Origin of the sequence: Nonomuraea terrae, assembly GCF_044465245.1 — a bacterium.
Lineage (GTDB): Bacteria > Actinomycetota > Actinomycetes > Streptosporangiales > Streptosporangiaceae > Nonomuraea > Nonomuraea terrae.
Genome location: NZ_JBITLL010000001.1, coordinates 959,431 through 1,071,440, shown reverse-complemented (window position 1 = coordinate 1,071,440; position 112,010 = coordinate 959,431). Strand labels below are relative to the sequence as shown.

Genomic DNA, 112,010 nt, shown 5'->3' with positions numbered 1-112,010 from the left:
GGCGCAGCTCGACGACGGCCTCCGCCATCCGCTGCCGGCCGTTCTCGTTGGCCTTGACCATGCCGTACGCGTACGCGCCCTGCAGGAGCAGGTGCGCCCCCAGCCCCGCGGCCACGAACGCGCACAGCGGGCCCCGCCGTCGGGCCAGCTCCGTCATGCCGTCCGCGATGGGCAGCGCGAGCAGCGCGTACGCGGGCATCAGGAAACGCGGCGCGGCGTAGTCGACGTAGAACAGGTACGGCAGCGCGAGCGCCACCCCGCTGGCCGCGGCCAGCAGCGCCGGCCAGGGACGCCCGGCCCGCCAGGCCAGCCAGACGCCCACCGCCGCCATCGCCGGGATGGCCAGCCACCAGATCAGCGCGATCGGCGAGACGGGACCGCAGTCGGTGCCGAACCGGCACAGGCTCGGCCCGTCCAGCGCGCGGGCGTGCTCGACGAGGGAGAGCGTCCAGCCGGTGACGTTGTGCTCGCCGGCGTCGCGCAGCCGCTCGGCGATCCCGCCGAAGTCGCGCTGCGCCTCGATCATCCACTGCCCCCAGCCCACGGCCAGGCCGGCCGCGATGCCGAGCAGCGTCCGCAGGCTCCGCCACGCGGGCACGGCCAGCGCCGCCAGCCCCAGAACGCCCGCCGTCACCAGCGAGTCGGACGGCCGCATCAGCGACATGACGGCGAACGCGCCCGCGAGACCGGCCGCCATCGCCCACGACCGCCCGCCCAGCGCCACGAATCCGGTGGCGGCCACGGCGGACAGCGCGACGTACAGGTTGGGCATGGCCTGGCCGCCGTAGAACAGCGACAGCCAGCAGCCGGCGAACAGCAGCGCGGCCAGCGGCACCGCGGGATGGTCGCGTACGCGCAGCCACACCGCGAAGGCGGCGAACAGGCCCAGCGACGACAGCGCGATCAGGTAGAGCCGCAGCACCGCGATCGAGTCGGTCAGCATCACGACGGGGCCGACGAGCAGCGGGACGCCGCGTGCGCGCGGCGCGCTGTACGGGGCCGGCGGCGCGTGGGCGGCGTACTGGCTGGCGTAGACGGCCTCGTCCCATCCGATCCCCATCCAGGGGAAGGCGAGCAGCAGCAGCTGCGCGAGGCCGTACCCGGCGCTCACCAGGGCGAGCAGGAACCAGGGGCGTGGCCGCGCACCGCGCCGCACACCGAGGGCGGGCAGGCGTGGGCGAGTGACGGTCATGGTGAGACTCCGAACGCTGCGCCGGAAAACATCACCCACGTACCCTCGGGGGGCGTCCTCTCACGCCTCCCGTCAGGGACGCTTTACGCACCCGACACCGACTCCGGACACCACCCGCGCCCCACCATGCCCGCCTGTGACGTTCCCGGCCGGGCGAGCACGGGGTCGGCAGCCCCCGCCTGACCAGACCGCGTGGCATCTGCGCAGATCAGCAGCCATTACCCTGACGAGTACGGTAGGAAATGCGCGGCTGGAGGTTGGGATGACCGCATCCGATGACGCGGTGGCCGAGGGCCACGTCCCGGCTGCCGCCGTGATCGATGCGGACGGCACCGTGAGCGGATGGTCGCGGGCCGCGGAACAACTGCTGGGATACACCGCCACCGAGATCGTGAACCGTTCTGCCGCCGTCCTGCTCAGGTCGCCCGACGCCGCGGCGCGCGTGGCCGGCTGGATGGAGCGGGTCACCGGACGCGAGGAGTGGTCCGGCCTGGTCGAGGCCCGCCACCGCGACGGCGGCGGCGTCATGGTCCACCTGCGCGGCTGCCGGGCCGACGTCACGGAGGAGATGCCGCGGTGGGTGGTGCTCGCGTCGCCCGTGGGCGAGGCGGCGGCCTCCGTGCTGGAGCCGCTGGTCAACCGGTCCCCCGTGGCCATGTGCCTGCTGGACCTCGATCTACGTTACATCTGGCTGAACGAGACGGCCGAGAGCGTCAGCGACTACTTCCCGCGACATCTGGGCAGCCGCGTGGACGACTGGCCGAAGGACGGAATCGAGCAGCTCATCGCCGCGGGGCGGCGGCTGCTCGACGACGGCGTGCCCGTCATCGACCGGGAGATCCGGCGCGCCTCGACGGCCGGGCGGGAGGAGCGCACGTTCTCGATGTCGCTCTTCCGTCTCGACGGCGTCGACGGCGAGCCGCTGGGCCTGGTCTCCATGGCCATGGACATCACCCACAGCCGGGCCCGCCGGCGGCTGGCGATGCTCGCCGAGGCCAGCGCCAGGATCGGCACCACGCTCGACGTGATGAAGACGGCGCAGGAGCTGGCGGAGTTCGCCGTGCCGGAGCTGGCCGACTACGTCACCGTCGACCTGGCCGAGTCGGTGCTGCCGGAGGAAGGGCCGCTGCAGCGGCTGGCCGCCACGGACGACAGCATCCCCGCCTTCCGCCGCGCGGGAGCGGCCTCGCTCCACCCCGGCTTTCCCGAAGCGCTCTGGGCGCGAAGGGAGGTGGTGTACGTGCCGCCGTCGTCGCCCTTCACCGCGGTCCTGTCCTCGGGACGCTCCCACTTCGAGCCCGAGCTCGACACCTCGTCCGGCACCTGGCTCGACGTCGACCCCGGCCGCGCCAAGATCATCCACGACACCGGGATGCACAGCCTGATCATCGTCCCGCTGCGCGCCCGCGGCGAGATCCTCGGCATCACCGTGTTCGTCCGCACCGAGAACGCGACGCCGTTCGCCGAGGACGACCTGACGCTCGCCGAGCAGCTCGTCGCCCGCGCCGCGCTCAGCCTCGACAACGCCCGCCGCTACACCCGCGAGCACCACGCGGCCCTGGCGCTGCAGCGCCACCTGCTGCCGCGCACGCTGTCCGGCGGCGGCGCGGTCGAGGTGGCCTCCCGCTACCTGCCCTCCGACGTGCACAACGGCGTCGGAGGTGACTGGTTCGACACGATCCCGCTGAGCGGCGGCCGGATCGCCCTGGTCGTCGGCGACGTGACCGGGCACGGCATCAACGCGGCGGCCACCATGGGACGGCTGCGCACCGCCGTCCGCACCCTCGCCCACATGAACCTGCCACCCGCCGACCTGCTCGCCCACCTCGACAACCTCGTCCTGCGCCTGAACGAGCAGGACACCGGTGCCAGAGGCCTGTCGGCCGCCGAGATGGGCGCCACCTGTCTCTACGCCGTCTACGACCCGGCCACCCGCCGCTGCACCCTGTCCGCCGCCGGACACCCGCCGCCCGCCGTCGTCGCGCCCGGCGGCGCCGTCACCTTCCCGCCGGTGCCCGCCGGCACCCCGATCGGCCTCGGCCTGGCCTCCTACGAGTCGTTCGACCTGGAGCTCGAGCCGGGGTCACTGGTCGTCCTCTACAGCGACGGCCTGATCGAGACCCGCCACGCCGACATCGACGCGGGCATGGCGCGGCTGCGCGCCGCGCTGCCCGACCCGGCGCTCCCGCTGGAGAACATCTGCGGCACCGTGATCGACGCCATGGTGAACGACACCTCTTCGGAGGACGACATCGCCCTGCTCGTGGCCCGCACCTTGTGACGCCCCGGGGCCGTCACCGCTCCGCCGTCAGGTTCTTCAGCCAGGCGCCCGCGCTCTGCAGGAGCAGGTCCAGCTCCCCGCGCAGCCTCGCGTTCTCCTGCTCCAGCTCGGCGTTGCGGCGGCGCAGGCCGGCGTTCTCCTGACGCAGCCGCGCCAGCTCGTCGGCGGCCGGCCCGCCGCCGTTCTGCGGCCGGAGCGGCTCCGGGCGGGGCGAGGCCGCGGGGGCGGAGGTGGTGTCGTGGGTGCGGAACGCGTCCTCCCAGGGGCCGAGCTCCTCGTGCGCGATCTTCGGGATCTGCACGACCGCGTCGGCTCCCGGGATCCGCACGACCGCGGCCGGGACGATCGTCGAGGCGGGCTCCGCGAAGGCGGGGACGGAGACAGGGGCGGAGACAGGGGCGGAGACAGGGGCGGAGACAGGGGCGGAGACAGGGGCGGAGACAGGGGCGGAGACAGGGGCAGGGACAGTGACAGGGGCGGGCACGGGGGCGGACGCGGGCTCGGCCTGGTCCGCCTCCGCCCTCGGCTTCGGCAGCGTCAGGGTGACCAGCGCGGCCGCCAGGGCGACGGCGCAGCCGATCAGCAGGGCCGTACGGAACCCCGACTCCGACGGCAGCGTGCGACCGCCCATCGTGATGGTCATCTGAGCCAGCACGACGCCGACCACGGCGGCCGACACGGATGTGCCGATGGAGCGCATCAGGGTGTTGAAGCTGTTGGCGGAGGCGGTCTCCGTCTTGGGCACCGCGCTCATGATCAGCGCGGGCATCGCGCCGTACGCCAGGCCGACGCCCATGCTGCCGACGGCGGCGGCGATCATCAGGCCCCAGGACCAGTCCATCAGGGCGAGCGCGGCGCCGTAACCGACGGCGATGACCAGCGCGCCGGCGAACAGGCTCGTCTTCGGGCCGCGGGCGGCCGACAGCCGGGCGCCGAAGGAGGAGACGGCCATCATCATCAGACCGGACGGCGCCAGCCACAGGCCGGCCGCCAGCATCGACTGGCCCAGCCCGTAACCGGTCGCGGCGGGCAGCTGCAGGATCTGCATGAGGACGAGCGACTGCGCGTACATGGCGAAGCCGACCAGGATCGAGGCCAGGTTGGTGAGCAGCACCTGTGGACGGGCGGTGAGCCGCAGGTCCACCAGCGGGTCGCGGACGCGCAGCTCCCACAGCGCCCACAGCAGCGCGATCACCACCGCGGCGCCGAGCAGCGCGAGGGTGGTGCCGCTCCCCCAGCCCCAGTCGGCGCCCTTGGAGACGCCCAGCAGCAGGCTGACCAGCGCCGCCCCCAGGCCGAGCGCCCCGAGCAGGTCGAGGCGGCCTGCTTGCTCACGCGCGGGCGTGGCCGGCACGAGCAGCCAGATCAGCACGGCGACCAGCGCGCTCAGCACGGCCGAGCCCCAGAACAGGATGCGCCAGTCGGCGTACTCGGCGACGGCCGCGGAGATGGGCAGCCCGAGCGCGCCGCCGATGCCCATGGAGGAGCTCATCAGCGCGATGGCCGGGCCGACGCGCTGGGGCGGCAGCAGGTCGCGCAGCGCGCTGACGCCGAGCGGGATCATGCCCACGCCCAGGCCCTGCAGGCCGCGGCCGACGATCATCGGGATCAGCGAGCCGCCCAGCGCGCACACCACCGACCCGGCGACGAGCGGGATGGAGCAGACGAGCATCATGCGCCGCTTGCCGTACATGTCGCCGAGCTTGCCGATCACGGGGGTGGCGACCGCACCCACGAGCAGCGTCGCGGTGAGCACCCAGGAGGTGTCGGCCGCCGAGGCGTTGAGCAGGTGTGGCAGCTCGCCGACCAGCGGCACCACCAAGGTCTGCATGAGTGAGCCGGCGATGCCGGCCACCGCGAGCACACTGACGATCCCGCCGCCAGACCGTGCACTGGGCGCAGAATGCACCAGATGTCCCCTTCGTACCGTTTATGCCGATTGCACCATACACATGTTATGTTTCATGCACAACGAGTGCACGATACACATCGTCTGCATCCCGGATGAGAGAGACCCCCATGTCGCTGCCCCGCCAGATCGAGTACGAGACCATGCTGCTCTGCCGGCATCGCGACCTGGCCGTGGACGGCGGACGCCTGGAGCGCAGCGCGTACGTCCTGCTCAGCCGCCTGCGCGCCGAGGGAGCGATGTCGATCGGGCAGCTCAGCGAGGCGTTCGGGGTGGCCAGGTCGACGATCCACCGGCAGATCACCGCCGCGCACTGCGCGGGGCTGGTGGATCGCATCCCCGACCCCGACGGCGGGCTGGCCAGGAAGTTCCAGGTCTCCCCCGAGGGTGAACGCCGCCTGCTGGAGGAGCGCGAACGCATCCTACGCGGCCTGGAACGTGTGCTCGCCGACTGGCCCCCCGAGGACGCCGCGGCCTTCGCGGGCTACCTCAAGCGCTTCAACGGCAGCATCGAGGACATCTCCGGGCTGCGCTGGCCCCGCCCATGACTCACGGGCGCGGCCAGGTACGCCCTTCCAGCCGCTCGATGTCGGAGTTGAACCGCCTGAGGTAGGCGGCGAACGCGGCGACGTCTTCGTGCGGCCAGTCGGCCAGCACCTTCTCCAGGCTCCGGACGTTCTGCTCGCGCTCCACGCGCAGCCGGTGCTCGCCCTCCGCGGTGACGCGGAACTTGCGGGCGATGCCGCCCTCCGGGTCGGGGATGCGCTCGACCAGGCCCGCGCGCAGCATCGCGGAGGTCTGCCGGTTGAGTGTGGAGGGGTCGAGCTGGAAGGCGTCGCTGAGCTGCCCGATCGACATCGGGCCCGTCAGCTCCAGGCGGCTCAGCAGGATGTACGCGCTGCGCTCCAGGTGGCCGCCGTCATCGCGGAGCCGGGGCGCGGTCAGGGCGCGGTGCCGGCCGAGCAGCATGGTCTCGTACTCGATCGAGCGTGTGGACGAGTCCATGGACGGTCTCCCTCCCGCTCGGGCATGCATCGTACATATCGTGTGTATCGAACACACTATAGGGAGCGCGCATACCACTGCTCAGGCCTGCGATGCCGGCGCGGATCCCCAGGCGGGCCGGGACGAGGCCGGCGCACGCCGGGAGACGATCATGGCCGCGGTGGCAGCCATCTCACGGGCGCGAAGGCACGGGTGGGCCTGCCGGTCCCATGAACGTGGGGCCCACCCGCGCGTACGGAGGAGCGGCGGCGGGATGGTTGTCTGGATGGAGAGAGGCCGGCTACCCGTTCCTGCGACACTCGGGTGGTTCCGCACCGTCGGAACCTGCCTCTTCCGGCGCGTGACCAGGCTCCCCACTCCGGCGACGGAGAGAGCCGGTCACGCGCCGCCACGTGCCCGGCTCGTCAGGTGAGGACGTGGCCGTACTTCTGGGCCAGTCCGAGGACGCGGGGCGTGCTGCGCTCGGGCCCCCCGGCTCCACGCGCACGCCGGGCTCCGGCTCGTCCCCGCCTTCCACGAACAGGCCCTCGGCCCCGCCCGGGGTGTAGAGGAAGAGCAGCCGGGCGGTGTGCGGACCGACGTTCGTGAACCTGTGGCGGGTGTTGCTCGGGACGAGGACGACGTCGCCGGGGCCCGCGACGAAGGTGTCTCGCCGTCGAGGAACTCCATCGCCGGCGGCACGTGAGGCCGCTTCCGGCACATGCACGACCAGGTGGTCGTGCATGTGGTACGGACGGGCTCCTCGATGTCCGCCAACCGCCGGCTGCGCGAATCCGCCGACGTCGGGCCCGGCGAGGTTCGCCATCCGCCTGAACGACACGCCGTGGGACCTCGCCATCGGCCCCGGGACGCTGACCAAGGTGCTGACCCAGCCGGGAGAGGAGCTGCGGGGGCTCGTCGGGCCCAGGGCGATCGTCGGCTCGCAGGACGAGCCCGAGGTGCGGCTGCTCACCGCGTACATGGACCTCGTGGGCGAGAGGCTGGAGCACCTCGGCGAAAGCGGGGTGCGGGCCGCCCGCAACGCCGTGGTGGAGCTGGTCAAGGGGGCGCTCGTGCGGCGCGTCGTGGCCGGCGGCGAGCCCGCGACCCAGTACGCCCGCAGGACGCGCGCCGGGCGGGCGGAGTAGCGGCTCAGCGGGTGCGGGCCACCAGCAGCGCGACGTCGTCCTCCGCCGCGCGCCCGCCGACCATGATGTCGATCACGCTGGTGCACAGGCGTTCCAGCGGGAGATCGGCGCAGCCGGCCAGGGCGGTGCGCAGGCGGACCATGCCCGCGTCGAGGTCGTCCTCGCGCCGCTCGATCAGGCCGTCGGTGTAGAGGGTGACCAGAGCGCCGGCGGGCAGCTCGACGTCGAAGGACTCGTGCGTGGCCTCCAGGTTCAGCCCGACCGGCGGGCCGGTGGGCCCGGCGGGGAACGTGACCCGGCCGTCGGGGCCGACGACCGCGGGCGGTGGATGCCCGGCCGTGGCCATGGTGCAGCGCCGGGTGGCGGGGTCGTAGACCGCGTACAGGCAGGTGGAGCCCAGGATGGGGAGCGGGGCGCCGTCGGCGCCGACGTCCTGCTCGTGCAGCCGTGAGATCAGGTTGTCCAGCTGGGTGAGCAGCTCGCCGGGCGGCATGTCCATGTAGGCGAGCGTGCGGACGGCGGTGCGGACCCGGCCCATGGTGGCCGCGGCGTTGATGCCGTGCCCGGTCACGTCGCCGACGACCAGGGCGATCCGGCCGCCGCTCAGCGGGATCGTGTCGTACCAGTCGCCTCCGACTCCTCCGTGGGCGCCGGAGGGCAGGTAGCGGTAGGCCACGTCGAGGGCGCCGCCGCCGGAGAGCCGGCGCGGCAGCAGGTTGCGCTGCAGGGCGAGCGCGGCGGTGCGCTCGCGCGTGTAGCGGCGGGCGCTGTCCAGGCTGAGCGCGGCGCGAACGACGAGCTCCTCGGCCAGCACCAGGTCGTCGCGGGTGAACGGCGCCGGGTTGCGGCTGCGGACGAACGCGGTCACCCCGAGCGTCTCCCCGCGTGCCCGGAGCGGGACGATCATCAGGCTGTGCATTCCGGCGTCGTACACCGTCCTGGCACGGGCGGGGTCATGGTCGAGCCAGGTGCCCGGCGAGGTGTCCAGCTCGGGCTCGAAGTGGGCGTGTCCCGACGACAGGACCCGCGTCCACGGGGAGTCCGGCGGCACGAACACCGCCTCGCCCCGGTCCCAGGGCGATTCGGGCAGTCCCGGGGAGATCGAGGCCGCGCCCGCGCGGCGGAAGACGGGGACGTTCAGGTCCATGCCGCCCAAGCGCTCCAGCGGGACCTCCTCCGGCAGCATCGACTCGACGAGGTCCACCGCGGCGTAGTCGGCCAGCTCCGGCACGGCGAACTCGGCCAGCTCCTGGGCGGTCTGCCTGACGTCGAGCGAGGTGCCGATGCGCGCGCTCGCCTCCACGACCATGGCCAGCCGCTCGCGGGCCAGGCTCTGTGTGATGTCGATGGCCAGCGAGCAGACGCCGACCGGGTGCCCGTCCACGCCTTCGAGGCGGAAGAACGAGACCGACAGGGTGCGCTGCCCGAGCCCGTCCGACGAGGGCCAGGGCACCTCGTTGTCGACCACGGGAACGCCGTCGGCGAGCACCTTGCGCAGCACGCGGTGGATCTGCTCGTTGCCGCGCGCCGGCGCGCAGTCCGCGGCCGGGGTCGTGAGCGAACCCTCCCGCAGGGCCCACGCCCGTACGTTGCGCCAGACGCAGCGCAGCTCGCGGTCCCAGATCCACATCGCCACCGGAGAGCGCTGGATCAGCGGCTCCACCACCGAGCCGGCGGTGGGGTCCATGGACGCCGGCCGTGCCGACAGCACCCAGGTGGGCCTGCCCTCCAGGGTGGTGAGCCGGTGGCCCTGGAGATGCAGCATGACCGGGTGGCCGGCGCTGTGGCGGGCCTCGGCCAGGCCCGACCAGCGGTCGAGGTGGCCGTACTGCCGGGTCCAGGCCGACAGCCGCTCGCGGTGGTCGCTCGGGGTGAGCAGGACGGCCCCGGAGCGGCCCACGACGTCGGACGCGCGGTAGCCGAGGAGCCGCTCGGCCGCTCGCGTCCAGGCGATCACGGTGCCGTCGATGTCGATGACGGCGGTCGCCGGGGCCGCTCCACACCTGACGGGCGGAGTTGCGGACATATCAGTATCCATCCGTACTTATGGAGAAAACATCGCGTCGATCTCTGTCATGCGGCCGTCTCACGGGACGGCCGGATCGACACCGGGGAACGCGACGAGGAGAGCGTCGCCGCCCTCCTCGTACGCTGCCGGATGCGCCTCTCCGCGCCGTGCCTACGTGAGCCGCGCGCCGCGCCCGGTCCGCCGGAACATCGCCGGCCCTGTGCGCGCCTGAGATCCCACGAAGACACACCCCCGATGTCATGTCGCGCCGCATGAACCCCCGTTCGCGGCATACCGACGCTAACGCCGGGTATGTTACCAAATGTACCGTTACAGCGCTACCATCCGAATCGATATGATCGCTACCATGACGACCCGCGAGAGGTTGCTCTTCGCGGCGGCGAAGCTGCTGGCGAGCGGCGGCCGCGAGGCTGTCTCCACCCGGGCCGTGTGTGCCGCGGTCGGCGTTCAGGCGCCGACCCTCTACCGGCTGTTCGGCGACAAGGACGGCCTGCTCGAAGCGGTCGCCGCCCACGGCCTGCGCGAGTACCTGGCGAGCAAGCAGGCGCTCCCCGAGACCGACGACCCGGTCGACGACCTGCGCCGGCTCTGGAACATACACGTCGACTTCGGCCTGTCCCGGCCCGCCTTCTACACGCTCACGTTCGGCGACGGCGGGCCGACGAAGGACTCTCCGACGCGGCGGGAGATCATGGCCAGGCTGCGGCAGCGCATCGCCCGCGTCGGAGAGGCCGGCCGGCTGCGCATGAGCGTCGACCGGGCCACGTACCTCTTCCACGCCACCGGCATGGGGGTCGTGCTCACACTGCTGTCGGTGCCGCCCGACGCGCGCGACCCCGGCCTGTCGCCGACCGCCCGCGAGCAGGCCCTGCGTACGATCTCGACCGGCGGGCCCCCGCCGCCCGACCGCACGGCCGCCGGCCGGGCCGCCGCTCTGTGCGAGACGCTGCGCGGCACCGCCGACATCCCCCTGACCGCCACCGAACGCGCCCTGCTCGCCGAATGGCTCGACCGCATCGCCAACAACTCCTGAGGGCGGCGCCCCGCGGCCCTTGATCGCTTACGATGCGGGTCTGGTGCGGATCATCCCGGGGCTGGAGGGCGGGGCGGCCGGCGCACCATCCCACTGGGCAGGAAAGGGAGTGTGGTCAGGACATGGACGCTGTGACACGGGAGTCGTTCGGGCGGGTAGGGATCTGGACCTGGGCGCTGCGCAGCACGACGGCCGGCGAGGCGCGGCGCGCCGAGATCGCCGAGGCCGTCGCCGAGCTGGAGGAGCTGGGGTACGGGACGGTCTGGCTGGGCGGCAGTCCGTCGATCGCCGACGCCGCGGCCGTGACGCGGGCCACCGAGCGCGTCACCGTCGCCACCGGGATCCTGAGCATCTGGGACTTCACCGCGCAGGAGGCGGCCGAGCAGGTCGCCGCGCTGGAGGAGGAGTCGCCGGGCAGGTTCGTGCTGGGGCTCGGGGCCAGCCACGCGATCGTGACGCCGAAGTACGCCAAGCCGTACTCGAACATGGTGCGTTACCTCGACGAGCTCGACGCCGCGCCGGTGCCGGTGGGCCGGGAGCGGCGGCTGATCGCGGCGCTCGGGCCGAAGATGCTCGCGCTGGCCGCCGAGCGGTCGCTGGGGGCGCACCCGTACCTGGTGACGGCCGAGCACACGGCGTACGCGCGTTCCGTCATGGGCCCGCAGGCGCTGCTGGCGCCGGAGGTGAAGGTCGTCCTCGACACCGACCTGGAGCGGGCCAGGGCGCGGGCACGCGCGGTGATCGAGCCGTACCTGGGGCTGCCCAACTACACCGACAACCTGCTGCGGCACGGCTTCGAGGAGTCCGATCTGGCCGACGGCGGGAGCGACCGGCTGGTGGAGGCGCTGTGCTCGCTGGGCGGCGCCGAACGGGCCGCGGCGCGGATCGAGGAGCACCTGAAGGCCGGCGCCGACCACGTGACCGTGCAGGTCGTGGTGGACGGCGGCCCGCAGGACAGCGCCCTGCCCCGCGCCGAGTGGCGAGAGCTGGCCGCCGCGCTCTCCCTCTCCTGATCTCCCGGACACGCGGCGACGCCCGGCGCACCGATGGTGTGCCGGGCGTCGCGGTGTGTCCGGCGCGTCAGGAGGTCACCTCGGCGAGCCTGCCGTCGCCGGCGGCGGCGGCGGGGTCCCGGGGCGCGGGGCGGCGGAGGACGAACAGGGCCACCGCGAAGGCCGCGGTCAGGAGGCCGGCGGCGATGGCGAAGGCCAGGCGGTAGCCGCCGGTCAGCGCGGCCGGCTCACCGGCTCCTGCGGCCAGCAGCTCCCCGGTACGCGAGGCGGCCATCGTGGACAGCACGGCCACGCCGATCGCCATGCCGACCTGCTGGGTGGTGTTGAACAGCCCCGAGGCCAGGCCGGCGTCGCTCTCCCGCGCTCCCGACATGCCGAGTGCGGCCAGCGCCGGCAGCACCAGGCCGCCGCCCGCGATGAGCACCATCGGCGGGAGCAGGTGGGTGACGTACCCGGCGTCCGGGGTGACCCGGGTGAGCAGCAGCATCGCCGTGACGAGCAGCGCCAGGCCGGTCATCAGGACGGCACGGGCGCCGAAACGGGCGCTCAGCCGGGCCGAGGCGAACAACGAGATCGAGCCGATGAGCAGCGCGGCCGGCAACATCGCCAGCCCGGTCTCCAGGGCGCCGTAGCCGAGCACCCGCTGCATGTAGAGGGCGACGAGCACCTGGAAGGCGAACATCCCCGACAGGGTCAGCATCTGGGCGAGGTTCGCCCCGGCCACGTTGCGGGAGCCCAGGATGCGCAGCGGCATGAGCGGGGTCGCCGCGGTGGCCTGCCGGGCGACGAACGCCGCCAGCAGCACCAGTGACACCGCGCCCAGCCCCAGCGTGCGCCCGGACAGCCAGCCGTGCTCCTCGACCTGGACGACCGTGTAGATGCCGAGCATCAGACCGGCGGTGACCAGCACCGCCCCGGCGACGTCCGCGCCGCCCGACAGTCCGATCCCCCGGTCCCCGGGCAGCCCCCGCAGCGCGAGCGCGATGGTGACCGCCCCGATCGGCACGTTGATGAAGAAGATCCACGGCCAGCTGAGCGCGTCGGTGAGCAGCCCGCCCAGCACCTGGCCGATCGAGGCGCCGGCCGCGCCGGTGAAGCTGAAGATCGCGATCGCCTTGCCCCGCTCCACGGGGTCGGTGAACAGCGTCACGAGGATGCCCAGCACGACCGCGGAGGCCAGCGCGCTGCCCACGCCCTGCAGGAGGCGGGCGGCGATCAGCATGCCGGGGCCGGTGGCCGCGCCCGCCAGCAGCGAGGCGGCCGTGAAGACGACGTTCCCGGTCAGGAACATCGTGCGGCGGCCGATCAGGTCGCCGAGCCGCCCGGCCAGCAGCAGCAACCCGCCGAAGGGGATCAGGTAGGCGTTGACGATCCAGCTCAGCCCGGCGGCCGAGAAGCCGAGGTCCTGCTGGATGGCGGGCATGGCCACCGTCACGATGCTGCCGTCCAGGATCGTCATCAGTCCCGTCGCGGACAGCACGGCGAGTGCTGTCCAGCGCGAGCTCCGTACGTACGACATGGTCTCTCCCGTCTCAAGTCGACAAGAGAGACCGTAGCAGATGGTTCCGTTATAGACGATATTTTTCGGATCTACTTCGTGCGCTCCCGCGCCCGGCGGGCCGGCTGCGCACCCTCGACGGGAGTGGCGAGATGGCCGCCGACCAGGCGGTTCAGGGCGCGGACGAGCACCTCGCGCTCGTCGCCGGGCAGCGACCCCAGCGCGGCGCGGTGCACGCCGTCGACGATCTCCTGACTGCGGCGGGCGATCCGCGCCCCCGCTTCGGTCACCGCGATGATCCGCGCCCGCCGGTCGGTGCTGGACGGCCGGCGCTCGGCGTAGCCGGCCTTCTCCAGCGCGTCGACGGTCACCACCATGGTGGTCTTGTCCATGTCGCCCAGCTCGGCGAGCTGGATCTGGGTGCGCTCCCCCTCCAGGGCATGCACCAGCACGCAGTGCATCCGGGGCGTGAGCCCGATCTCGGCCAGCGCCGCCGTCATCTGGGTGCGCAGCACATGGCTGGTGTGGTCGAGCAGGAAGGACAGGTCGGTTTCGGTACGCGCGGGAGCCATCGCCGTCATGCCTCCAGCCTACCCCGATGGTCCCGGGGCGGATTATCCGCGAAGGAACTACCCACGGAGAAAGATGCCCTTTTTATGAATGATTGACCGTTATGTCCACTATGGCGTAGCGTCGCATCGCAGGATGATGACGCGCTCCCCATCAGGAAGAGGGAGACATGGGCGTACCTGACACCACCGGGCATGACGCGGAACTGCCCGCGATCGCCATCATCGAATCCGACGGAACCTTGATCGGCTGGACGCGAGCCGCCGAGCGGCTGCTCGGCTACCGCGCCGCCGACGTCGTGGGCCGTTCCGGCGCGCTGCTGCTCACTCCCGGCGACCACCACGAGCGGTTGTCGGCCTGGGCCCGTCAGAACGCCGACCTCGACCGCTGGTCGGGCCTGGCCGAGATCCGCCATCGCGCCGGCCACCCGATCCTGCTGCACGTCCAGGGCCATCGGCTGGCCGCAGCGCCGCGCAGGGGCGCATGGCTGCTGTCGGCGAACACGGCCGCCGGCGCCCATCCCGCCGTCTCCGTCCTGGAGCCGCTGGTCGACCGCTCGCCCGCGGCCCTGTGGATCTGGGACGGCGACCTGCGCCGCGTCTGGTGCAACGGGCCGGCCCAGCGGATGGAAACGCTCCTGCTGGGCGTCGGAGCCGGCGACCTGCCGGAGTTCGGCGACGTGGGAAGCGGGGCGTTGATGCGTCGGGTGCTCTCCGACGGCATCCCCGTGATCGACGCCGAGATACACCGCCCGGCGGTGGACGGGCAGGGCGACCGCATGCTGTCCATGTCGGTCTTCCGCCTCGACGGCGTGGACGGACAGCCGATCGGCGTGTGCACACTGGCCATCGACGTCACGCAGAGCCTGGCCCGCAAGCGGCTCGCCCTGCTCATCGAGGCGAGCGGGCGCATCGGCACCACGCTGGACGTCTGCAAGACCGCGCAGGAGCTGGCCGACCTGGCCATGCCGGCCCTGGCCGACTACGTCACGGTGGACCTCTCCGAGGCCGTGGTGCCGAGCGAGGAGCCGCCGCTGCGCCCGCCGGAGGGGATGCTCACCCCGGCCTTCCGCCGGGCGGGAATGGCGTCCATCCACACGTCGTTGCCGGAGACGCTCTGGCGGCCGGGGGTTCCGGTCATCGTGCCGCTGTCGGCTCCGCAGGCCAAGGTCCTGTACTCGGGCCGCTCCCACCTGGATACCGAGCTGGACCTCTCGCCGGGCACCTGGTTCGACCACGATCCCGACCGCGCCCGTCTGGCCCGCGAGACCGGGATGCACAGCGTGATGATCGTCCCGGTGCTCGCCAGGGGCGAGATCCTGGGCATCACCGTGTTCGTGCGCAGCCGGAACCCGGCCCCGTTCACCCCTGACGACCTGGTGCTCGCCGAGCAGCTCGTCGCCCGCGCCGCGCTCAGCCTGGACAGCGCCCGCCGCTACACCCGCGAGCGGGACACCGCCCGCGCCCTGCAGCGGCATCTCCTGCCGCGCAGCCTGTCGGGCTGCGACGCCGTCGAGTTGGCCGCCCGTTACCTCGCCTCCGACGTGTACGAGGGCGTCGGAGGCGGCTGGTTCGACGCGATCTCGCTGCCCCGCGGGCGGATCGCCCTGACCGTCGGCGACGTCAGCGGGCGGGGCGTCAACGCCGCGGCCACGATGGGCCGCATGCGCACCGCCATCCGCACACTGGCCTCCGTGGACCTGCCGCCCGATGAGCTGCTCACCCACCTCGACGAGCTGACCACGCTCCAGAACTCCGACCCGGACCTGTTCATCAGCGCCGCCTGCCTGTACGCGGTCTACGACCCGGCCACCCGCCGCTTCGTCGTGGCCGCGGCGGCCAACCCGCCGCCCGCGATCGTCTGCCCGGGCGGGGAGGCCACGTTCGCCCGCCTCAACACCGGCGCCTCGATCGGGCTCGGCCTCGGCCGCTACGAGGCCCTCGACCTGGAGCTGCCCGTGGGATCGCTGATCGTGCTGCACACCGAGGGCCTGGTCGAGAAGCGCGACAGCGGCGACCCGCGCACCGGTCAGGAACGGCTGAGAGCCGCCCTGAGCGCGGCGCCGCACCCGCTGGAGGAGCTGTGCACCAGCGTGATCGACACCATGATGGGCGGCTCATGCAGCGGCGAGGACGACGTCGCGCTCCTCGTGGCCCGCACACGCTGACCGGCCGCCGGCCCCCCGCCGGCGGCCGGAGTCCTGAATTACTTGAGGAAGTCGAGCAGCGCGGCGTTGACCTCGTCGGGATGCGTCCAGCCGATGGCGTGCGGGCCGCCGGGGATCTCCTCGTAGCGCAGGCCCGCGATGAGGGCGGGCAGCCGCCTGCCGGTGCTGTCGATGGGCAGGATGCGGTCGTCGTCGCCCTGCACCACCAGCACCGGCACGTCGAGCTTCGGCAGGTCGGCGCGGAAGTCGGTCAGCCAGGTGGCGACGCACTTGAGCGTGCCGATCGCGGAGGCGCCCACGGCGACGTTCCAGCTGAGCTGCCAGGCCTGCTCGCTGATCCGGGTGCCGCCCAAGGTGTCGACGTTGTAGAAGTCGTCGAGGAACGCCTTCAGGAACGCCGGCCGGTCCGCGACGATGGCCTGCTCGATGCCTTCGAAGACGCCGCTGTCGACGCCCTCGGGGTTGTCGTCCGTCTTGCGCAGGAACGGCTGCAGCGGCGCCAGCAGCACGGCCCTGCTCACCCGCTCGGAGCCGTAGGCGCCCAGGTAGCGGACGACTTCGCCGCTGCCCATGGAGAACCCGACGAGGGTGACGTCACGCAGGTCGAGCCGGTCGATGAGCGCCTTGAGGTCGGCGGCGAAGGTGTCGTAGTCGTAGCCGGTGACCGGCTGGCTGGACTTGCCGAACCCGCGCCGGTCGTAGGTGATCACCCGGTGTCCGGCGTCCAGCAGCGCGGGCACCTGCTTCTCCCAGGAGGCGCCGTTGAGCGGGAAGCCGTGGATGAGGATGACCGGGCTGCCGGAGCCGTGGTCCTCGTAGTAGAGCTCGATGGGACCGGAGTTCTCCTCGCCGACCTTGATGTACGGCATATGTGGTCCTTCTCCGTTCGGTGGATGGCGATCGTCGGCGGCTCTGCGCTGAGCCACGGCTTCATGGTGCTCGGACGAGCCGGGCCGCCCATCGGTCAAATGACTGCATCCACGACCACACCGCTCAGAACGCGACGTCGTCCCTGTTCAGCTTATCGCCCAGGGCGTCGCGCAGCGCGGCACGCGAGGTGATGCCGAGCTTCGGGAAGACACGGTAGAGGTGGGCGCCGATGGTGCGCGGCGACAGGTGCAGGCGCTGCGCGATCTGCTTGTTGGTCAGGCCGGTGGCGGCCAGGTGGGCGATCTGCCGTTCCTGCGGGGTGAGGCCCTCGTGCGGCGGCGACTGGCCCGTGGCGCGCAGCTCGTTGCGGGCGCGCTCGGCCCACGGCCGCGCGCCGAGGCGTTCGAACGTCTCCAGCGCCTGCGCCAGCTGGATCCGCGCCCGGTGGATGGCGCGGGTGCGGCGGCAGTGCTCCCCGTAGGCCAGGCGGATCCTGGCCAGGTCGAACGGCCAGCGTTCCGCGCCGGGCACGGCGAGCGCGCGCTCGAAGCGGGCGCCGGCCTCGGCGGCGGGCGCGGAGACGGCCGCCGCCCCCTCGACGGCCAGGGCGAGCCGCGCCGACATGTCGGTGAACCCGGCCTCCCGCATCGCGGCGACGTGCCGGCGGGCCTCGGCGGGCCGGCCGCTGCCGACCGCCGCCTCGACGAGCACCGGAGCGGCCCACATGACGAGCGGGACGTAACGGGCCAGCACACCGGGCGGGCTGATGGAGGCCAGGTCCTGGTAGGCCGCCTCGGCGTCTCCCCTGGCGAGCGCCGCCAGGGCGCGCACGTACCGGGCGTAGAACAGTACCTTGCCCGCGCGACGGGGCGTCCCCCAGCGGACCATCTTGTCGGCCAGCGCCAGCGCGGTCTCCTCGTCGCCCCGCTGCGCGGCCAGGATCGCCTGGACGAACCAGAGCGGCCACTCCAGCAGCAGGTAGCCGTGCCGGCGGCACAGCCGCAGCCCCTCCTCGGCCAGCTGGGCGGACTCGTCCCACTGGCCGATGAGCAGGTCGTCGAGGCTGAGGCTGATGAGCGCGCCGATGGCCGAGGTGACCGCACCGCCGTCGCGCCCGTCGCGGACGACCCGCCACAGCGCCTCCCGGCAGCACTGCATCCGGTCGTAGAAGAAGCCGGAACGGCCGATCCACACGATCCGGTCCTGGTCGGCCTCCTCCGGGAATCGGCTGATGAGGTCGTCCAGCTCCGCCAGCGTGGCGGGCGTGGCGTGCGCGGGGTCGGCGAAGATCGTCGTACACACCGCGAGCACCTCGGGCGGCCGCGGCGTCAGCCGGGCGACGATGGCCTGGAACGGCTCCCACAGCTCGGGGCGCGGGCCGGCGGAGAAGCACACGAGCAGCATGGTGAACAGCGCCTCCACCAGCGCGTGGTCGTCGGCGCGGAGCTCGCCGCCGCGCGCCTCGATCGCCCCCATCAGCAGCCGGTACGCCGTGTCGGCGTCGCCCTCCCCGTTGATCAGCAGGTACGCGGTCGCTACCGCCGCCTCCAGCGACCTGTCCAGCTCCGGGTCGGCCCGGCGCGCGTCGACGAGCAGGCGCGGCACGTCCCGCAGCCCGCCGGTCACGTTCGCCCCGACGTACGCGGCCTCGGCCAGCCGCCGGCTGCGGTCGGCGCTGCGCGGGCTGAGGTCGGCGGCGCGCAGCAGCGCGGCCACGGCGCCGGCCGCGTCGCCGCAGCGCAGCGCCCGGCGGGAGACCTGTTCGAGCAGCGCGGCCACCCGCTCGTCGGCGCCGATCGTGGCGTCGGCCAGCTGCCAGGCCTGGCGTTCCGGCTGGTCGGCCAGGGCGTCGGCGAGCGCCCGGCGGGCGCGGCGGCGCTCGGCCTCGGTGAAGAAGTTCACCACCGTGGAGCGGACGACGGGATGCCGGAAGATCAGCCGCCTGGTGGCCAGGTCGACCCCGGCCAGCCCGGCGCGCTCGGCGGGGCCCAGCTCCTCCAGGCAGCCGCCGGTCGCCGCCTCCAGCACGCCCAGGTCGCCCGTGCTGTCGAGGGCCGCGAGCAGCAGCAGCCGGCACGTCCTGGCCGGCAGGTCGGCGATGCGGGAGGTGAACAGCGTCTGGAGCCGCTGGCTGAGCGGCAGCACCTCGGGCAGCGCCTCGTCTCCGGCGCGCTGCAGGTCGCTCAGCACCTGCGGCAGCTCCACGAGCACGAGCGGGTTGCCCTGCGCCTCGGCGATCACCCGCCGCCGCACGGGCTCGGCCAGGCCGGGGAATCGCACGCCGAGCAGGCCGTCGGCGGCGGCGCCGTCGAGCGGGCGCACCTCGTGCTCGGGCAGCCCGCCGCGGTCGAAGAAGGTGTCCGGCCCCAGCCGGGAGGCGGCGATCAGGCCGACCCGGCTGCCGGCCAGCCGGCGCGCCATGAACCCCAGCACCCCCGCGCTGGAGCGGTCGAGCCAGTGCAGGTCGTCGACGACGATCAGCAGCGGACAGTCCTCGGCCACCTGCCGCAGCAGCGTCAGCGCGGCGGTGGACACGGTGAGGCGGTCGGCCATGGTGCCCTCGCCGAAGCCCAGCGCTAACGACAGCGCGGAGCGCTGCGCCATGCTGAGCCGGTCGACGTGGTCCTGGTAGACCGGGAAGAGCAGCTGGTTCAGCCCCGAGAACGCGATGTCGGCCTCGAACTCCACGCCGGCCACGCGCAGCACCCGGGTGCCGCACCCCGCCGCGGCGCGTGCCGCGGCCTCGAGCAGCACGGTCTTGCCCACGCCCGGCTCACCCGACAACACCAGGGCGGCGCCGTCCTCCGCGGCGCGTTCCAGGAAGTCCCGGATGAGCGTGAGCTCCGTGTCCCGTCCGACCAGCCCCTTGAGCTCGCCGGACAGGCGTTGATCAACATATTCCCCGACATCGTTCATTCCGGTCGCCCCCCGCGCGATCGCAACGTGAACAGGTTACGGCGGCTCATCCCCAATGCAGTAACCAAATGTGGTCATTTGACTTAAGTCCCCACGAAACCATCGCACACAGACTTCGACCCATGGGTATCGACCTCACCGCCGAAGCGGCTTCCCGCCACCAAGCGCCGACCGTGCGCGGTCCGTCCGAGGAGCCCGTCGTCCTGACGATCAACGGTAGGCACCACACGGTCGGCCTCGAACCCCGCGTGAGCCTGCTCGACGCGCTGCGCGACCGGGTGGGCCTGACCGGCTCCAAGAAGGGCTGCGACCAGGGCACCTGCGGCGCCTGCACGGTCTGGGTGGACGGCCGGCGGGTGCTCGCCTGCCTGACCCTGGCGATCGCGTGCGAGGGCCGGCAGGTCACCACGATCGAGGGCCTGGCCGCCGACGGGGAGCCGCACCCGATGCAGCGCGCGTTCGTCGAGCACGACGCCTTCCAGTGCGGCTACTGCACCCCGGGTCAGATCATGTCGGCCATCGCCCTGATCGAGGAGGGCAACGCCGAGACCGACGAGGACATCGCCGAGTTCATGAGCGGCAACATCTGCCGCTGCGCCGCCTACCCGGGCATCCGCCAGGCGATCAAGGACGTACGCGACGCGCGGGAGCGCCCATGAGACCACTCGGCTACGCCCGCGTCAGCACGGTCGCCGAGGCCGTGGAGGTCGTCGCCGCCGACCCGGCCGGCGCCTTCCTGGCCGGCGGCACCACCGAGATCGACCTGGTCCGCCTCGGGGTCGCCCGGCCCGACCTGCTGGTCGACATCAACGACCTGCCTCTGCACGACATCGACGACCTGCCCGGCGGCGGCGTGCGGATCGGCGCCCTGGCCCGCATGAGCGAGGTCGCCCGCACACCGGCGATCGCCGGCCGCTACCCGGGCGTCGCGCAGGCGCTCCTGCTCGGCGCCTCCCAGCAGCTGCGCAACATGGCCTCGATGGGCGGCAACCTGTGCCAGCGCACGCGCTGCGCGTACTTCAGGGACGGCGTCTCGCCGTGCAACAAGCGGGAGCCGGGCACCGGCTGCTCGGCCCTGGACGGGCTCAACCGCGGCCACGCCATCCTCGGCACGAGCGAGCACTGCGTCGCCACCCACCCGTCCGACGTGGCCGTCGCCCTCGTCGCCTTCGACGCGGTCGTGCACACGGCCGGGCCGGGCGGCGTCCGCCGCATCCCGATCGACGACTTCTACCTGATGCCCGGCGACACGCCGGACCGGGAGAACCCGCTGCGGCACGGCGAGCTGATCACCGCGATCGACCTGCCGCCGGCCGGCATCGCGGAGCGGTCGGTCTACCTGAAGTTCCGCGACCGCCAGTCGTACGAGTTCGCGCTCGTCTCGGTCTGCGCGGCGGTGCGCGTGGAGGACGGCGTCGTCACCGAGGCGCGCGTGGCGCTCGGCGGCGTCGGCACCAAGCCCTGGCGCGCCCGCCTCGCCGAGCAGCGCCTGCTCGGGGTGCCCGCCACCGCCGAGTCGTACGCCGCCGCGGCCGCGTACGAGCTGAGCGCGGCGGTCCCGAGGCGGCACAACGCGTTCAAGGTGGAGCTCGCCCAGCGGGCGATCGTCCGCGGCCTGACCCAGGCCGCGCGGGGAGGTATGCGATGAACACCGCGATCGGCCGGCCCGTCGACCGGGTCGACGGGCACGCCAAGGTCACCGGCGGCGCCCGCTACACGGCGGAGATCTCCCTGCCCGGCCTGACGTACGCGGCCGTCGTGGGAGCGCGGATCCCGAGCGGCCGGGTGGAGGCCGTGGACGCCTCCCGCGCGCTCGCCGCGGGCGGCGTGCTGGCCGTCCTCACCCACGAGAACCTGCCGGAGATCGTGGGGCAGCCGCACCTGCTGCCGTCGCTGCTCGGCGCCGCCGCGCCCGGCCAGAGCTTCTTCCCGATGCAGGACGCGGCCGTGCACTACGCCGGCCAGCCGGTCGCCCTGGTCGTCGCCGAGAGCCACGAGCAGGCCCAGTACGCCGCCTCGCTGGTGGACGTGACCTACCGGCGCGAGCCGTCGATCACCTCCATCGACGAGGGCCGCGACCGGGTGTACGAGGCGCAGCGGCTGTTCGGCGGGCTCATGCCCGGCCGCGACGAGCGCGGCGACGTCGAGACGGCGCTGGCCGAGGCGCCGGTGCGCGTCGAGGCCGGCTACCGGTTCGCCGCCAACCACCACAACGCGCTCGAGCCGCCGGCCACCACGGCGGTGTGGCAGGACGGCCGGCTGACCCTCTACGACTCGACGATGGGCATCCGCGCCACCCAGCTGACCGTGGCGCACCTGCTCGGGCTGCCGTTGTCGCACGTCCGGGTCATCACGCACTTCGTCGGCGGCGGCTTCGGCTCGAAGGCGATGACCTGGCCGCACGTGACGCTCGCCGCGATGGCCGCACGGCACGTCGGCAGGCCCGTACGGCTGGCGCTCACCCGGGCGCAGACGTACACCTCCAACGGGCACCGCGAGGAGCAGGAGCAGTCGATCTCGCTCGGCGCGACCCGGGACGGGCGCCTGACCGCGATCCGCCACCACAAGCTCTCGATCACCTCCCGCTTCGACGACTGGGCGGAGCCGGCGACCGGGGTGTCCTCCCAGCTGTACGGCGTCGAGCACTACGAGGGCGTGCACAGTCTGATCCAGGGCAACACGATGACGCCGACGTTCACCCGCGGGCCCGGTGAGACGCTGGGCGTCTTCACGCTGGAGACCGCGATGGACGAGCTCGCGTACGAGCTCGGCGTCGACCCGGTGGAGCTGCGGCTGCGCAACCACGCCGGCGCCGACCCGCGCGGCAATCCCTGGTCGAGCGACGGGCTGGCCGAATGCCTGCGCCTCGGCGCGGAGCGGTTCGGCTGGCACGGGCGCGACCCGAGGCCGCGCGTCCGCCGGGACGGCGACTGGCTGATCGGCACCGGGATGGCCGCGGCGGCGTACCCGGTGGCGTTCTTCATGCCGGAGCAGCGCGCCCGCGCCCGCGTGTACGAGGACGGCAGCGCGGTCGTGCAGACCGGCACCCAGGAGTTCGGCACGGGGGTGCTGACCGTGGCCACGCAGGTCGCCGCCGACGCGCTCGGCCTGCCCCTGGAGTCCGTACGGTTCGAGGCGGGCGACACCGACCTGCCGAACACCTCGGCCGCGGTGGGCTCGGCCGGCGCCGGCATGGTGAGCGCCGCCGTGCACGCCGCCGCGACGGCGCTGCGCGACCGGCTCGTCGCGATGGCGGTCGCCGACGCGGCCTCGCCGCTGCACGGCGCGGATCCGGCGGCCGTGGAGGTCGCCGACGGGCGGATGCGGCTGCGCGACCGGCCAGGGACCGGGGAGTCCTACGCCGACCTGATGATCCGCCACCGGCTGGCGGACGCCGAGGCGGTGGGCAGCTGGACGCCGCCGCCGCTGGACACCCCGCACGGCCTGCTGACCTTCGGCGCCCAGTTCGCCGAGGTCGCCGTGGATCCGGATCTCGGCCTGGTCCGGGTCCGGCGCATGGTCGGCGTGTTCGCGCCGGGACGGGTGCTGAACCCCAAGCTGGCGCGCAGCCAGCTCGTGGGCGGCATGGTGTGGGGTCTGAGCCAGGCGCTGCTCGAAGGCAACGAGATGGACACCCGCCACGGCCGCTGGGGCGCGAGCAACCTCGGCGAGTACCTCGTGCCGGTCAACGCCGACATCCCGGAGATCACCGTCGAGTTCGTCGAGGTCGAGGACGACGTCGTGCCGCTCGGGATCAAGGGTGTGGGCGAGATCGGCCAGGTGGGGGCCGCCGCGGCCGTGGCCAACGCGGTCTTCCACGCGACCGGGCGCCGCCTGCGGCGGCTGCCGCTCGCCGCCGAGCTCGTCATGGACCCGCCCGCGTCCTCATGAGCGACGTCCCTCTGCCCGACCGCCCTCTCCTCACCGCCCACCGGCGTCCCCACCTCGACGCGGAGCTGTGGCGGCACGCCCGCCAGCCGGGTCTCGGCCTGATCGGCCTGGTGCTCGTGCTGCCGGTGGCCGTCCTGCTCTCCGTCGGCGTGGGCGGCCCCGAGGGGTCGGTGCTGGTGCTCGGCCCGCTGATCACGTTCTCGCTGCCGGTGGTGGCGATGATCGCGTTCTGGTGGGAGGACTGGCCCGGCTCCAGCCTGCGTCCCGGCTGGTCGGGACCGGCCGACACGCTGGTGATCGCGTTCGCCGGGATCCTGCTGACCCTGCTCGCCCAGGCCGTGGTCGACCGGCCCGACCTGCGCGGCGTCTTCGATCCCACCCCCGGAGCGGGGCATGCGGCCACGTTCCCGGCCACCATGTCGATCGGGGGCGGCGCCTTCGTCGCGATGCTGCAGATCACCTTCGCCTGGGAGGGCTGGCCGCTGCGGCGCCTCGGCAGGATCGCCTCGGGGGCGTGCGCGCTGGCGGTGGCCTGGGCGGCGGCCCTGGTGGTGCACTTCGCGGTCGAGCGCGGCGGGTTGGTGAGCGGCTCGGAGCTGGGGGCGCTGCTCGTGCTCACCGGGCTCTGGCAGGTCGGGATCTACGTCGTCTGGCGCGGCTGGCCGTTCGCCGGGCTCGGCCGGCGGTGGGTGCGGATCCTGTCGGCCAACGTCGTCGTCGTGGGCGGGGCCTTGCTGACGTACGCGGCCGTGCACGTCGCGGGCGAGGTGCGCACGGACGTCATCACCGCCGTGGCGGGGCAGCTCATCGCCGCGGGCCTCGTGGTCGGGATCCTGTTCGAGGGGTGGCTGCAGTCGCGCCTGCCGCCCGCGGCCGAACGCGTCGTCTCCCTCGCCGCCGTGATCGTGCTCGCCGCCGTCCTGTCGTTCGCGCTGGAGGCGTACGCGGCCACGCTCGCGTGGGACAGAGCCACCGCCGACGACTGGGTCGGCCACGTCGGGCTCAACGCCCTCGGCCTCGCCGTCATCCTGCACGTCGCGATAGCCCGCCGCTGGCCCTTCACCTCGGGCTCCCCCTCCTGAGTCGGCGACTCCCTCTGGCCGGCCGCACGCTGACGGAGTCGAACGCGCGCGGCGCCGCACCCGGCGAAGCGGCGGTGCACCGTTGGCACGAACGGCACGAAACGGCAGCGCCGCTCCTCACCGCGCTGGTGGCACCCGTCCACCGTCAGTAGTTCATTCGGAATTCACCAAAAGGGCGAATGGGACAAACAGCCATAAAGATACTCTTTCGTACATATTGTCCGGACAGCATGTTCGATGATCGTCAGGGAGGGCCTGATGGCGCGGCATGCCGGACATAGGGGGAAAGAGACATGGAAGCTGAGAACAAAGCACCGAATGACGGCGGCCTCTCTCGGCGACGGGCGCTGGGGCTGTTCGGCGGGGTCGGCGCCGGGGCCGCGGCCGCGGCGCTGACCAGCACCGCGGCGCGTGCTACTGCTCTCACGCACGGAGAGAACGGGCATTCGGGGCATTCATCCCCGACGTACGTCCTGATTCCCGGTGCCTGGCACGGCGCCTGGTCCTGGGAGCCGGTGGCGAAGCGTCTGCGCGCGGCCGGCCGTCGCGCGGTGGCCCTCACCCTTCCCGGCCTCGGCTATGAGGACGATCCCGCCGGGTTGCGGCTTGAGGACGCGATCGACCATGTGGTCCGCCAGGTCAAGAAGCTCTCCGGCAAGAACGTGATCATGGTTTGCCACAGCTGGGGCGGTTACCCGACGACCGGGGCCGCCGCTCGCCTGCGGAACCAAGTCACCGAGGTCGTCTACTTCAGCGCCTACGTTCCCCGGCCCAACACGTCATCCGTGGCGGAGAACCCGCCGGAGGTCCGGGCTCTCATCGAGCAGATCATCTCGTCCTCTCCGGGCCGGGCCTGGACGGCCGGCCTCGAGGATGTCGTCAAGCCGCTGCTCCTGCCGGGATTCCCGGAGGAGGCCCAGCGCATGCTCCTCGAACTGCTGACCCCGCAGCCCGGCGCCTACATGCTGGACGTCCTGCGTGCGCCTCTGGTGACCGATCTCGGGATCCGCGCGCGGTATCTGCTCGCCGGGAACGACACGGCCCTGCCGCGACCGGGAGCCGAGTTCGCCGCACGTCTCGGGCTCAAGCCGGAGATCATCCCTGGTCTGACCCATGAAGGGATGATCACCCACCCTGACGAGGTCGCCCAGGCCGTACTTCGGGCGAACGCGTAGCCGGCAGCCCGCTGAACCATGGGAACGGCACCACTCCGTCAGGGGTGGTGCCACGTTCGTTCCCGGCGCCGGGCGTCGGCGGCGGTGGGAACGAGCCGCGCGAAGGGTCCGTCCTTCCGGTTTGAGCCGTCGCGGGTTGCGGCGTTCTGGAGTCGCTCGACTCGTCCGGCGCGGCCCGTCGTCACCTGGATCCAGCCCAGCGCCTCAGCCGGTCATCACGGCGCGCCGGACGCTTTCGCCGAGCAGGGCGCGGCGGCGTTCGTGCAGCTCGGCGGGCTCGTCGGTGCTGGCGGCATAGACGTTGCTGACCGGCGACCAGGCCATGGACATCGCGATGACCAGGGCCATCACGTCGAACGGGTCGCCAGGGCGCACGATGCCCGCCGCCTGGGCCTCGGCGATGGCGCGCAGCTTGGGGTCGTCGAGGCGATCGGCCTCCTCGACGAGATGGCCGGCCGGGCGGCGCTCCAGGCGGGCCCAGGTGGCCAGCCGGATGAGGTCGGGGCGGCGCAGGTATTCGTCGTAGAGGCGCACGGCCCAGTCGGCGAGGTCGGTGCCGTCGATCGGCACGACGTTCATGATCCGTTCCAGCGAGCCGAAGAAGATCGCGTCGAACAGCCCTTCCTTGCTGCCGAAGTAGGCGTAGAGCTGCGCCTTGTTCGTACGGGCGGCGGCGACGATGCGTTCGATGCGTGCCCCGGCGATGCCGTGCTCGGCGAACTCGCGGGTCGCCACCTCCAGGATGCGCTTGCGGGTGGCGGCGCCACGGGAGGTCAGCTGCTGGTCGAACATGCCCGCCAGGCTACCAAACAGACCATTCGGTTTGCTTGCCGTCCGAAGCGAGGTTAGTGTCAAACAGACCGAACAGTCTGTTTATAGGAGTCTCCCCATGAGGACCACAGTGGGCTGGCGAGCGGACGGCCCCACGACGCCGCTGCGGCGGGCGTCCCTCGAACGGCGCGACCTGCGTCCCGACGACCTCGCCGTACGGGTGGACTACTGCGGCGTCTGCCACAGCGATCTGCACGCCGTGGCCTCCCATCCCGGCGGCGCGCTGGTGCCGGGCCACGAGTTCACCGGGGTCGTGACCGAGGTCGGCCCGGACGTCACCGGCTTCGCCCCCGGCGACCCGGTCGCGGTCGGCAACATCGTCGACTCGTGCGGCGTGTGCCCCATGTGCCGGGCCGGCCAGGAGAACTTCTGCCACGAGTTCCCGACCCTGACCTACGGCGGCACCGACCGCCACGACGGATCGACCACCCTGGGCGGCTACTCCCGCGAGTACGTCGTCCGCGACCGGTTCGCCTACCGCCTGCCCGCCGGTCTCGACCCCGCCGGCGTGGCCCCGCTGCTCTGCGCCGGGATCACCGTCTGGGAGCCGCTACGCGCCCTCGGCGTGGGGCCGGACACCCGCGTCGCCGTAGCGGGGCTCGGCGGCCTGGGGCACCTCGCGGTCAAGCTCGCCGTCGCGCTCGGCGCCGAGACCACGGTCATCAGCCGATCGCCCGACAAGGCGGACGACGCCCGCCGTCTCGGCGCCCACGACCTTCTCGTGTCCACGGATGCGGCGCGGCTGGCCGACGCCCGGGACCGGTTCGACGTCGTCATCGACACCATCTCCGCCGACCACGACCTCGGCCCGTACCTGCGGCTCGTCGCCATGGACGGGACGCTCAGCCAGGTCGGTCACCTCGGCCCGGTCACCGTGCAGACCACCGACCTGCTGATCGGGCGCAAGAGGCTCGGCTCGGCGGGCAGCGGCGGCCGGCCCGCGACCGCCGCCCTGCTGGACTTCTGCGCCGAGCACGGCGTCACCGCCGACATCGAGCTGCTGCCCTCGGCTCAGGTGAACGAGGCGTTCGACCGCCTCCGGCGCAATGACGTCCGCTACCGGTTCGTCCTCGACCTGTCGGACTTGTCCTGATCGGCAGGCTCCTCGTCCGTGACGGTGAAGCCACCGCTGCCGTCGAAGGTCACGGTGCGCACGGCGTCGAACCCGTCCGACCGGCGCGGGCGGCGCAGCCGCCGGAACGTGGCCCGCACGCCGACCTCCGGCACCCGCGACCGCCCGAGGCGCAGCAGGTTCCGGGCCAGGGAGGCGGGCAGGTCGGGCGGGAACCAGTAGGCCACCACGCGGGCGCCGCGCTCCTTGGCCAGCACGACGAGCGGGCTCCACTCCTCGGGAGAGGGGTTGGTGTTGTCCACGGCGACGTCGCGGCCCTGCTCCAGCGCCTCCGCGACGAGCCTGAGCTGGCGCCGCTGACGGTGGCGGGCGTTGGGGAAGGCGTCCTTGCTCACGTGGACGTGCGTCTCCGCCATCCGGCGGCGGTAGAACGTGCTCTTGCCCGACGCCTGCAGCCCCACGAGCACGGCCACCTCGCTCACGCGCGCACGACCGCGACCGGGCAGGAGACGTGGCGCAGCACGCCGTGGCTGACCGAGCCGAGCACCGCCGCGGCCAGCCCGCCGCGGCCGTGCGAGCCCACCACGACCAGGTCGGCCGTCTCGGAGATCCGGGTCAGGGCCGGCACGGGGTGGTCGCGCGGCTGGTCGTCGGTGATGATCAGGCCGGGGTTGCGCTCCCGCCACGGCTGGACCCGGGCGCGCGCCGTCTCCAGCTCCGCGCGTACGGCCTCCTCGATGAGGTCGTCGTAGGCCGGCGCGTACGGGGCCGGCACCGGCACCGGCCAGGCCGTGACCACGTGCAGCTGCGCCAGGCGGGATCGGGCCTGCTCGACGGCGAACTCCATGGCCGCCTCCGCCTGCTCGGACCCGTCGTAGCCGACGACGACCCGGCCGTACTCGACGACGCGGGGGCCGCGGACGACGACGACCGGCGCGTGCGCGTGCCCGGCCACGCCCATGCTGACCGAGCCGGCCACCATCCCGGCGAACCCGCCGCGCCCCCGGCTGCCCACCACGAGCGTGTCGGCCTGCGAGGAGGCGGCGATGAGCTCGCCGACGACGTTCCCGGTACGCGACTCCGCGGTGACGGCGACGCCCCCGGTCAGAGCGTGTGCCCGGGCGGCGGCGTCCTCCAGCAGGCCGGCGCTCTCTTCCGCGGGCTCGCCCACGTGCACGATCAACAGGTCGAGCTCGCGTCGCCGGGCGTCGGCGGCGGCCCACTCCACGGCCGCCACGGCCGGCGCGGACCCGTCGAAGCCGACCACGATCCGTCTGGACATCGCCCACCCCCTCACGAGGAGAAGTGCTCCCTTACAGCCTCGCAAAGCCGGCGCCCGCCGCGCAGGTCAGGCCCGGCCCCTGGCGCCACCCCGTTGATCGCTGTTAGCGTCGGAGGCGGTGCGCCGGGAAGTCTGGTCGGCAGGTCCCCCGTTCCCGACCGCGAAGGATGCCCCCATGCGCGCCCGAGACCTGCTCGCCGACTTCCCCACCGTCGGCCTCGACTCCCCCGTGATCGACGCGGCCCGGCTGCTGGCCGACCAGGATCTGCCCGGCCTCATCGTGGTCGGCGACGACGGCACGCCGGTCACGATCCTGCCCGGCACCGAAGTGCTGCGGCTGGCCGTGCCCGCGTACTGCCAGGACGATCCCGCGCTGGCCCGCGTGGTGGACGAGGCGCACGCCGACGCGTTCCTGCACGGGCTGGACGGCCGCACCGTGCGCGAGGCGCTGCCCGGACGGCGGCGCGAGCTGCCGCTCACCGACCCCGACGCCACCGTGCTGGAGCTGGCCGCGCTCATGGCCCGCACCCGCAGCCCGCTGGTCGCCGTGGTCGGTGACGACCGTCGGCTGATCGGCGCCGTGACCCTCCAGGCACTCGTGGACCGGCTGCTCGCACCCTGACCGGCTCCCCGCACAACCTTTCGGCGGCCAGGGCGCGTTGGGAAGGGGTGAGAGGAGGGGCGCATGGAAGGACACGACGGCCCCCGCCTGCGGGCCTCGGCGCGCACCGCCCGTCCCGCCGGAGAGGTGGGCCGGTGACGAGGCTGCGCCAGGCCATGAAGGAGCTCGCCGAGCAGGCGCCGCCGGTCGACCTGGCCGACACGGCCATCGCCCGGCACCGGCAAAGGCGCCACGCCCGGCTCACGGCGGTCGTGGCGCCGGTCGTGGCGGCGGTCGTCGCGGCCGTCGTCGCGGCGGTGGCCACGACGGCGGGCGGGGTGGCGCTGTGGCCCCGCGCGGCCGAGCCGGCGGCGCCACAGGTGGTGGCGGAGGAAGCAGGGACCGTACGCGACCTGCCCGGCGGCGCGGTGGGCGCGATCAGCCACGCCTACCTGTCGCCGTGCGAGCGCAACCACCCGATCGTCACGCCGACCTGCGACGCCTCCGAGTGGCGGGTGGTCACGCGCGGCGGCGCGATCTACCGGGTCCGGGAGGCGCTCGTCTCGACCGACGAGGAACCGCGGGTGCCTATCGCGATCAGCCGGAACGGGCACGCGCTGGCCTACTACAGCAGGGAGGCCCGGGCGCACGTCGTGCGCGACCTGGTGACCGGCGCCGAGGTGACCTCGCCGGTCGCGGTGGCGGAGGAGCGGATCGGCACGGGCTCGCAGCTCGTGCTCTCCGACGACGGCCGCTACCTCGCCTTCGACCCGCACGTGGGCGGCAGGGAGCCCGGCACGATCATCGACATGCGCACCGGCAGGACGGTGTCGGTGCCCGGCCGGTACGTGCTCTACGGCATCAAGGACGGCGTCGCCGAGCTGGTCCGGCACGTCAAGACCGACCTGTGGCTGCGACCGGTCGCGGGCGGCGGCAAGGAGGTGCGGTTCGACGGCACGTTCCTCTGGTTCAGCGAGCTCGCCCCGGACGGCCGCACGGTGGCCGCCGTCGAGCACATGGACCTGCCGAAGCCCGCCCTCACCCTGCTCGACGCCACGACCGGCCGGCGGCTGCGCAAGGTGCCCGTCGCCGGGCTGCCGCCGGACGCGAACCTGCTGGGCACCGGCGTCTGGCGGAGCCGCGACGAGGTGGAGATCGTCGTCTCCAGCGGGAAGCGTTACCACTCCTACGCCGTCGACGCCCGCACCGGACGCGCCCGCCAGGTCGCCGTCTACCCGCAGGAGCTGCAGTTCTCGACCCTGACGCTGCCCGGCGTCCTCATGCGCTAGAGCCCACCACACCCGAAACGGAACCGTCTTGACGTCTTTCAGCCGCGTCCTCACCGCCTGCGTCGCCGCGGCGGTGCTGTTGTCCGCCTGCTCCAGCGCCGGCGCCACCGAGCCGGCCCCGCGGCAGGTCACGGTCCAGGCGCCCGAGCGCGACACCATCACCGTGGGGTTCGTGCCGTCGGCCGAGGCCGCTCCGCTGTTCCTGGCCCGGTCGGAGGGCTACTTCGAGGAGGCGGGGCTCACCGTGGAGCCGCCGGCCATCGTGGGCGGCGGCGCGGCGATCCCCGCCATGCTGGCCGGCCGGCTGGACCTCGTGCAGGCCGACTACGTCGCGGCGTTCCTCGCCCGCAGCAGGGACCTTCCGATCGACGTCACCGGGGAGATGCACCGCGCGGCGCCGGGGGCGTACGGGCTCGTCGTCCCGGCCCGTTCCCCCATCAGGAAGGTCGCCCAGCTCAAGGAGAAGAAGGTCGCGGTCAACGTCCTGGTCGGCACCGCCCAGCTCACGATCGACGCCACGTTGCGCGGGCACGGCCTGTCGTCCGAAGCCCTCGTCCTGCGCGAGACGCCCTTCCCTGACATGACCGCCGTGCTGAAGAAGGGCACCGCGGACGCCGCCTGGCTGCCGGAGCCGTTCCTGTCCGCGGGGCTGAAGAGCGGTGCGCTGCGGCTGCTGGCCGACCCCATGACCGGCCCCGCAGCGGGCCTGCCGACCGCCGGCTGGATGACCTCGGCGACCTGGCGCACGGCCAACCCGCGGACGCTGGCCGCCTTCCAGCGGGCGCTCGCCAAGGCCCAGCGTCTGGCCGCCGCCGACCGCAAGAAGGTCGCGTCGATCCTGCCGACGTACATCCGCGTCCCCGCGTCGGCGGCCGCCCGCGCGACCCTGGGCGCCTATCCGGCCAGGACGGACACCCGGCGGCTGCAGCGCGTCGCCGACCTCATGCTCGACCTGAAGTATCTGCGCGAGCGGCTGGACGTGAAGACGTTCGCCGCGGCGGGCTGAGGGGTCACGCCTCCACGAGGGCGGGGACGCCGGTCAGCGCGGGCAGGAACGGCACTGGCCAGTCGTCCTCGCGGTACTTCGACTTCGCGCTCGGGGCCATGCTGCGCGGCTTCGCCGCGCTCTGAACGCCCTCAGGATCGGGGGCGCAGGGCGAGCAGCGCGACGTCGTCCATCACGTCGTTGCGCATGCGGCCGAGGATCTCGGTGCAGAACACCGGCAGCGGCAGGCCGGCCAGCGCGGCGGCGTGCCGGCTCAGGCGGCTCATGCCCTCGTCGAGAGACTCCTCGCGGTTCTCGATGAGACCGTCGGTGTAGAGCAGGACGGTGCCGCCCGGCGGGATGGGCGCGACGGCGTCGGTCCGCTCCATGGCCAGGCCGGTGCCGAGCAGCAGGCCCTCGGCCCCCTCCAGGAAGACCGCGCCGCCGTCGTCGCCGACCAGCAGCGGCGGCGGATGCCCGGCGCTGGTCCAGCGCAGCCGCCATCGTCCCCGCTCGCACCGCTCGGCCAGCGCCAGCACCAGCGTGGCCATCAGGTCGCCGGCGATGTACGGCAGCGCCTCGTCGAGCCGGGCGACCACCCGGCTGGGTGACGTGCGCTCGGCCCAGGCCATCGTGCGCAGCATGTTGCGGATCTGCGACATGTCGGCCGCGGCCTGCAGGTCGTGGCCCGTCACGTCGCCGATGACGAGCGCGGTCAGGCCGCCGGGCAGCGGGAACGCGTCGTACCAGTCGCCGCCGACGCGGGAGCCGCGCGGCGCGGGCTGGTAGCGGGCGGCCATCTCCAGCTCCTCGATCGCGGGCAGCGGGCTGATCAGGTGGCGCTGCATGGTCTCGGCGATGCGGCGCTGCACCTCGTACATGTCGGCGTTGTCCACGGACAGCCCGGCGCGGCCCGCGATGTCGTCGATCAGCGACAGGTCCGGCATGTCGAAGTCGGGAGTGGGCGCGCACCGGGCGAGCGAGATCGCGCCCAGTACGCGGCGCGGGGTGCGCAGCGGCGCGATGACCACCGAAGTGGGCCTGATGTGGTCGAACAGCCTGCGCTGGAAGACGCAGAACGGTGACCCGTCGCGACTCGCCAGGTCGTGCCCGGTGAGCAGGACCGAGGGGCTGCCGCGCAGCACCCGGGCCATCGGCGAGTGGGAGAGCTCGTCCGATGCGGGCAGCACCCCCTCCCACTGCCTCGCAATGGCGTTGTCCTCCCTGTTGCCGGAGACGATCGAGACCCTGCGCAGCTCGCCGCCGGGGCCGAGCAGGTCGATCACCGCCCAGTCGGCCAGCCGGGGCACCACCAGCCGGGTGAGCCGCCGCAGTGCCTCCTCCTTGTCCAGGGTGGAGGCCAGCACGGTGCTGATCTCGGCCATCAGTGACAGCCGTCCGGCCAGTTCCTCGAGCACGGACAGGTGGGCCGCCTGCTCCTGTTCGATCGCCTTGTGCCGGCGCAGGTCGTAGAAGAGCACGACCGCCCCCAGGCGGCCGTCCAGCTGGATCGCCGCCCCCATCAGGCCGAGGGGTATGAGCTCCCCGTCGCCCCGGACGAACCACGTCTCCTCGGTGTGCACGCTGTCGGCCATCTCGAGCGCCTGGATCTGCGGGCACTGGCTCCGGGGCAGTTTGCTGCCGTCGGGGTTGCGGTGCAGCAGGTCGTGCGCGTCGGCGCCGATCAGCTCGCGGGCGGAACGCCCCAGCACCTGCTCGGCGTACGGGTTGATCATGATGATCCGGCCGCACTCGTCGAGGATGTAGAGGCCCAGGTGCACCCCGTGGAGGAGTGCTCGCATGAGTTCCTGGCTGAGCCCGTACCTCTCCGCAGCGGGAACGGCGTCGCTGGGTTCCATAGTGATCCCACCATCACACCTGTCCGGCCCTGTCCAGCGGGCCATACGGGACCCACGATTTCGCAAAATGTCGGGCGCCTTCACGGACAGGTCAGGCAGTCAACCCATCCGTCACACCCACCCCTTCTGTCCCGTACGAATGGCGCCGCGTCGGCTGAAGGCCGCAAACTTTACCCAGCCCAGAGTCCCGGCATACACGGGGTTTCAGCGCCTTTAAGGCGAAAAAACACGCGATTCCGATACGTACCACTTGCACTCCCTATGGAGAGGTGCATACCTTTTTACCTATTCGCGGCAAAGGTCAGATGACCTCTCGTCGCTTCGTTGACAGGACCGTACGCCGCTCCCAGATCGGGAGCCGTGCGGCCGCCGAATCCGCCTCTCGCGGAACCGGGGACCCACCTTTCTGGGGTGAATCGGACACCAGCCGCACGCTGCGCCCGTAGGGCACTTCCAAGCCCGAACCCGTCAGCTAACCCGGTAGGCGGCATGGAAGCTAGGAGTCAATGCCCTCATGCTCGTCCCCCGTACCCTGAAGAGTCGCCTCGATCTGCCCGTCAAGCGTGTCGGCCTCGCCGTCGGCGGCGCCGTCCTGGCGGCGTCCACCGCCTTCGCCGCCCTGCCCGGCGCCGCGCAGGCCGCGCAGGTCACGCCCGCCGACCGCGCTCCGGCGCCCGCCGCCGAGGCCGGGCCCCTCACCTACGGTCTCGACGTCTCGCACTACCAGCCCACCTACGACTGGGCCGACAGCTCCGCGCAGTTCGGCATCATCAAGGCCACCGAGGGCACCGACTTCGTCGACTCCTCCTTCGCCAGGCACTGGCGCGAGCTCGGCAAGAAGGGCATCGTCCGCGGGGCCTACCACTTCGCCCACCCGGGCAACGACGCCGTCAGCGAGGCCAAGCACTTCCTGTCCGTGGTGAACTCGCAGCCCGCCAAGGCCGGCGACCTGCTGGTGCTCGACCTGGAGAGCGCCGACGGCCAGTCCGTCGACGAGGTCAACGCCTGGGCCAAGACCTGGCTGGGGTACGTGAAGGAGAAGACCGGGATCACCCCGATGTTCTACAGCGGCTGGAACTTCGCCGACACCTACGGCAAGGGCCTGTCGGAGTACCCGCTGTGGGTCGCGCACTACAGCAAGGCCAGGGGCCAGGTGAGCCCGCCCGCCGACTGGAAGTCGTGGACGATCCACCAGTACACCGACTCCCCCATCGACCAGAACGTCTCCGCGCTGACCGTGAACCAGCTGCGTGACCTGGGCCGCCGTACCGCCTGACCACTTCCCCGCATGAGCGCGGTCCCCGCGGCCGCGCCCGGCGGGGCCCCTCCCCGCGCCGACAGCCACGCGCATCGGACGCCGGGGCGGCGGCCCCGTCGGGCCCCTCGCACACCAGGAAGCCACGGCCGTGCGGCCGTGGCTTCCGGTTGTTGGACGTCGGTCGAGCCGCGTCACGCCGGGGCGTAGACCCGGTGGACGAACTCGGCCAGCTTGCTGTCGGGCAGCTCCTTGGCCAGGTCGGACTCGCTGACCATGCCGACGATCCGGTGGTTGTCGATCACCGGCAGGCGCTTGATCTGGTGCTGCTCCATCTTCTGCAGCGCCTCCTCGACGCTGGTGTGAGCCTCCACCCACACCAGCCCGCGGGCCAGCTCGCCCGCCGTGGTCGTGTCGAGGTTCTTGCCCTCGGCACAGCATTTGACCACGATGTCCCGGTCGGTGATGATGCCCTTCAGCCGGTCGTCCTCACCGCAGATCGGCAGCGAGCCGACCGACATGTCGCGCATCATTTCCGACGCCCGGCGCAGGGAGTCGTTCTCGCCGACGCAGGCGGCTCCCTTGTGCATGACGTCCTGGACGGTCTTGCCGACTCCTGAGGTACCCATATCGGCCTCCCGTGGTAGACGAACCGGGTTCACCGCTCCCCTACCCCTCAGATCGAGGCTCAGTAGCGGTCAGCGCCCGTAGGTTCCGACCAATGTGCCCGAGGCCAGCGTGTTGCCGTCGATCGCGCGCCGGAACTCGTCGGCGGAGAAACCGTCGGACAGCCCGGACGGCCGGGTCAGCGCGAAAAGCCGGAAGAAGTAGCGGTGCGGCGCGTCTCCGACGGGCGGATGCGGGCCGCCGTACCCCTGCCCGCCGTAGTCGTTGCGGCCGGCGGCGAACCCCTTGAGGTCGGCGCCTGGGTCGAGCCCCGTCGTGTCGGGCGGGATGCCCGCGACCAGCCAATGGGTGAAGGTGCCCATCGGCGCGTCCGGATCGTCGCACAGCAGCGCCAGCTCGGCCGCGCCGTCGGGCACGCCCTCCCATTCCAGCTCCGGCGACAGGTCCCCGGCCTCGTGGGAGTGCTCGTACGGGATGAGCGTGTGGTCGTTGAAGGCGCTGCTGCGCAGTGTGATGCCAGCCATGCCTGCCCGCTGCCCCTGCTCCCCCGCTCCACACCCGACCCGCGAAGCACCTGGTCAACGGCCAAAGCAGGCGATGCCACCGGATGCCAGCGCCTACCTGGATTTTCCGCGACACGGAGACATGAGCCAGCGAGCCGCCCGGCGCTCGTTGGGATGCTCACTGCTATGACGCTGGAGGAACAGGACCCGGAGCTCGGCCCGGAGCACTCACCGGCGCTCGCGGCGGACGTCCGCGCCGCGCGCGGCCGGTACCGGGAGCTGCTGAAGCGGCTCGACGCCCGGCTCGACGAGCCGGGCCCGCAGGTCTCGACCGTCGCGTACGTGGCGCTCGCCGCCCAGCTCGCGCTCGCCCACGCGGTCGAGCTGGCGTCCCTGCTGCACGGCGAGGACCTGGAGGCGAAGGCGGCCAAGCTCGTGGACGCGGTGTGGGACGGCGTGCGCCTCGACGTCGCGCGGGAGAGCTGCGCCCGCAGCATCCGCGCGAGCTGGTCGGCGAGCCTGGCCGACATGCTGGAGGAGTGCGACCTGGACGAGCAGGTGCCGCCGCGGGCGGTGATGGCGCTGGCGGCGACGCTGGCCGCGGGCCTGGTCCAGGCCCAGGTGGAGCCCGAGCACTGGCCGCTGCGCGAGATGGCGCGGACGGTGACCAAGCAGTCTCTGCAGTCGGCCGTGGCCGGCCGCCGGGACGAGGCGATGGCCCATTGGTTCGCCTCGTTCGGACGTATCCGGCCCCGCTGAACGTTACGGCGCGGAGCGGGCGGGGGTGCTGTCGCGCAGGACGACGCGGGTCGGCATCTCCGCCGACAGCTCCGCGCCCGCCGCCTCGTCCTGCGCCAGCGCGAGCCGCATGGCCCACGTGCCGGCCTCCCGCAGCGGGACGGTTACGGAGGTGAGCGCGGGGACGACGTCGACCGCCGAGGCGATGTCGTCGAACCCCGCCACCCCGATGTCGGCGCCCGGAACGACGCCGGCGTCGCGGAACGCGGTCATGGCGCCGATCGCCATCACGTCGTTGACCGCGAACACCGCCTCCACGTCCTCGAACCCGCGCGCCACCAGCCGCCGTGCCGCCTCGTAACCGCCCTCCCTGGTGAAGCCGGTCTCAATGGCGAGCGGCTCGGGCACGCCGCAGCCACGCAGCCCGGCGAGGAAGCCCTCGTGCCGGTCGCGGGACGTGCGGATCGCGGCGGGCGCCACGAAGACGGCGAAGCGGCGGTAGCCGGCGCCGAGCAGCGCCCGCGCGAGCCGTTCCGCGCCGCCGCGGTTGTCGATGGTGACGGTCGGGAACGGCAGGTCCCGCTGGCTGATCAGCACCACCCGCCCGCCGGCCGTACGGTAGTGGCGCAGCTCCTCCACCAGGGCGTCGCCGGTGCCGGCGCCGTCGACGCGGCTGCCGGCGACGATGATGACGCGCGGACGCTGGCCGCGCAGGGTCCTGACGATCTCCAGCTCGCGTTCGGGCGAGCCCTCGGCCACCGCCATGGTGACGATGAGCCGGTCCGCCTCCGCCGCCCGGCTGACCCCGGCGGCGATGGCGGAGAAGTAGGGGTCGGCCACGTCGCGCACCACCAGCGCGACGGTCCTGGTCGAGCCCTTCGCGATGGCCTGCGCCGACAGGTGCGGCTGGTAGCCGAGCTTGGCCGCCGCCGCCCGCACCCGGGAGGCGTTCTCCGACCTGACGTTGCGCGTGCTGCCGTTGAGCGCGCGCGACGCCGTGGCGATGGAGACGCCGGCCTCCCGGGCGACGTCGTGCAGCGTTGGCGGGGACTTGGGCCCGTCGTGCATGCCGGTCATTGTGGCATCGGCGTCACGCGCCCGCGGCTCCCTCGACGGCGAGCCCCTGCGAGACCCGGAAGTCGTCGATGGTGACGCTGCCGTAGTTGGAGCTGTTGGCGTAGTAGTCGACCTGCGCGACGGCGTCCAGCGGGGCCCGGAAGGCGGCGTCGTCCAGCACGCGCCGGCCGTCGAGGTACAGGTCGAAGTGCTGGTTGACGGTGTCGATGACGGTGGAGACGCGATACCGGCGGCCGGGTTCGTAGGCGCCGAGCGTCTTGGTGGCCGTGCCCTCGTAGGCGACGATCGTGTCCTTGGTGAAGGCGACGCTGACGGCGTTCTGGCCGTTCGTGCCCCTGATGTACGGCACGCCCCACCAGTGGTTGCCGGAGGTGTACGGCTCCTCGCTCATGACGTTCGCCTCGACGGTCACGATGCCGTTCAGAGCGAACGTCCGGGACAGGCTGGTGCTGCCGCTGTCGGCGGTGCGGGAGAGCCTGGCGCTCTTGCCGTCCGGCGTCTCGACGACCTCGACGCTGCCGCCCGCGCTGCTTACCACGAGGCCGTCGCCGCTGGTCAGAGGCCCGGCGGGCAGGTCGTCGAAGGTGTGCTCGGCCACGGTCTCGGCGGTCGGGCCCAGCAGGAGCAGCGAGCCGGCGTCGGTCTCGGTGGCGGGCTCCACGGTGACGCCCGTCCGGGTCGCCGCGAGGTGACCGGCGGCCTCGGCGCGGACCGTGTACCCCTCCCCCATCGGCACGTCCGCCACGGCGAAGCCGCCGTCGGCGCCGCCGGCGGCGGTGGCGAGCGGGCGGTCGCCGTCCAGGACGGTGACGGTGGCGCCGGGCAGCGGCCGGGCGGCCTGGTCGAGGACGCGGCCGGTGATCGAGCCGGCCGTGCTGTTCGGGGTCAGGGTGAGGTCCGCCGTGGTGACGTTGCCGTACCGGACGCGGGCGGTGACGGTCGCCTGGTCGTAGTCGTCCTTGGCGGCCGTCACGGTGACGTCGCCGAAGCGCACGTCCTTGACCGCGTACCGGCCGTCGGGGCCGGTGGTGGCGCTCGCGCCCGCCACGGTCACGGTGGCGCCGGCGACCGGGTTGCCCGACGGGCCGCGCACGGTGCCGATGACCGCCTCGCCCTTCGCACCCCTGGCCGTGGCGTACTCGAAGGCGCCGAGGTCGGGAGCGCCGTTGTACAGCGGCCGGCCCGCGTAGTCGCGCCCGCCGTTCCCGTCGATCCGCGTGCCCGTGTCGATGGCGTACGAGCCGGAGGTGACGCGCAGCCCGTACGCGGTCTCCAGGCGCGGGCCCGTCTCCGGCGTGCCGTAGGGGCCGTCGAGGGGGGCGTCGGCGAAGTGCGGGTCGGCGATCACCGCGTGCTCGTCACCCTCGGGCACCGCGAGATCCGCGCCGCCGTACAGGTTGTGGTCGTAGGTGATGGTCGGGCTCGTCGTGAGCGTCGCGGGCCGCGTCGAGTACACCACGTTGTCGCTGATGTCGTAGCGGGCTTCGAGGTACGAGCCATATCCGTAGATGAGGTACGCGGATTTGTCGTTGTAGATCGTGTTGTTGTAGATCTTGGCGCTGGCGGCGCGGTCGGAGTGCAGGTAGATCTGGTAGCGGCTGTTGCCCGCGATGACGTTGTACCTGACGACGGCGTCACCGAAGGCGAACTGGCACAGCAGCACGCCGTCGCCGTTGTCGTGGATGTAGTTGTACTGCACGACGTGCCGGGTGGTGCCCTTGTCGGGGTCGATGCCGTTGGAGTCGGCGCCGCCGGCCTTCTGCTGCGTCTCGTACACCTCGTTGAACTGGATCGTCACGTCGTCGGAGAAGTACGACTCGATGCCGGAGGTGCCGGTGCGGTGGACGACGTTGTGCTCGACGCGGCCGCCGCGCACGTTCGTCAGGTAGACGCCGTTGCAGCCGTGGTCCGTGCCGGCCTGGCTGATGTGGTTGTTCCTGATGACGATGTTCGTGTGCGGGGTGAACCTGGGGTCGTCCGCGCTCTGCCGGGTGCCCCAGCCGGTCGCCGTCGCGATGGTCTCGCCCGCGTCGTTTCTGCCGTCGCCGGTGTACTGCTTGACCACGATGCCGGCGAACGACGTGTCGGCGACGACGGAGTTCTGGATCACCACGTCGTTCAGCACGGTCGCCCGCTCCGGGGGCGCGGTGATGTCGGGCACCGTGGTGTCGAAGACGATGCCGCCGGTCTTCTTCGAGCCGTCCCAGCCGGTCTGGAAGCGCACGCCGGGCGCGTTGTCGGCGATGCTGCCGCCGATCCAGTTCACCTGGCCGGTGACGTCGTGCACGTGCACGCCGTCGATGACGAAGCCGTCGAGGGTCTCGCTGTTGTCGCCGGAGACGTGGATGCCGCGCAGGTCCCGCAGGTTCTCCCCTGGGGTGCCGGTCGGCGGGACCTCGTTGGTGACCTCCAGGTTGCGGATGGTCCAGTACTCCTGGTTGAACAGCCGCACGGCGTCGCCGACCTGTCCCGCGCCGTCGATGCGCGGCTTGCCGCCCTTGCCGTAGGCGTCGACGGTGACGGGCGCGCCGCTCACGCCCGAGCCCTTGGGCCACAGCCGGCCCTGCCAGCGCTGTCCCGCGCGCAGCAGGATGCGGTCGCCGGGGGCGAACGTGGTCGCGTTCACCTTCTCCAGGCTCTTCCAGGCGTGCGCCCGGTCGCGGCCGGAGGCCGAGTCGTCGCCGTGGACGGCGTCGACGTAGTAGGTCGTGCCCTTGGTCGCCGCCGCGGCGGGCGCGGCGGGCAGGGCGGCGGGCAGGGCGGTCAGGGTGAGCGCCGCGGCCATGGCGGCGCCCAGGAACAGTCGGACAGCGTGCATCGCCACGCTCCTTGAGAAAGCCGGCGCGCCCGGGCACGCCGGCGGCCGATCAGCTCGGGTCTGGGGGTGTGGGCGGGTGCCGGCCCGGGCCGTTCCCGAGGTGGTCGGGCGTCGGCTCGGGCCGGCGGTGTGTGAGCGTCAGGTCGGGCGGGGGGTGTGTAAGCGTCAGGTCGGGCGGGGGGTGTGCACGGTCGGGTGGGCGACATCGTGGGCGCGCAGATGGCCGCACATGCCCCAGCGCTCCTGCGGAGGGCTCTCCATCAGCGCCGACTCCCCCAGGTGCGCGCCGTCGCCGTCGCCGAGGGCGTCCAGGACGGCGGCGGTGCGGCGGGCCTCGCGGGCGACCGTGTCCTCCCAGATCTCCCGCCACCGCGCCACCCTCGGCCGCACCAGGGCGACGGCGCTGTCGTAGAAGCTCCGGAGCGGGTCGAGGTCACCGCGGGCGGTGCTGCCGGACAGGCGCAGGAAACCCTCGACGGCCAGCTCCCGCCGCCGTACGACGGCCGCCTCCACCACCTCGGGCGGCCCGTCGGGCAGGGCGGCGGCCTCGGCGTACCGCTCCGGGTCGGCGACGATCTCCGGCGGGAACGTCATGACGGCGTCGCCCGCCTCGGGCAGGCCGGCGTTCGACATGACGACCACCACCTCCAGGCCGCCGTGGTTGACCGCGCGGTGGATGGTGCCGGGCGTGAACCACACGGTGGACCCGGCGCGCAGCTCCGTCTCACGTGGGCCGTTCAGGTCGAGGGTGCGCAGCGCGCCGCGCCCACCGACGACCACGTACGCCTCGGTGGAGGCGGTGTGCACGTGCGGCGTGCCGCCCTCCAGGCCGTCGGCGCACGCGCCGAGCGCGTACACCGACAGCCGGCTGACCGACGTGCCGCCGGGGAACGTCATGGCCGGGCCGCCAGCGCCGCCCTGCCGTGGTCGGCCAGGAGCGCCGTGCCGTCGTCGCCGCGGTCACCGTCGGCGATCACGACCGCGTACCGGAAGCTCAGGGTCTCGCCGTCCGGCAGCTCGACCTCCTCGCTGAAGAACGGCGCCGGGCACAGGCAGGCGAACTGCTCGGAGCGGGCGAACCACTGCGGCGGGTGCTGCGGGTTGGCCGTGTCGTCCACCATGACGATGGTCGAGTGCTCGCCGCTCTCGTCGTGCCGGCCGCGGAAACCGAACCACTCGGCCCGCAGGCCACGCAGCTCGTCGCCGCCCGCGCCCTTGGGCGACTGGATGATCCCGCCGGTGAACGAGCGTGGCCCACGCCAGAACAGGCCGCCGTACCCGGCGTTCTCGCGGCCCTTCGTGGTCGGCGAGCCGAACCAGAGGGCGGCGCCCGACACGTTCGTCATCGCCGTCTCGAAGACCAGCGCCCAGGTGCTCCCGTCCACGATCGTCGTGGTCAGCGAGCGGCGCTCGTCGATGACCGGCGCGCCGTCCTGCGCGCTCCAGTCGAGGGTGTGCGCGATCTCCACCCGCTCGGGGGTGGACGACAGCGTGGTCATCTCGCGGTGCGCGGCGCTGCCGTTGTTCTCCAGCTGGACGTACCTCCCCTCCACGAACGTGGGCCCGCCCCAGAAATTGTGCTCGCCGACGTGCGGCAGCGACCAGGCGATGCCCTTGTGCCAGACGTGGTCGTGCGGCCGGAACAGCGACACCGGCGCGCCGCCGAGGGTGCGGATGGGGTGCAGGTACGGCTTCGGCGACTCCAGCACCGGCGTGTCGGGCCGGTAGGTGTAGGTGAACAGCTCGACGTCGCCCGCCGTGACGGCGACCGAACGACCGAGGGTGTGGGTGGCCTGCAGGGTCACGGGTTCCTCACCTTTTCCCATGGGGCGCCCGTGCCGTCCATCTTCTGGGCGAACGGGCTGTCGGCAGTGATCTGTCCGGTTCGTACGCGCTCGCCGGTGAAGGCGGAGGCGTACAGGGCGGCGATGAACTCCATCGTCCGCCGGGCGTCGGCGACGGTGACCGGGGGCGCCTCGCCGCGGTCGAGCGCGTCGAGCACGGCGGCCAGCCAGCCGCTGTGACCGCTGCGCCGATCGGAGGGGTCCTGTCCCCACAGCGCGGTCACCTCGTCGTGCCCGGGCGCCGGGGTCACCGTCCAGTCGTCGTCGGTGTAGCCGTACAGGTGCTCGACCTCGACGGTGGCGCGTTCGTAGTCGAAGCGGAGGTGGGAGGTCTGCTTCGGGGACAGCACCGAGTTGACCACCGTGGCCACGGCGCCACTGTCGAACGTGACCAGCGCCATCGACACGTCCTCGGTGTCCACCGAGCGGGCCTGCCGGGCGGCCACGGCGGTGACCTCGCGCCACGGGCCGAGCACCGAGAACAGCAGGTCGAACTGGTGGATGCCGTGGCCCATCGTCGGCCCGCCGCCCTCGGACTCCCAGGTGCCGCGCCACGGCACCGCGTAGTAGTCCTCGTCGCGGTACCACTGCGTGAGGCAGTTGGCGAGGAGCGGGCGGCCCAGCTCCCCGGCCCCCGCCAGCCGGCGCAGGCGGAGCGCGCCCGCGCCGAAGCGGTGCTGGAGCACCGTCGCGACGTGCGCCGTCGAGCGGCTCTCGGCCTCGGCCAGGGCGTCGAACTCGGCGAGCGTGAGCGTCGGCGGCTTCTCCAGCAGCACCGTCACCCCGGCCTCCAGACAGGCGATGGCCAGCGGCGCGTGCAGGTGCGGCGGCGTGCACAGGTGCACGAAGTCCGGCTTCTCCTCCCTCAGCAGTTCCTCGGTGCTCGCGTGGCTGCGCGGCACGCCGTACTTGGCGGCGAAATCGGCCGCCCGCCCGGCGTCGACGTCGGCCACGGCCACGAGGCTCGCCCGGCCCGAGCCGATGACGGCCTGCGCGTGGGCGTGCGCGATCCCACCGGTGCCGATGATCGCGGCCCGGTAGTTCCGTTGCGACATGTTCTGTCTCTCCTGTGGTGGGGGTCAGGCGCCGTCGATCTCGGCCTGCAGCTCCTTGATGAACGCGGTGGCCGCCTGCTCGGGGGTCTCGCGGTCGAACAGCACCTCTTCGGTGTGCCGCTTGATGATCGCCTCGATGTTGCTGGCGCCGTTCGGGGTCACCCTGGGGGCCGGGCCGACCTTGATCCGGTCCATGTACTCGACCGCTTCCTTGTCGGTCTCGGTCAGCTTGGGGGTGATGGCCTCGCGGATCTTGGTGTTGGCGGGCACGCCGCGGTCGGTCAGCATGATGTTCGCCGCCTCGGGGTCGTTGGCCAGGAAGTCCACGAACAGCGCCGCCTCCGCCGGGTGCTCGCTGCGCGACGAGACCGACCAGTACATCGAGGACTTGTAGTACGCGCCCGGCGACTTCGCCTCCGCCTCGCCGGGGAGCTTGAGCAGCTTCAGCGTCGAGCCGCTGGCCGTGGTCAGCGAGGTGAGCTGGGTGTTCCACCAGGTCGCGAAGGCGGAGGCGTTGGTGGCGGTACCCGACTGGTCGAGCGAGCCACCCGCCCGCTCGACGCTGACCGACGCCGGCGGCGTGACGCCCTGCTCGGCCAGGTCGCGGATGTAGGTCCAGAACGAGGTCAGCACCTCCGGCGGCACGACGACCTTGCCCTGCTCGTCGAAGAGGGTCGCGCCGTGCTGCCGGGCCCAGATGTTGAGCCCGCCGGCCTCGAAGCCCAGCGACTGCACGCCGGTGATCTTGCCACCGCCCGCCTTCGACACCTGGGCGCCGACGTTCTTCAGGTCCTCCCAGGTCCAGGTGTTCTCGTCCGGCATCTCGACCTTGAGCTGGTCGAGGAGATCGGTGTTGACCACGATCGAGTACGTGGACAGGCCGACGGGCAGGGCGTACTGCTTGCCGCTGACCACGCCCGTGTCCAGGGCGGACTTGTCGAAATCGGCGGTCTTCAGGAACTTCGCCATGGTGCCGAGGTCGAGCAGGGCGCCGCGCTCGGCGTACGAGGAGAGGTAGAGCTCGTCCATCTGGATGACGTCCGGGGCGTCGTTCGCGGCCACGGTGGTCGCGAGGCTCTCCCAGTAGCCGTTCCAGTCCTTGAACTCGCCCTTGACGGTGATGTTCGGGTGTTTCTTCTGGAACAGGTCGATGACCTGCTGGGTGCGCTGGTGCCGTTCGTCCGCGCCCCACCAGGTGAAGCGGAGGGTGACCGGGTCCTTCGACAGCTCCTGGCTGGCGGCGCCGTCTCCGGAGCCGCAGGCGCTGAGCATGAGTGCCGCCGCGAGGGCGAGAGCGAGCTTTCGCATGATGGTTCCCCTGGGGGTTACTTGCCGCCGGTCGTGGCGATGCCTCGGATGAGGTAGCGCTGGCCGACGAGGAAGGCGAGGAAGACCGGGGCCAGGGACACCACGCTCATGGCGAACATGGAGCCCCACGACGTGGAGACGGTGGCGTCGACGAACGAGCGCAGCGCCACCGGCACCGTGTACATCTCCGGGTCGGTGAGGTAGATGAGCTGGCTGAAGAAGTCGTTCCAGGTCCAGATGAAGGTGAAGATCACCGTCGTGGCGAGGGCCGGGAGCATCAGGGGCAGGATGATCCGCAGGAAGATGCGCGGGTGGCCGGCGCCGTCGATCCTGGCCGCCTCGTCCAGCTCGCGCGGCAGGCCGCGGATGAACTGCACCATGAGGAAGACGAAGAACGCGTCGGTGGCCAGGAACTTCGGCACCACCAGCGGCAGGAACGTGTTCACCCAGTCGAGCTGGGAGAACATGATGTACTGCGGCACGATGATCACGTGGATCGGCAACATGATCGTGCCCAGCATGATCGCGAACCACAGGCGCTTGCCGGTGAACTCCAGCCGGGCGAAGGCGTACGCGGCCATCGAGCACGACACGAGGTTGCCGATGATACAGGCCAGCACGAGGATCGCCGAGTTGGCCAGGTAGTGGCCGAACGGCGAGGCCAGCGCGGTCCAGCCCTCGCCGTAGTGGTGGGTCTGGAGACTGTCGAGGATCAGGCCCGGCCGGCGGAAGATCTCGTTGTCCGGCCGCAGCGAGCTGACCACCATCCACAGCACGGGATAGAGCATGACCAGCGCCAGCAGGATGAGCCCGGCGTGCTTGAGCGCCTTGCGCGCGAGATCAGTCATCGTAGACGACCCAGAACTTGGCGGCCCAGAAGTTGATCGCGGTGAACGCGGCGATGATCACCAGCAGGAGCCAGGCGAGCGCGGAGGCGTAGCCCATGTCGAAGTTCCCGAACCCGCGCTGGTACAGGTAGAGCGTGTAGAACAGGGTGGAGTCGGAGGGGCCGCCGCTGCCGCCGGAGACCACGAACGCCTGCGTGAACGACTGGAACGCGTGGATGATCTGCAGCACCAGGTTGAAGAAGATGATCGGTGACAGCAGCGGGATCGTGATCTTCCTGAACTGCGTCCACTTGCCGGCGCCGTCCGTCGAGGCCGCCTCGTAGTACATCAGGGGGATCTGCCGCAGCCCCGCCAGGAAGATGACCATCGGGGCGCCGAACGTCCACACGTTCAGCACGATCAGGGTGCCGAGCGCGGTGCTCGGGTCGGAGATCCAGCCCTTGCCCTCGACGCCGAACATGGCCAGCACCTGGTTGACCAGCCCGTCGGCGCCGAAGATCTGCCGCCACAGCACCGCGATCGCGACGCTGGAGCCGAGCAGCGAGGGCAGGTAGAACGCCGAGCGGTAGAACGCCAGGCCGCGCAGTCCCCGGTCGAGCAGCAGCGCCAGGGCCAGGGCGGCGGCCAGCTGCAGCGGCACCGAGACGACGACGTAGACCAGTGTCACGCGGAGCGCGTTGTGCAGCCGGGCGTCGCCGATCATGCGGACGAAGTTGTCCAGGCCGTTGAAGGTGGGCGGCTGGATGAGGTTGTAGTCGGTGAAGCCCAGCAGGAACGAGGCCACGATCGGGCCCGCCGTGATGAGCAGCAGCCCCGCGAACCAGGGGAGAAGGAAGACGAAGGCGGCCTTGTTGTCGCGCTTGCCGCCGAGGGTTCCGCCGCTGCCCCTGCGCATCCGCTGGAGCTCGCCGAGAGCGCTCACGCGAGCCTCCTCGACGCGATCATTCGTGACCTCCCGTCACGACGGGACGGATTCGCTCCGTCCCGTGGGAAAACGTATTCCGCAGTTTGCACGCCTGTAACGCAAGCGTCAAGAGCGTTGCAAGCGGAAGTAAACTGGCCGCCCTCGCCGGTTGGGCCACGTAGACCGTCAGCGGTCCGGGCTGCGGTTTTATCCCGTTGCGCCAGGGATTCCCAGCATGTCAGTGTCGCCCCACGTTGAACGGCGATGCCGGCGCAGGCGGTGTGGGATGAGGTATGCGGGGTTCGTACTCGCGTTCGTGGCCTCGTGGTGTTTCGCGTTCTCGGGGCCGATGGCCAAATACCTCGACAGCGCCGGGCTGACGCCGATGGAGGCCGTGTGGACGCGGATGGCGGGAGCGGGGCTGCTGCTGGTGGCGGTGCTGGCCGTGGTCAGGCCGCGGGCGTTGCGGATCCCGCGCTCCAGGTTGCCGTTCTTCGCGCTGTACGCGGTCATGGCGGTGGCCGGGGTGCAGTCGCTGTACTTCGCCGCCGTCACGCGGTTGCCGGTGGGGATCGCGTTGCTGCTCGTGTACATGGCGCCGGTGATCGTGGTGGCATGGGTCCGTCTCGTACGGAACGTCCGGCCGGCGCGAGCCGCGTACGCCGGGGCGGGCGTCGCGGTCGTGGGCCTCGGGATCGTCGTCGAGGCGTGGCAGGAGGTGCGGCTGGACGCGCTGGGTCTGGTGCTGGGGTTGCTGGCCGCGGCGTGCTCCGCCGGCTATTTCTTGATGAACGATAGCTTCGGGGACGACGTGGACCCCCTCGGTCTGGTCGCCTGGGGGATGACGGGGGCGGCGGTGGTGCTCACCCCGTTCGCGTCGCCCTGGGACATCCCCTGGGGCGCGTTCACGACGTCCGTCACGCCCGCCGCGGGCGGTCAGGCGTTGCCCGTGCTGGTGGCGTACCTGTGGATGGTGCTGCCGGCGACCGTGGTGGCGTACATCCTGGGGGTGCACGCCGTGCGGCGGCTGTCGGCCGCCGTGGGCGCCACCGTGGCGTCGCTGGAGGTCATCGCCGGGGCGGTGCTGGCCTGGGTGCTCGCAGCGGAGACCCTGGGCGTGTTCCAGATCGTGGGCGGGGTGATCCTGCTGTCCGGCGCGCTGCTCGCCCAGACCCGCACCGGCTTCGCGGCGAGGCGCCCGGCGGTGCCGGCCTCGGACGTCAGACCCGAGTCGCCCATGCGCACCACCGCGGAGCAGTAGGCGGCGCGTCAACGGCGAGGGCGTGTGCTTTCCCGGACGACCAGGTGGCCTCGCAGGCACAACCGGCCGCCCGTCTCCGTGCCCGACAGGGCCAGGCGGATCGCCTCCGCGCCGGCGTGGGCGAGTGGCAGCGCCATCGTCGTCAGACGGGGCGTCACGTCGCGGGCGAGCGGAATGTCGTCGATTCCCGTCACGGAGACGTCGCCGGGAACGTTCACGCCGGCGGCCCTGAATCCCGACAGGGCGCCGATGGCGATGATGTCGTTGGCCGCGAGAACGGCCTGCCGGCCGTCCATTCCCTCTTCCGCCAACCGGCGCGCCGCCTCGAACCCGCCGTCGCGGCTGACCGCGCAGGAAATGGTCCGGACATCCCGCGGGTCGACGCCGCCGGCCTGCAGTCCGTCGACGAAACCGGCCGTACGGTCGGACATGTTGCGCAGGTCGCCGGCGCCGCCGAAAATCGCCACCCGCCGGTGCCCGGTTTCCGCCAGGAAAGCGCCCATGGATTGCGCGGCATGGTAATTGTCGAAGCCGATCGCAGGGAACGGCGTCTCCGTCTCGCCGACGATGACGGCCCGGCCGCCTTCGCGTTCGTACGACGAAAGTTCCGCGCCCAGCCGGCCTTCGAGCTCGTCCGCCATGAAGTGGCCGGAGGTGAGCACGAGCGCGCGGGGCCGCAGCGCGCGCAGCACGCGGATGGTGTCGAGTTGCCGGTCGGGCACGCCCATGGTCGACGAGACCGTGACGAACGCCCCCGCCGTACGGGCCTCGCGCTCCATCGCGGCCACCATCATGCCGATGGACGGGGTGGTGAGGTCGTCGGCCACGAGCGCGATCGCGTCGCCGGCCCGGCGCATCGCCCTGGCGGCGGCGTCCGCCGTGTAGCGCAGGGCCTGCGCCGCGGCCAGCACGCGGGCCTCGTACTCGGGCGCCACCTTGCGGGTGCTGCCGCTCAGGACCCTGGAGGCGGTGGAGACCGAGACCCCGGCCGCCGCGGCCACGTCGTGCAGCGTGACCGTGGGCCTCGCCGCGTGGGGCATCCTCGCGTCTCCTTCCGCCGTCGCGACAGACGGTTCGAAGAGTACTGCCCCACCCCGGCGCCCGGCGGCTCAGGCCCACGTTCGGCCACGTGATGAACAGCATGGATCAGCGGGCCGCGACCCTGGTCGCCGCCGTGCGGGAGCCGACGTGATCAGGTGCCGACAGCTCCGTCGACGCGTTCGCGCAGGATGTCGGCGTGGCCGTTGTGGCGGGCGTACTCGCCGTGCATGTGGACGAAGGCCCAGCGCAGGCACATCGGTCCCCAGCGCGGGCTGACGAAGATCGCGTCGAGCGGCATGCCGTCGGCGGCCTCCCGTGCGGCGGCCTGCTCGGCGACCAGGGCGGCCAGATCGTCGGCCGCCCGCGCGGAGCCGGCGTCGTCGAAGGCGGCCTCCGGCCTGTCCGGCGTGCCGTGGAGGCTCGGCACGGGCTGGTCGGCGAATCGGCGGCGGAACCAGGTGCGTTCGACCTCGGCCAGGTGCCGGACCAGGCCGAGCAGCGACAGGTTCGACGGTGCCAGGGGCCGTTCGGCGAGTTGCGCCGCGGTGAGTCCCGCGCATTTGTGGAGCAGGGTGGCACGCTGCCGGTCGAGGAAGCCTTCCAGCATGGCGCGTTCGCCGGCGACGAAGGGCTCGTCGGCGCGGACGACGTGAGGGGCGGTCCAGGTCACCGGACCATGATGCGTCAAGCCCGTGTCACCTGTTGACCTGTACCTCCAGGTACGGGTTTAGCGTGGGCGCGTGTTGGTCGGAGAGCTGGCCCGGCGGACGGGCGTGACCGTCCGGGCCCTGCGCTATTACGAGAAGGCCGGGCTGGTGGTGCCGCATCGCCTGCCGAACGGCTACCGGCACTACGACCCGGTGGCGGTCCGGCAGGTGGAGACGATCAAGGAGCTCACCGGTCTGGGGCTGTCGGTGGAGGAGACCAGGCCGTTCGTGGAGTGCCTGGCCGGCGGGCACGCCTCCGGCGACGAGTGCCCGGCTTCGCTGGCGGCCTACCGTCACGCGGTCGACCAGATGTCGGAGCGGATCGAGCGGCTGACCCGGCGGCGCGACGTACTCGCCGCCCATCTGGAGGCCGCCGCCGGCCGCGTGATGTCCGCCGCCATCACCGTGGGCCGAGAAGGGACCGCCGGCACGGCCGGCACCGCGGACCGGGCGGAGGCCGGCCCGACGGCCGGCCCGACGGTCGGCCCGACGGTCGGCGCCGCGCCTGCGGGCCGGGACGAACCGCAGGACTACCGTGCCGTCGCCCATCTGGTGGGACGGCCGCTGCCGGCGCTGGAGCTGCCCGCCACTGACGGCACGCGGGTCGCTCTGGCCGCGCCGGGTGCCGGCCGGACGGTGCTGTACCTCTACCCGCTGACCGGCAGACCGGGAGTGGACCTGCCGGACGGTTTCGAGACCATCCCGGGCGCCAGGGGCTGCACGGCGGAGGCGTGCGGGTTCCGCGACCACCACGAGGAGTTGCGCGCGGCCGGGGCGGCCCGGGTGTTCGGGTTGTCGTCGCAGTCCAGCGCGTACCAGCGGGAGCTGGTCCATCGGCTGCGGCTGCCGTTCCGCATGGTGTCCGACACGGGGTTCGCGCTGCGGGACGCGCTGGCGTTGCCGACGTTCGAGACCGCAGGCGTGGTCCTGTACCGCCGCCTGACCATGATCGTGCGCGACGGGGTGGTCGAGCGCGTCTTCTACCCCGTCTCGCCTCCGGAGCGGCACGCCGCCCAGGTCGTGAACTGGCTCCGCACACATCCGGCGAACAGACGCCGCAGGGGCCTGCGCGTGCGGTGACCGCGGCGACGCGACACACCGGGCCGCATACGCCACCTTGACGGGCAATACGCTTGCCTAGCTCGCAGTACAACCGTATAGAGTACTGGACGTGCGACCAATCTCTGAAGAAGACCTGACGGCGCGCGCCCGCATCCGCGACGCGGCGATGGCGTTGTTCGCCGAGCGAGGGGTCAAGGCGGCCACCATCCGCGGGATCGCCGAGGCGGCCGGCGTCTCCCCCGGCCTGGTGCAGCACCACTTCGGCACCAAGGAGGAGCTGCGGCAGGCGTGCGACGCGTACGTGCTGAGCTACGTACGCGAGCAGGTCGCCGTCGGCATCACCGGCCACAACCTGGAAGATCCCGCATACATCGAGAACGTCCACCGCAGCGCGCCGCCGCTGATGCACTACCTCGGCCGCGCCCTGGTGGACGGCTCCCCCGGCGCCGCCGCCATGTTCGACGAGCTCGTGAACGTGACCGAGCAGCATCTGAGCAGCGACGGCCGCTCCGAGGCCGACCATCGTGCCCGCGCCACCGTACTGACCGCGATGAAGCTCGGCATCACGGTGCTGCACGATCACGTCTCACGCGCGCTCGGCACGGACCTGTACGGCCCGCAGGGCGCGCTGCGCGTCGGCAAAGCCCAGCTTGACCTGATCCAACCCGAATTCCTCGGACGCGAACTGTTCGAACAGGCGCGTACGGGCCTGGAGAAGCTCGAGGGCAACCGATGAACGCAGCGGTACACGCGGAGGGCCTGGTCAAGACGTTCGGCCCGGCCAGGGCGCTGGACGGGCTCGACCTGACCGTCGACCAGGGCGAGGTGCACGGTTTCCTCGGCCCCAACGGCGCGGGCAAGACCACCACGATCCGCATCCTGCTCGGCCAGATGCGCGCCGACGGCGGCCGGATCACCTTACTCGGCGGCGACCCCTGGCGGGATGCGACCGAGCTGCACCGCAGGCTCGCGTACGTGCCGGGCGACGTCACGCTGTGGCCCTCGCTGACCGGCGGCGAAGTCATCGACCTGCTCGGCAGGGTGCGCGGCGGCCTCGACCCGAAGCGCCGCGCCGACCTGCTGGAGCGCTTCGAGCTCGACCCGCGCAAGAAGTGCCGCGCCTACTCCAAGGGCAACCGGCAGAAGGTGGCGCTGGTGGCGGCGTTCGCCTCCGACGTGGAGCTGCTGCTGCTGGACGAGCCGACCTCGGGCCTCGACCCGCTGATGGAGGCGGTCTTCAACGAGTGCGTCGTGCGGGAGAAGCAGCGCGGGCGCACGGTGCTGCTGTCGAGCCACATCCTGTCGGAGGTGGAGACGCTGTGCGACCGCGTGAGCATCATCCGCGCGGGCCGCACGGTCGAGTCCGGCACCCTCGCCGACCTGCGTCACCTCACCCGCACGTCGGTGACGGCCGAGCTGGCGGGGCCGGCGAACGGTCTGGCCGGGCTGCCCGGCGTCCACGACCTCACCGTCGACGGCGCCCGGCTGCGCTGCCAGGTCGACCAGGACGCGCTCACGGCCGTACTCGGTGAGCTGGCCCGTGCGGGGGTGCGCGCGCTGACCACGCGACCGCCGACCCTGGAGGAGCTCTTCCTGCGCCACTACCGGGGAGCCGCGTCATGACCGGCACCTGGAGCCTGATCCGGCTCGTCCTGCGCCGCGACCGCGTGCTGCTGCCGGTGTGGATCGTGATCAGCGCGCTGCTCCCGGCGAGCATCGCCTCCTCCACCGCCGGTCTGTACGCCGATCAGGCGGCGCGTGAGGCCTTCGCGGCGGCCTCCATGAGCAACCCCGCCCAGTTGGCGATGCGCGGCGTCATCTACGACGCCGGCGTCGGCGGCCTGACCGCCTGGACGCTCGGCTCGTCGCTCGCCCTGATCGGCGGCCTGGTCAGCGTCCTGCTGGTGGTCAGGCACACCAGGGCCGAGGAGGAGACAGGGCGGCGCGAGCTGCTGTCGTCCGGCGTCGTCGGCCGGCACGCCCCGCTGGCCGCCGCGCTGGCGGTCGTGCCGGCCGCCAATCTGCTGCTCGGCCTGCTGTCGGTGCCCGGGCTGGTGGCCACCGGCCTGCCCGCCGGCTCCTCGCTGCTGTTCGGGCTCTCGGTGGCGGGAGGCGGGTGCGCGTTCGCGGCGGTGGCCGCCGTCACCGCGCAACTGACCGCTTCGTCCGGTACGGCGCGCGGCCTCGCGATCGGCGTCGGCGGCCTGATGTTCGCGCTGCGCGCGGTGGCCGACAGCGGCGGCGTCGCCTGGCCGGCCTGGCTGTCGCCGTTCGGCTGGGCCCGGCTCACCCGCGCCTACGCCGACGACCAGTGGTGGGTGCTGGGGCTGTTCGTGGTGTTCGTGGCCGTTCTGGCGGCGGGCGCGTTCGCGTTGTCCGTTCGCCGCGACGTGGCAGGCGGCCTGCTGCCCACCCGGCAGGGCCCGGCAGCGGGGACGCTGCGGGGCGCGTTCGGCCTGGCCGGGCGCCTGCACCGAGGCTCGCTCGCGGGCTTCGCGATCGGCTTCGGCCTGCTGGGCGCGCTGCTCGGCCTCTCGGCGCGCGGCCTGGACACCCAGCTGGCCACACCGCAGTTCCGTGACCTCGCCGCGGTCATCGGCGGCTCCGGCGCGCGCGTCTCCGACGTGTTCTTCACGTTCGTGATGTACGTGCTCAGCCAGCTCGTCACGGGAGCGGCGCTGGTGTCCGCGCTGCGCGCCCGCGGCGAGGAGGCGGCGGGCCGGGCCGACCTGCTGCTGTCCGCCCCGGTCGGGCGGTTGCGCTGGGCGCTGAGCCACCTGGCGTTCGCGGTCGCGGGGCCGGCGCTGCTGCTGGCCGTGCTGGGCGCGGCGGCGGGGCTCGCCTACGACGGCGGCGTGCTCCGCGTGGCCGGCGCCACGCTGGCCTACCTGCCCGCGGTCTGGACCGTGGTCGGGATCGCGACGCTCGCGTTCGGCGTCCTGCCCCGGCTGGCGGCCGCCGTCAGCTGGACCGCGCTCGGGGTCTTCCTGGTGGTGGACCTGCTGGCGGAGTTCCGGCTGGTGAGCGGGGTCGTGCTGGACGTGTCGCCGTTCGTGCACGTGCCGGCGCTGCTGCTGGACGGCGCCGCCTCACCCGTGGCACCGCTGGCGGCGCTCACGGCGGTGGCGGGGGCGCTGGCCGTCGCGGGCCTGGCGCTGGTACGCCGCCGCGACCTGACCCCCGCTTGACCTCCAGGGTGCCGGCCGCGCGCAAGCGCCTCCTGGCCGTCGCCGGCGGCCCGGCGCCGAGCTTCCCGGAGCCGGCGGCTCGGCCCCCTCCCCGCGCGCGGGGGGCGCCGGCGGCCGCCGGTCACGGGCTCGTAGCCGGTCACCTCCTCTCCGCGCGCGCGGGAGGCGCCGGGGGACGACCCGCCACAGCCGATTCACAACGACCGCGCCCGTGAGGAGCTCGGCCGGCGTCCGGGCACCGCCGAGAGCCCGCGCGGCCGCCACCTGCTGGAGCCAGAAGGCTGGCGCGGTGCTCATGGCCGGATGCGCAGAGCCTTCACGTGGTCCTCGTCGAAGTCTTCGAAGTGGAACCTCAGACCGGCGAAAGGGCTGCCCGGGAAATCCCCCGTGATCGTGCAGGTCACGACGAGCCCTTCGTCGGCCGGTTCGACATCGGTGATCGTGTACTCGACGAGAGGGACCTCGGTGCGCCAGGCCCGGATGGCGTCGATGCCCGCGTACTCCCTGCCTTCGTCCTCGACGAGGGCGTCCTCGGTGAACAGGGCGAAGTACGCCTCGGTGTCCGGTGAAGGGGCGAGCTCGAAGTAGCGCCGGATGATCCGGGGAGCGGTGGCGGTGCTGGTCATGATCGTTCTCCTGTTCGGGCCGGTCGGTCACACGGTGTGCTCGGCGTCGTAGCCGGTACCCGCGAGATCGGGGCATTGCCTCGTCTCAGCCTATGAACGTCGCGGTGGACTACCTATGCCAGCGAGAGTCGGAAATTTGCCCGTTCGTCTTCACTACCGGTCATTCTCTGTACGATCGGATCGTGGACGTGGTCAGCGACGCGGTCGCCGTCATCCGTACCGGTCGGCCGCATGCGGCGCGCACCCGCCGGACGGCACCGTGGGGGCTGCGGTTCCCGGCCGCCCCCGGGACCGGTTTCCACGTCGTCCTGCAGGGCCGGTGCTGGCTGTTGTCCGCGGGCTGCGACCCGGTGCCGCTGAGCGCCGGGGATGTCGTGCTCGTTCCGCACGGCCACGAGCTCGCCCTCGCCGACTCGCCCGGCAGCGAGCTCGTCGACGTCGCGCCCGACATGGACGACTCCTGGGTGCCGGCGCCCGACACCGCCGGCCCGCTCACCGTCCTGATGTGCGGCTCGTACCAGCTCGACCGGGCCGGCGCCCACCCGTTGCTCGCCGAGCTTCCCGCCTTCATCCACCTCCCGCGGCGGGTGGGCAGGCGCACGGCGCTCAACGCCGTCGTCGATCTGCTCGGGGACGAGCTCGACCAGCGCAGGCCCGGCACCGACGCGGCGATTCCCGCGCTGCTCGACGCCATGCTGCTGTACATCCTGCGCACCTGGTACCGCGACCACGCCCCGCGCGGCGCCGGCGGCTGGGCCGCGGCGCTCGACGACCCGGCCGTCGGTTCCGCGCTCCAGCACATGCACGCCGAGCCCGCGACAGCCTGGACCGTCGAGCTGCTGAGCCGGCGAGCCGGTCTGTCCCGGGCCGCGTTCTCCAAGCGCTTCACCGAGCTCGTCGGGCGCCCGCCGATGGCGTACCTGACCTGGTGGCGGATGACCACGGCCGGACGGATACTCCGCGGCGGCGACGACGCGCCGCTCCGGGCCGTGGCCGAGCGGGTGGGATACACCTCCGAGTTCGCCTTCAACCGCGCCTTCAAACGCGAGTTCGGCCTCACCCCCGGCGCCTACCGCCGCCTAGCCACCCCCCGGCACCCCATCAAGGCGTAGAGCGGGCGCGCTCCTGCTGAGGCGGCCTCATCGGGCGACCGGCGAATATGGCTTGTGATTCCAGTGGGTGGAAGGTGCACATTCGAGCCATGAGCAACGCGCGGGATCTCTACACCATCGGGCAGCTGGCCCAGCGTACCGGGCTGCAGGCGCGCACCATCCGTTTCTGGTCCGACAGCGGTGTCGTGCCTCCGGCCGGCAGGTCGACCGGCGGCTATCGGCTTTACGACGCGGCGGCGGTCGCGCGGCTCGACCTGGTCAGGACGCTTCGCGATCTCGGGCTCGGTCTGGACGACGTCCAGCGGATCCTGCGCGAGCAGTCCACGCTGAGAGAGCTGGCCGCGACGCACGTCGAAGCCCTCGACGCGGAGATCCGCACCCTGAAGGTACGGCGTGCCGTCCTGCGTGTGCTCGCCCGCCGTGACAGCACCACCGAGGAGATCACCTTGATGCACGCACTCGCCCGGTTGTCAGCCCGGGAACGCCAGCAGATCATCGACGCGTTCGTGGACCGCGCGTTCGCCGGCGTCCTCGACGAGGACGCCGCGCTCGTCGCGGGATGGATGCGCGACCTGCCGTCCGATCTGCCGGAGGATCCGACGTCGGAGCAGGTCGACGCCTGGGTCGAACTGGCGGAGCTGGTCGCCGACGAGGGCTTCCAGCGGACCCTGCGGGACATGATCGTGAGCGGCGACGACCGCTTGGAGTTCGGCCTCGACCTGCGGCCCCTGGTGCTGGAGCACGCGGGCGGCGCCTTGGAACGGGGGATCGCCCCGGAGTCGGCGGCGGCGACCGCCGTCCTGGACCGGATCGTGCCCGCCGGCCTGCCCGCCGAGGAGACCGCCTCCCTGATCTCCTGGCTGGGCATGGTCGCCGAGCCCCGGGTGGAGCGGTACTGGCAACTCCTGGGCGTCCTCAACGGCCGGCCGCCCGCACCGCCGGCGGTCCCGGCCTTCCGATGGCTGCTCGCGGCGGTGGTCGCCCACCGCTAGTCAACCGCTTGGTCAGCCTGTACGGATGACGTCGTCGTGGTCGGTGGCCACGGAGACCGAACGCCACTCGTCGAGCTCCCGGCGTACCCGCTCCAGTTTGCTCTCCACCGCCGCGACGCAGTCGGAGCCGAGCTGGAGGCGGAGCGGGGCCTTGCCGGAATCCACCACGTCGACGATCGCCTTGGCGGCCTTGACCGGGTCGCCGGGCTGCTGGTGGTTGACGTCGGCGGCGCGGGCGCGCGTCGCGCCCACCGGCCCGCCGGCGTAGTCCGCGATCTGCGCGCCGGTGGCCTGCAGGCTTGAGGAGTCGAGGAAGTCGGTACGGAAGTAGCCGGGCTCCACGACCATGACGTGCACGCCGAGTGGCGCCAGCTCGGCGTGCAGCGCCTCCGACAGCCCCTCCACGGCGAACTTGGTCGCGCCGTAGACGCCCCAGCCGGGCGAGCCGGCGAAACCGCCCACGGACGACAGGTTCACGATCGTGCCGGACCCCTGCGCGCGCAGCACCGGCACGACCGCCCGGGTGACCGCCAGCAGGCCGAAGACGTTGGTGTCGAAGACGGCGCGCGCCTCGGCGTCGCTCGTCTCCTCGACGGCGCCGAGCAGGCCGCGGCCGGCGTTGTTGACCAGGACGTCAATCCGGCCGAACGCCGCCCTCGCGGCCTCCGCCACCGCCCGCGCCTGCTCCTCGTCCGTCACGTCGAGGGACACCGGCAGCAGACTCTCGCCCGCGTCGGGGAAGGCGGCCAGGACGGACTCCACCTTCCGCGCCGTCGCGACGACCTGGTGACCGCGCGACAGCGCCTCGTGGACGATCTCGGCGCCGAACCCACGGGACGCACCGGTGACGAACCACACGCTCATGACGTCGTTTCCTTACTTCCGGCTATGGCAGTGTCTCGGACGATACGCTCCGCCGGTTCCCGCTCAACCCCATCTCCCCCAAATGCCGATAAAGCGGACGTCGGGGTACGCGTCCGCGCCGAAGACGTCGGGGGTACGGCCCTGGTCTGTCCGGTGCGGGGTCCAGCCCCTGCCACAGAGCCCGCACGATCGCCCGCAGCCGACCCACCTGCTCGTCGGTGAGCGGGTCGACCTGACGCGCCGTGTCACATACGGCCGGGGTGCCCCGTCCAGGGGGCATGAGAGTTCTTGTCGCCGGCGCCACGGGCGTCGTCGGTCGTCAGCTCGTCCCCCTCCTCGCCACGGTCGGGCACGAGGTCGTCCCGTTCACCGCCGATCTGCTGGACCGCGCGGCTTCGGTGCGCGCCGTACGGCGGGCGGCGCCGGACGCCGTGGTCCATCTGGCCACCCGCGTTCCGGCGGTGATCGATCCCAAGACGTTCGCCCGGGACTTCGCGGTCACCAACCGGCTGCGCAGCGAGGGGACGCGGAACCTGCTGGAGGCGGCGGGCGGCGCGAAGGTGATCACGCAGAGCCTCGCCTACGTCTACCGGCCCGGCGCGGAACCGGCGGACGAGGACGAGCCGCTGTGGGACGACGCGCCGGCGCCGTTCCAGCCGTCGCTGCGGGCGCTGGCCGAGCTGGAGCGGCTGACCAGGGAGCAGGGCGGGCTGGCGCTGCGCTTCGGCCACCTGACCGGCCCGGGCACGCACTACGACGCCGACGGCTCGATGACCCGGCAGGTCGCCGAGGGCAGGCTGCCGATCCTGGGGGACGGCGGGTCGGTCTTCTCCTTCACCCACGTCCACGACGCGGCCACCGCGATCGTGGCCGCGCTGGACCGGGAGGTGACCGGGGTGCTCAACATCGTGGACGACCACCCGGTGCCCCTGCGGGAGTGGGTGCCGGCGTACGCGGCCAAGCTCGGCGGTCCGGCGCCGAGGCGGCTGCCGGTGTTCATGGGGCGGCTGTTCGCGGGGGCCTGGGGGGTGGCCTTCATGACCCGGTTGCGCGGAGCCGGCAACCACCGGGCGCGGCTGTGGCTGAACTGGCGTCCCGGTCACGCGTCGTTCCTGTGAACGGTTTGCCGATCGGCGGCAAGGAACCGGCGCTCCCACGGGCAGGCGTGCACCTTGTGCCGCTCGCCCACGGGTTGTCAGCATGCGGGTGAAGACTGCTGAGGGAGATGAGACACATGATCGCCCGCGAATGCCCGGTCCTGCGGTCCGATGTCAGTGTGCTGGACGTGCTGGCGGTGATGGTGCGCGGCCGGCGCCCCGGGGTGGTGATCGTCGGCTTCGACGGCCGGCCCGTGACGGCGCTCTCGCTGCAGGAGGTGCTCGACCTGCTGCTGCCGTGGCCGTTCCGCGAGAGCCCGAACCTGGCCGGGGCCGTCCCGGAGGAGATCGGTGACCGCATCCTGGCCGAGGCGGCCCGGCGCCCGATCGGCGACCTGCCCGGGCTGCCCGCCTGGGAGCGCTGCCGTGTGCCGGGCGGGGCCACGACGCTGCAGGTGCTCACCCAGATGTCGCGGCGGCGCAGCGCGCTCGCCGCGGTCCACGACGACGCCGGGTCACCGGTGATCTCCGCTGATCACCTGCTGGAACGGCTGCTGCGGGTGTGCGAGAGCGAGGCTAGGGAGCCGAAGGCCGGGTGACGGTCTCGGCCGGCCAGCCGAGCAGGCGGGCGCCCAGGGTCGCCGTCTCGAGCGCGTGCCGCTGGATCGGGTTGTCCAGGCGGTAGCCGGTCAGCTCGCGGACCCGTTCCAGGCGGTAGGTGACCGTACGGACGCCGACGTGCAGCCGGCCCGCCGTGAGCGTGGCGACGCCGCCGGTGGCGAAGTAGGCGAACAGCGTCTCCAGCAGGGTGCCGGGCCCTCCCCTGGCGGCGCGCAGCGGGCCCAGCACCGCCTCGACCAGTTCGGTGATCGCCGCCTGGTCCCTCAGCAGCACCTGCAGCACGAGCAGGTCGGAGGCGCGCAGCACGCGTTCCGGCAGCTGCAGCCGGCGGGCCAGCGCCACCACGTTGCGGGCCTCCTCGAAGGAGCGCACGACCCCGCCGGGCCCGTGGTGGGCCCGGCCCACGGCGACCCGCAGCGACGGGTCGTCCGTCATCATGTCCTGGACGAGGGAGGCGAACGCCTCGCTCACGCCTTCCACGTAGCCGGAGGACACGCAGACCAGCAGGCCCTCCTTGGTGGCGACCATCAGGTCCTGCAGGCCGAACCGGTTCAGCAACGACGCCTCGACGTGCCGGGAGACCGGGCCGCCGTCGTAGAAGGGCCGCTCCGCCTCGGCGATGGCGACGACGTGGGAGCCGGCCAGCCGCAGCCCGAAGCGAGCCGCCCGCTCGGCCAGGGCGCCGAGGTCGCGGCGGCCGTGGAGCAGGTCGTCGATGAACTCCCGGCGCAGCGCCTCCTCACGCCGGATCATCATGCGCTGTGCCCGCTCGTACCCCTCGACCAGCGCCACGATCGACCGGTCGGCCGCCCTGAAGACGGCTTCCCCTGCGGAGCGGAGCTCCTCGGCGCGCCTGCTCCCGGCGATGCCCGGCAGCAGCGGCCAGGCCATCCAGGTGGCGCTCAGGTGCACGTCGATGATCGCGCGCAGCGGCACTCCGTCGCGCGCGGCCGACTCGCCGCACGCGCGCATGGACGACAGCTCCGCGGCGTCCGGGCGCCGCCCCGTCCTGCTGACGTCGGCCAGCAGCGGAAGGTACTCCCTCAGCCACTCGGCGGGAACGCCACCGGCGTCGGCGCCGGCACGGTCGGCGATCTCCGCCAGGCGTGCGTGGTCCACTTCGTGCCGTTTCGGAGCCATAGTCCCAGACTCGTGCAAAGGACCAGCCTTCGGCAACCTGCCGAGACACTTGATGACCTATGCCGGTTTCCCCTTACCGGCCATCGGCAAGGTGCCCCGGGGCGTGGTGGTCGACGGGCTCGCGGTCCTGGTAGATGTCGGGGACGTCGTCGAGGTCGCGGTCGGCGGTCTCGGCCTCGTGCAGGAGCCGGTAGGCGCGGTTGCGCAGGCGGAGGACCACCGTCGCCAGCAGCGCCGCGACCAGCGAGCCGGCCAGCACGGCGATCTTGACGTAGTCGCCCCGTTCGGCGCCGAAGGCGAGGTCGCCGATGAGCAGCGACACCGTGAACCCGATGCCGGCCAGCATGGCGAGGCCCAGCACGTCCACCCAGGTCAGCCCCTCGTCGAGGTGGGCACGGGTGAAGCGGGCGACCAGCCACGTCGCGGCCATGATCCCGACGGGCTTGCCGATGACCAGGCCGGCCACGATGCCGAGAGCGATCGGGTCGCCCAGTGCGGTGACGGCGCCGTCCAGCCCGCCCAGGTACACGCCCGCCGACAGGAACGCGAACAGTGGAACCGCCACGCCGGCCGACAGGGGCCGGAAGCGGTGCTCGAAGTGCTCGGCCAGCCCGGGGCCGGCGTCGGGGCCGCCGGCGCGCATGCTCCGCACGACCGGCACGGCGAAGGCGAGCAGCACTCCGGCGACGGTCGCGTGCACACCGGAGGCGTGCACCAGCGCCCAGACCGCCAGGGCCGGCGGCAGCAGCAGCCACCAGGACCGTACGCGGCGCTGCACCAGCACGGTGAACAGCGCCAGCGGCACGAGCGCGGCCAGCAGCGGCACGGGCGCCAGGTCGCTGGTGTAGAAGACGGCGATGATGAAGATCGCCAGCAGGTCGTCGACCACGGCCAGGGTCAGCAGGAACGTCCGCAGCGCCGCCGGCAGATACCGGCCGATGACCGCGAGCACCGCCAGCGCGAAGGCGATGTCGGTGGCGGTGGGGATCGCCCAGCCCGCCGCGGCTCCCTCGGCGTTGCGGGTGACCAGCAGGTAGAGCAGGGCCGGGACCAGCACACCGCCGACGGCGGCGGCGACCGGCACCGCCGCCCGCCGTGGCGAGCGCAGGTCACCGGCGACGAACTCGCGCTTGAGCTCCAGGCCGGCCACGAAGAAGAAGACGGCAAGCAGCCCGTCGGCGGCCCAGGTCGCGAGGTCCAGGTCGAGGTGCAGCGAAGCGGGGCCGATCGTGTGGCCGCGCACCGACTCGTAGGCGGCCGACCACGGAGAGTTCGCCCACACCATGGCCAGTGCGGCTCCCCCTAGGAGCAGGGCCCCGCCGATGGTCTCCTTGCGCAGGATGTCGGCGATGCGGCGGGCCTCGGTCCAGGAGCCCCGTCCGAACAGACGGGGTGCACTGCGCGCAGGCTGGGTCATATCACTCCAAATCAGGAAATTTCGGCCTTATCGGAAGCCTGGCGGGGAAGACGCGGTACGCGACAGGGCCGCCGGACGCAGCCTCGGCGAGCCGGACCTTGCCGGTACACGGCAACGTCGGAATCCCGGTTCCCCCGACCATGAACGGCACCTCCGTGACTCCCGGGGAGAGGTCGCGGAGGTGCCCGTCCCACCCTCCCTTTTCCAGGGGCCGAGGGACAAGGGATCGCGGCGGCAACGTCACCCCGGCCGGACTGCCGGTCACCGGCAACATGCGAGGACGGCCGGGGACCTGAGTATGAGACCGCGGATCGGGGGCAAGGGCGTCAAGGAGAGGAGGGGGCGAAGTCGTCTCTTGTCCGCCACGCTGTCGTGGCGGCCCACCTCATCGACGGGCCCCGCACGCCGGAGCGGGACGGACGCACAGGCCCGCGCGGCGCCCAGGACCACGAACGAACACGCAACCGAGAGCGCATCGAGGTGATCGCGATGAGACTCTCCAAAGGGGAACAGCGGGCCCTCGAAGAGATCGAGGAGCGGCTCGCCTTCGAAGACCCGGATCTGGACGCCCTCCTCGCCAGGACGTACCAGGGCGAATCTCCGCCGCCCAAGGAATGGCGAGGGCCTCGCACCGTGCCCGGCTACGTGTGGCGCGTCACCGTCCTGATCGGCGTGTGCGTGTTCCTCATCGTCGTGGGGCTGCTGCTCACGACGCCCGGGTGAGCCGGCGCGCGATGTCCCCCGGCACCCGGCGCCGGTGGAAGGGCGCGCCGGCCCACCAGTACAGGTGGCCCAGCAGGCCGCGCGGGTGGAAGATCGCGCGCTGCCCGTACACGGTCCTCCCCTGCTCCTCGCGGCAGGTCAGCTCCAGCCACGCCAGGCCGGGCAGCCGCGTCTCGGCGCGCAGCCGCAGGAGGCGGCCAGGCACGACCTCCTCCACCCGCCAGGAGCCCAGCGTGTCCCCCACGCGCAGCCGCCACAGGGCGGCGGGCGGCGCCGGCACGGCGCGGCTGCGCTCGTTCGCGTACAACACTCCGCCTGCCCAGTCCGGGTCGGTCGGCAGGGGGTCGCTCGGGGCGCCGGGGGCCGGGGCCGACGTCCAGCGGGTGGCGACGTCGGCGTCCTTGATCCGGCGCAGCGCCAGGTCCACGGCCTGCTCGAACGCGATCAGCCCGCCCGGCGGGTCGGGGACGTACCGGGCGATGTCGTGCTCGCGGCAGACCGTCTCGTTGCGCAGCGACTCCACCAGGGGACGCGCCACCCGGGCCGGCACCGGGGTGACCAGACCGACCCAGAGGCTCGACAACCGCGGCGTGAGCACCGGCACCGGGATGATCAACCGGCGCGGCAGGCCCGCCACCGCGGCGTACCCGCGCATCATGCCGGCGTACGTCAGGACGTCGGGGCCGCCGACGTCGAACGCCCGGTGCACGTCCGGCGGCAGCCGCGCGCAGCCGACCAGGTAGCGCAGCACGTCCCGGATCGCGATCGGCTGCGTCCTGGTCCGCACCCAGGAGGGCGTGGTCATGGCCGGCAGCCGCTCGGTCAGGTACCGCAACATCTCGAACGACGCCGATCCTGAGCCGATGATGACCGCGGCACGCAGCACCGCCGTCGGAACGCCGGAGTCCAGCAGGATCCGCGCCACCTCTTCCCTGGACCGCAGATGCGGCGAGACCTCACCGCCCGGTGTGAGGCCGCCGAGGTAGACGATGCGGCGCACACCCGCCCTGCGGGCCGCCGCGGCGAACGTCGAGGCCGCCGCGCGATCCCGGGCGGCGAAGCCGCGTCCCGACCCCATGGTGTGGACGAGGTAGTACGCGACGTCCACGCCCTCCAGCGCCTGCCCGGTACGCAGCGGATCCGTCGCGTCGGCCACGCCGACCTCGACCCGGCCGCGCCAGGGACGCTCACGCAGCCGGTCGGGGGAACGCACCATGCAGCGGACCGCGTGGCCAGCGCCGAGCAGCTCCGGCACGAGCCGTCCCCCGATGTAGCCGGTCGCCCCGGTCACCAGACATCGCGCCATCGCCATCCCCCCGCGAACACGCCTCACCGCCGACTGCCCGCCCGGGGCGGGTCCTACACCGCCCGCCCGGCCAGTGCCGGTCGCGAGGAGGCAGAGGCCGCGCGGCGCGGGTCACAGGCGCTCGAACCCGCGCATCCGCTCCCAGTCCGTGACCGCGGTCTCGAACGCCGCCAGCTCCGCCCGCGCCGCCTGCGCGTAGTGGCCCACCACCGCGTCACCGAACACCTTGGCGGCCAGCTCGCTCGTCTCCCAGCGGCGCAGCGCCTCCGTCAGTGCGGTGGGCAGCCGGGGCACCGACGGGTCGGCCAGGGCGTTGGCCGTGTGCGGGGCGGGCAGGGGCAGCCGGTTCTCGATGCCGTGCAGGCCGGCGGCCACCATGGCGGCGACGGCGAGGTAGGGGTTGGCGTCCCCGCCGGGCACCCGGTGCTCGATGCGCAGCGACGCGCCTGAGCCGACCACGCGGATGGGGCAGGTGCGGTTGTCCCGGCCCCAGGTGATGCCGGTGGGGGCGAACGCGCCGGGTTGGAGCCGCTTGTAGGAGTTGACGTTCGGGGCCATGAGCAGGGCCAGCTCGGGCAGGCAGGCGAGCTGACCGGCCACGAAGTGCCGGAACAGCTCCGACGACCCGTCGGCGGACTCCTCGTCGGCGAAGGCCGTGGCGCCGTCCGTACCGCGCAGCGACAGATGGACGTGGCAGGAGTTGCCCTCGCCCTCGTCGAACTTGGGCATGAACGTGAGCGCCACACCCTCCTGCCCGGCGATCTGCTTGGCGCCGTTCTTGAACAGGACGTGCTTGTCGCAGGTCGCCATGGCCTCGTCGTAGCGGAAGACGATCTCGTACTGGCCGGGGTGGCACTCCCCTCGGGCGGTCTCCATGGGGAGCCCGGCGCGCACCATCTCGCGGCGGACGCGGCGTACCACCGGTTCGATCTCGGCCAGTCCCTGCAGGGAGTAGTCGACGTTGTAGCGGGTGCCCGTTTCCAGGCCGTGGTAGCGGCGTTCCCAGGCGTCCCGGTACGTGGTGCGGAAGACCAGGAACTCCAGCTCGGTCCCGGCGAGCGCGGTCAGGCCGTGTTCGGCCAGCCGGTCGAGCTGGGCGCGCAGCACCCGGCGCGGGGCCACCTCGACGGGTTCGCCGCCCGGCCAGACGGCGTCGGCCAGGACCAGCGCGGTGCCGGGGTCCCACGGCAGGGCGCGCAGGGTGGCCGGTTCGGGGCGCAGCACGAAGTCGCCGAAACCGGATTTCCAGGCGTCAATGGCGTAGCCGGGTCCGGTGCCCATCTCCACGTCGGAGGCCAGCAGGTAGACGCAGGCGCCGAAGCCCTGCCGGGAGACCTCGTCCAGAAAGTACGGCACGGACAGCCGGCTGCCCTGGAGGCGGCCCTGCAGGTCCGGCACGGCGACGATCACCTCTTCGATCCGCCCGGCCTCGGCCTCGGCACGCAGCTGCTGGTAGGTGAGCGCTGTCATCGGGTCTCCTCCGTGCGGGCGAGCGGGTTGGCGACCGTGCCGTGGACGACGTCGAAGCCCTCGTCGCGTTCGGCGCGGTCGTGGAAGCCGCCGCCGAGCAGCTGTTCCCGGTTGAGCGCCACCCGGCCGAACTCGGGGGCGAACAGGCCGAACGCCTCCGCGCGGCCGGCCAGCTCGGGGAAGCCGGCGTGGTAGCGCTCGATCTCCTCGCGTACGAAGCGCCAGAACTCGGGCTCCGGCACGCCGAGGTGCTCCTCCACCAGCGGCGCGAAGAACCGGAAGTGGCCGGCGAAGACCGCGCTGAGCAGCGAGTGGGCCAGCTCGCGGGCGGGCCAGCGCAGCAGCACCTCGCGGGCGCGGCCGGACAGGGCGGCGTACTCGGGCAGGTCGTCCGGCAGCAGGTTGACGTCCTCGGCGAAGTCCTTGACCGCGATGCCGGCGGGGACGTCGGCGGTGTCGTACAGGATCACGGTGTTCTCGCCGTGCGGGCAGTAGGCGATGCCGTATCGGTAGAGGTGGTGCAGCAGGCCGGGCAGCAGCGCCGACAGGAGCCGGGCCAGCCAGGCGCGCGGATCGAGCCCGGAGCGCTCGACCAGCTCCGCCACCAGGGCGCGGCCGTCCGACCCGACCTTGAGCAGGGCGGCCATGGTGCGCGCCCGTTCGCCCGCGCCGAGCAGCGCCGTCACCGGCTCGCGCCAGACCGCGCCGAAAAGCTCGTGGTAGCGGTACGGCGCGTCGCGCACGGACTCGTACAGCGGGTGCCGGACGGCGACGGAGGCGACTTCTCCGAGCGGGTGGAAGCGCAGCTCGTCCCGCAGGTACGGGTCGGCGGCGCGCAGCCCGTGCAGCCAGGCGCTCACGTCGGGCGCCGCCCGGGTCGGCTCGGTGGACAGCCCCCGCCACACCAGCGTGTTGCGGATGAGCAGCGGCACCTTGACGTTGCGCCGGTCGGGGCGGTCCAGGTTGGCGAGGGTGCGGACCGACTGCAGCGGGCGGTAGCGGTCGGGGCCCTCGCCGAGCAGCACGATCCGCCCGTCCGCCAGGTACGGGGCGAACAGCGGCGCGACGGCCTCGTCCCAGTGAAACGGGTGCACGGGCAGCCACGTGAACCCGGCGGGGTTCAGGTCCGTCCCGGCCTCCAGCGCGACGGCGAACCGCTTGCGTGTCTCTTCGTCCAGTTCCTCGCCCAGCAGCGTCTCCTGGTCCAGCCCGGGCCCTCCGGAGTATTCGGCCAGCGACCCGTGCACGGCCGCCCACAGCAGCCGTACCGACCCGGCCGCCTCGGGGGCGTAGGCGGCGGCGTCCGAGGCGGCGAACCCGAGCCTGCCCTTGTTGAGCAACATGCAGGGGTGCCCCTCCTGCTGTGCCTCCAGGTCCAGGTGGTCGAGGTCGGCGAGCCGGGCGGCGGGCAGGGCTCCGGACAGCAGCCGCGCCTCGGCCTGCCGGGTGGCGGTGAGCTCGCGCAGCACCTCCGCAGTGGCCGGGCCGTCCCAGCCGAGGACGTGGCGCGCGTCGAGCAGCAGCCGTTCCGGGCCGGCCTCACCGTCGGCGGGGGCCGGGTGCCGCCGCAGCGTGCCCTCTTCGACGCGCCAGGCGCCGAACGTGCCGCGCGCGGCCCGGAACGTCCAGCACACGCCGTCGCCCAGGTCCAATCGGTACGCGCCGGGCCGGCCCGGCTCGGGCTCGGGGACCAGCAGCTCCTCGTAGGCGAACTCCTCGACGGCCTTGACGAGCAGGCGGCGGCCGGCCCGCTCCCAGGCCTCACGGGCAGAGAGGTTCATCGGGGGATCTCCTTGACAACGGGTCGCCGTGCGGCCACGACCGCGGCGAGCAACGGACGACGGCGGCCAAGACGCGTCCGTCGTCGGGCGGCGGTCACGTCAGCGAGCTCTCAGGGGTGGCGGCCTCCATCGCGCCGGGCAGCCGGGGCGCCCCGAACGTCGTCCACGCCGCCCGCGCGGGCACCGGCACCACGGTGCGGCCGGTGACCGCGTTCAGGATCCTCGCCGCCCGCCACGCGCCCAGCGTCAGGTCCGGCGCGCCCACGCCGTGGCTGTGCATCTCGGCGTTCTGGACGAACACCGCCCCGGACACGCGCGGGTCCAGCGCCACCCGGTAGTCGCCGTCCACCTGGTAGCGGCCCTTGGCGTCCCAGTCGATCAGGTCTGCCAGCGGCTCCAGGAACGCGGGGCGGGCGGCGGCGTACCCGGTGGCCAGCACCACGGCCGAGGTGCGCACCTGGAAGAACGCCTCCTGCTCGCCGTGGCGGCAGGTCAGGGCGTACCCGTCGCCGTCGGCCGCGGCCGAGACCACTTCCACGCCGGGGTGCAGCGCCGCGCGCGGCTCGGCCCCGCCGATGGTCCGCTCGTACAGCTCGTCGTGGATGTCGCCGAGCGTCTCGGCGCTGACGCCCTTGTAGAGCTGCCACTGCTCGCGGACGAGCCGTTCGCGGCGGTCCTCGGGCAGGCCGCGGAAGTAGTCGACGTAGTCGGGGGTGAAGTGCTCCAAGCCGATCTTGGAATACTCCATGGGGGCGAAGGCAGGGGTGCGGGCCAGCCAGCGCACGTACGGGCCGCCCGCGCCCGTGCCGTCCTGGCGGCGCAGCAGGTCGAGCACCACCTCCGCGCCCGACTGCCCGGCGCCGACCACGGTCACGTCGCCGGCGGCGGCCAGGCGGTCGCGGTGGGCGAGGTAGTCGGCGCTGTGCAGCACGCGGCCGGCCTCCAGTAGCGGCCGCAGCGGCTCGGGCACGACCGGGACCGTGCCCACTCCCAGCACCACCTGCCGGGCGCGCGCCGCCGCGCTCGCCCCGGCCGCCGACCGGTACGTCACCGAGAACGCGCCCGCCGTCTCGTCCCAGCTCAGCGCGGTGACCTCGGCGTCGAACCGGCACGAAGGCAGCCGCTCGGCGACCCATCGGCAGTAGTGGTCGTACTCGCGGCGGGGGATGTGGAAGCGCTCGGAGAAGAAGAACGAGAACATCCGGTCGTGGCGGCGGACGTAGTTCAGGTACGACCACTGGCTCGTCGGGTCGGCCATCGTCACCAGGTCGGCCAGGAACGGCACCTGGAGCACCGTCCCCTCCATGAGCAGACCGGGATGCCAGGAAAAGGCCGGTTTGGCGTCCAGGAACAGTGCGTTCACCTCCGGCACGCCGTCGCTGAGCGCGGCCAGGGACAGGTTGAACGGACCTATGCCGACGCCGAGCAGGTCGTAGGGGGCGCTCACCGCTCCACCTCCGTGAGTGGGTTCGGAAGGTCGATGTAGACGGACTGGGTGCGGACGTCGCCGACGAGCTCGTCGCGGCCGTCCACGCAGGTCAGGTAGTTGGCCTTGCAGGGCAGCGCGGGCGCGTCCAGGAGCAGGTCGAGCAGGCCCTTCGCGCCGGGCTCCGCCGCGCGCAGCCGTTCCAGCGCCGCGCGCAGCACCCGCAGCAGCGCGCCCTCGTCGGCCAGGCCGAGCGCGCCGAACGCGCCCACCAGGCCGAGCAGGTTGTTGACGCCGAGGTAGTAGGCGACCCGCTCGTCCACGAAGCCGTCGTCGAAGACCACGTCGACCTCGCCGAGCCCGGGCAGCAGCGACTCCAGCTCGGCGGCGCGAGAGGCGGCCACGTAGTAGCCCTGGCTGTCGCGGTACCAGCCGGCGCACGGCAGGCCGTCGTCGCCGAGCGCGACCAGGGTGTTCTGATGGTGCGGTTCGAGGGCGATGCCGAACCTGGCGTGCAGGCGGATCAGAGGGACGGCGAGCACATCGAGGTAGCGGGTCAGCCACAGCGCCGCCGCCTCGCCCGGCGGCAGCCCGTGCGCGCGGACGGCACGCTCCAGCGCGGCGGCCAGCAGCGCGCGGTGCCGGGGAGGCGTGCCGTCGCCGGGGCCCGTCCGCTCGGCCAGCAGCCCGGCCACGCACAGACCCTCGCGGACGCCGCCGCGGAACGGGTTGTCACGGATCGCCGTCTCCAGGCCGGTCTCGGGGCCGGTCTCGGGGCCGCTCTCGGGGCCGCTCTCGGGGCCGGTCTGCGGGCCGTCCACGCCCGCCGACACCCAGGCGAAGTCGCGCAGGATCGCGAACTCCGGGTGCTCGGCGCGCAGCCACCCGCCTGGCCCGGCCGCCAGCAGCCGGGCCGCCCGGACACCGAGGCGCATCTCCCCGCGCAGATTGTTACGCCGGGAGTTGGTGATCCGCAGGCCGAGGGAGAGCTTGAGCATCACGTCCGCGTCGGGGCGGTGCACGGTCCGCACCGACGACGTCGCGTACCACTCGGGACCGGACGGGCCGAGCGGCCGCAGCAGCCCCGCCTCCACCAGCGCGGCCACCTCCGGGCGGCGCAGCACCTCGCGCGCCTGCCACGGGTGGGCGGGCAGGGGCACCATCCCCGGAGGCGGCTCGACCCCGGCTGCCAGGTGCCGGCACAGCTCGGCGGGGGTGCGGCCGTCGGCGCTCTCCCCCGCCACGACGGACGGCGCCGCGGCGAACCAGTGCAGGCGGAACCTGCCGCGCAGCTCAGGTGAGTAGTCGTCCAGCTCCGCGACGGACGCCTCCTCGCGGCTCTTCGGCGCCGGATGGAACGGGTGGCCCAGCAGGAGTGCCTGCTCGGCGTCGAGGAACGGCGTCATCCCCGCGTCGCCCTCCGCGCGCCGCCTGACCAGGTGGGCGGCGGTGCGCCGGGCGGAGTCGAGCACCCGCGCGACGGCGTCGGAGCCTAGGTGGGCCGGCAGCCGCCGCACCACGACGGTCTCCCGGATCGCCGCGGCCGCGACGAGCGCCGCGTCGGCGGGCCGCACCGCTTCCGGGGTCAGGACGGAGGGCTCACCGAAGCGGTGCCAGCCCGTCGCCGACCGGTGGCGCACCCGGATGCCGACCGTGACCCCGCTGGCCGGGAACGTGAGCACCAGCTGCTCTCCGGCGTCCGGCACCGGCGTCGCGGTCTCCCGCACGTACGCCCGGAGCAGCGTCTCCATGGCCGCCGCCGCTCCTGCCCGCCCGGGATCGGCGTGGTCGATCGGGTCCGCATCCATCCGCTTCACAGGGCCTCCTCCTCGGCCCGGCCCGCCGCCGCCACCGCGTGCAGGAGGCGTTCCACCTCTTCGCCGGTCGTGTACGGGTTCAGCAGGGTGAGCTTGAGCCTGATCCGGCCGGACCCCTCTCCGGGCAGCTCGGTGCGGCCCACGACCGCCCGGCCCTCGCGGAGCAGCCGCCGCCGGAGCCTGGCGTTCACCTGGTCCGCGCGTGCCGGGTCGGCGGGCAGATAGCGGAACAGGAGCGCCGTCAGGACGGGGTCCGCGTGCAGCTCGAGCCGCGGATGGGCGCGCACCGCCGCCGCTGCCTCGCGGGCCAGGTCGTGGCAGGCGTCGACGAGGCGGCCGAGGCCGTCCCGGCCGAGCGTGCGCAGCGTCACAGCGATCTTGAACGCGTCGGCGCGCCGGGTCGTGCGCAGCGAACGCCCCAGCAGGCTGGTGTAGCCGGCCTCCTCGTCGTCCTCCGGGTTGAGGTACGCCGCCCGCCGGGCCAGCGACTGGTACGTCTCGGCACGCCGTACCAGGAACACGCCCGCGGCGGCCGGCTGCCAGCCCAGTTTGTGCCAGTCCAGGGAGAGCGAGTCGGCCAGCTCGATCCCGGCCACCAGCGGCGCGAGCCGGTCGGACAGCAGCGCGCCGCCACCGTAGGCGGCGTCCACGTGCAGCCAGGCGCCGTGCTCGGCGGCCAGTCGCGCGCAGGTCTCCAGCGGGTCGATCGCCCCGGTGTCGGTGGCGCCGGCCGTGGCGACCACGGCGATCGGACGCTCGCTCCGGCGTGCCGAGCTGTCGCGCAGCGCGGCGGCCAGGCCGTCGGGGAGCATGCGCAGCTCGCGGTCCACCGGGACGCGCACGACCGCGTCCTCGCCGAGCCCCAGCAGGGCCGCGGCCCGGCGCACCGAGAAGTGCGCGGCGGCGGAGGCGAAGATCCGCGGCCTGGGGCCGGTCGCGGACAGCCCGTTGAGCTGGATCGGCAGTCCGGTCGCGGCGCCGAGCACATGATCGCGGGCCAGCATCAGACCCATGAGGTTGGACTCGGTGCCGCCAGAGGTGACCACGCCGGCGGCCCCGGCAGGGTACCCGGCCAGCTCGGCCAGCTCCGTCACCAGCAGCTTCTCCATCTCGGTTGCGGCGGGCGCCTGGTCCCAGGAGTCCAGCGACGGGTTCAGCGCGGAGACCGCGAGATCGGCGGCGACCGCCACGGCGAGCGGCGGGCAGTGCAGGTGCGCGGCGCAGGCCGGGTCGGCCGGATCGGCGCTTCCGTAGGCCAGCAACCCGGCCAACCGCCCCAACTCCGCGAACCCGCCCAGATCGTCGTCCCGTTCGCCCGTGCGGCCGTGCCGGCCGTCGAGGGCGGGCGCGGGGGTGAGGGCGGCGGCGACCTGGGCGGCCAGTTCGCCGGGCGAGCCGGCGGGGATGGGGCCCGCTCGTCGCGCCGCTCCCCCGGCGAGCGCGCCGAGCACCGCACGCACCGCGCGCTCCAACGCGGCGCCGCCGGTCACGCCCCCCGCCGGCGCGGCACCGCCCGACACGCCGCCCGCCAGGGCGGCCGCCCCGTCATCGAGAACGGCGCCGGCCCGGGTGGCACGGTCTCGGCGGGCGCGGATCGCCGTGCGCTCACTGTGCGGGCCGCGCTCGTCGTAGCCGCCGGTCATGCGCCCCGCCCGGCCGCCAGCGGAGCCGTCACCTCGGCGAGGGCGTCGGCCAGCCGGTCCAGCACCGTCTCCACTTGCTCGGCGGTGATGACCAGTGGCGGCAGCAGGCGCAGGGTGGAGTCGTACCGCCCGCCCAGCTCCACGATGAGGCCGCGGTCGAGGCAAGCGGCCCGTACGGCGGCGGCCGTGCGGGGTGCCGACGGGCGGGCCCCGCAGACGTCGGGGGCGGCCGCCGGGTCCACCAGTTCGACACCGATCATCAGCCCCCGCCCCCGCACGTCGCCGATCGCCGGCAGCTCGGCACGGAGCGCGTCGAGCCGCGCGACCATCCGCGCGCCGACCGACGCGGCCCGGTCCGCGAGCCCCTCCCGGGCGACGTGGCGGAGTGTGGCGGTCCCGGCCGCCATCGCCAGGGTGTTGCCGCGGAACGTGCCCGTGTGCGCGCCGGGTAGCCAGCCGTCGTAGTCCTCGTGGTACACGATCACGGCCAGCGGCAGGCCCCCGCCGATGGCCTTCGACATGACGACGGCGTCCGGCACGATGCCGCTGTGCTCGACGGCCCAGAACGCTCCCGTCCGCCCGACGCCGGTCTGCACCTCGTCGACGATCAGCGGAATCCTGCGTTCGGCCGTGATCCGCCGCATCTCACGCATCCAGCCGTCCGGCGCGGGCACCGCGCCGCCCTCGCCCTGCACGGCCTCCAGGATCATCGCCGCGGGCGGGACGACCCCGCCCGCGGGGTCGTCGAGCAGCCGCTCGGCGTACGCGGCCGACAGCTCCGCGCTCCGCTCGCCGCCGACCCCGAACGGGCAGCGGTACGGGTACGGGTACGGCAGCCGGGTCACGTCCGCCGCGATCCCGGCGACCGGCTCCTTGACCGCGACGTTGGCGGTGGCGGCCAGGGCGCCCATGGTCATGCCGTGGTACGCGCCGGTGAAGGCCAGCAGCCCGCGCCGGCCGGTGGCGGTCTGCATGAGCTTCAGCGCGGCCTCCACGGCGTCGGTCCCGGCGGGTCCGCAGAAGTGGACGCGCGCGTGGTCGGCGAAGCAGGCGGGCAGGGTGGCGAACAGCGTCTCGGTGAACTCGTCCTTCTCCGGGGTCGCGAGATCCAGCACGTGCAGGGGTGCGCCGCCGTCCAGCGTGCGCCGGATGGCCTCCAGCACCACCGGATGGTTGTGACCGAGAGCGAGCGTGCCGGCTCCGGACAGGCAGTCGAGGTAGCGCCGCCCGTCGGCGCCCTCGACCACCATGCCCTCCGCGCGGACCGGGACGATCGGAAAAGAACGGGCATAGGTGCGCGCCGAGGACTCTCGATCGCGCTGCCGGCGCAGCACGGCGGCGGGGCCGACCAGGTCGGCCGGATATGTGGTCATCGAATCCCCCAGAGTCAGAGCAGGTGGCGTTCGGCCACGGGATGGGCGAGGAACCGGTGCATGGCGAACTCCCAGCCGTACGACCCCGCGTACGGGAAGACGACCAGGTCACCCGCGCGGACGCGGTCCACCCGGACGTCGCGCAGCAAGGTGTCCTCCGGCGTGCACAGTTCGCCGACCACGGTGACCTCGGTGTTCTCCGCGACGGGGCGCGGGCAGCCTTCGGGCCAGCGTTCGACGGGCAGCACCGCCATGTTGTGCACGATGTCCCACGACGTGGGGAGCTGGAAGTGGTTGATGCCGCCGCGCAGCACCACGAACGACGTGCCGTACGAGGTCTTCACGTCGGTCACCTCGGCGGCGTACCAGCCGCAGTCGGCCACCAGGTACCGGCCGGGCTCCAGCAGAACCTTCGCGCCCGGCGGCGGCTCGACCCGCGCGGCCAGTTCGCCGAAGCGGGCCACGTCGAACGGCTTCTCGCCCTCGAACGCGACGCCGATGCCGCCACCGATGTCGATGTGGCGCAGGTCCACGCCGTTCGCGCGGGCGGTACGCGCGCTCCACTCCAGGCACCAGCGCAGGTACGCGGCGTGGGCGTCGGCGTCGAGGTTGCCGGAGACCGCGTGCACGTGGAACCCCACCACGTCGAGGCCGGGCAGCCGGAGGGCTTGGCTCAGCACCTCGGGCACGTCGGGCTCGGCCACGCCGAACTGCGACGGTCGACCGCCCATGTGCAGCGACCCCGTGACGGGGATCTCGGCCGGGTTGACCCGCAGCGCCACGCGTGCCCGCAGGCCCTCGGCGACGGCGATGCGGCTGATCCGATGCAGTTCGAGCAGGCTCTCGGCGTTGATCGCCTCCACCTCGGCCCGTACCAGGGCGGTCAGCACGGGCACCGACTTGGCGGGCCCGGCGGCGACGATCGGGGGACCGGCGGCGGGCTTGGCGCGCAAGGCCAGTTCCAGCTCCGCCTTGGACGCGACCTCGAATCCGTCCACGTACGGCGCGAGTGCCGCGACGACGCCGGGAAAGGAGTTGGCCTTGACCGCGTAGTACACCGCCGCCCACGGAGGCAGCGCCGAGCGCAGCTCACGGGCCCGGTCGGCCGCGACGTTCCCGTCGTAGACGTAGGCGCAGACCGGAGGGCCTGCCTTGCTGAGGAAGAGGAGGAGGCGGCGCAGCTCCGGGGGCAGCATGTCCACCGGGTAGGCGGAGCGCGGCGCGGCGGAGGGCGGAAGCTGGATGGACACGGCGATCTGCCTCCGAGGTGACGCGACGGAGCGAGGCCTGGATGTCAGGATCCTGGTTGACGGGGGGACGGGCGGTGGTCCGGCGAACGGCACGGTTCCCCTTGGTGTGCGACAACTGGTGTGCGACAACTGGTGTGCGACAACTGGTGTGCGACAACTGGTGTGCGACAACGGACGGCCCAGACTTCGGCACAGCCGAACTTAGGCAAGGCTAACCTAAACTTTCACCCAAGGCTTGGCAAGGGTGTGATCACAGGACGACTCCGTACACCCCGGCCGGGGCGATCGAAGCTTCCGGCCTGAACGGCGTGCAACCTGCCGATTGCCAAGATCGAACCAGTACAGGCGCCGGGCCACGGCTCGCGACGACGGGCGGGCCGGTGGAGGGACGGAGGCCCAGCGGGACAGTGCCAAGATGGAGAAGGTGACGGCAACGAACAGTGACATCGAGAAGGCGGCCGGCGTGCTGCGCGCCGGTGGCCTGGTGGCCTTCCCCACCGAGACCGTCTACGGTCTCGGCGCCAACGCCGAGGACTCCGCCGCTGTCGCGCGCGTCTTCCAGGTCAAGGGGCGGCCGCCCACCCACCCCTTGATCGTCCACATCGGCGGCGCGGAGCACCTGGGCGAGTGGGTCGAGGACGTGCCCGCGACGGCGCGCCTGCTGGCCGAACGCTTCTGGCCGGGGCCGCTCACGCTGGTGCTGCGCCGCGGGGGCCGGGTGTCCCTCGAAGCGACCGGTGGTCTGGAGACGGTGGCCGTGCGCGTGCCCGACCACCCCGTCGCACTCGCGCTGCTGTCGGCCTTCGGCGGCGGCGTCGCGGGCCCGTCCGCCAACCGGTTCGGCTCGGTCAGTCCCACAACGGCGAACGACGTCCGGGCGGAGCTCGGTGATGCCGTCGACTTCGTGCTGGACGGCGGCCCTTGCGAGGTCGGCGTCGAGTCGACCATCGTCGACGCCACGGGCGAGATCCCGAGTGTCCTCCGGCCCGGCGGGGTGACGCGCGAGGACCTGGAAGCGGTGCTGGGGCGCCGGCTCGCGGTCCACTCGACGAGCCGCATTCGGGTGCCGGGCCAGCATCCGTCACACTACGCGCCGCGTGCGCGCGTCGTCCTGGTGGAGCCCGAGAAGGTCGTCGCCGAAGCGGAGCTCGCGCAGGAGCTAGGGCACCAGGTGGGCGTCCTCCTTCCCCCCTCCTTCGCCGACGCCCCGGTGAAGGCGCATGCCGTGGTGGCGGTGCCCGATTCGATGGCCGCCTACGCGCGCGGGCTGTACGGGTTCCTGCGCAAGCTCGACCAGCGGGGGTGCGACCTCATCGTCGCGTCCTTGCCGGTCGAGGAGGGGCTGGGACTGGCGATCGCCAACCGGCTCCGCCGCGCCGCAGGCCCCCGGCCCTCCGAGTGACCAGGACCGGTGGGCCAGGCGGTGTGACATGGCTGTGCGACCGCCGGCGGAGCTTCGGTCACGACACGGAGCCGGCGGTGACTTCGAGGCCGCGGGCCGCCACCACCTGGGCGCTGCCGTCGGCCAGGCGGTAGCACAGGCCCACCACGGCGGCGCGGCCCGCGCCGACCCGCCCGGCGAGCACCCGAGAGCGATCCAACAGCAGGTCGACCGTGTGCCTCACGTGCTCAGCCAGGATCTCGTCGGCCTGCACGCGACCCGCGGCCCGCGCCGCGAGCACGCTCGGGGTCACCCGCTCGACGACGTCCCGGACATACCCGGCCGGCGCGATGCCGTCCTCCAGCGCCGCGCACGCGGCGCCCACGGCGCCGCACGAGTCATGGCCGAGGACCACTACCAGCGGGCAGTCCAGCACGTCCACCCCGTACTCGATGCTGCCGAGCACCTCCGCGCCCATCACGTGGCCCGCGGTGCGCACCACGAACAGGTCACCCAGGCCACGATCGAAAATGATCTCCGCGGCCAGACGAGAGTCGGAGCATCCGAACAGGACGGCGAACGGGCGCTGGCCCGGTGCGATCTCGGCGCGGCGGGTGGCGTCCTGGTTCGGGTGCTCCGGGGCGCCCGCGACGAAGCGCCGGTTACCGTCGAGCAGCAGCTCGAAGGCTTCCTTGGAGGTCGGGTATTCGATCTCGGCCATGACAAGGCCTGGATCGGCCCCCGCACGCGTCGTCTCACCACGACCGGCGATTCGCCGATCACCCTCCGGAGCACCCACGCGAGCCCTTCAGCGCCCATGCCTCCCTTTGATAGCTTCCAAACGATGAACAGTTCCGGCCGGCAGCCCCCGCAGATCGACACCAGCCGAGCGCACTCCGCCCGCATGTACGACTACTACCTCGGCGGCAAGCACTGGTACCCCGTGGACCAGCAGGCCGCCGAGAAGGTGAAGGAGGTTTTCCCCTTCATCGTCACCGGCGCACGCGCCAACCGCGACTTCATGCACCGCGCTACCCGAACCCTGGCCTCCGAGTACGGCATACGCCAGTTCGTCGACATCGGCACGGGAATCCCTACCGAGCCCAACCTGCACCAGGTGGCCCAGGAGGTGGCATCCGACGCCCGCGTCGTCTACGCGGACAACGACCCGACGGTGCTGGCTTACGCCGACGCGCTGACGCTCGGCAGCCCGCAGGGCAGCACCGCCTACGTGCACGCCGACCTGCGTCACGACTCCGTTCTCGACGACCCCCGCCTGCGCGAGACCGTCGACCTGGACGAGCCCGTCGCCCTGTCCCTCCTCGCGGTGACGCACTTCCTGCCGGACGAGGACAGGCCGCAGGAGATCGTGCGGGCCATGGTCGAGCGGCTCGCGCCCGGCAGCTTCCTCGTGCTCTCGCACGCCACGCCCGACTTCAACCCCGCCGCTCACGACGCCGTGGCGGTCTACCGGCAGAGCGGCACCCCGGCGCAGATCCGCACCAGGACGGAGATCGAGCGCTTCTTCGAGGGCACGGAACTGATCGAACCCGGCCTGACCGCCACACACCGCTGGCGTCCCGACGGCGAATCGGGGATATCGGACGCCGACGCCTTCTTCTACGCGGGAATCGGCCGGAAGCCCTGATCCGAGGGTCACCGCGCGTTCGTCGCCCTCGGCTCGGGGCTGGTGGCGGTGTCGCCCGGGCGAACCAGCCCCGAGCCGGTGGAGCGGCGTCGTCGAGCTCAGCCGGCGAGCCGGGTGCGGGAGGCGTGCACGGCGCCGTCGCCGGCGAACGACACCGACGCGCCGCGCCAGTTCACGCCGGGTACGGCCGCGCAACCGTCGTACCCGGTGGTCAGGTCGGCCGAGCGGCCGCTCTTCGCCAGCCGCACGGTCTTGCCGGGGAATCCGAGGCCGTTGCCGGCGTTCACCAGGCACACGGTGCCGGCCGTGCCCTGGTGCCGGACGACCAGCTCCGAGTCGACCGCCTCTCCGGCGGCGGCCACGATGAGGGCCGGCTGGTTGGTCTGCACCCCGTCGGCGCCGATCGCGCGCGCGTGCTGGAACTGCGCCACCTCCTGGTCGGGGCCCGCGTCGTAGGCGTGCGGCATGATCACCGCGCACGAGTCGTGGGCGGCCGCGACGGACTCGGGCGTGTACTCGTCCAGCCGCGAGCCGAACACCTTGAAGACCTGGCCGATCTCGTTGACCAGGAACCCGGGCTCCCAGGTGTCGCGGTTGTAGATCAGGCGGGCTCCGGGCTCGGCGACGAAGATCCTGGAGTCGGCCGAGTTGAAGATCGACTCTTCGATGAGGCCGTACTGCCCCACCAGTTCGGCCACCTTGCCCTCCTCGGTCACCGACCCCTTGATGTCGAGCTCCAGGCCGCCGCCCACCCGCTGGGCCAGTGCGAGGATCTCCTCCAGCGACGCGATCCGGGAGTGGTCGTACGCGCCGCCCTTCCAGGGGGCGTAGTCGGCGGCGTTGAGCGCGCGCACCTCCTCGAAGGTCAGGTCCGCGATGTCGCCGGTGCCGTCGGTCGTGCGGTCCACCGTGGAGTCGTGCAACGCGACGAAACGGCCGTCGCGGGTCTGCTGGACGTCGACCTCGACCAGGTCCACACCGTAGGCGAAGGCGTACTCGTACGACTTCAGGGTGTTCTCGGGGGCGAGGGTGTTGGCTCCCCGGTGGGCGGAGATGAGCACGTCGGCGGAGCCCTGGTCGGGGGTGCCCGCGTGCTCCCAGCGTTCCGGCTCGGGCACCTGGTCGCACACCGGCTGCCGGGTCAGCGGCTTCAGCGCGGCCAACGCCTGCCGGTACTGCTCGATCCTGGGGTCGTCGGCGGCGTGCGCGGTGCCGGCCGTCAGGCCCGCCGCCATGCCCGCCGCCATGCCCGCTGTCAGCGCGGCGACGGTGACGAGCGCTCGCGCGGCCCGGCGCACGGAGGGGAACGTCATGTCGGATCCTTTCGACGGTCGTGATGACCCGCCGAGTATTCAGCCGGCACTACTCCCCCCGGTGAACCGACATTGGCGATCAAGCGGCATATTTCCGACTTTTCGGTCGGTCATGCCCGCAGCCCGTACCACGGGGGCGCCCACCGTCCTCGGTGGGCGCCCCCGTCATGCCTGCCGCCGCAACCGGCTCAGTGGTCGTCCCAGTGCCCGTCGTGCCAGGCGTGCCGGTGGCCGTCGTGCACGTAGTCGACGTGGTCCTGGTGCGGGACCGCGACGTGGCCGCAGCCCGCCTCGTGCTGGTGCGGGTGCTCGCCGTGTTCGGCGTGCGCGGTGGTGTCGCACTCGTCGAAGTGGTCGTTGTGCGACCGGTGCAGGTGGCCGTCGTGCACGTAGTCGACGTGGTCCTGGTGCGGCACGGCGACGTGGCCGCAGCCCTCCGCGTGCCGGTGGTCATGTGTGGCGTGTTGCTGGTGTTCGGTGGCAGAAGTCATCAATATCTCCTCGCAAGAGTCAGGGGTATCTTCACCAGGCGCGACGCGAAGTCACCGGCCGTGCCGGAAATTTGCCCCCTCTTGTCCAGCGGCTATTCGGGCCACGGGTTGTCGAGGATGACCTGCACGAAGTCGTCGCGCTGGTAGCCGTCCATGTAGTGCTCCAGGACGTCGGCGTTGACGTTGCCGAACGTCGTCTGGGGGCGGTGGACGTTGCCGTCGGTGAACGCCTTGAGGATGCGCCGCTTGAAGTCCGGCCGCGGGTGCGCCGCGGTCACCGCGGCCCGCTGCTCCGCCGTCAGCTTGTCGTACCCGATGCCGAGCACGTCGGTCTCGACGCCGGCGGTCACCAGGGCCACCACGGGGTCGAGGAACTCGGGGACGCCGGGGGTCGTGTGCAGCGCGATGCCGAGCCACACCCTGTCGGCGTCGGAGTCGAGGACGCCGTGCAGCTTGAGGAAGTCGCGGGCCGCGTTCGCGCCGTCGACCTCGAAGCGCAGACGGGATTCGCGGTAGGCGTCGGTCAGGCCGATGTCGTGGAACATCGCGCCCGTGTAGAGCAGCTCGAGGTCCGCGTGCAGCCCGCGGACCCGGCCCTGCAGGGCGCCGAAGAGGAAGACCCGGCGCGAGTGGTGGTAGAGCAGGTCGTCCTCGGTGTCGCGGATGAACTCCGTCACGTCGCGGACGAGCGCTGTGTCGGGAATGGCGATGCCGGCGATGGTTTCTGTCATGTCCCCAGCGTCCGGCGCGGGGCACAGGAGCCGCGCTGTCCTCCTGGACGCATACCCCTCAGTTCCGGACATACGATGAGGGCATGGACGGACACAACGTCACCTTCCTGGTCTTCGACGGAGTCAAGCTCCTCGACGTCTCCGGCCCCGCCGAGGTCTTCACCGAGGCGAACCAGCACGGAGCGGCGTACCGGGTGCGGCACGTGTCCCCGGGCGGCACTCCCGTGACGACGTCGGTCGGGCCGCTGCTGCCGGTGGACGGCGACGGGACGGGTACCGGGCGCATCGACACCCTGGTCGTCGCCGGCGGCGACCGGCTCGTCGGCGAGCCCATCGAGCCGGAGCTGCGCGAGAGCGTGGCCCGCCTCGCATCACGGGCCGGGCGGGTGGCCTCCGTCTGCACGGGGGCCTTCGTCCTGGCCGCGGCGGGGCTCCTCGACGGACGGCGGGCCACCACGCACTGGCGGCACGCCGAGACGCTGGCGCGCGCGTATCCGGCGATCGACGTGCAGCCCGACGCGATCTACGTCGCGGACGAGGGGGTGTACACGTCGGCCGGGGTGTCGGCCGGGATCGACCTGGCGCTCGCCCTGGTGGAGGCCGACCACGGCCCCGGCGTCGCGCGCTCGGTCGCCCGCGCGCTGGTTGTCTACATGCAGCGGCCCGGCGGGCAGTCCCAGTTCTCGGCGCCCCTCCGCACTCCGGTCCCTCGCCAGCCGGCGTTGCGCGCGGCCATCGAGGCCGTCGAGGCCGATCCGGGCGCCGACCACACGGTCGCCTCGCTGGCCGCGATCGCCATGGTGAGCCCGCGGCATCTCGGCAGGCTCTTCGCGGCCGAGCTCGGCGTCTCACCCGCCCGGTTCATCGAGCTGGCACGTCTCGAAGCCTCGAAGTCCTTCCTCGACTCCGGCTACAACGTGACCGAGACGGCGCAGCTCAGCGGGTTCGGCAGCCCGGAGACGTTCCGGCGGACGTTCACCAGGCGGTTCGGTGTCGCGCCCAGCCGCTACCGCAGACACTTCACGGCGACGGCTCAGTAGCCGGGCGGCCGGGCGAAGCCGGGCAGGATGCCCGCCTCCTCGAGCGCGGCGGCGATCTCGATCAGCCGGATCTCCGACCAGGGCGGGCCGACGAGCTGCACGCCGATCGGCAGGCCGGCCTCGTCACGGCCGGCGGGCGCGGTCAGCGCGGGCAGCCCGGCGAGGTTGGTGAACACCAACTGGCGGTCCTGCCCCTCGTCGTCCGTGCTGTCGTGCAGGAACGCGGTGGTCGTCCCCGGAGCCAGGATCAGCGCGTCGTACCCGGCGAAGAAGTCGTGCCAGGCGGCCGAGAAACGGTCGCGCCGGTCGAGCGCCCGCAGGTACCACGCCAGGCCGCGATGGGCGTCGGGCAGGACGGCGTCGGGGTCGAACACTCCGGTGGCCGCCCCCATCAGCTCGGCGGACAGCCGCTGCTCGTCCCAGTCGACCCGCGGCAGCCGCTCCTCGACGCGGGCGCCGGCGTCGGACGCCTGGGCGGCGACGCGTTCGACCTCGGCGCGCAGGCTCGCCGCGACGGACGCGCCGGGCAGCTCCGGCACCGCGGCCAGCCGCAGCTCGGGCAGCGTACGGCGGCGGCGCTCGCGCAGCGGCACGGGCGGCACCTCGCCGTCGCGCCCGTCGGGCCCGGCGATCACCCGCAGGACGAGCTCCAGGTCGTCGAGGTCGCGCGCCATCGGGCCGAACGACATCAGGATGCGGGTGCCACGCGCCCGGCCCTCAAGCGGTCGCCAGAACCCGGTGGCCGGCACGCGGTGCTCGGTGGCCACGAGGCCGTACACGCCGCAGAAGTGCGGCGGCAGCCGCAACGAGCCCCCGTAGTCGGAGCCGACCTCGATCGGGGTCAGCCCCGCCGCGAGCGCGGCCGCGCCGCCGCCGCTGGAGCCTCCGGGCGTGCGGCGCGGGTCCCAGGGGTTGTCGCTCCGCCCGAAGATCGCGTTCTCGGAACGGTACCGGGCCAGGAAGGGCGGCACGTTGCTGTGGCCGAACAGGATCGCGCCGGCCGAGCGCAGGCGGGCGGCGACCGTGCCGTCCCGGTCGGGGACGCGGTCGTAGAGCTCGGTGCCGAGCGTGGTGCGCAGCCCGGCGACGTCGTGCCCGTCCTTGACCACCATGGGGACGCCGTGCAGCGGCCCCGTCTCCTCGCCGCGCGCCAGCCGCCGGTCGGCCTCGGCGGCGGCCCGCCTGGCCTGGTCGAAGTCCGCGGCGACGACCGCGACGAGCGAGGGGTTGAGCCGCTCGACGCGCTCGGCGTAGGCGTCGAGGACCTCCACGGCGGTGAGCTCCCGCCGGCGCAGCCGTTCCGCGAGCTCCCTCGCCGGCAGATAGCACCACTCGTCCACCCCGTCCCGCTACCCGCGGTCCCCCGGCCGACTCTCAGGCTGCGTTCGGTACGGCGTCATCCCGGCTTTGCCGTACGGACATGGAGGGAACCGAGCGTGGCCTGTGGCGCACGTCGAACAGCTGAGCAAGGAGCGAAAGATGACCGGTTTAGACCGCCGCGGATTTCTGGCAGCCACCACCCTGGGCGTGGTCGCCGGAGGCCCGCTGGCCGCCCTGTCCGCCCGTACGGCTGACGCCTCCACCATGGTGAAGCGGCCCTTCAGCCCCGACTACGGCCCCCTCGCGCCGGTGAAGGACCACACCACCGGGCTGGAGCTGCTGAAACTGCCGCGCGGCTTCGAGTACGTCACCCACGGATGGACCGGCGACCCGATGACCGACGGGCGCCCGACGCCCGGAGCGCACGACGGGATGGCCGCGTTCCGGCCGAGCGGCGCGCTCAAGGCGCGCACCAAGGGCACGGGCAAGGGCCACTGGACCGTGCTGGTCCGCAACCACGAATTGGGCAGCCTGAACGGCGCCTTCGTGGACCCGGCCTACAACCCGGCAGCCGGCGGCGGCACCACCTCGCTGATCTTCGACACGCGCCAGGGCGAGTTCCTGGACAGCTGGGCCAGCCTCGGCGGCACCGTGCGCAACTGCGCCGGCGGGCCCACCCCGTGGGGCAGCTGGTTGTCGTGCGAGGAGACCACGGAGATCAACGGCGAGTACCGGCACGGCTACATCTTCGAGGTCCCGCACGACGGCGTCAGCAGCGCCGAGCCGTACAAGGAGATGGGGCGCTTCTCGCACGAGGCCGTGGCGGTGGACCCGCGCACCGGCTGGGTCTACGAGACCGAGGACGCGACGCCCAGCGGCTTCTACCGGTTCCGGCCGAAGGTCAGGGGCGACCTGTCGCAGGGCGGTGTGCTGGAGATGATGTCGATCGGCTCCTCGGCGTACGTCACCTACGCCGACGGCACGGGCGTCACCTATCCGGAGATCGGCTGGGTCGTCATCGACGAGCCCGACCCCGGCCCCGGCGAGACGAGCGTCGTGCGGCAGGGCGTCGCCAAGGGCGGCGCGTCGTTCAACCGGCTGGAGGGCGCCTGGTACCACGACGGCAAGATCTACATCGTCAGCACCAGCGGCGGCCCCATCGGTCAGGGACAGGTCTTCGAGTACGACATCGCCGAGAACACCATGCGCGTGCTGTTCGCCTCGCCGAACGCCGCCGTGCTGAACAACCCCGACAACATCTGCGTCAGCCCGCGGGGCGGCATCGTGCTGTGCGAGGACGGCTCCGGCGTGGAGTTCCTGCACGGCCTGACCACCGACGGGGAGATCTTCCCGTTCGCGGAGAACGCGGTCGTCATCCCGGACGGCGGCGTGCCCGGCAAGAGCGTGGCCCCGGGGAACTACACCGGCTCGGAGTGGTGCGGCTCGGTGTTCGACACCAACGACGGCGGATGGTTGTTCGCCAACATCCAGTCGCCGGGCATCACCTTCGCCATCACCGGCCCTTGGCAGGACGGCTCGCTGTGACCCGTCAGGCGTAGGCGACCTTCGGCGCGGGCTCCTTCCGCGCCGGCTCTTCCCGGCCCGGCTCTTCCCGGCCCGGCTCCTTCCGGCCCGGCTCACGCAGCGCGTACCCGTCCAGGGCCCTGTCCACCGGGCCCTGGACGAGCCGGTCGATGAGCAGCGCGGCGGCCACCGCGCCGAGCGCGGTCGCCCAGGCCACCGGCCCGAGCGGGGCCGAGCCGAAGAAGTGGCTGACGCCGGGCGTCTGCACGATCGCGGCCAGCGCCGCCGCCGAGCCGAGCGCGCTGAGCAGCACCGTACGGTCGCGCCCGGCGGCCTGCAGCGTCTGCGCGAGCTGGGTGCCGACCAGCGCGACGAGGCCCACGGTACGGGCCCGCGCCGCCGTCCCGGTGAAGCGCGCCACCGTCCAGCCGAGCCCGGCGCCCGCCGCGGTGACCAGCGCCCGCCGGACGATGTCGCGGGTGAGCGCCCGGCCCAGCGAGCGCTCCGGGCCCTCCTCCAGCCGGTTCGCCGCCTCTTCCGGCGTGGGCGCGCGCAGCGCGATGGCGAGCGCGGGCGCCAGGTCGGTGAGCATGTTGACCACCAGCAGCTGGCGGGCCGTCAGCGGCGAGCCGCCCGTGACGATCGCGCCGAGCAGGGTGAAGCCGATCTCGCCCAGGTTGCCGCCCACCAGGATGGCCAGCGCCTCGCGCACCGACGCCCACATGGCGCGGCCCTCGGCCAGGGCCGAGACGATGGTCTCCAGCCGGTCGTCGCTCACCACGAGGTCGGCCGCCGCGCGGGCCGCCGGGGTGCCCGTCAGGCCGAGCGCGATGCCCACGTCGGCCAGCCGGATGACCGCGGCGTCGTTCGCGCCGTCGCCGGTCATCGCGACGACCCTGCCCAGCCGCTGGAACGCGCGCACGACCCTGACCTTCTGCTCCGGCGTGCACCTGGCCACCACGTCGACCGTCGGGAGGCGTTCGTCCAGCCCGGCGTCGTCCAGGGCGTCCAGGTCGGCGCCGGTGACCACGACGGGCTCGCCGGCGATCAGCTCGGCGGCGATGGCGGCGGCCGTGCTGGGGTGGTCACCGGTGAGCATGACGATCTGCACGCCCGCCGCGCGCAGCCGGGTCACCGCCGGGCTGGCGGTGAGCCGTACGGTGTCGGCCAGGCCCAGCAGCCCGACGAAGGTCAGGCCGGTCACGTCGGCGTCGTCGAGGTCGGCGGCCTCGGTGCGGTTCTCGGCCACCGCCAGCACGCGGTGCCCGGCGGCGGCCAGCCGCTCCACGCGCTCCTCGATGCGCCGCCGCTCCTTGCCGCCGAGGTCGCGTACCTCGCCGTTCACGAGCAGGTGGGTGCAGCGCGGCAGCACGGTCTCGGGCGCGCCCTTGACGCTGAGCAGCCGGGTGCGGCCGCCCGCCTTGCCGAGCGTCGCGTGGAAGCCCCTCGACGGCTCGAACGGCAGCGCCGCCAGCTCCCGCCAGCCGCGCGCGCCGGTCCTGCGGGTCACCCGTGCCTCCTTGGCGCCGGCGGCGACGGCCGCGTCGGTGAGATGGCTGTGCTGGCCGTTGCCCTCCTCGCCGGGCGTCGCCCGCAGCCCGGCCGCCAGCACGTCGCGCAGTCCGCCCAGCTCCCGTACGGACACCTCGTGGCGGGCGTCGCACACCCGGGTCAGCCGGATCAGGCCCGCGGTCAGCGTGCCCGTCTTGTCAAAGCAGAGCACCTCCACCCGGCCGAGCGCCTCGATGGTGCGCGGATCGCGTACGTGCACGCCGTGCGCGGACAGCCGGCGGGTGGCCGCCAGCTGGGCCGCGCTGACCAGCAGCGGCAGCCCCTCGGGCACGGCCGCCACGGCGAGGCTGACGCTCTCGCCGAGCGTCTGCCGCAGCGGGCGGCCCCGTACGGCACCGGCCAGCGTCACGGCGGCGGCCGAGCCGAGCGCGATCGGCGTGGTCGCGCGGGTGATCCTGGCCAGGCGCTCGGCCACGCCGCTGCGCGGGGCCTCCTCCTCGGCGACGGCCATGGCGCGGCCCGTCAGCGTGGCCTCCCCCACGGCCACCACCACCGCGGTGGCGTTGCCCGCCGCGATCGAGGTGCTCTCGTAGAGCATCGACGTACGGTCGGCGACCTCCCTGGCGAAGACCGGCGCGGCGGCCTTGGACACCGGCAGCGACTCGCCGGTCAGGGCGGACTCGTCCGCCTCCAGCCCGTCCGCCGTCACGATGCGGCAGTCGGCGGGCACCACCTGACCGGCCGAGAGCTCCACCACGTCGCCCGGGACCAGGTCGCGGGCCCCGACGTCGTGCGCCCGACCGTCGCGCAGCACCCTCGCGGGCACGCTCACGTGCCGGGACAGCTCGGCCAGCGTGCGGGCGGCGGCTCGCCGCTGCATGCCCCCGGCCAGCGCCGACGCCCCCACGACGGCGGACACCAGCGCCGCGTCCACGAGGGAGCCCACCACGGCCGAGCCCACCGCGCCGGCCGCGAGCACCGGCGTGAACGGGTTGGCCAGCTCCGCCGCCGTCTCGCGGAGCAGGGAGGGCCGCCGGTCCGCGGCGACGGGGCGATGCCGCCTGGCCGCCTCCTCGGTGCTCAGGCCGCCGGCGTCCGTGTCCAGCTCGCGCAGCACCGCCTCGACCGGCATCGCGTGCCAGGGGCGGTCGTCGGGGACGAGCCGTACAGGGGTGCTGGCGGCCCGCCACGCGCGCCAGGCGCCCCAGGCCATGGCGAGGCAGGTGGCGATGTGCACGCCGGCCAGTCCGCGGCCGGCCGACCGGCGGGCGTGCGAGGTGAGGGTGAACAGCACGCCGACGCCGGTGCCCACGCGGGCCAGCCGCACGCCGTCGGCGGCCACGTCCCGCGCCGCCGGCACGGCCGCGATCACCGGCACCAACGTTCGCAGATCGCTCTCCACGAACAGATGAGCCCCCCACGGCACATGCGCGTCCCACTCGGCTCCCTCGGGCGCGCCGCCGCGTCCTGTTCCCCCCTCCCCCTCCACGGGACCGTCCGGCGTGGGCCGGTGCGTGGGCGGGAGGAGGCCGATGCCGCAGTCGGACTGGGCGAGGGCGTGGGCGTCCTGGGAGACCACGAGGACGGCGGCGCCCTCGGACTGGAGCGTCGCGATCTCGGCGGCGGTGACGCCCGGCCGTACGACGAGCCGGAGCCCGGTGGCGCGGACGGCGGTGACGACGGCCTGCCCTGCGGGCGAGCGCTGCCGGCGCGTCTCGGCCACCGCCTGGCGGCGTCCGTCGCGGGTGAGGGTGAGCCGGTCGCCCTTGGCCCGCAGCCGCCACGGCCCCTCCTCCTGCGCGGCCTGCGGCCGATCCGGGTCGAACAGCCGGTAGAGCCAGGTGGTCACCTCTTCCGGGTCCGCCCCGGGGGACGGGCGCACCTCGTCGACGACGGAGCGCGGCGACAGCAGGACGTTCTCGTCGAGCACCACGGTGTCGATCCGGTCCAGCCGGCGCAGCGCCTCGCAGTCGGCGACCACCACACCCCTGCGCGACAGCACGACGCCGAGCTCGGCGGCGAACATCTCCCGGCCCGCGAACGACGGCCGGGGCGTGCAGATCATCGCCGTCTGCAGGCCGCGCCGGACGTTCGTGCTGAGCAGAGCGCCGATCACGCCGCCCAGCGGCGCCCCGGTGAGCAGCTGGTCGGCGTAGCGCTCGGCCGGGCCGGGCGGCAGCGGGCAGGGCCGCTGCGCGGGGATCTCACCGGCCGCGGCCCGCTCGGGCGTCGCGGTCAGGTGCTCGTGCGCCCCCGCCCAGGCGCTCTCGATGGCGTGCCGTTCGCGCAGCTGCACCAGGCGTTGCGTGACGTCGACGACCAGCCCGGTCACGCCCGGCGCGAGGCCCTGCACGGCGGCGCCGGCCACGGGCAGCCACGACTTCAGCGCGGGCAGCGGGATGGACGCGTCGATGGCCTCCCGCAGCCTCGGCAGGTTGTCGACCAGCGACACCAGGCCGGGGGCCTCGGCGGGCAGCGGGGTGCGCCGGATCAGCCACTCGACGCCGGTCGCGAGGATGCCGCCCAGGTCGGCCGCGAGCACCACGCCGGGTGGCGGCTCGTGTACCACCTTCTCCTCGACCAGGGCCTCGGCCTCGTCCAGCGCCCGCATCAGGGCGCGGATCTCGGCGGGCTCCTCCTCCAGCGCGACGATCACGCGGTGCAGCGGCGCGTTCACCCGGGCCCATCGCACGCCCGGCACGGCCTGCAGCCGACGCTCGATCTCCGTCTCGTGGACGGGGCGGCGCAGCAGCTCCAGATGGACGCGGCCCGGATAGCGCCAGGTGGAGCGCCCGCCAAGCGAGCCGACGGCCGTGGCCACGGCACGCAGAGAACGGGTGAACTGTCCGAGCATGCGGGTGTTCGTACCCCAACAGCCCTCTATAGCGGGATTTCATGCATAGATCTTTTTTGGCCGATAGAACTACTCGGCCTTCGGGGCGCAGCGCATGCTGACGTACACGCACGAGGTGCCGTCCGGCAGCGCGCCGAAGACGACGGGCACGTGGTCCTCGCCGAACGGGCCGCCGCTCGCGGCGAACACGTTCCCTGACACCGGCACGAGCCCGGCCTCCAGCGGCGGCGACAGGCCCTTCATGCCGTCCACGAACTCGTAGCGGATGCGCCCGCCACCGACGGTGATGACCACGCCCGCCCGCCGGTAGACGCCGTCCAGCGCCGACATGTCGGCCTCCGGCGGAACGGCCGGCGGCGCGAACGGCGGCGGCAGCCGCACACCCGCCAGCTCGGCCAGCAGTTCCCCGCACAGGTCGGCGTAGAGCCGGGCGAACCGGCCCCCGTTGGCCAGCAGGACCACGGCCACCCCCGCGTGGGGGACGACGCGCAGGTAGGCGTGCTGGGTGACGGCGCTGCCGTCGTGGCCGAAGCCGGGGACGCCGTCCCAGTCGTGCAGCGTCCAGCCCAGGCCCCAGCCGTCGGCCGACATCGACCACGGGTCCGGGCTGTCGGCGTGGCGGGCCCGCATGGCGGCGACGGCCCGCTCGGACAGGACGCGGGCGCCGCCGGGTGCCACCCCGCCGTCCAGGTGCATCCGGGCGAAGCGGGCCACGTCCCCTGCCGAGACGATGATCCTCCCGTACGGCCCCGCCGAGCGCGGCATGGCGTCCCACACCGGAGCCGGGTCGGCGCCGATGTGTCCCATGGCCACGCGGAAGCGCGGCGCCTGCTCCGGCAGCGTCATCGTGTGCTCCAGCCCGAGCGGGTCCAGCAGCCGTTCGCGCAGCGCGCGGTCCCAGGTCTGCCCGGTGAGCACCTCGACCAGGCGGCCCAGCACGACGTAGCCGGAGCTGCCGTACGACAGCGCGGTCCCGGGCGGGCAGTCGAGCGGCACCTCCCGCAGGGCCGCGACGTAGCGGGCCAGGCAGTCGTCGCCGCGCCCGGAGTCGTAGGTGAAGTCGTTCGTCAGACCGCCGGTGTGGGAGAGCAGCCGGCGGACGGTGACGGCCTCGGTGGCGCGCGGTTCCGGCGTGGCGAACTCCGGCAGGGCGCTCACCACCGGCGCGTCCAGGTCGAGCCTGCCCTCGTCGGCGAGCTGCATGACCAGCGTGGCCGTGTAGACCTTGGCCAGCGACCCGGCCAGGAACACCGAGCCGGGCCGCGCCGCCACTCCCGTGCCGCGGTGCAGCACTCCGGCGGCCAGCTCGTGCACGGTCCCGCCGGCCAGCACGGCCAGCGCCGCGCCGGGGACGCCGTGGGCGGCGCGCAGCTCGTCGAGCCTGGCCTGCCAGCGCTCGCTGTCGAAAGAGATCACGGAAGAGCTCCTGTCCGTACAGTGTTCGGAGATTCCGCACACTGTACGAAGTTTCGCACAGTGTGCGCAAGCCGTACACTGTTCAGGCAGCGTCGTGAGGAGGAGGTCACATGGCCGACGACAGGGTCCCGTCGGTGTGGATGCGCCCCGGGCGGCAGAGCCGGGAGCAGCCGGCGCTCAACCGCGCGCAGATCGTCGCCGCCGCGCTCGACCTGCTCGACGCGGAGGGCGTCGACGCCCTGAGCATGCGCAAGCTGGGCGCCCGGCTGCAGGCCGGCGCCACCTCGCTCTACACGCACGTGGCCACCAAGAGCGAGCTGATCGAGCTCGTCGTGGACGAGGTCTACGGCGAGGTCGAGGCCCCGCGCACCGGCGACCCGGACGGCTGGCGGGCGGCCGTCGCGCGCTGCGCCGCGAGCATGCGTGCCACGATCCTGCGCCATCCGTGGATCGTCTCGGTGCTCGGCGAGGCGGGCGTGGCCTACCTCGGTCCCAACATGTCGCGGCTGTCGGAGGCCATGCTCGCCGTCTTCGAGGAGGCGGGGTTGTCCCTGGAGGCCGCCGACCAGGCGGTCAACACCGTCGTCGCGTACGTCGTCGGGATCTCGGCGAGCGAGGCCGCGTGGCTGGCCACGCTGGCGCGCAGCGGGCGGAGCGAGCAGGAATGGGCCGAGCGCCTGTGGCCGTCGGCCGAGCAGGCCGTACGCGACCATCCGAGGCTGCGCGCCCTGTACGCCGCCCGCCGGGGGCGCGACCCGCGCGGAGACCGCGACGGCGCGTTCGCCACCGGGCTCGACTGCGTGCTGCAGGGGCTGACCGCCCGGCTCGCCGGCCAGGAGGCGAACCAGGTCTGACCGGGCGTGCCGGAGCGAATTGGCCGTAGGCGTGACGTGGGACGCCGGCCGACCTGGACCCGGCCCGGCTCGCCGCGACCGAGATCGGGCCGGGCACGCTCGCCGTCCCCACCGACGTCACGGACGAGGCGCAGTGCGTACGGCTGGTCGAGGCCGCCGTCGAGCGGCACGGCCGGATCGACGGGATGGTGTTGCCGCCGGGCGTCGCCCGGCACGTGCCGCTGGCGGAGATGGCCCTGCGCGAGGGGCAGGACATGCCGGCGGTCCATCTGACCGGCGCGTTCGTGTGCCCGCGCGAAGCCGCGCCCGCCGTGACGGGCGGCGGGTCCGTCGTCTGCCTCGCGTCCTCGGCGGCGGCCGGCCTCGGCCCGCTCCACCAGGCGCACGGTCGCGAACGACTAACCGTCGTCGCGGCACAGGCAGAAAGGATGCCCGGCGGGGTCGAAGAGCACGCGTACGTTCTCCTGCGGCTGGACCGGCGCTAGGCGGGCCCCCATGGCGACGGCCTCGACGACCGCCTCGTCCAGGTCGCTCACCTGGAAGTCGAAGTGCATCATCGGCCGCTGCTGTCCACCGGCCGGCGGCCACGCGGGCGGCCGGTAGCCGGTGGCCTCCTGGAAGACGATGTACACGGACCCCTGTGGCGGGGCGACGACGGCCGTCCCCGGCTCCTCGTGCACGATCGGCCACTCCAGCAGTTCGGCGTAGAAGCGGGCCAGGGCTGCCGGGTCCGGCGCTTCGATCGCGGTGCCCCACCACATGCCGCTCGTTCGAGATCGCATGCTCGACCCTATCCCTGGGGCGGCGTCACCTGGTAGGTGGTGGTGGGCAGGACGCTGAGGGCCAGGGACAGGGCGAGGCGGTCGCCCGGGGTGTCGAGGTTCAGGCTGGCCAGGGCGGCGAGGCGGTTCAGACGGGCGCGGATCGTCTCCCGGTGCACCCCGGCGGCGGCGGCCGCGGGGTCCCAGCGGTAGTTGGCCGCCACCCACGCCCTGGCCGCCGTCAGCAGGGCGGCGGCGTCCGGCGCCGCGTTCACCGGGGCGAGCAGCGCGTCGGCGAAGCGGACGGCGCCGGACGAGGAGAGCAGGCGGTCCAGCTCCATGGCGGGCGTGTCGGCGTAGCGCACCACGGGACGATCCGGCCTGGTCAGACCGGCGGCGAGGAGTGCCTCCCTGATCCCGGCCACCGCCTGCTCGGGCGGCCTCGGCGATGACACCCCGGCACGCGCGCTCCCCAGCAGGCCGGGCAGCCGCTCCTCGCCGAAGCCGGGCGTCGCCAGCACCACCGCCGGGTCGCGGGAGGCGGGCCAGCCTCCGGCGGCGACGATCCGGGCCGTGGCCTGGCGGTGTCCCGGCCCGGTCAGCGCCACGGCGATCATCTCGGACGGCAGCGGAAGCTCGACGATCGCCGCCACCCTGGCCGCCGCGCGCACGTCGCCCTCGGCGAGCAGGTTCCCCACCACGCCGCGCAGCTCCCGCTCTCCGCCCCGCTCCAGCACGGTGAGCAGCGCCGCGGCGGTGCCGACGATGCCGGCCGTCCAGTTCGGCCGCTCCGCCACCATGCCCGCGCCGACGCAGAGCGTGCCGCGCCGTTCCCTGGCCGGGCCGAGCGGTACGGCGGTCACCGGCACGCCGTCCAGCTCGTCCTGGAGCATGTGCAGCGACTGGCGGTCGGCGCGCCGGGCCAGGGCGGCGAGCGCCGCTCCGGACGGGCCCGCGTCATGGGGCGCGCGCAGGGTCACCGCGTGCCCGGCGTCCAGGACGGCCACCCATCCGCGCAGCTCGCGGGCCAGCCGGTCGATGACCGCCTGGCGTCCGGCGCGCCCCGCCTCCGCGAGCCGCTGCTGCACTCTCCTGGCCTGCTCGGCCTCCTTGCGCGCCTCGGCGGCGTTCAGGTCGGCGACCGCACGGTCCACGGCCACGAACGGCGTGCGTACCGGCACCTCCAGGAGGGTGAGCCGGTGGCGGCGGGTGGCGGCGACCACCTCGGCGGGGATCTCGGTGAACCACGGGTCGAGCCCGAACCCGACCGCCCTGGCCTGGGCGGCGGCCAGCCGGTCGGCCCACCGCTCGGCCGCCGCCGCCCTGTCGGGCTCGTCCCGCAGCCACATGCCGCTGGTCAGCAGGAGCTCGGCGCCGCCCAGCCAGGGCCCGGGATCCGGCAGCTCGGACACCGCCACCCACCGCACCGGGTGATCGAGCCCTTCGTGCCCGAACACCACCCGCAGCCCCAGCCGCGCGTCGGCCACCAGTTGCCTGAGCGTCACCGCCATGCCTTCACCGTTCCCTGACACCGCGAGCCCGCACCGCCCGCCATCACGCCTTGGTACGCGTCCCCCTACCATCGTCGGGTGGAATCGCTCGACACGGTGCTCGCGGCGCACCGCGCGTATCTCGTCGGCTGGAACGTCGGCGCGCCCGCGAGCGACGATCTGCCGATCTACCGCAGCGAGGTGCCGCACGCGCCGCTCAACGGCGTGCTGCGCGTGAGCGGGCGTGCCCCGCGGGACGCGCTCGCCGAGGCTCGTGACCGCCTCGACGGCGTGCCGCGGATCTGGTGGGCCGGCCCGGACAGCGACGCCGGCACCGCGGACGCCCTGCTGTCCCTCGGCGCCGTCCGCCTCGCCCGCATGCCGATCATGACCGTGGCGACGGACCGGGCGGCGTACGCGCCCATGCCTGCCGGGCTGCGCATCACGGAGACCACCGACCTGTCGGAATTCGTCCCCGCCTACGGCCGGGTGTCCGGAATCAGCCCGGCCGGCGTCGCCGCCGCGATCGAGCGGGAGAGGGCGTTCTCCGCGGGCGGCACGGTGATCAGGCTGGCCGCCCGCCTCGACGACGGCGTGCTCGCCGGCACCACGGTGGCCTGGCTGAGCCACGACCTGCTCACCCTCTACTTCGTCGGCACCCAGCCCGAGCAGCGCCGCCGCGGCGTCGCCGCCGCCCTGACGACCGCCGCGCTCTACCTGGCCCGCGAGCGCGGCGTGCGCACCGCCGCGCTCACCTCCACCTCCGTCGCCGAATCGCTCTACCACCGCATCGGCTTCCGCACCGCGGGCACCTTCGACCTGCTGTCGTTCTGACCGGAGCCCGGCTGCGTCGCCGGGCGTCAGCCCGTCACCGGGCTGTGGCGCGCGCCGGTCCCGATCGCCGGGCTTTCCGGGAGGAGGGTCACCGGGGCGAGGAGGGCCGCGGTGAACAGGTCGGCGCGCCGGCGGGCCAGCTGGGGTTTCGCCGCGCAGACCGCGCCCATGTCGTCGGGGCCGCTCAGCGGGCAGGACAGCGAGGTCCAGCCCGGCTCGGTGGCGAGGACCTCCCGGCGCGGCACCGCCACGTGATCGGGGGCGAACACGCCGCCGGGCACCGGGCCGGCGTTGGCCAGGGCCACCCACACGTGGGAGTCGCCCGCCCGCAGTCGCGCGGGATGGGCGAAGGCGGGGTCGGGACGGCGCAGCTCCTCCGGTTCGAGCGGCACCTGAGTGCCGTCGAAGGGCACGGGGAACGGCCACGACAACGCGGCCGGCACGGCGATCACGTCGGCGCCCTCCACCGCCGCAACCCGCGACGGCTCGAACGGCGCCACCTCCTCGCCCGCCAGCAGAGCCAGCGTCCCCCACGGCCGCCGAACGGTCCGCGGCGGTTCCTCACCCGGCTCCGCCCACGACGCGTGCGGGCCCAGATGGGTGACGTCCCGGCGGGCGATCACCCCTTCGCCCCCGACCAGGACGACGGCGTACCGCGCCCCACCGGCACCCACCGCGGCCGCCACGCCCGCGTCCGAGGCGACGCCCGGCACCGCGACGACCTCCGGCTCGAAATGGCGAGACGGCAGGGCCAGGGCGGTGACCGCCTCGCAGGCGTGCCGCGCGCACCAGGCCGACAGACCGTCCAGCACGGCGCGGGCCTGAGCCGGGTCGGGCACGCCGCGGGTCAGGTGGAAGGCGGGCAGCACCACGAGCCGGGTCCCGGCTGGAGGCGACGGCGGGAGACCCGCGCCGTCTCGGACGTCCGTACCGCCCGCGATGGCCGGGGTGTAGACGGCGATCGTGACGTCCGAGCCGGCGGAGTCGCCGGTGAGGATGTGGCGGGATTCCCTGGGCCAGGTCGTGGTGCGGGACAGGGGGCGGTACTCGGCGGGGCGGCGGGCGGCGAGCAGGCGGTGGCGGCGGTCGCGGGCGGAGGCGAGGTCGAGCTCGGCGGTCACGACGCCGGGGCCGGCATCGAGGGCGGCGAGTACGGCGCCGGTGTGGTCGACGACGCAGCTGCCGCCGCTGAACTGCACGCGCCGCCCGTTCATCGTCTCGGCCCCGGCCTGGTCGGCGGCCACGACGGGCAGGCCGTTCTCCCAGGCGCGCAGCCGCCACGTGGCGCTCGGTCCGGGCTCGTCCACCCAGGCGGTGGGCAGCGCGATCCAGTCCGCCCCGCTCAGGGCGGCGTACCGGGCGGACTCGGGGTGGTCCATGTCGGCGCAGATCAGCGGGACGCAACGCCCCGCCGGGGTGTCCCACACGGGCGGCGGCACATGCCCGTCGGCCGCCCACAAGGGGTCGGCGACGAAGGGGTGCGCCTTGCGGTACGCGCCCACGGGACCGTCCGGCCCGATGAGCACGCACGTGTTGTGCAGGGTGCCGACCCGGGTGTCCAGCTCCGGCATGCCGAGCACGAGCCAGGCCCCGGTCGCGCGGCACAGCCGGGACAGGCGGCGGACGGCGGGGCCGTCCACCGGCTCGGCCAGGCCGCGCACCGCGTCCTCGTCCGGCCACAGGTAGCCGGTGAGCGCCAGCTCAGGCGTGACCACGACCCGCGCGCCGCCGGCCGCCGCCCGCGCGGCCAGCTCCTCGATGGCGTCGAGGTTGGCGGGCACGTCGCCGTGCGCCGAGACGAGCTGGACGACGCCGACGGTGACGGCCTCGGCGGAAGAGTTCATGCGCGCGCTCCACGGGATCATTCGAAAACGATGACGCTCCTCGTACGGGTGCCCGCCCGCATCGCGTCGAACGCCTCGTTCACCTCGTCGAGGCGTACGCGGTGCGAGATGAGCGAGTCGAGCGGCAGGCGGCCGGCCAGATACAGGGCGGCGAGCCGGGGGAAGTCGAGGCTCGGCACGGCGCCGCCGTAGTTGGAGCCGATGAGCGTCTTGCCCGACTCGGCCAGCTCCAGCACGTCGATGGCCGCCTTGGCGCCCTGCGGCGGCAGCCCGACGAGCACGCCCACGCCTGCGGTCGTCAGCAGCGACGGCAACGACTCGATGGTCTCGGTCCGGCCGATGACCTCGAAGGCGTAGTCGGCGCCGCCGGAGGTGAGCTCCGCGACCTCGGCCGCCACCTGGGCGGCGTCCCCGCGGGCCCGTACGGTGTGGGTGGCGCCGAAGGAGCGGGCGGCGGCGAGCTTCTCCTCGGCGGTGTCGATCGCGACGATCGGGTACGCGCCGGCCAGGGCGAGCCCCATGACGACGGCGAGGCCGACGCCGCCGCAGCCGACGACGACGGCGGACGCCCCGGCGGGCACCCGGGCGTTGTTGACCACGGCGCCGACGCCGGTGGTGATCGAGCAGCCGATCAGGCTGGCCACGTCCATCGGCACGTCGGCGGGGATGCGGACGGCGGCCGACTCGGGCACGACGGCGTACTCGCTCATCGTGCCGACGGCGAGGTAGGGGTAGACGACGCCGGCGGCGTCGCGCAGCCGGGTGGTGCCGTCGGGCAGCAGGCACTCGTTGGAGCGGGTGCCGGTGCAGGCCCACGCCTTGCCGGCGGCGCAGGCGCGGCAGCGGCGGCACGGGTAGTACCAGGAGAGGATCACGGTGTCGCCGGGGGCGACGTCGGTCACGCCGGCGCCGACCTGCTCGACGACGCCGGCGCCCTCGTGTCCCATCACGGTCGGCGTGGGCAGGCTCCACTCGCCGTCGAGCACGTGCCGGTCGGAGCCGCACACGCCGGAGGCGGCGATGCGCACCAGCACCTCGCCGGGGCCGGGGTCGGCGACCTGGATCTCGCGGACGGTCAGCCGGTCGCCGTGGCCGTCGTGGACGGCGGCGAGGGCGGTACGGGGCATCACGCTCTCCTGTCGTCGTAGCCGCCGCGTCCCCGGTTGAGCACGCGGGTGAGCAGCAGGTGGGTGAGTGCGGCCACCACCACGGCGGGCACCGACGCGGTGAGCACGGCGAACGCGGGCTCGGTGGCCAGGGTCTGCGGGTTGTACAGCCAGACGTACGCGACCGCTCCCAGGCCGGTGGAGATCAGACCCGCCAGGTTGAACCCCCCGGTGAAGTGGTACGGGCTGGCCGCGCCGTGGGCGTACAGGCCGCGCAGGTCGATGCGCTGGCGGCGCAGCACGAAGTAGTCGGCGATGACCGTGCCGGAGATGGCCGCCAGGAACGCCCCGCTCCAGGTGACGAAGACGAGGAAGCCGTCGTACAGCAGGCTGGGCCAGAAGCTGACCACGGCCGGCAGCACGAAGAACCCGGCGGTGAGCCACTCCCAGCGCACCTTCGCCAGCAGGTTGCCGCCCGCCTGCCGCAGCGCCAGGCACGTCGAGTAGACGATCGAGGACAGGCTCGTCAGGTTGGCGAAGGCGATGAACACGAGCGCGAGCACGCCGAGCCACTTGCCGCCGAGCGGGACCATCCAGACGGTCGGGTCGGAGTCGCCCAGCGTCAGCGCCGCGGCCATGCCGACCACCTGGGCCACGATCGTGGCGCCGAACAGCCCGATGTATCCGGGCCACAGGGCGCTGCGCGGCCGGTCGGTCAGCCGGGCGAGGCTGCCCATGACGGGCCACCAGGACAGGCCCACGCCGAGGTTGAACTCGACGGCCAGGGCGAAGTTGAGGGCGTCGTCGGGGAACGGGGCCAGCGGCGGGGCGGCCAGCAGGTCCGACCAGGAGGTACGCGTCAGCAGCAGCGCGATCATGCCCACGGTGAGCACGGCCAGGCCGGGGGCGACGACCCGGTTCAGCAGCCGCATCGTGAGCGGACCCTTGGCCAGGATCACCCAGGCGACGGCGATGGCCACCAGGGCGAGCAGGGTCACGGGGAGCGCGTCCGGCCCGATGTCGGTGCCGAGCACCTGGTTGGACACCTGTGTGGCGGCCCGGCCGAACATCACGCCGAGCAGCGCCGACCAGCCCATCTCGGTGAACAGCACCACGGTGAACACCAGCAGCGCGACCCCGCCGAAGCCGAAGGCGCTGCGCAGCAGGGTGTACTGCTCGACGCCGTACCGCTGGCTCGACACGACACTGGCCAGCAGCATGATGCCCACGCCGAGGGCGTTGCCGATGATCATCGCGGCGAGGCCCTGCTGGAAGCCCACCAGCGAGGCTGTGGAGCCGCCGACGAGGAAGGCCCAGGTGGCGATGGCCAGGCCGACGTTGACCCAGCTGAAGTCGGTGAAGTTCCACACCCGCTCGGAGCGCAGCACGGGCAGCGAGCCGAACGTGGCCTCGCGTCTGACGTCCTCTTCGACGGCCATCACGCCATCACCCATCCGATCAGCGTGAGCACCACGACGACGGCCGCGAACACCCACAGCTCGGTGGGCGACAGCGGGGCGTGTGCGGGGTCACCCGCCTCGTCCTCCTCCAGCGCGCGCAACCGCCGTTCCAGCTCGGCGCGCACCGCGGGATCCTGTACGTCCATGCGTCCTCCTCACACCGGGCGGGGGACGGCGGTCCGAGGGGGTGCCGGAGCGAGGCACAGCCGCCGCTCGTAGCCGGTGTGCAACAAACGGTAAGCGCAGGTCCAGGCATTGTTCGCACTGTGTTTCCGCTGTTCGCCGCCGCGCGGTGGCGGGTTTGCCGGCCATTGCCAAGATCGCGGGCCGCTGACAGTATCCCAACATCCCAACCGAACGTTGCGATACACGGTCAAACCGCACCCCCCAGGTGGCACAACATGCGAAACACCCCTTCGTGGACCTTCGACGCCATCCCTGACCAGTCCGGCCGGCTCGTGGTGGTGACCGGCGCCAACAGCGGCATCGGTTACGTCACCGCCGGCGAGCTGGCCCGCCGCGGCGCCCGCGTCGTGCTGGCCTGCCGTGATCCGGAACGCGGCCGGGCCGCGCTCGAACGCATGAAGGAGGAGATCCCCGGCGCCGACCTCGAGCTGCGCCGGGTGGATCTGGCCAGCCTGGCCTCCATCAGGGAGTTCGCCGCCGGCTGGGACCTCGGCCGGCTCGACCTGCTGGTCAACAACGCCGGGATCTCGATGGTGCCGTACGCCGTGACCGAGGACGGGTTCGAGTCGCAGATGGCGGTCAACCACCTCGGCCCGTTCGCGCTGACCGGCCTGCTGCTGCCCCATCTGCTCGCCGCGCCCGATCCGCGGGTGGTCGGCGTCAGCAGCCTGGCGGAGCGCTTCGCCCGCTTCGACCTGGACAACCTCAACGCCGAGCGCCGCTACTCACCGATGTTCACGTACGCGCTGGCCAAGCGGGCCACCCTCTACTTCGCGCTCGAACTCCAGCGCCGGGCGGACGCCGCGGGGCTGAGGCTGCGCAGCATGGCCGCCGCTCCGACGCTCACCCGCTCCAACATCCTCACCGGCGGCCCGCACGCCGCCAAGGGGTGGCTCTACCGGACGATCACGCCGCTGGTCCTGCGCGTCGCCTTCCGTCCCACCCCGGAAGGCGCGCAGACCTCCCTGTACGCGGCCACCGTGCCGGACCTGCCCGGCGGCAGCTACGTCGTCGCCGACGGGCCGATCCAGATGTACGGCTCGCCCACGCTCCGCACCCGTGACCGCGCCCTGCGCGACACCGTCACGGCGCAGCGGCTGTGGGAGGTCTCGGAGCGCCTCACCGGCGTCACGTACGAGAGCGTCATGCGCCAGGCGTGAGGCCGTCGAGCCAGCCGGTCAGCAGCCGGTTGACCTCGTCGGCGCGTTCCTGCTGGACCCAGTGGCCGCAGCCGTCCAGGAGGTGGGAGGAGACCAGGCCCGGCAGGGTGGTGGGGTAGGCGTCGATCGCGGCGGACAGCCAGGTGGTGGAGGCGTCCAGGGCGCCGCCGATGAACAGCGACGGCTGCACGATGGGGGCGGCGTCCCAGGGGGCGAGGTCCTCCCAGTCGCGGTCCATGTTGCGGTAGCGGTGCAGCGCCGTGCTCATGCCGGTGCGCTCGAACTCGGCGGCGTAGACGTCGAGGTCGTCCTCGCTCAGCCAGGACGGCAGGGGGGCGGCGGGGAACCGGTCGCGCAGCGTGCCGCCCGGGGCCACGAAATGGGGGTCGGGCCGGTCGGGGCCCGGCATGGTGTCGGCCGACAGCGCGGCGTAGATGCCGGCCAGCCAGCCGCGGACGTCCGGCTCGATCTCGGCCTCGGCCCGGCCGGGCTCCTGGAAGTAGCCGACGTAGAACTCCTCGTCGCCGCCCATCCGGGCGAGCGTCTCGCTGGGCCGGGGACCGCCGCGCGGGGCGTAGGGGACGCTCAGCAGCGCGACGGCGGTGAAGACGTCCGGCCGGACGAGGGCGCTGTCGGCGGCGATGGCCGAGCCCCAGTCGTGGCCGACGACGACCGCCGTCTCCTCGCCGAGGGCGCGCACCACGGCGACGTTGTCCTCGACCAGTTCCAGCATCCGGTAGGCGGCCACCGCGTCCGGCTTGGACGAACGGCCGTATCCGCGCACGTCCACGGCCACCGCCCGGTATCCGGCGCCGGCCAGCGCGGGGAGCTGGTGGCGCCAGGAGTACCAGGACTCGGGGAACCCGTGCACCAGCAGCACCAGCGGCCCTTCGCCCTGCTCGACCAGATGGATCCGGCCCGCCGGGGACGGCACCAGCCGGTGGATTGCCCGCGACATGAGTCCTCCTTCTCCTCGCCGAAGCTCGCGACTCCACGATGGCGCGGGATCCGGGGATCCGGGTAATCGCTTTGCCGTTTCGGCAAAGCCCCTACGCGCTCTCGCAAAAGTCAGACATCACGAATTCACAGGACATCAACCAAGTTGCTAGCAAATTGGGATGACCCTCCCTTTACTCTCGGGCAATGCGTGCAATGCCCCGGGCACTCGCGATCCTCGTCACCGCCGGCGTCACCGCCGGCTCGATCGCGGCCCTCCCCTCTGCCCCCGCCGCCGCCGCGGCGGGCACGGTAGTCATCAGCCAGGTGTACGGGGGCGGCGGAAACTCCGGCGCCCCCCTCGCCAACGACTACGTCGAGCTCTTCAACCGCAGCGGCGCCCCGGTCTCGCTGGACGGCTGGTCGGTGCAGTACACGAGTGCCACCGGCACCGGAAACTTCGCCGCCAACAAGACGAGCCTCTCCGGCACCCTGGCCCCGGGCCGCTACCACCTGGTCCAGCTCGCGGCGGGCGCCAACCCGGGCACGCCGCTGCCCGCGCCCGACACCACCGGCGGCATCAACCTCAGCGCCACGGCGGGCAAGATGGCCCTCGTCCGCTCCGCCGACGGCCTGGCCTGCAACGGCTCCACCACCGCCTGCACGCCGGAGCAGCTCGCGCTCGTCGCCGACCTGATCGGGTTCGGCGCCGCGAACTTCTCCGAGGGCGGCGCCGCGCCCGGCCTCAGCAACACCACCGCCGCGATCCGCAGGAACGGCGGCTGCGCCGACACCAACGACAACGCCGCCGACTTCGAGGCCGCCGCCCCGGCCCCGCGCAACAGCGCCACCCCGGCGGCCCCCTGCGAAGGCGGCGAGGAGCCGACCCCGAGCCCCACGCCCACGCCCACTCCCACGTGCGACACCCCGGCCACGCACACCATCGCGCAGGTGCAGGGCGCCGGCGACAACAGCCCGGCCGCCGGCCAGGACGTCCGCGTCGAGGGCGTCGTCACCGGCGACTTCCAGGCGAACGGCCAGCTCAGCGGCTTCTACCTGCAAAGCGCCGCACCGGACGGCGACCCGGCGACCTCCGAGGGCCTGTTCGTGTTCTCGTCCGCGCCGGTGAAGACCGGTGACCGGGTGCTCGTCTCCGGCAAGGCGATCGAGTTCAACGGCCTGACCGAGATCTCGCCCGCCACCGCGGTCGACGTCTGCGGCTCCGGCTCCGTCAGGCCGACCGTGCTGGACCTGCCGCTCGACAGGGGCGTCACGTTCGAGCGTTACGAGAACATGCTGGTCACGTTCAAGGACGACCTGGCCGCCTCGGAGATCTACAACCTCGGCCGGTTCGGCGAGATCCTGCTCGCCGAGGGCGGCCGGCTGTGGCAGCCGACCGACCGCGAGGGCGTCGACGCCGAGCAGGACGCGCGGCGCTCGATCCTGCTCGACGACGGCTCCGGCGTGCAGAACCCGGCGCGGCTGCCGTACCACTCCGAAGGGTCGGAGACCGTGCGGCTCGGCGACGAGGTCGAGGACCTGACCGGCGTGCTGACCTACGGCTTCGACGTCTACCGCGTCGAGCCCACCCGGCCGGTCGTCTTCGAGGCGGAGAACCCGCGCCCGGCCGCGCCCCGCAAGGTCGGCGGCGACGTGCGGGTGGCGAGCCTCAACACGCTCAACTGGTTCACCACGCTCGACTCGCGCGGCGCGACCACGGCCGCGGAGCGCGACCGCCAGCTCGCCAAGCTCGTCTCCACCATCCTCGCGCTCGACCCGGACGCCGCCGGTCTGATGGAGGTCGAGCGCAACGCCGACGTGGCGCTGAACGCCCTGGTCGAGGCGTTGAACGCCAAGGCCGGCGCGGGCACGTACAAGGGGATCACCCACCCGAACCCGGGCACCGACGCCATCCAGACCGCGCTGATCTACAAGCCGGCCAAGCTCACCCCGGTCGGCGCGGCGCGCTCGTCGTCCGACCCGATCTTCAACCGGCCGCCGCTGGTGCAGACGTTCCGCAAGGCGGGCAGGAAGGGCGGCAAGAGCTTCACCATCCTGGTCAACCACTTCAAGTCGAAGGGCTGCACCGACGCCGACGGCCCCGCCACCGGCGCCGACGCCGACCAGGGCGACGGCCAGAGCTGCTACAACGCCAAGCGCGTCAAGCAGGCCGAGGCGGTGCTCGACCTGATCGACAGCCTCAGGCTGAAGAACGCGCTCGTCGTCGGCGACATCAACGCCTACGGCGAGGAGGACCCGATCCACGCCTTCGAGCGCGGCGGGCTGACCAGCCTCAGCAAGGAGTTCGTCCCCGCGAAGGACCGCTACAGCTACGTCTTCGAGGGCCTGTCGGGCGAGCTGGACCACGTCCTTGCCGACAGGAAGCTGGCCAAGCGGGTGACCGGCGCGACGATCTGGCACATCAACGCCGACGAGGGCCGGTTCATGGACTACAACACCGAGTTCAACCCGCCGTACCTGTACGGGCCCGGCCCCTACCGTTCCTCCGACCACGACCCGCTGCTGATCGGGCTCGACCTCTGAAGGAGCCGCTGAAGGAGCCCGCGGGCCATGGTGACCGCCATGGCCCGCGGCCGCCGCTCAGCGGGCCAGCCGCCCGAGCAGCGCCGAGGCCGCCGTGATGCCCAGCGCCGCGGCCACGACCAGGACCGCGAAGTCCAGCGGCAGGTTGGCGGGGGTGCCGAGCAGCAGCCCGCGCAGCGCGTCCACCTCGTAGCTGAGCGGGTTGATCGCGCTGATGACCCGCAGCCAGTCCGGCATGGACGCGGTCGGGTAGAGCGCGTTGGAGGCGAAGAACAGCGGCATGGTGATGGCCTGCCCGATGCCCATCAGCCGGTCGCGGGTGCGGGCGATCCCGGCGATCGTCACCGACAGGCAGGCGAAGAACGCCGAGCCGAGCACCACGACCACGATCATGCCGAGCAGGCGCAGCGGGTTCCAGCTCAGGGTCACGCCCAGCAGCGCGGCGATGACCAGCACGACGAAGGCCTGCACGATCGCCTTCACCCCGGCGGCGAACGCCTTGCCGGCCACCAGCGCGGCCCTCGGGGTCGGCGTGACCAGGAGCTTGGTCAGCACACCCGAGTCGCGTTCCCAGATGATGTGGATGCCGTAGAAGATGGCGATGAACATCGTCGACTGGGCGATGATCCCGGGCGCCAGATAGTCCCGGTACGGGATGCCGCCCGTCGGGATCACGTTGATGCGGTTGAACGTCTCCCCGAAGATCACCAGCCACAGGGCGGGCTGGATCGCGCGGGTGTACAGCTCGGTGCGGTCGTGACGGAGCTTCTGCAGCTCCACCACGCACATCGCGGCGACCCTGGCCGGGACGAGCCGCCAGGCCGGCCGGGAGCGCGGCGGGGTGAGCAGCAGCCCGCGGCCCTCAGCCGACGCGGGAGGCGGTGCGGCGGGTGCGGCGGACATCGCGGAACTCCCCTCCTTCGTCGAGACCGCTGCCGGCGACGTCGCGGAAGACGTCCTCCAGCGTCGGGGACGAGCCGTCGCCACGGCGGTCGCGCAGCTCGTCGGTGAGCTGCCCCGGCGTGCCGAGCGCGCGCACCTGGCCCTTGTGCATGAGCGCCACCCGGTCGCAGTACTGGTCGGCCTCGTCCATGTAGTGCGTGGTGACCAGGACGGTCATCCCGCTGGCGGCGCGCACCGCCATGATCTGCTCCCACACGCCGGTGCGGGCGATGGGGTCGAGCCCGATCGTCGGCTCGTCCAGGATCAGCAGACGCGGCGAGCTGACCAGCGCCTGAGCCAGCTCCAGCCGGCGGATCATGCCGCCGGAGTACGTGCCGGCCATGCGGTCGGCGGCCTCGGCCAGCCCGACCGCCTCCAGCGCCTCGGCGACACGGGGGGCGCGCTCCTTGCGCGGCACGTCGAAGACGCGTGCGAACAACGCGACGTTCTCGCGGCCGGTCAGGTTGCCGTCCGCCGACAGCTGCTGGGGCACGTAGCCGAGCAGGCGGCGCACCGCCATCCGGTTGGCGGCCACGTCATGCCCGAAGACCCGGACCATGCCGGCCGGGACGGGCAGCAGCGTGGTCACGCAGCGGATCGCGGTGGTCTTGCCGGCGCCGTTGGGCCCCAGCAGGCCGAACACCTCGCCGGACGCGACCGCCAGGTCGAGCCCGTCGACGGCCTTGGAGCCGCCGAACGCGTAGGTCAGCCCGGTGCACGTGACCGCGTCCGCCGTCGGCGGCGTGTCGTCCGTCACGCTGAAGTCACCTCCTCCCGCAGGCCGTCGGCGAGCCTGCGCAGTGCCGGGAGCGCGGCCACCAGCGCCGCGCGGTCGTCTTCGCCGAGCCGGTCCACGAGCTCGCGGAAAACCGCCGTACGCCGCTCGCGCCAGGCGAGCAGCCGCGCCTCGCCCTCCGGCGTGGGCAGCAGCCGGGCCGAGCGGCGGTCGTCGCTGCGCGTCTCGCGGCGCAGCAGCCCGGCGTCGGTGAGCTGGTTGACGAGCGTGGAGACCGAGTTGCCGGCCAGGTAGAGCTCCTTGGCCGCGGCCGAGACGCTGACCCCGGGGTTGTCGGCGACCAGCCGCAGCAGCTCCACCTGGGCGCCGCGCAACCGCGGTTCGGGCGCCTCCTGTCGCAGCCTGCGCCGGATCAGCCGGTTGATCCCGGCCATGACGCCGGCCAGGGCGTCGGGCAGATCCGCCATGTTCATGCCAAAAATATTAGCTCTGCTTACGACATATCCGGAAGGCACCCTCGACGGCGGCCACGATTCCGCAGCTCACGCGGGCCGAGGAGGCGGACGTACGAACCCTCCCGACCCGGTGGCCGCTCGGCACCGGATCCGCCATCATGACAGTCCGCGATCACCCGATCGCCTACCGTCGCCGACAAGGAGCCGCCGCAGTGACGCCTGAGCCGACTACCGAGGTGGAGAGCGGGCCCGTCGAGGCGGACCGCGGTCACGAGGAGTGGCGCATCGCCGCCTGCCTGCGCGACGGGCGCGGCGAGGAACACCGGGTGATGCTCACGTTCCTCGCTCACCGCGCCGCCCACGCGTGCGGCTGGTCGGTGAGCGTCCCCGGTCGTGCGGCTTATCGGGCACGGACGTGGAGCGACGGCGGCGCGGTGGAGCTGGTCCGCCTCGACGCCGCCACGGGGTGGGACCCCCACGTCGGCGAGGCGGTCAGGGAGGCGTGCTCCGGCGGGCGGCCGATCGCCCCGGACCTGCCGCTGCCCGGCCGGGCGGCCGTGGCGGCCGATCGGCTGGAGCTCGACTTCGGCGGCGTCGCCGAGCTGTCCGCGCCGGCCGAGGGCGGTCACCACGTCGTCGTGCGCGGCGACGACGAGACCTGGGAGCTGCGGCTGCGCGCGCTCAAGCCGGCCGTCCGGGGCGCGGGCCCGGACGTGGAGCTGGTGCCCCGGCTGGCGGCGGAGGCCACGTGGCGCCGGCCCGGGCAGGCGCCCGTGCCGATGACCGGCCTGGCCCTGTACCAGCGCGCCGCCGACGCGGCCGACGACCGCCGGACGTGGATCGCCCTGCACCTGGACAACGGCTGGGACGTGGTGGCCGCGCGAACCCCCCGGCGGCCCGCCTCCGTGGTGCTGGTCGCGCCGGACGGCTCCCGTCACGAGGCCCCCGCTCACCTGGCGCCGGGCGCGCGCTGGACGTCGGCCCGGACCCTGAACGCGTATCCGACCGTCTGGCGGATCGAGGCCCCCGGCCTGTCGCTCCGGGTCGCCGCCTGCTTCCCCGAGCAGGAACGGCAGACCGTCTTCCGGCTGGGCGCCGTCCTGGAGGCCGCCGCGGCCGCCGAGGGCGAGCTGCACGGCGAGCCGGTACGCGGCGACGGCCGGCTGGAGGTCCTCCCGGTCAACCGGATCACCGACTTCGAAGACCACATGGAACGCCTGCGTGAGCTCACCCACGCCGAGGTCGTACGCCTGTATCCCGACGCGCCCGACCAAGCGGCGATCACCGCGCTGGCCGGGCTCGCCCCCGCCTCCGGCTGGCCCGTCGAGGTCGTCACCGAGCCGCTGCACCGCGCGCTGGTGGCGCCGGTCCGGCACCTGGCCGACGCCATGGGCAAGGGCTGGCGCAGCTACGCCGCGGTCGCCGCGATGGAGATGCAGGGCGTCAGCAGCGAGCCGTACCGTGCGCTGCTGGCGCTCGCCGAGCTGATGCACACGGCCAGCCTCATGGTCGACGACGTGGAGGACAACGCGCCGGTGCGCCGCGGGCGGCCCGCCGTGCACCAGGTGTTCGGCCAGGCCACCGCCATCAACACCGGGACGCACGCGTACCTCGTCTTCGACCAGGTCGTACGCCACCTGCTGCCGGACGATCCGGACCGGCGGCTCCGCCTCTACCAGGCCTACCTCGACGGCATGCGCCGCAACCACGCCGGCCAGGCGCTCGACATCCTCGGCCACCACGACGCCATGGACGCCGCCGTCGCCACGGGAGACGCGGCCACCGTGCTGGAGCGGGTGCGGACCACACACCGCCTCAAGACCGGCGGAGTGGTACGCGGCGTCGGCGAGTTCGGCGCGATCCTCGCCGGCGCCGAGGACGAGCTGCTGCGCCGGATCAGCGCGTACTTCGAGGCCGTGGGGCTGGCGTACCAGATCACCGACGACATCGCGGACCTGCGCGCCGTGCTGGCCGCTCCTGGCGATCCGGGCTCCCGCGTGGCCAGGCTGCCCGGCGAGGACATCAGGGAGGGCAAGGTCACCTATCCCCTGGCCCTGGCGGTCGCCCGGCTGCCCCGGCCCCGCATGCGGGACATCTGGGGGATCGTCCGCGCGGGGAACGCCGATCCCGCCGCCGCGGCGGCGGTCGCCGGAGCCCTGGACGACTGCGGCGCCGTCGCGGCCGCCCTGGAGGACGCCCGCCGCGCCGTGGACGAGGCATGGGCGCCCCTCCAGGCGCTCCTGCCCGTCAACCACCACACCGTCATGATCCGCGCGCTCGGCCTCTACGCCGCGCGGCGTCACCTGGACGAGTGACCGGCGGCCGGCAGGAGGCGGGCGAGCGAGGCGGGCAGCCACCAGTTGCGGGCGCCGAGGATCCGCATCAGCGCGGGGACGAGCGCCAGCCGGATGACGGTCGCGTCGAGGACGATCGCGACGGCGACGGTGAGCCCGAGCTGCACCAGGTGGTGGCGGTCGGCGGTGAGCAGCGCGGCGAAGGTGACGACCATGACGGCGGCGGCCACGGTGATGGGGCGGGCGGTGTGGCGCAGGCCGTGGACGACGGCGGCCTCGTTGTCGCCGTGGGCGTGGTGGTGCTCGGCGATGCGGTGGATGAGGAAGATCTCGTAGTCGATCGACAGGCCGAACACCAGCGTGAACGCCAGCAGCGGGATCAGCGTGTTGACCTCGTCGCCGACCAGCTGCGGCAGGTGGCGGGTGGCCAGGGTGAGCAGGCCGAACGCGGCGGTGACGGCCAGCGCGTTCATCAGGACGGCCTTGAGCGGCAGCAGGACGCTGCGGAAGGTCACCAGGAGGAAGAGCAGCGAGCAGCCCAGCACCAGCGGGATCACCGTGCCGAGCTGAACGGTGGTCTCCTCCATGAGGTCGGAGAAGATCACGTTGGGCCCCGTCACGTAGGCCCGCTGGCCGGGCGGCAGCGACGCGGGGACGAACTGCCGGGTGATCTGCCGGGCCAGCTCCGTGGTGGCCTGCTCGTCGATGTGCGTACGGATGAGGACGAGCACGACGGTCGTGTCGCGGCCGTTGTCCGAGGGCAGGACGAGCGCCACCCCGGGATCCCGCTGGAGGGCCGTGACGAGGGCGGCGGTGTCGACCGGCGGCGTGCCCGCCGGATGCGGCAGCACCACGGCCAGCGCCGAGGAGACCCGGTCGGCCTCCATGTGCGCGAGGCCCCGCCCGAAGTCGGTCTCCGCGATCGAGGGCCGGTCCAGGTCGAAGCCCAGCCGCAGCCCCGTCACCGGCGCCGCCGCCCCGAGCAGCACCCCCGCGCAGACCAGCGTGTACGCGACCGGGTGCCGCATGAGATGCCGCGCCCACCGCCCCCACCCGTCCTCCGAACCGTGCCCGTCCACCGCGTCGAGGTCGACGCGGCCGTCCAGCATGCCGGGACCACCCGCCGCGGCAGGATGGTCCCGGCATGCTGGACGGCCGCCCGGTCCGCCGGCGCCGGCCGTCGCATCGGCGTGCTTGCGGCGGTGCAGTCCTCCCGGACCGGCCACCGCGGCGAGGCGGTGGCGGCGATGCAGCCCACCCGAGCGGGTCGTCGCGGCGGGGCGGCGGCGCAACAGACCGTCGGAGCCGGTCGTCGCGACTGAGCGGTGGCCACGGTGCAGCCAGCGGTCGGCGGCCACGACGGCGGCGGGCAGCAGCGTCACGGCCACCGCCGCGGCGATCACCGCTGACAGGCTCACCCCCGCCGCCATGGTGCGGATCAGCGGGGTGCGCACCACCATCAGCGCCGCCGCCGTCAGCGCGACGCCGAGCGCGCACCAGCCCGCGGTGCGTCCCGCCGTGCTCACGGCGAGGGCGGCGGCCTCGGGCCGATCGTGGCCCGCGGCCCTGGACTGGCGGTAGCGCAGGAGGATCAGCAGCGCGTAGTCGAGGCCGAGCCCCAGCCCGACGGTGGCCGCCACGGCCAGCATGAACGTGTTGACGCCCGTACCGAGCGCGCTCGCCGCCGCCAGCGCGCCGAGGGCGGTGACCGGGACCGTGCCGGCGACCAGCAGCACCGTCACGGCGGCGCCGGCCGACCGCAGGCCGACCAGCAGCGCCAGCAGGGCCAGCGGGACGGCGAACAGCTCGGCGCGCCGCAGGTCGGCCAGGTCGGTGCGCTTGACCTCGGCCACCATGGCGCTCTCCCCCACCAGGTGGACGCGCACGCGCCCGCCGGACGCCCGGCTCGCGGCGTCGCCGGCGGCGCGCAGCAGCACGGGCACCGCCTCCTGACGCTCCCGCGGCCCGCCGTTCACCCCCACGATCGCGTACGCGCGCCGCCGGTCCTGGCCCGGCACAGGTGGCAGCAGGTCGACACCGCCCACCATCGGCCGGCCCGCCACCGCCCGCGCGGCGTCGCTCATGGCGCGCTGGTACGGCTCGTCGGCGTCGGAGAGCGTGGTGGAGGCGAAGACCATCATCATCTGCTCGGCGCCCAGCCGGGGGAAGCCCCGCTCCAGCACCCGCGCCCCCGCGGTGGAGTCGGACCCCTCGACCCGGACGTCGGGCGCGGTGGCCCGCTCGACCAGACCCGGGACCAGGACGAACGACCCGGCCACGAGCACCAGCCACGCGGCGAGGACCGCGCGGTGCCGGCGCGCCGCCGCGTGGCCGAGCCGCCACCAGACGGACGGGCGGCGCGGCCCTCCGGGCAGGACGGGGGACCCGTCGGCGGACGCGCGTGAGGACACCGCCATGGTGGCCGCCTCCTGGTGACTGTCGGGGAAAGCGTGTTACAAAGAGTAGTCAATGAATGACTGCATGTAACCCAAGGAGGCTTCATGATCCACCAGCTGCGTCTCGGCCGGGCCCGCAGGATCGCCATCGCCGTCGTGGCCGCCGGTTGCGCGGCGCCGCTCCTGGCGGCCACGGGCTCGGCCCGGACGGCGACACCCGCGGTGGCCCAGACCAGGCCGGCGGCGGCCGCAGCCCCCACCGACGCGCTGACCTGCTCCGTGCGCACGGCCCCCAACAATCCCGTCGCCTTCACGCCGCCCCTGCGCGACGCCACGCCGCAGCTCACCAAGGGCAAGGGGGTCATCCTCCTAGAGAACTGCTCCTCGCCCAACGGCAAGGCGCCCAACATCGCCTCCGGCCGGATGGAGCTGAGCGGTCAGGCCACCGCCAGCTGCCGCAGCCTCGCCGACCTGCGCGCCACCGGCACCGTCACCTGGCGCGACGCCCAGGGCAAGGTCCTGTCCACCTCCACGCTCGCCGCCGAGCACAAGGGCAGCGCCACGCTCGCCGACAGCCTGCTCAAGGGCACGGTCACCGCCGGCCGGTTCAACGGCCAGAGCTTCAGCGGCACCGCCACCATGACCTCCGACCTGCGCGACTGCACGACTCCCGCCGGCTTCACCACGCTGACCGGCTCGGGCAAGCTCACCTTCGCCTGAGCGGCCCACGAGGGGTGCGGGCATGGCCGCACCCCTCGTGCGGGGAGCCCCCGGCGTTGAGTCAATTTCGCTTTACGCTACGTTTGTGCCGCTTTGGGGGAATGGCGGCGGGGGAAACGGAGGCGGCCATGGTGCTGCTCCTGGCGATGGTGAGCGGTCTGGCCTGGACCGTGGTCTATGTGCAATGCATCCGGGTGGGCCTGCGCGAGCGCACGTACGCGATGCCGCTGGCCGCGTTGGCGCTCAACTTCGCCTGGGAGTCCATGTACGGCGTGCACGGGCTCGTCGCCGGTGCCGACCCGCAGACGGTCGTCAACCTCGTCTGGGCGCTGCTGGACGTCGGCATCATCGTCACGTTCTGCCGCTTCGGCCGGGCCGAGTTCCCGGGGCTGGGCCGCGGGATGTTCGCCGGGCTGGCCGTGCTGACCTTCACCGCCTCCTACGTCGTGCAGTGGCTGTTCGTCGCCGAGTTCGGCTGGCAGGACGCGGCGGTGTACGCCGCGTTCCTGCAGAACCTGCTCATGTCCGCGCTGTTCATCGCGATGTTCTGGGCGCGGCGCGGGACGCGCGGCCAGTCCCCGCTGATCGCCGTCGCGAAGTGGATCGGCACGCTGGCGCCCACATTCCTGTTCGGGGTGGTCTTCGGCTCGTCGTTCGCCCTCGGCCTCGGCCTGCTCTGCACCGTCCTCGACCTGCTCTATGCCGGCCTGCTCCGGCACGCCCGTTCGACGAGCCGGCGCCTTCAGAGCGGGATGTCGTAGAGCCTCCGTGTGGCGTCGAAGTACTCCTCGTCCATGAGCCGTCCCGAGACACGGCCCGCCAGGACGAGCCAGTTCTCCAGCCACAGCCCGAGGCTGCCCGTGGCGGTGGCCGAGACTCCGGCGGTGAACACGTCGGCCAGACCCCGGCCGCTCGGCACGAGGCCGTCGGCGTACTCGTGGAAGGGCCAGCCGGGGTCGGCGATGCGGACCGGGCTGTGCTGCCCGGCCGTGACGCCGTCCGAGTAGTACAGATCGTGTACGCCCAGGCCGCCGGCGTCCCACACCACCTGCACGAACCTGCGGCCGCCCAGCAGGTCGGTGCGCAGGCGCGGCCCCGCGATGGTGATGGCGTGCGTCCAGCCGGGGGCGTGCGCGCCGAGCCAGACGGCCTCCCTGAACGCGAACGGCTCGTACTCCCGCATCGCCTCGCCGAGCCCGCAGGCGACGGCCCGCTCCGGGTCGGCGCCCAGGAGGCGGGCGATCTCGTCGTGGTCGTCGCCCTCGATCCAGGTGCCGGCGAACATCTCGCCGAACCCGCGCTCTTCCAGCAGGGCCCACTGGCCGGTCATGAGGCCACCCGGCACAGGGTGCGCCGTTCGGCGAGCCAGGCGCGGTCGACGAACCGGCCGGTGAGCCGGCCGACGGCGACCAGGTGGGGGTCGAGGTCGCTCTCGTCTCCCTGGTCGTCGTTGAGGTACAGGTCGTCGAGCCCCTCCTCGCCGTAGACGCC

95 protein-coding genes and 1 riboswitch (2 of these 96 only partly in view) are annotated in these 112,010 nt (G+C 73.2%); of the genes, 39 read left to right on the top strand and 56 right to left on the bottom strand.

Annotation, left to right across the window (positions count from 1 at the left end; translation table 11 throughout):
* A protein-coding gene (locus tag ACIBP6_RS05035; RefSeq protein ID WP_397048874.1) for a hypothetical protein crosses the window boundary here: on the bottom strand, nt 1-1,192 show its 5' portion. Its footprint begins 248 nt before the window's first position; the window shows 1,192 of its 1,440 coding nt (coding positions 1-1,192); it begins with the start codon at nt 1,190-1,192; its stop codon lies beyond the left edge, outside the window.
* Between the two features lie 262 nt (nt 1,193-1,454).
* On the opposite strand from ACIBP6_RS05035, the gene ACIBP6_RS05030 reads away from it, so the two are divergent.
* Nucleotides 1,455-3,473 carry a SpoIIE family protein phosphatase gene (locus ACIBP6_RS05030; protein ID WP_397048872.1) on the top strand — a complete coding sequence of 673 codons (2,019 nt, stop codon included), beginning with the start codon at nt 1,455-1,457 and terminating at the stop codon, nt 3,471-3,473.
* A 13-nt stretch (nt 3,474-3,486) separates the two neighbouring features.
* On the opposite strand, the gene ACIBP6_RS05025 is transcribed toward ACIBP6_RS05030, so the two are convergent.
* Nucleotides 3,487-5,337: an MFS transporter gene (locus ACIBP6_RS05025; protein WP_397048870.1), complete on the bottom strand. Its 1,851-nt coding sequence runs from the start codon at nt 5,335-5,337 to the stop codon at nt 3,487-3,489.
* A gap of 140 nt (nt 5,338-5,477) precedes the next feature.
* Between ACIBP6_RS05025 and ACIBP6_RS05020 the strand changes: the two genes are divergently transcribed.
* Nucleotides 5,478-5,930, top strand: coding sequence for a MarR family winged helix-turn-helix transcriptional regulator (locus ACIBP6_RS05020; protein ID WP_397048868.1), 453 nt, complete (start codon nt 5,478-5,480; stop codon nt 5,928-5,930).
* Nucleotide 5,931: 1 nt separating this feature from the next.
* Here ACIBP6_RS05020 and ACIBP6_RS05015 read toward each other — a convergent pair whose 3' ends face one another.
* Complete coding sequence (locus ACIBP6_RS05015; RefSeq protein ID WP_397048866.1) at nt 5,932-6,387, bottom strand: MarR family winged helix-turn-helix transcriptional regulator; 456 nt, start codon at nt 6,385-6,387, stop codon at nt 5,932-5,934.
* A gap of 722 nt (nt 6,388-7,109) precedes the next feature.
* Between ACIBP6_RS05015 and ACIBP6_RS05010 the strand changes: the two genes are divergently transcribed.
* Nucleotides 7,110-7,514 carry a hypothetical protein gene (locus ACIBP6_RS05010; protein WP_397048865.1) on the top strand — a complete coding sequence of 135 codons (405 nt, stop codon included), beginning with the start codon at nt 7,110-7,112 and terminating at the stop codon, nt 7,512-7,514.
* A 4-nt stretch (nt 7,515-7,518) separates the two neighbouring features.
* Here ACIBP6_RS05010 and ACIBP6_RS05005 read toward each other — a convergent pair whose 3' ends face one another.
* On the bottom strand, nt 7,519-9,540 hold the full coding sequence (locus ACIBP6_RS05005; RefSeq protein ID WP_397048863.1) for a SpoIIE family protein phosphatase: 2,022 nt from the start codon (nt 9,538-9,540) through the stop codon (nt 7,519-7,521).
* Nucleotides 9,541-9,889: 349 nt separating this feature from the next.
* On the opposite strand from ACIBP6_RS05005, the gene ACIBP6_RS05000 reads away from it, so the two are divergent.
* Together ACIBP6_RS05000 and ACIBP6_RS04995 are read left to right on the top strand one after the other, a co-directional pair.
* Nucleotides 9,890-10,576 (top strand): TetR/AcrR family transcriptional regulator, encoded by a 687-nt coding sequence (locus ACIBP6_RS05000; RefSeq protein WP_397048861.1) that lies wholly within the window; start codon nt 9,890-9,892, stop codon nt 10,574-10,576.
* Nucleotides 10,577-10,698: 122 nt separating this feature from the next.
* Nucleotides 10,699-11,589: a TIGR03620 family F420-dependent LLM class oxidoreductase gene (locus ACIBP6_RS04995; RefSeq protein WP_397048859.1), complete on the top strand. Its 891-nt coding sequence runs from the start codon at nt 10,699-10,701 to the stop codon at nt 11,587-11,589.
* A 67-nt stretch (nt 11,590-11,656) separates the two neighbouring features.
* On the opposite strand, the gene ACIBP6_RS04990 is transcribed toward ACIBP6_RS04995, so the two are convergent.
* Nucleotides 11,657-13,108, bottom strand: a complete 1,452-nt coding sequence (locus tag ACIBP6_RS04990) for an MFS transporter (protein ID WP_397048857.1) — start codon at nt 13,106-13,108, stop codon at nt 11,657-11,659.
* A 71-nt stretch (nt 13,109-13,179) separates the two neighbouring features.
* Nucleotides 13,180-13,668 (bottom strand): MarR family winged helix-turn-helix transcriptional regulator, encoded by a 489-nt coding sequence (locus ACIBP6_RS04985; RefSeq protein ID WP_397048856.1) that lies wholly within the window; start codon nt 13,666-13,668, stop codon nt 13,180-13,182.
* Between the two features lie 158 nt (nt 13,669-13,826).
* On the opposite strand from ACIBP6_RS04985, the gene ACIBP6_RS04980 reads away from it, so the two are divergent.
* Complete coding sequence (locus ACIBP6_RS04980; RefSeq protein ID WP_397048854.1) at nt 13,827-15,824, top strand: SpoIIE family protein phosphatase; 1,998 nt, start codon at nt 13,827-13,829, stop codon at nt 15,822-15,824.
* Nucleotides 15,825-15,862: 38 nt separating this feature from the next.
* Here ACIBP6_RS04980 and ACIBP6_RS04975 read toward each other — a convergent pair whose 3' ends face one another.
* Nucleotides 15,863-16,693, bottom strand: coding sequence for an alpha/beta fold hydrolase (locus ACIBP6_RS04975; RefSeq protein WP_397048852.1), 831 nt, complete (start codon nt 16,691-16,693; stop codon nt 15,863-15,865).
* Nucleotides 16,694-16,817: 124 nt separating this feature from the next.
* Nucleotides 16,818-19,610 carry a helix-turn-helix transcriptional regulator gene (locus ACIBP6_RS04970; protein WP_397048850.1) on the bottom strand — a complete coding sequence of 931 codons (2,793 nt, stop codon included), beginning with the start codon at nt 19,608-19,610 and terminating at the stop codon, nt 16,818-16,820.
* A gap of 122 nt (nt 19,611-19,732) precedes the next feature.
* Here ACIBP6_RS04970 and ACIBP6_RS04965 point away from each other — a divergent pair, with 122 nt between their 5' ends.
* The 5 genes from ACIBP6_RS04965 (at nt 19,733) to ACIBP6_RS04945 (ending at nt 25,758) form a co-directional block, all read left to right on the top strand.
* Nucleotides 19,733-20,269 carry a (2Fe-2S)-binding protein gene (locus tag ACIBP6_RS04965; RefSeq protein ID WP_397048849.1) on the top strand — a complete coding sequence of 179 codons (537 nt, stop codon included), beginning with the start codon at nt 19,733-19,735 and terminating at the stop codon, nt 20,267-20,269.
* Nucleotides 20,266-21,258: an FAD binding domain-containing protein gene (locus ACIBP6_RS04960; protein ID WP_397048847.1), complete on the top strand. Its 993-nt coding sequence runs from the start codon at nt 20,266-20,268 to the stop codon at nt 21,256-21,258. Before ACIBP6_RS04965 ends, ACIBP6_RS04960 begins: the two co-directional genes overlap by 4 nt.
* Nucleotides 21,255-23,501, top strand: a complete 2,247-nt coding sequence (locus tag ACIBP6_RS04955; RefSeq protein WP_397048845.1) for a xanthine dehydrogenase family protein molybdopterin-binding subunit — start codon at nt 21,255-21,257, stop codon at nt 23,499-23,501. Before ACIBP6_RS04960 ends, ACIBP6_RS04955 begins: the two co-directional genes overlap by 4 nt.
* The gene (locus tag ACIBP6_RS04950) at nt 23,498-24,583 is read left to right on the top strand and encodes a hypothetical protein (protein WP_397048843.1); all 1,086 of its coding nucleotides are present in this window, start codon (nt 23,498-23,500) and stop codon (nt 24,581-24,583) included. Before ACIBP6_RS04955 ends, ACIBP6_RS04950 begins: the two co-directional genes overlap by 4 nt.
* A 293-nt stretch (nt 24,584-24,876) precedes the next feature.
* Nucleotides 24,877-25,758 carry an alpha/beta fold hydrolase gene (locus ACIBP6_RS04945; protein ID WP_397048841.1) on the top strand — a complete coding sequence of 294 codons (882 nt, stop codon included), beginning with the start codon at nt 24,877-24,879 and terminating at the stop codon, nt 25,756-25,758.
* 204 nt (nt 25,759-25,962) lie between these two features.
* Here the strand turns inward: ACIBP6_RS04945 and ACIBP6_RS04940 are convergent, their stop codons facing one another.
* Entirely contained in the window at nt 25,963-26,550 is a 588-nt protein-coding gene (locus tag ACIBP6_RS04940) for a TetR family transcriptional regulator (RefSeq protein WP_397048840.1), read from the bottom strand.
* 97 nt (nt 26,551-26,647) lie between these two features.
* Here ACIBP6_RS04940 and ACIBP6_RS04935 point away from each other — a divergent pair, with 97 nt between their 5' ends.
* Nucleotides 26,648-27,682: an NAD(P)-dependent alcohol dehydrogenase gene (locus ACIBP6_RS04935; RefSeq protein ID WP_397048838.1), complete on the top strand. Its 1,035-nt coding sequence runs from the start codon at nt 26,648-26,650 to the stop codon at nt 27,680-27,682.
* Here the strand turns inward: ACIBP6_RS04935 and ACIBP6_RS04930 are convergent.
* Together ACIBP6_RS04930 and ACIBP6_RS04925 are read right to left on the bottom strand one after the other, a co-directional pair.
* Nucleotides 27,646-28,143 (bottom strand): AAA family ATPase, encoded by a 498-nt coding sequence (locus ACIBP6_RS04930; RefSeq protein WP_397048837.1) that lies wholly within the window; start codon nt 28,141-28,143, stop codon nt 27,646-27,648. The two genes, ACIBP6_RS04935 and ACIBP6_RS04930, sit on opposite strands and share 37 nt — an antisense overlap.
* Nucleotides 28,140-28,943, bottom strand: coding sequence for a universal stress protein (locus tag ACIBP6_RS04925; protein ID WP_397048835.1), 804 nt, complete (start codon nt 28,941-28,943; stop codon nt 28,140-28,142). Before ACIBP6_RS04925 ends, ACIBP6_RS04930 begins: the two co-directional genes overlap by 4 nt.
* Nucleotides 28,944-29,118: 175 nt before the next feature.
* On the opposite strand from ACIBP6_RS04925, the gene ACIBP6_RS04920 reads away from it, so the two are divergent.
* The 3 genes from ACIBP6_RS04920 to ACIBP6_RS04910 all read left to right on the top strand — a co-directional run bounded on the left by ACIBP6_RS04920 (nt 29,119) and on the right by ACIBP6_RS04910 (nt 31,839).
* On the top strand, nt 29,119-29,565 hold the full coding sequence (locus tag ACIBP6_RS04920; protein ID WP_397048833.1) for a CBS domain-containing protein: 447 nt from the start codon (nt 29,119-29,121) through the stop codon (nt 29,563-29,565).
* Nucleotides 29,566-29,699: 134 nt separating this feature from the next.
* A complete protein-coding gene (locus ACIBP6_RS04915) occupies nt 29,700-30,833 on the top strand; it encodes a hypothetical protein (RefSeq protein WP_397048831.1) in 1,134 nt (377 codons plus the stop codon).
* Nucleotides 30,834-30,861: 28 nt separating this feature from the next.
* Nucleotides 30,862-31,839 carry an ABC transporter substrate-binding protein gene (locus tag ACIBP6_RS04910; RefSeq protein ID WP_397048829.1) on the top strand — a complete coding sequence of 326 codons (978 nt, stop codon included), beginning with the start codon at nt 30,862-30,864 and terminating at the stop codon, nt 31,837-31,839.
* A 131-nt stretch (nt 31,840-31,970) separates the two neighbouring features.
* Here the strand turns inward: ACIBP6_RS04910 and ACIBP6_RS04905 are convergent, their stop codons facing one another.
* Nucleotides 31,971-33,677, bottom strand: a complete 1,707-nt coding sequence (locus tag ACIBP6_RS04905) for a SpoIIE family protein phosphatase (protein ID WP_397048827.1) — start codon at nt 33,675-33,677, stop codon at nt 31,971-31,973.
* Between the two features lie 357 nt (nt 33,678-34,034).
* Nucleotides 34,035-34,179: riboswitch (cyclic di-AMP (ydaO/yuaA leader) on the top strand.
* Nucleotides 34,180-34,191: 12 nt separating this feature from the next.
* On the opposite strand from ACIBP6_RS04905, the gene ACIBP6_RS04900 reads away from it, so the two are divergent.
* A complete protein-coding gene (locus ACIBP6_RS04900; protein WP_397048825.1) occupies nt 34,192-34,953 on the top strand; it encodes a glycoside hydrolase family 25 protein in 762 nt (253 codons plus the stop codon).
* A gap of 173 nt (nt 34,954-35,126) precedes the next feature.
* Here the strand turns inward: ACIBP6_RS04900 and ACIBP6_RS04895 are convergent, their stop codons facing one another.
* Nucleotides 35,127-35,561, bottom strand: a complete 435-nt coding sequence (locus ACIBP6_RS04895) for a CBS domain-containing protein (RefSeq protein ID WP_132615362.1) — start codon at nt 35,559-35,561, stop codon at nt 35,127-35,129.
* A gap of 69 nt (nt 35,562-35,630) precedes the next feature.
* Entirely contained in the window at nt 35,631-36,083 is a 453-nt protein-coding gene (locus ACIBP6_RS04890) for a YbhB/YbcL family Raf kinase inhibitor-like protein (protein WP_397048823.1), read from the bottom strand.
* 165 nt (nt 36,084-36,248) lie between these two features.
* Between ACIBP6_RS04890 and ACIBP6_RS04885 the strand changes: the two genes are divergently transcribed.
* The gene (locus ACIBP6_RS04885; RefSeq protein WP_397048821.1) at nt 36,249-36,821 is read left to right on the top strand and encodes a hypothetical protein; all 573 of its coding nucleotides are present in this window, start codon (nt 36,249-36,251) and stop codon (nt 36,819-36,821) included.
* A 3-nt stretch (nt 36,822-36,824) separates the two neighbouring features.
* Here the strand turns inward: ACIBP6_RS04885 and ACIBP6_RS04880 are convergent, their stop codons facing one another.
* From ACIBP6_RS04880 to ACIBP6_RS04845, 8 genes are all read right to left on the bottom strand, one after another.
* Complete coding sequence (locus tag ACIBP6_RS04880; protein ID WP_397048819.1) at nt 36,825-37,868, bottom strand: LacI family DNA-binding transcriptional regulator; 1,044 nt, start codon at nt 37,866-37,868, stop codon at nt 36,825-36,827.
* 22 nt (nt 37,869-37,890) lie between these two features.
* Complete coding sequence (locus ACIBP6_RS04875; protein WP_397048817.1) at nt 37,891-40,695, bottom strand: carboxypeptidase regulatory-like domain-containing protein; 2,805 nt, start codon at nt 40,693-40,695, stop codon at nt 37,891-37,893.
* 165 nt (nt 40,696-40,860) lie between these two features.
* Nucleotides 40,861-41,592 carry a cupin domain-containing protein gene (locus tag ACIBP6_RS04870; protein ID WP_397048815.1) on the bottom strand — a complete coding sequence of 244 codons (732 nt, stop codon included), beginning with the start codon at nt 41,590-41,592 and terminating at the stop codon, nt 40,861-40,863.
* Nucleotides 41,589-42,500 (bottom strand): PmoA family protein, encoded by a 912-nt coding sequence (locus ACIBP6_RS04865; protein WP_397048813.1) that lies wholly within the window; start codon nt 42,498-42,500, stop codon nt 41,589-41,591. The genes ACIBP6_RS04870 and ACIBP6_RS04865 overlap by 4 nt, the downstream gene beginning before the upstream one ends.
* Nucleotides 42,497-43,594 (bottom strand): Gfo/Idh/MocA family protein, encoded by a 1,098-nt coding sequence (locus ACIBP6_RS04860; protein WP_397048811.1) that lies wholly within the window; start codon nt 43,592-43,594, stop codon nt 42,497-42,499. The genes ACIBP6_RS04865 and ACIBP6_RS04860 overlap by 4 nt, the downstream gene beginning before the upstream one ends.
* A gap of 24 nt (nt 43,595-43,618) precedes the next feature.
* Nucleotides 43,619-44,902: an ABC transporter substrate-binding protein gene (locus ACIBP6_RS04855; protein ID WP_397048809.1), complete on the bottom strand. Its 1,284-nt coding sequence runs from the start codon at nt 44,900-44,902 to the stop codon at nt 43,619-43,621.
* 17 nt (nt 44,903-44,919) lie between these two features.
* Complete coding sequence (locus ACIBP6_RS04850) at nt 44,920-45,750, bottom strand: carbohydrate ABC transporter permease (RefSeq protein ID WP_397048807.1); 831 nt, start codon at nt 45,748-45,750, stop codon at nt 44,920-44,922.
* Nucleotides 45,743-46,645 (bottom strand): carbohydrate ABC transporter permease, encoded by a 903-nt coding sequence (locus ACIBP6_RS04845; RefSeq protein ID WP_397049312.1) that lies wholly within the window; start codon nt 46,643-46,645, stop codon nt 45,743-45,745. The genes ACIBP6_RS04850 and ACIBP6_RS04845 overlap by 8 nt, the downstream gene beginning before the upstream one ends.
* Before the next feature lie 295 nt (nt 46,646-46,940).
* On the opposite strand from ACIBP6_RS04845, the gene ACIBP6_RS04840 reads away from it, so the two are divergent.
* On the top strand, nt 46,941-47,915 hold the full coding sequence (locus ACIBP6_RS04840; protein ID WP_397048805.1) for an EamA family transporter: 975 nt from the start codon (nt 46,941-46,943) through the stop codon (nt 47,913-47,915).
* An 8-nt stretch (nt 47,916-47,923) separates the two neighbouring features.
* Here the strand turns inward: ACIBP6_RS04840 and ACIBP6_RS04835 are convergent, their stop codons facing one another.
* Nucleotides 47,924-48,955 (bottom strand): LacI family DNA-binding transcriptional regulator, encoded by a 1,032-nt coding sequence (locus ACIBP6_RS04835; RefSeq protein ID WP_397048803.1) that lies wholly within the window; start codon nt 48,953-48,955, stop codon nt 47,924-47,926.
* A gap of 152 nt (nt 48,956-49,107) precedes the next feature.
* Nucleotides 49,108-49,626 (bottom strand): DinB family protein, encoded by a 519-nt coding sequence (locus ACIBP6_RS04830; protein ID WP_397048801.1) that lies wholly within the window; start codon nt 49,624-49,626, stop codon nt 49,108-49,110.
* A gap of 70 nt (nt 49,627-49,696) precedes the next feature.
* Here ACIBP6_RS04830 and ACIBP6_RS04825 point away from each other — a divergent pair, with 70 nt between their 5' ends.
* The 4 genes from ACIBP6_RS04825 to ACIBP6_RS04810 all read left to right on the top strand — a co-directional run bounded on the left by ACIBP6_RS04825 (nt 49,697) and on the right by ACIBP6_RS04810 (nt 53,913).
* Nucleotides 49,697-50,743 (top strand): MerR family transcriptional regulator, encoded by a 1,047-nt coding sequence (locus ACIBP6_RS04825; protein WP_397048799.1) that lies wholly within the window; start codon nt 49,697-49,699, stop codon nt 50,741-50,743.
* A 91-nt stretch (nt 50,744-50,834) separates the two neighbouring features.
* Nucleotides 50,835-51,461: a TetR/AcrR family transcriptional regulator gene (locus ACIBP6_RS04820; RefSeq protein ID WP_397048797.1), complete on the top strand. Its 627-nt coding sequence runs from the start codon at nt 50,835-50,837 to the stop codon at nt 51,459-51,461.
* Nucleotides 51,458-52,348, top strand: a complete 891-nt coding sequence (locus ACIBP6_RS04815) for an ABC transporter ATP-binding protein (protein WP_397048795.1) — start codon at nt 51,458-51,460, stop codon at nt 52,346-52,348. Before ACIBP6_RS04820 ends, ACIBP6_RS04815 begins: the two co-directional genes overlap by 4 nt.
* The gene (locus ACIBP6_RS04810) at nt 52,345-53,913 is read left to right on the top strand and encodes an ABC transporter permease (protein ID WP_397048793.1); all 1,569 of its coding nucleotides are present in this window, start codon (nt 52,345-52,347) and stop codon (nt 53,911-53,913) included. Before ACIBP6_RS04815 ends, ACIBP6_RS04810 begins: the two co-directional genes overlap by 4 nt.
* 293 nt (nt 53,914-54,206) lie before the next feature.
* Here ACIBP6_RS04810 and ACIBP6_RS04805 read toward each other — a convergent pair whose 3' ends face one another.
* Complete coding sequence (locus ACIBP6_RS04805) at nt 54,207-54,539, bottom strand: nuclear transport factor 2 family protein (protein ID WP_397048791.1); 333 nt, start codon at nt 54,537-54,539, stop codon at nt 54,207-54,209.
* Between the two features lie 182 nt (nt 54,540-54,721).
* Here ACIBP6_RS04805 and ACIBP6_RS04800 point away from each other — a divergent pair, with 182 nt between their 5' ends.
* Nucleotides 54,722-55,651 (top strand): AraC family transcriptional regulator, encoded by a 930-nt coding sequence (locus ACIBP6_RS04800; RefSeq protein WP_397048789.1) that lies wholly within the window; start codon nt 54,722-54,724, stop codon nt 55,649-55,651.
* A gap of 89 nt (nt 55,652-55,740) precedes the next feature.
* Nucleotides 55,741-56,643, top strand: a complete 903-nt coding sequence (locus tag ACIBP6_RS04795; protein ID WP_397048788.1) for a helix-turn-helix domain-containing protein — start codon at nt 55,741-55,743, stop codon at nt 56,641-56,643.
* Between the two features lie 12 nt (nt 56,644-56,655).
* On the opposite strand, the gene ACIBP6_RS04790 is transcribed toward ACIBP6_RS04795, so the two are convergent.
* The gene (locus tag ACIBP6_RS04790) at nt 56,656-57,507 is read right to left on the bottom strand and encodes an oxidoreductase (RefSeq protein ID WP_397048786.1); all 852 of its coding nucleotides are present in this window, start codon (nt 57,505-57,507) and stop codon (nt 56,656-56,658) included.
* A 278-nt stretch (nt 57,508-57,785) separates the two neighbouring features.
* Between ACIBP6_RS04790 and ACIBP6_RS04785 the strand changes: the two genes are divergently transcribed.
* Both ACIBP6_RS04785 and ACIBP6_RS04780 read left to right on the top strand, forming a co-directional pair.
* On the top strand, nt 57,786-58,625 hold the full coding sequence (locus ACIBP6_RS04785; protein WP_397048784.1) for an NAD-dependent epimerase/dehydratase family protein: 840 nt from the start codon (nt 57,786-57,788) through the stop codon (nt 58,623-58,625).
* A 116-nt stretch (nt 58,626-58,741) separates the two neighbouring features.
* Nucleotides 58,742-59,203 (top strand): hypothetical protein, encoded by a 462-nt coding sequence (locus ACIBP6_RS04780; RefSeq protein WP_397048782.1) that lies wholly within the window; start codon nt 58,742-58,744, stop codon nt 59,201-59,203.
* On the opposite strand, the gene ACIBP6_RS04775 is transcribed toward ACIBP6_RS04780, so the two are convergent.
* Both ACIBP6_RS04775 and nhaA read right to left on the bottom strand, forming a co-directional pair.
* Nucleotides 59,181-60,365, bottom strand: coding sequence for a PucR family transcriptional regulator (locus tag ACIBP6_RS04775; RefSeq protein ID WP_397048780.1), 1,185 nt, complete (start codon nt 60,363-60,365; stop codon nt 59,181-59,183). The genes ACIBP6_RS04780 and ACIBP6_RS04775 overlap by 23 nt on opposite strands.
* 73 nt (nt 60,366-60,438) lie before the next feature.
* Nucleotides 60,439-61,782 (bottom strand): Na+/H+ antiporter NhaA, encoded by a 1,344-nt coding sequence (gene nhaA / locus ACIBP6_RS04770; RefSeq protein WP_397048778.1) that lies wholly within the window; start codon nt 61,780-61,782, stop codon nt 60,439-60,441.
* Between the two features lie 489 nt (nt 61,783-62,271).
* On the opposite strand from nhaA, the gene ACIBP6_RS04765 reads away from it, so the two are divergent.
* Nucleotides 62,272-62,505 carry a DUF3040 domain-containing protein gene (locus ACIBP6_RS04765; RefSeq protein ID WP_397048776.1) on the top strand — a complete coding sequence of 78 codons (234 nt, stop codon included), beginning with the start codon at nt 62,272-62,274 and terminating at the stop codon, nt 62,503-62,505.
* On the opposite strand, the gene ACIBP6_RS04760 is transcribed toward ACIBP6_RS04765, so the two are convergent.
* The 8 genes from ACIBP6_RS04760 to ACIBP6_RS04725 all read right to left on the bottom strand — a co-directional run bounded on the left by ACIBP6_RS04760 (nt 62,489) and on the right by ACIBP6_RS04725 (nt 74,571).
* Entirely contained in the window at nt 62,489-63,811 is a 1,323-nt protein-coding gene (locus ACIBP6_RS04760) for an SDR family oxidoreductase (RefSeq protein WP_397048774.1), read from the bottom strand. The two genes, ACIBP6_RS04765 and ACIBP6_RS04760, sit on opposite strands and share 17 nt — an antisense overlap.
* Before the next feature lie 111 nt (nt 63,812-63,922).
* Nucleotides 63,923-65,281 (bottom strand): glutamine synthetase family protein, encoded by a 1,359-nt coding sequence (locus ACIBP6_RS04755; RefSeq protein ID WP_397048772.1) that lies wholly within the window; start codon nt 65,279-65,281, stop codon nt 63,923-63,925.
* Nucleotides 65,278-67,062 carry an IucA/IucC family protein gene (locus ACIBP6_RS04750; protein ID WP_397048770.1) on the bottom strand — a complete coding sequence of 595 codons (1,785 nt, stop codon included), beginning with the start codon at nt 67,060-67,062 and terminating at the stop codon, nt 65,278-65,280. Before ACIBP6_RS04750 ends, ACIBP6_RS04755 begins: the two co-directional genes overlap by 4 nt.
* A gap of 94 nt (nt 67,063-67,156) precedes the next feature.
* Nucleotides 67,157-68,509: a lysine N(6)-hydroxylase/L-ornithine N(5)-oxygenase family protein gene (locus ACIBP6_RS04745; RefSeq protein ID WP_397048768.1), complete on the bottom strand. Its 1,353-nt coding sequence runs from the start codon at nt 68,507-68,509 to the stop codon at nt 67,157-67,159.
* Nucleotides 68,506-70,296, bottom strand: a complete 1,791-nt coding sequence (locus tag ACIBP6_RS04740) for an IucA/IucC family protein (RefSeq protein WP_397049310.1) — start codon at nt 70,294-70,296, stop codon at nt 68,506-68,508. The genes ACIBP6_RS04745 and ACIBP6_RS04740 overlap by 4 nt, the downstream gene beginning before the upstream one ends.
* A 5-nt stretch (nt 70,297-70,301) precedes the next feature.
* Nucleotides 70,302-71,948 (bottom strand): pyridoxal phosphate-dependent decarboxylase family protein, encoded by a 1,647-nt coding sequence (locus ACIBP6_RS04735; RefSeq protein WP_397048766.1) that lies wholly within the window; start codon nt 71,946-71,948, stop codon nt 70,302-70,304.
* Nucleotides 71,945-73,321, bottom strand: coding sequence for a diaminobutyrate--2-oxoglutarate transaminase family protein (locus ACIBP6_RS04730; RefSeq protein WP_397048764.1), 1,377 nt, complete (start codon nt 73,319-73,321; stop codon nt 71,945-71,947). The genes ACIBP6_RS04735 and ACIBP6_RS04730 overlap by 4 nt, the downstream gene beginning before the upstream one ends.
* A 14-nt stretch (nt 73,322-73,335) precedes the next feature.
* The gene (locus ACIBP6_RS04725; protein ID WP_397048762.1) at nt 73,336-74,571 is read right to left on the bottom strand and encodes an alanine racemase; all 1,236 of its coding nucleotides are present in this window, start codon (nt 74,569-74,571) and stop codon (nt 73,336-73,338) included.
* Between the two features lie 415 nt (nt 74,572-74,986).
* Between ACIBP6_RS04725 and ACIBP6_RS04720 the strand changes: the two genes are divergently transcribed.
* On the top strand, nt 74,987-75,973 hold the full coding sequence (locus ACIBP6_RS04720) for an L-threonylcarbamoyladenylate synthase (protein ID WP_397048760.1): 987 nt from the start codon (nt 74,987-74,989) through the stop codon (nt 75,971-75,973).
* Nucleotides 75,974-76,031: 58 nt separating this feature from the next.
* Here ACIBP6_RS04720 and ACIBP6_RS04715 read toward each other — a convergent pair whose 3' ends face one another.
* A complete protein-coding gene (locus tag ACIBP6_RS04715) occupies nt 76,032-76,673 on the bottom strand; it encodes a carbonic anhydrase (RefSeq protein WP_397048758.1) in 642 nt (213 codons plus the stop codon).
* A gap of 123 nt (nt 76,674-76,796) precedes the next feature.
* Here ACIBP6_RS04715 and ACIBP6_RS04710 point away from each other — a divergent pair, with 123 nt between their 5' ends.
* Nucleotides 76,797-77,600, top strand: a complete 804-nt coding sequence (locus ACIBP6_RS04710) for an SAM-dependent methyltransferase (protein ID WP_397048756.1) — start codon at nt 76,797-76,799, stop codon at nt 77,598-77,600.
* Nucleotides 77,601-77,698: 98 nt separating this feature from the next.
* Here the strand turns inward: ACIBP6_RS04710 and ACIBP6_RS04705 are convergent, their stop codons facing one another.
* The 3 genes from ACIBP6_RS04705 to ACIBP6_RS04695 form a co-directional block, all read right to left on the bottom strand.
* On the bottom strand, nt 77,699-78,913 hold the full coding sequence (locus ACIBP6_RS04705; RefSeq protein WP_397048754.1) for a glycerophosphodiester phosphodiesterase: 1,215 nt from the start codon (nt 78,911-78,913) through the stop codon (nt 77,699-77,701).
* Nucleotides 78,914-79,101: 188 nt separating this feature from the next.
* Nucleotides 79,102-79,404 (bottom strand): threonine dehydratase, encoded by a 303-nt coding sequence (locus tag ACIBP6_RS04700; protein ID WP_397048752.1) that lies wholly within the window; start codon nt 79,402-79,404, stop codon nt 79,102-79,104.
* Nucleotides 79,405-79,496: 92 nt separating this feature from the next.
* Entirely contained in the window at nt 79,497-80,135 is a 639-nt protein-coding gene (locus tag ACIBP6_RS04695) for an HD domain-containing protein (protein ID WP_397048750.1), read from the bottom strand.
* An 83-nt stretch (nt 80,136-80,218) separates the two neighbouring features.
* On the opposite strand from ACIBP6_RS04695, the gene ACIBP6_RS04690 reads away from it, so the two are divergent.
* Nucleotides 80,219-81,175: a GlxA family transcriptional regulator gene (locus ACIBP6_RS04690; protein ID WP_397048748.1), complete on the top strand. Its 957-nt coding sequence runs from the start codon at nt 80,219-80,221 to the stop codon at nt 81,173-81,175.
* Here ACIBP6_RS04690 and ACIBP6_RS04685 read toward each other — a convergent pair.
* Nucleotides 81,169-82,515, bottom strand: coding sequence for an amidase (locus ACIBP6_RS04685; RefSeq protein ID WP_397048746.1), 1,347 nt, complete (start codon nt 82,513-82,515; stop codon nt 81,169-81,171). The genes ACIBP6_RS04690 and ACIBP6_RS04685 overlap by 7 nt on opposite strands.
* A gap of 139 nt (nt 82,516-82,654) precedes the next feature.
* Between ACIBP6_RS04685 and ACIBP6_RS04680 the strand changes: the two genes are divergently transcribed.
* Nucleotides 82,655-84,040 (top strand): PhoX family protein, encoded by a 1,386-nt coding sequence (locus ACIBP6_RS04680; protein WP_397048744.1) that lies wholly within the window; start codon nt 82,655-82,657, stop codon nt 84,038-84,040.
* Between the two features lie 4 nt (nt 84,041-84,044).
* Here the strand turns inward: ACIBP6_RS04680 and ACIBP6_RS04675 are convergent, their stop codons facing one another.
* Nucleotides 84,045-88,385, bottom strand: coding sequence for an HAD-IC family P-type ATPase (locus ACIBP6_RS04675; protein ID WP_397048742.1), 4,341 nt, complete (start codon nt 88,383-88,385; stop codon nt 84,045-84,047).
* 69 nt (nt 88,386-88,454) lie between these two features.
* Entirely contained in the window at nt 88,455-89,801 is a 1,347-nt protein-coding gene (locus tag ACIBP6_RS04670; protein ID WP_397048740.1) for a serine hydrolase domain-containing protein, read from the bottom strand.
* Between the two features lie 110 nt (nt 89,802-89,911).
* Between ACIBP6_RS04670 and ACIBP6_RS04665 the strand changes: the two genes are divergently transcribed.
* Both ACIBP6_RS04665 and ACIBP6_RS04660 read left to right on the top strand, forming a co-directional pair.
* Nucleotides 89,912-90,655, top strand: coding sequence for a TetR/AcrR family transcriptional regulator C-terminal domain-containing protein (locus ACIBP6_RS04665; protein ID WP_397048738.1), 744 nt, complete (start codon nt 89,912-89,914; stop codon nt 90,653-90,655).
* Nucleotides 90,656-90,708: 53 nt separating this feature from the next.
* Nucleotides 90,709-91,140, top strand: coding sequence for an SDR family oxidoreductase (locus ACIBP6_RS04660; protein WP_397049308.1), 432 nt, complete (start codon nt 90,709-90,711; stop codon nt 91,138-91,140).
* Here ACIBP6_RS04660 and ACIBP6_RS04655 read toward each other — a convergent pair.
* Complete coding sequence (locus tag ACIBP6_RS04655; protein ID WP_397048736.1) at nt 91,054-91,437, bottom strand: VOC family protein; 384 nt, start codon at nt 91,435-91,437, stop codon at nt 91,054-91,056. The genes ACIBP6_RS04660 and ACIBP6_RS04655 overlap by 87 nt on opposite strands.
* An 8-nt stretch (nt 91,438-91,445) precedes the next feature.
* A complete protein-coding gene (locus ACIBP6_RS04650; RefSeq protein ID WP_397048735.1) occupies nt 91,446-92,927 on the bottom strand; it encodes a PucR family transcriptional regulator in 1,482 nt (493 codons plus the stop codon).
* A 78-nt stretch (nt 92,928-93,005) separates the two neighbouring features.
* Between ACIBP6_RS04650 and ACIBP6_RS04645 the strand changes: the two genes are divergently transcribed.
* Entirely contained in the window at nt 93,006-93,740 is a 735-nt protein-coding gene (locus ACIBP6_RS04645) for a GNAT family N-acetyltransferase (RefSeq protein ID WP_397048733.1), read from the top strand.
* A 26-nt stretch (nt 93,741-93,766) separates the two neighbouring features.
* Here ACIBP6_RS04645 and ACIBP6_RS04640 read toward each other — a convergent pair whose 3' ends face one another.
* Genes ACIBP6_RS04640 through ACIBP6_RS04625 form a run of 4 tightly spaced genes read right to left on the bottom strand, consistent with a single transcriptional unit; the run spans nt 93,767 to nt 98,296 of the window.
* The gene (locus ACIBP6_RS04640) at nt 93,767-95,584 is read right to left on the bottom strand and encodes a nitrilase-related carbon-nitrogen hydrolase (RefSeq protein ID WP_397048731.1); all 1,818 of its coding nucleotides are present in this window, start codon (nt 95,582-95,584) and stop codon (nt 93,767-93,769) included.
* A gap of 17 nt (nt 95,585-95,601) precedes the next feature.
* The gene (locus ACIBP6_RS04635) at nt 95,602-96,711 is read right to left on the bottom strand and encodes an alcohol dehydrogenase catalytic domain-containing protein (RefSeq protein WP_397048730.1); all 1,110 of its coding nucleotides are present in this window, start codon (nt 96,709-96,711) and stop codon (nt 95,602-95,604) included.
* A complete protein-coding gene (locus ACIBP6_RS04630) occupies nt 96,711-98,144 on the bottom strand; it encodes a purine-cytosine permease family protein (RefSeq protein ID WP_397048728.1) in 1,434 nt (477 codons plus the stop codon). Before ACIBP6_RS04630 ends, ACIBP6_RS04635 begins: the two co-directional genes overlap by 1 nt.
* The gene (locus ACIBP6_RS04625; protein ID WP_165970227.1) at nt 98,129-98,296 is read right to left on the bottom strand and encodes a hypothetical protein; all 168 of its coding nucleotides are present in this window, start codon (nt 98,294-98,296) and stop codon (nt 98,129-98,131) included. Before ACIBP6_RS04625 ends, ACIBP6_RS04630 begins: the two co-directional genes overlap by 16 nt.
* Before the next feature lie 255 nt (nt 98,297-98,551).
* Here ACIBP6_RS04625 and ACIBP6_RS04620 point away from each other — a divergent pair, with 255 nt between their 5' ends.
* The gene (locus ACIBP6_RS04620) at nt 98,552-99,496 is read left to right on the top strand and encodes an oxidoreductase (RefSeq protein WP_397048726.1); all 945 of its coding nucleotides are present in this window, start codon (nt 98,552-98,554) and stop codon (nt 99,494-99,496) included.
* On the opposite strand, the gene ACIBP6_RS04615 is transcribed toward ACIBP6_RS04620, so the two are convergent.
* Nucleotides 99,480-100,454 carry an alpha/beta fold hydrolase gene (locus ACIBP6_RS04615; protein WP_397048724.1) on the bottom strand — a complete coding sequence of 325 codons (975 nt, stop codon included), beginning with the start codon at nt 100,452-100,454 and terminating at the stop codon, nt 99,480-99,482. The genes ACIBP6_RS04620 and ACIBP6_RS04615 overlap by 17 nt on opposite strands.
* A gap of 185 nt (nt 100,455-100,639) precedes the next feature.
* Between ACIBP6_RS04615 and ACIBP6_RS04610 the strand changes: the two genes are divergently transcribed.
* Nucleotides 100,640-102,976, top strand: a complete 2,337-nt coding sequence (locus ACIBP6_RS04610; RefSeq protein ID WP_397048722.1) for an ExeM/NucH family extracellular endonuclease — start codon at nt 100,640-100,642, stop codon at nt 102,974-102,976.
* 57 nt (nt 102,977-103,033) lie between these two features.
* Here ACIBP6_RS04610 and ACIBP6_RS04605 read toward each other — a convergent pair whose 3' ends face one another.
* The 3 genes from ACIBP6_RS04605 to ACIBP6_RS04595 are packed head-to-tail and all read right to left on the bottom strand — an operon-like array spanning nt 103,034 to nt 105,127.
* Nucleotides 103,034-103,879 (bottom strand): ABC transporter permease, encoded by an 846-nt coding sequence (locus ACIBP6_RS04605; RefSeq protein WP_397048720.1) that lies wholly within the window; start codon nt 103,877-103,879, stop codon nt 103,034-103,036.
* On the bottom strand, nt 103,839-104,675 hold the full coding sequence (locus ACIBP6_RS04600; RefSeq protein ID WP_397048718.1) for an ABC transporter ATP-binding protein: 837 nt from the start codon (nt 104,673-104,675) through the stop codon (nt 103,839-103,841). The genes ACIBP6_RS04605 and ACIBP6_RS04600 overlap by 41 nt, the downstream gene beginning before the upstream one ends.
* Complete coding sequence (locus tag ACIBP6_RS04595) at nt 104,672-105,127, bottom strand: MarR family winged helix-turn-helix transcriptional regulator (protein WP_397048716.1); 456 nt, start codon at nt 105,125-105,127, stop codon at nt 104,672-104,674. Before ACIBP6_RS04595 ends, ACIBP6_RS04600 begins: the two co-directional genes overlap by 4 nt.
* A 194-nt stretch (nt 105,128-105,321) precedes the next feature.
* Between ACIBP6_RS04595 and ACIBP6_RS04590 the strand changes: the two genes are divergently transcribed.
* Nucleotides 105,322-107,424: a polyprenyl synthetase family protein gene (locus tag ACIBP6_RS04590; RefSeq protein WP_397048714.1), complete on the top strand. Its 2,103-nt coding sequence runs from the start codon at nt 105,322-105,324 to the stop codon at nt 107,422-107,424.
* Here the strand turns inward: ACIBP6_RS04590 and ACIBP6_RS04585 are convergent.
* Nucleotides 107,409-109,820 (bottom strand): MMPL family transporter, encoded by a 2,412-nt coding sequence (locus tag ACIBP6_RS04585; RefSeq protein ID WP_397048712.1) that lies wholly within the window; start codon nt 109,818-109,820, stop codon nt 107,409-107,411. The genes ACIBP6_RS04590 and ACIBP6_RS04585 overlap by 16 nt on opposite strands.
* 84 nt (nt 109,821-109,904) lie before the next feature.
* On the opposite strand from ACIBP6_RS04585, the gene ACIBP6_RS04580 reads away from it, so the two are divergent.
* Together ACIBP6_RS04580 and ACIBP6_RS04575 are read left to right on the top strand one after the other, a co-directional pair.
* Entirely contained in the window at nt 109,905-110,519 is a 615-nt protein-coding gene (locus ACIBP6_RS04580) for a hypothetical protein (protein WP_397048710.1), read from the top strand.
* Between the two features lie 128 nt (nt 110,520-110,647).
* Entirely contained in the window at nt 110,648-111,280 is a 633-nt protein-coding gene (locus ACIBP6_RS04575; RefSeq protein ID WP_397048709.1) for a transmembrane-type terpene cyclase, read from the top strand.
* Here ACIBP6_RS04575 and ACIBP6_RS04570 read toward each other — a convergent pair.
* On the bottom strand, nt 111,262-111,849 hold the full coding sequence (locus ACIBP6_RS04570) for a hypothetical protein (protein WP_397048707.1): 588 nt from the start codon (nt 111,847-111,849) through the stop codon (nt 111,262-111,264). The genes ACIBP6_RS04575 and ACIBP6_RS04570 overlap by 19 nt on opposite strands.
* Nucleotides 111,846-112,010, bottom strand: the 3' end of a protein-coding gene (locus ACIBP6_RS04565) for a hypothetical protein (protein WP_397048705.1). It continues 336 nt past the right edge of the window; 165 of the gene's 501 nt are visible here — the last part of the coding sequence; the start codon falls outside the window, past its right edge; its stop codon occupies nt 111,846-111,848. Before ACIBP6_RS04565 ends, ACIBP6_RS04570 begins: the two co-directional genes overlap by 4 nt.

What these genes read in the sequence shown, in the direction of transcription:
- ACIBP6_RS05030 (WP_397048872.1), top strand. Translation starts at nt 1,455, where the DNA reads ATGACCGCATCCGATGACGCGGTGGCCGAGGGCCACGTCCCGGCTGCC.
- ACIBP6_RS05020 (WP_397048868.1), top strand. Translation starts at nt 5,478, where the DNA reads ATGAGAGAGACCCCCATGTCGCTGCCCCGCCAGATCGAGTACGAGACC.
- ACIBP6_RS05015 (WP_397048866.1), bottom strand. Translation starts at nt 6,387, where the DNA reads ATGGACTCGTCCACACGCTCGATCGAGTACGAGACCATGCTGCTCGGC.
- ACIBP6_RS05010 (WP_397048865.1), top strand. Translation starts at nt 7,110, where the DNA reads ATGTGGTACGGACGGGCTCCTCGATGTCCGCCAACCGCCGGCTGCGCG.
- ACIBP6_RS05005 (WP_397048863.1), bottom strand. Translation starts at nt 9,540, where the DNA reads ATGTCCGCAACTCCGCCCGTCAGGTGTGGAGCGGCCCCGGCGACCGCC.
- ACIBP6_RS05000 (WP_397048861.1), top strand. Translation starts at nt 9,890, where the DNA reads ATGACGACCCGCGAGAGGTTGCTCTTCGCGGCGGCGAAGCTGCTGGCG.
- ACIBP6_RS04995 (WP_397048859.1), top strand. Translation starts at nt 10,699, where the DNA reads ATGGACGCTGTGACACGGGAGTCGTTCGGGCGGGTAGGGATCTGGACC.
- ACIBP6_RS04990 (WP_397048857.1), bottom strand. Translation starts at nt 13,108, where the DNA reads ATGTCGTACGTACGGAGCTCGCGCTGGACAGCACTCGCCGTGCTGTCC.
- ACIBP6_RS04985 (WP_397048856.1), bottom strand. Translation starts at nt 13,668, where the DNA reads ATGACGGCGATGGCTCCCGCGCGTACCGAAACCGACCTGTCCTTCCTG.
- ACIBP6_RS04980 (WP_397048854.1), top strand. Translation starts at nt 13,827, where the DNA reads ATGGGCGTACCTGACACCACCGGGCATGACGCGGAACTGCCCGCGATC.
- ACIBP6_RS04975 (WP_397048852.1), bottom strand. Translation starts at nt 16,693, where the DNA reads ATGCCGTACATCAAGGTCGGCGAGGAGAACTCCGGTCCCATCGAGCTC.
- ACIBP6_RS04970 (WP_397048850.1), bottom strand. Translation starts at nt 19,610, where the DNA reads ATGAACGATGTCGGGGAATATGTTGATCAACGCCTGTCCGGCGAGCTC.
- ACIBP6_RS04965 (WP_397048849.1), top strand. Translation starts at nt 19,733, where the DNA reads ATGGGTATCGACCTCACCGCCGAAGCGGCTTCCCGCCACCAAGCGCCG.
- ACIBP6_RS04960 (WP_397048847.1), top strand. Translation starts at nt 20,266, where the DNA reads ATGAGACCACTCGGCTACGCCCGCGTCAGCACGGTCGCCGAGGCCGTG.
- ACIBP6_RS04955 (WP_397048845.1), top strand. Translation starts at nt 21,255, where the DNA reads ATGAACACCGCGATCGGCCGGCCCGTCGACCGGGTCGACGGGCACGCC.
- ACIBP6_RS04950 (WP_397048843.1), top strand. Translation starts at nt 23,498, where the DNA reads ATGAGCGACGTCCCTCTGCCCGACCGCCCTCTCCTCACCGCCCACCGG.
- ACIBP6_RS04945 (WP_397048841.1), top strand. Translation starts at nt 24,877, where the DNA reads ATGGAAGCTGAGAACAAAGCACCGAATGACGGCGGCCTCTCTCGGCGA.
- ACIBP6_RS04940 (WP_397048840.1), bottom strand. Translation starts at nt 26,550, where the DNA reads ATGTTCGACCAGCAGCTGACCTCCCGTGGCGCCGCCACCCGCAAGCGC.
- ACIBP6_RS04935 (WP_397048838.1), top strand. Translation starts at nt 26,648, where the DNA reads ATGAGGACCACAGTGGGCTGGCGAGCGGACGGCCCCACGACGCCGCTG.
- ACIBP6_RS04925 (WP_397048835.1), bottom strand. Translation starts at nt 28,943, where the DNA reads ATGTCCAGACGGATCGTGGTCGGCTTCGACGGGTCCGCGCCGGCCGTG.
- ACIBP6_RS04920 (WP_397048833.1), top strand. Translation starts at nt 29,119, where the DNA reads ATGCGCGCCCGAGACCTGCTCGCCGACTTCCCCACCGTCGGCCTCGAC.
- ACIBP6_RS04905 (WP_397048827.1), bottom strand. Translation starts at nt 33,677, where the DNA reads ATGGAACCCAGCGACGCCGTTCCCGCTGCGGAGAGGTACGGGCTCAGC.
- ACIBP6_RS04900 (WP_397048825.1), top strand. Translation starts at nt 34,192, where the DNA reads ATGCTCGTCCCCCGTACCCTGAAGAGTCGCCTCGATCTGCCCGTCAAG.
- ACIBP6_RS04895 (WP_132615362.1), bottom strand. Translation starts at nt 35,561, where the DNA reads ATGGGTACCTCAGGAGTCGGCAAGACCGTCCAGGACGTCATGCACAAG.
- ACIBP6_RS04890 (WP_397048823.1), bottom strand. Translation starts at nt 36,083, where the DNA reads ATGGCTGGCATCACACTGCGCAGCAGCGCCTTCAACGACCACACGCTC.
- ACIBP6_RS04885 (WP_397048821.1), top strand. Translation starts at nt 36,249, where the DNA reads ATGACGCTGGAGGAACAGGACCCGGAGCTCGGCCCGGAGCACTCACCG.
- ACIBP6_RS04880 (WP_397048819.1), bottom strand. Translation starts at nt 37,868, where the DNA reads ATGCACGACGGGCCCAAGTCCCCGCCAACGCTGCACGACGTCGCCCGG.
- ACIBP6_RS04875 (WP_397048817.1), bottom strand. Translation starts at nt 40,695, where the DNA reads ATGCACGCTGTCCGACTGTTCCTGGGCGCCGCCATGGCCGCGGCGCTC.
- ACIBP6_RS04870 (WP_397048815.1), bottom strand. Translation starts at nt 41,592, where the DNA reads ATGACGTTCCCCGGCGGCACGTCGGTCAGCCGGCTGTCGGTGTACGCG.
- ACIBP6_RS04860 (WP_397048811.1), bottom strand. Translation starts at nt 43,594, where the DNA reads ATGTCGCAACGGAACTACCGGGCCGCGATCATCGGCACCGGTGGGATC.
- ACIBP6_RS04855 (WP_397048809.1), bottom strand. Translation starts at nt 44,902, where the DNA reads ATGCGAAAGCTCGCTCTCGCCCTCGCGGCGGCACTCATGCTCAGCGCC.
- ACIBP6_RS04850 (WP_397048807.1), bottom strand. Translation starts at nt 45,750, where the DNA reads ATGACTGATCTCGCGCGCAAGGCGCTCAAGCACGCCGGGCTCATCCTG.
- ACIBP6_RS04845 (WP_397049312.1), bottom strand. Translation starts at nt 46,645, where the DNA reads ATGCGCAGGGGCAGCGGCGGAACCCTCGGCGGCAAGCGCGACAACAAG.
- ACIBP6_RS04840 (WP_397048805.1), top strand. Translation starts at nt 46,941, where the DNA reads ATGAGGTATGCGGGGTTCGTACTCGCGTTCGTGGCCTCGTGGTGTTTC.
- ACIBP6_RS04835 (WP_397048803.1), bottom strand. Translation starts at nt 48,955, where the DNA reads ATGCCCCACGCGGCGAGGCCCACGGTCACGCTGCACGACGTGGCCGCG.
- ACIBP6_RS04815 (WP_397048795.1), top strand. Translation starts at nt 51,458, where the DNA reads ATGAACGCAGCGGTACACGCGGAGGGCCTGGTCAAGACGTTCGGCCCG.
- ACIBP6_RS04810 (WP_397048793.1), top strand. Translation starts at nt 52,345, where the DNA reads ATGACCGGCACCTGGAGCCTGATCCGGCTCGTCCTGCGCCGCGACCGC.
- ACIBP6_RS04805 (WP_397048791.1), bottom strand. Translation starts at nt 54,539, where the DNA reads ATGACCAGCACCGCCACCGCTCCCCGGATCATCCGGCGCTACTTCGAG.
- ACIBP6_RS04795 (WP_397048788.1), top strand. Translation starts at nt 55,741, where the DNA reads ATGAGCAACGCGCGGGATCTCTACACCATCGGGCAGCTGGCCCAGCGT.
- ACIBP6_RS04790 (WP_397048786.1), bottom strand. Translation starts at nt 57,507, where the DNA reads ATGAGCGTGTGGTTCGTCACCGGTGCGTCCCGTGGGTTCGGCGCCGAG.
- ACIBP6_RS04785 (WP_397048784.1), top strand. Translation starts at nt 57,786, where the DNA reads ATGAGAGTTCTTGTCGCCGGCGCCACGGGCGTCGTCGGTCGTCAGCTC.
- ACIBP6_RS04780 (WP_397048782.1), top strand. Translation starts at nt 58,742, where the DNA reads ATGATCGCCCGCGAATGCCCGGTCCTGCGGTCCGATGTCAGTGTGCTG.
- ACIBP6_RS04775 (WP_397048780.1), bottom strand. Translation starts at nt 60,365, where the DNA reads ATGGCTCCGAAACGGCACGAAGTGGACCACGCACGCCTGGCGGAGATC.
- nhaA (WP_397048778.1), bottom strand. Translation starts at nt 61,782, where the DNA reads ATGACCCAGCCTGCGCGCAGTGCACCCCGTCTGTTCGGACGGGGCTCC.
- ACIBP6_RS04765 (WP_397048776.1), top strand. Translation starts at nt 62,272, where the DNA reads ATGAGACTCTCCAAAGGGGAACAGCGGGCCCTCGAAGAGATCGAGGAG.
- ACIBP6_RS04760 (WP_397048774.1), bottom strand. Translation starts at nt 63,811, where the DNA reads ATGGCGCGATGTCTGGTGACCGGGGCGACCGGCTACATCGGGGGACGG.
- ACIBP6_RS04755 (WP_397048772.1), bottom strand. Translation starts at nt 65,281, where the DNA reads ATGACAGCGCTCACCTACCAGCAGCTGCGTGCCGAGGCCGAGGCCGGG.
- ACIBP6_RS04750 (WP_397048770.1), bottom strand. Translation starts at nt 67,062, where the DNA reads ATGAACCTCTCTGCCCGTGAGGCCTGGGAGCGGGCCGGCCGCCGCCTG.
- ACIBP6_RS04740 (WP_397049310.1), bottom strand. Translation starts at nt 70,296, where the DNA reads ATGGATGCGGACCCGATCGACCACGCCGATCCCGGGCGGGCAGGAGCG.
- ACIBP6_RS04735 (WP_397048766.1), bottom strand. Translation starts at nt 71,948, where the DNA reads ATGACCGGCGGCTACGACGAGCGCGGCCCGCACAGTGAGCGCACGGCG.
- ACIBP6_RS04730 (WP_397048764.1), bottom strand. Translation starts at nt 73,321, where the DNA reads ATGACCACATATCCGGCCGACCTGGTCGGCCCCGCCGCCGTGCTGCGC.
- ACIBP6_RS04720 (WP_397048760.1), top strand. Translation starts at nt 74,987, where the DNA reads ATGGAGAAGGTGACGGCAACGAACAGTGACATCGAGAAGGCGGCCGGC.
- ACIBP6_RS04715 (WP_397048758.1), bottom strand. Translation starts at nt 76,673, where the DNA reads ATGGCCGAGATCGAATACCCGACCTCCAAGGAAGCCTTCGAGCTGCTG.
- ACIBP6_RS04710 (WP_397048756.1), top strand. Translation starts at nt 76,797, where the DNA reads ATGAACAGTTCCGGCCGGCAGCCCCCGCAGATCGACACCAGCCGAGCG.
- ACIBP6_RS04705 (WP_397048754.1), bottom strand. Translation starts at nt 78,913, where the DNA reads ATGACGTTCCCCTCCGTGCGCCGGGCCGCGCGAGCGCTCGTCACCGTC.
- ACIBP6_RS04700 (WP_397048752.1), bottom strand. Translation starts at nt 79,404, where the DNA reads ATGACTTCTGCCACCGAACACCAGCAACACGCCACACATGACCACCGG.
- ACIBP6_RS04695 (WP_397048750.1), bottom strand. Translation starts at nt 80,135, where the DNA reads ATGACAGAAACCATCGCCGGCATCGCCATTCCCGACACAGCGCTCGTC.
- ACIBP6_RS04690 (WP_397048748.1), top strand. Translation starts at nt 80,219, where the DNA reads ATGGACGGACACAACGTCACCTTCCTGGTCTTCGACGGAGTCAAGCTC.
- ACIBP6_RS04680 (WP_397048744.1), top strand. Translation starts at nt 82,655, where the DNA reads ATGACCGGTTTAGACCGCCGCGGATTTCTGGCAGCCACCACCCTGGGC.
- ACIBP6_RS04675 (WP_397048742.1), bottom strand. Translation starts at nt 88,385, where the DNA reads ATGCTCGGACAGTTCACCCGTTCTCTGCGTGCCGTGGCCACGGCCGTC.
- ACIBP6_RS04665 (WP_397048738.1), top strand. Translation starts at nt 89,912, where the DNA reads ATGGCCGACGACAGGGTCCCGTCGGTGTGGATGCGCCCCGGGCGGCAG.
- ACIBP6_RS04655 (WP_397048736.1), bottom strand. Translation starts at nt 91,437, where the DNA reads ATGCGATCTCGAACGAGCGGCATGTGGTGGGGCACCGCGATCGAAGCG.
- ACIBP6_RS04650 (WP_397048735.1), bottom strand. Translation starts at nt 92,927, where the DNA reads ATGGCGGTGACGCTCAGGCAACTGGTGGCCGACGCGCGGCTGGGGCTG.
- ACIBP6_RS04640 (WP_397048731.1), bottom strand. Translation starts at nt 95,584, where the DNA reads ATGAACTCTTCCGCCGAGGCCGTCACCGTCGGCGTCGTCCAGCTCGTC.
- ACIBP6_RS04635 (WP_397048730.1), bottom strand. Translation starts at nt 96,711, where the DNA reads ATGCCCCGTACCGCCCTCGCCGCCGTCCACGACGGCCACGGCGACCGG.
- ACIBP6_RS04630 (WP_397048728.1), bottom strand. Translation starts at nt 98,144, where the DNA reads ATGGGTGATGGCGTGATGGCCGTCGAAGAGGACGTCAGACGCGAGGCC.
- ACIBP6_RS04625 (WP_165970227.1), bottom strand. Translation starts at nt 98,296, where the DNA reads ATGGACGTACAGGATCCCGCGGTGCGCGCCGAGCTGGAACGGCGGTTG.
- ACIBP6_RS04620 (WP_397048726.1), top strand. Translation starts at nt 98,552, where the DNA reads ATGCGAAACACCCCTTCGTGGACCTTCGACGCCATCCCTGACCAGTCC.
- ACIBP6_RS04615 (WP_397048724.1), bottom strand. Translation starts at nt 100,454, where the DNA reads ATGTCGCGGGCAATCCACCGGCTGGTGCCGTCCCCGGCGGGCCGGATC.
- ACIBP6_RS04610 (WP_397048722.1), top strand. Translation starts at nt 100,640, where the DNA reads ATGCGTGCAATGCCCCGGGCACTCGCGATCCTCGTCACCGCCGGCGTC.
- ACIBP6_RS04605 (WP_397048720.1), bottom strand. Translation starts at nt 103,879, where the DNA reads ATGTCCGCCGCACCCGCCGCACCGCCTCCCGCGTCGGCTGAGGGCCGC.
- ACIBP6_RS04595 (WP_397048716.1), bottom strand. Translation starts at nt 105,127, where the DNA reads ATGAACATGGCGGATCTGCCCGACGCCCTGGCCGGCGTCATGGCCGGG.
- ACIBP6_RS04585 (WP_397048712.1), bottom strand. Translation starts at nt 109,820, where the DNA reads ATGGCGGTGTCCTCACGCGCGTCCGCCGACGGGTCCCCCGTCCTGCCC.
- ACIBP6_RS04580 (WP_397048710.1), top strand. Translation starts at nt 109,905, where the DNA reads ATGATCCACCAGCTGCGTCTCGGCCGGGCCCGCAGGATCGCCATCGCC.
- ACIBP6_RS04575 (WP_397048709.1), top strand. Translation starts at nt 110,648, where the DNA reads ATGGTGCTGCTCCTGGCGATGGTGAGCGGTCTGGCCTGGACCGTGGTC.
- ACIBP6_RS04570 (WP_397048707.1), bottom strand. Translation starts at nt 111,849, where the DNA reads ATGACCGGCCAGTGGGCCCTGCTGGAAGAGCGCGGGTTCGGCGAGATG.